Origin of the sequence: Azonexus caeni (assembly GCF_048146105.1) — a bacterium.
GTDB lineage: Bacteria > Pseudomonadota > Gammaproteobacteria > Burkholderiales > Rhodocyclaceae > Azonexus > Azonexus aromaticus_B.
This window is the reverse complement of record NZ_JBKJAD010000001.1, coordinates 337,710-447,173: the sequence shown is the minus strand read 5'-3', so window position 1 is coordinate 447,173 and position 109,464 is coordinate 337,710. Positions and strand designations below refer to the sequence as shown.

Annotated in this window: 114 protein-coding genes, 2 other RNA genes and 2 riboswitches (1 of these 118 cut by a window edge); of the genes, 64 read left to right on the top strand and 52 right to left on the bottom strand. The window is 65.6% G+C overall.

Annotation, left to right across the window (positions count from 1 at the left end):
* Positions 1 to 908 carry the final stretch of a chemotaxis protein CheW gene (locus ACLIIZ_RS02060; RefSeq protein ID WP_416690536.1) on the top strand. Its footprint begins 1,738 nt before the window's first position, so 908 of the gene's 2,646 nt are visible here — the last part of the coding sequence; the start codon falls outside the window, past its left edge; it ends in the stop codon at positions 906 to 908.
* Positions 909 to 913: 5 nt separating this feature from the next.
* Here the strand turns inward: ACLIIZ_RS02060 and mgtE are convergent, their stop codons facing one another.
* The 22 genes from mgtE to mnmG all read right to left on the bottom strand — a co-directional run bounded on the left by mgtE (position 914) and on the right by mnmG (position 21,174).
* Positions 914 to 2,356 (bottom strand): magnesium transporter, encoded by a 1,443-nt coding sequence (gene mgtE / locus ACLIIZ_RS02055; protein ID WP_416690535.1) that lies wholly within the window; start codon positions 2,354 to 2,356, stop codon positions 914 to 916.
* A gap of 102 nt (positions 2,357 to 2,458) precedes the next feature.
* On the bottom strand, positions 2,459 to 3,154 hold the full coding sequence (mtgA, locus tag ACLIIZ_RS02050; RefSeq protein ID WP_416690534.1) for a monofunctional biosynthetic peptidoglycan transglycosylase: 696 nt from the start codon (positions 3,152 to 3,154) through the stop codon (positions 2,459 to 2,461).
* Positions 3,151 to 3,975, bottom strand: coding sequence for a shikimate dehydrogenase (gene aroE, locus ACLIIZ_RS02045; RefSeq protein ID WP_416690533.1), 825 nt, complete (start codon positions 3,973 to 3,975; stop codon positions 3,151 to 3,153). Before aroE ends, mtgA begins: the two co-directional genes overlap by 4 nt.
* An 8-nt stretch (positions 3,976 to 3,983) precedes the next feature.
* Positions 3,984 to 4,871 carry an energy transducer TonB gene (locus ACLIIZ_RS02040; protein WP_416690532.1) on the bottom strand — a complete coding sequence of 296 codons (888 nt, stop codon included), beginning with the start codon at positions 4,869 to 4,871 and terminating at the stop codon, positions 3,984 to 3,986.
* Positions 4,868 to 6,769, bottom strand: a complete 1,902-nt coding sequence (locus ACLIIZ_RS02035) for a ribonuclease catalytic domain-containing protein (protein WP_416690531.1) — start codon at positions 6,767 to 6,769, stop codon at positions 4,868 to 4,870. Before ACLIIZ_RS02035 ends, ACLIIZ_RS02040 begins: the two co-directional genes overlap by 4 nt.
* Before the next feature lie 7 nt (positions 6,770 to 6,776).
* Positions 6,777 to 7,343: a YqiA/YcfP family alpha/beta fold hydrolase gene (locus ACLIIZ_RS02030; protein WP_416690530.1), complete on the bottom strand. Its 567-nt coding sequence runs from the start codon at positions 7,341 to 7,343 to the stop codon at positions 6,777 to 6,779.
* Complete coding sequence (locus ACLIIZ_RS02025) at positions 7,331 to 8,152, bottom strand: undecaprenyl-diphosphate phosphatase (protein WP_416690529.1); 822 nt, start codon at positions 8,150 to 8,152, stop codon at positions 7,331 to 7,333. Before ACLIIZ_RS02025 ends, ACLIIZ_RS02030 begins: the two co-directional genes overlap by 13 nt.
* A 31-nt stretch (positions 8,153 to 8,183) precedes the next feature.
* Positions 8,184 to 8,432, bottom strand: a complete 249-nt coding sequence (locus ACLIIZ_RS02020) for a YkgJ family cysteine cluster protein (protein ID WP_416690528.1) — start codon at positions 8,430 to 8,432, stop codon at positions 8,184 to 8,186.
* On the bottom strand, positions 8,429 to 9,829 hold the full coding sequence (locus tag ACLIIZ_RS02015) for a chloride channel protein (protein WP_416690527.1): 1,401 nt from the start codon (positions 9,827 to 9,829) through the stop codon (positions 8,429 to 8,431). Before ACLIIZ_RS02015 ends, ACLIIZ_RS02020 begins: the two co-directional genes overlap by 4 nt.
* Before the next feature lie 206 nt (positions 9,830 to 10,035).
* Positions 10,036 to 10,461: a F0F1 ATP synthase subunit epsilon gene (locus tag ACLIIZ_RS02010; RefSeq protein ID WP_416690526.1), complete on the bottom strand. Its 426-nt coding sequence runs from the start codon at positions 10,459 to 10,461 to the stop codon at positions 10,036 to 10,038.
* Between the two features lie 25 nt (positions 10,462 to 10,486).
* The gene (gene atpD, locus ACLIIZ_RS02005) at positions 10,487 to 11,890 is read right to left on the bottom strand and encodes a F0F1 ATP synthase subunit beta (protein WP_416690525.1); all 1,404 of its coding nucleotides are present in this window, start codon (positions 11,888 to 11,890) and stop codon (positions 10,487 to 10,489) included.
* A 37-nt stretch (positions 11,891 to 11,927) separates the two neighbouring features.
* On the bottom strand, positions 11,928 to 12,791 hold the full coding sequence (atpG, locus tag ACLIIZ_RS02000; RefSeq protein WP_374325113.1) for a F0F1 ATP synthase subunit gamma: 864 nt from the start codon (positions 12,789 to 12,791) through the stop codon (positions 11,928 to 11,930).
* Between the two features lie 15 nt (positions 12,792 to 12,806).
* The gene (gene atpA / locus ACLIIZ_RS01995) at positions 12,807 to 14,345 is read right to left on the bottom strand and encodes a F0F1 ATP synthase subunit alpha (protein ID WP_416690524.1); all 1,539 of its coding nucleotides are present in this window, start codon (positions 14,343 to 14,345) and stop codon (positions 12,807 to 12,809) included.
* 9 nt (positions 14,346 to 14,354) lie between these two features.
* Positions 14,355 to 14,888 carry a F0F1 ATP synthase subunit delta gene (locus tag ACLIIZ_RS01990; RefSeq protein ID WP_416690523.1) on the bottom strand — a complete coding sequence of 178 codons (534 nt, stop codon included), beginning with the start codon at positions 14,886 to 14,888 and terminating at the stop codon, positions 14,355 to 14,357.
* A gap of 5 nt (positions 14,889 to 14,893) precedes the next feature.
* Positions 14,894 to 15,364 (bottom strand): F0F1 ATP synthase subunit B, encoded by a 471-nt coding sequence (locus ACLIIZ_RS01985; protein WP_374325118.1) that lies wholly within the window; start codon positions 15,362 to 15,364, stop codon positions 14,894 to 14,896.
* Between the two features lie 42 nt (positions 15,365 to 15,406).
* Positions 15,407 to 15,661, bottom strand: coding sequence for a F0F1 ATP synthase subunit C (gene atpE / locus ACLIIZ_RS01980; protein WP_076097435.1), 255 nt, complete (start codon positions 15,659 to 15,661; stop codon positions 15,407 to 15,409).
* Positions 15,662 to 15,739: 78 nt separating this feature from the next.
* Entirely contained in the window at positions 15,740 to 16,606 is an 867-nt protein-coding gene (gene atpB, locus ACLIIZ_RS01975; protein ID WP_374325121.1) for a F0F1 ATP synthase subunit A, read from the bottom strand.
* Positions 16,607 to 16,608: 2 nt separating this feature from the next.
* On the bottom strand, positions 16,609 to 16,962 hold the full coding sequence (locus ACLIIZ_RS01970; protein WP_416690522.1) for an ATP synthase subunit I: 354 nt from the start codon (positions 16,960 to 16,962) through the stop codon (positions 16,609 to 16,611).
* A gap of 84 nt (positions 16,963 to 17,046) precedes the next feature.
* Complete coding sequence (locus ACLIIZ_RS01965) at positions 17,047 to 17,907, bottom strand: ParB/RepB/Spo0J family partition protein (RefSeq protein WP_416690521.1); 861 nt, start codon at positions 17,905 to 17,907, stop codon at positions 17,047 to 17,049.
* Entirely contained in the window at positions 17,904 to 18,665 is a 762-nt protein-coding gene (locus ACLIIZ_RS01960) for a ParA family protein (RefSeq protein WP_416690520.1), read from the bottom strand. The genes ACLIIZ_RS01965 and ACLIIZ_RS01960 overlap by 4 nt, the downstream gene beginning before the upstream one ends.
* Positions 18,662 to 19,279, bottom strand: a complete 618-nt coding sequence (gene rsmG, locus ACLIIZ_RS01955) for a 16S rRNA (guanine(527)-N(7))-methyltransferase RsmG (protein ID WP_416690519.1) — start codon at positions 19,277 to 19,279, stop codon at positions 18,662 to 18,664. Before rsmG ends, ACLIIZ_RS01960 begins: the two co-directional genes overlap by 4 nt.
* On the bottom strand, positions 19,276 to 21,174 hold the full coding sequence (mnmG, locus tag ACLIIZ_RS01950; RefSeq protein ID WP_416690518.1) for a tRNA uridine-5-carboxymethylaminomethyl(34) synthesis enzyme MnmG: 1,899 nt from the start codon (positions 21,172 to 21,174) through the stop codon (positions 19,276 to 19,278). The genes rsmG and mnmG overlap by 4 nt, the downstream gene beginning before the upstream one ends.
* A 142-nt stretch (positions 21,175 to 21,316) precedes the next feature.
* Here mnmG and ACLIIZ_RS01945 point away from each other — a divergent pair, with 142 nt between their 5' ends.
* From ACLIIZ_RS01945 to ssrA, 4 genes are all read left to right on the top strand, one after another.
* On the top strand, positions 21,317 to 23,026 hold the full coding sequence (locus tag ACLIIZ_RS01945) for a response regulator (protein WP_416690517.1): 1,710 nt from the start codon (positions 21,317 to 21,319) through the stop codon (positions 23,024 to 23,026).
* Between the two features lie 58 nt (positions 23,027 to 23,084).
* Positions 23,085 to 23,681: a riboflavin synthase gene (locus ACLIIZ_RS01940; RefSeq protein WP_416690516.1), complete on the top strand. Its 597-nt coding sequence runs from the start codon at positions 23,085 to 23,087 to the stop codon at positions 23,679 to 23,681.
* A gap of 6 nt (positions 23,682 to 23,687) precedes the next feature.
* Positions 23,688 to 24,200, top strand: a complete 513-nt coding sequence (locus ACLIIZ_RS01935) for a hypothetical protein (RefSeq protein ID WP_416690515.1) — start codon at positions 23,688 to 23,690, stop codon at positions 24,198 to 24,200.
* A gap of 5 nt (positions 24,201 to 24,205) precedes the next feature.
* Positions 24,206 to 24,537, top strand: a transfer-messenger RNA (tmRNA) gene (gene ssrA, locus ACLIIZ_RS01930).
* Positions 24,538 to 24,554: 17 nt separating this feature from the next.
* Here the strand turns inward: ssrA and ACLIIZ_RS01925 are convergent.
* From ACLIIZ_RS01925 to ACLIIZ_RS01895, 7 genes are all read right to left on the bottom strand, one after another.
* Positions 24,555 to 25,130, bottom strand: coding sequence for a Crp/Fnr family transcriptional regulator (locus ACLIIZ_RS01925; RefSeq protein ID WP_416690514.1), 576 nt, complete (start codon positions 25,128 to 25,130; stop codon positions 24,555 to 24,557).
* A 66-nt stretch (positions 25,131 to 25,196) separates the two neighbouring features.
* A complete protein-coding gene (locus ACLIIZ_RS01920) occupies positions 25,197 to 27,500 on the bottom strand; it encodes a TonB-dependent receptor (RefSeq protein ID WP_416690513.1) in 2,304 nt (767 codons plus the stop codon).
* Between the two features lie 117 nt (positions 27,501 to 27,617).
* Positions 27,618 to 29,360 carry a phosphoenolpyruvate--protein phosphotransferase gene (gene ptsP, locus ACLIIZ_RS01915; protein WP_416690512.1) on the bottom strand — a complete coding sequence of 581 codons (1,743 nt, stop codon included), beginning with the start codon at positions 29,358 to 29,360 and terminating at the stop codon, positions 27,618 to 27,620.
* Between the two features lie 5 nt (positions 29,361 to 29,365).
* Positions 29,366 to 29,635 carry an HPr family phosphocarrier protein gene (locus ACLIIZ_RS01910; protein ID WP_416690511.1) on the bottom strand — a complete coding sequence of 90 codons (270 nt, stop codon included), beginning with the start codon at positions 29,633 to 29,635 and terminating at the stop codon, positions 29,366 to 29,368.
* A gap of 3 nt (positions 29,636 to 29,638) precedes the next feature.
* On the bottom strand, positions 29,639 to 30,028 hold the full coding sequence (locus ACLIIZ_RS01905; RefSeq protein WP_416690510.1) for a PTS sugar transporter subunit IIA: 390 nt from the start codon (positions 30,026 to 30,028) through the stop codon (positions 29,639 to 29,641).
* A gap of 24 nt (positions 30,029 to 30,052) precedes the next feature.
* Entirely contained in the window at positions 30,053 to 30,952 is a 900-nt protein-coding gene (locus ACLIIZ_RS01900) for a DMT family transporter (protein ID WP_416690509.1), read from the bottom strand.
* Positions 30,949 to 32,118, bottom strand: a complete 1,170-nt coding sequence (locus ACLIIZ_RS01895) for an MFS transporter (protein WP_416690508.1) — start codon at positions 32,116 to 32,118, stop codon at positions 30,949 to 30,951. Before ACLIIZ_RS01895 ends, ACLIIZ_RS01900 begins: the two co-directional genes overlap by 4 nt.
* A 98-nt stretch (positions 32,119 to 32,216) precedes the next feature.
* Between ACLIIZ_RS01895 and ACLIIZ_RS01890 the strand changes: the two genes are divergently transcribed.
* Positions 32,217 to 33,098, top strand: a complete 882-nt coding sequence (locus tag ACLIIZ_RS01890) for a LysR family transcriptional regulator (RefSeq protein ID WP_416690507.1) — start codon at positions 32,217 to 32,219, stop codon at positions 33,096 to 33,098.
* Positions 33,099 to 33,102: 4 nt separating this feature from the next.
* Here ACLIIZ_RS01890 and ACLIIZ_RS01885 read toward each other — a convergent pair whose 3' ends face one another.
* Positions 33,103 to 34,017: a branched-chain amino acid transaminase gene (locus tag ACLIIZ_RS01885; RefSeq protein WP_416690506.1), complete on the bottom strand. Its 915-nt coding sequence runs from the start codon at positions 34,015 to 34,017 to the stop codon at positions 33,103 to 33,105.
* Positions 34,018 to 34,475: 458 nt separating this feature from the next.
* Between ACLIIZ_RS01885 and ACLIIZ_RS01880 the strand changes: the two genes are divergently transcribed.
* Together ACLIIZ_RS01880 and ACLIIZ_RS01875 are read left to right on the top strand one after the other, a co-directional pair.
* Entirely contained in the window at positions 34,476 to 35,480 is a 1,005-nt protein-coding gene (locus ACLIIZ_RS01880) for a GGDEF domain-containing protein (RefSeq protein WP_416690505.1), read from the top strand.
* A gap of 87 nt (positions 35,481 to 35,567) precedes the next feature.
* Positions 35,568 to 36,926: a tetratricopeptide repeat protein gene (locus ACLIIZ_RS01875; RefSeq protein WP_416690504.1), complete on the top strand. Its 1,359-nt coding sequence runs from the start codon at positions 35,568 to 35,570 to the stop codon at positions 36,924 to 36,926.
* Here the strand turns inward: ACLIIZ_RS01875 and ACLIIZ_RS01870 are convergent.
* From ACLIIZ_RS01870 to ACLIIZ_RS01850, 5 genes are all read right to left on the bottom strand, one after another.
* A complete protein-coding gene (locus ACLIIZ_RS01870) occupies positions 36,851 to 37,792 on the bottom strand; it encodes a LysR substrate-binding domain-containing protein (protein ID WP_416690503.1) in 942 nt (313 codons plus the stop codon). The genes ACLIIZ_RS01875 and ACLIIZ_RS01870 overlap by 76 nt on opposite strands.
* Entirely contained in the window at positions 37,789 to 38,217 is a 429-nt protein-coding gene (locus ACLIIZ_RS01865; protein WP_416690502.1) for a hypothetical protein, read from the bottom strand. The genes ACLIIZ_RS01870 and ACLIIZ_RS01865 overlap by 4 nt, the downstream gene beginning before the upstream one ends.
* Positions 38,218 to 38,221: 4 nt before the next feature.
* Positions 38,222 to 38,887 carry an SMI1/KNR4 family protein gene (locus tag ACLIIZ_RS01860; protein WP_416690501.1) on the bottom strand — a complete coding sequence of 222 codons (666 nt, stop codon included), beginning with the start codon at positions 38,885 to 38,887 and terminating at the stop codon, positions 38,222 to 38,224.
* Between the two features lie 33 nt (positions 38,888 to 38,920).
* The gene (locus ACLIIZ_RS01855) at positions 38,921 to 40,510 is read right to left on the bottom strand and encodes a helicase HerA-like domain-containing protein (RefSeq protein ID WP_416690500.1); all 1,590 of its coding nucleotides are present in this window, start codon (positions 40,508 to 40,510) and stop codon (positions 38,921 to 38,923) included.
* Positions 40,511 to 40,802: 292 nt separating this feature from the next.
* Positions 40,803 to 41,129, bottom strand: coding sequence for a hypothetical protein (locus ACLIIZ_RS01850; protein ID WP_416690499.1), 327 nt, complete (start codon positions 41,127 to 41,129; stop codon positions 40,803 to 40,805).
* Positions 41,130 to 41,265: 136 nt separating this feature from the next.
* Here ACLIIZ_RS01850 and ACLIIZ_RS01845 point away from each other — a divergent pair, with 136 nt between their 5' ends.
* The 6 genes from ACLIIZ_RS01845 (at position 41,266) to ruvB (ending at position 46,285) form a co-directional block, all read left to right on the top strand.
* Positions 41,266 to 41,991 carry a YebC/PmpR family DNA-binding transcriptional regulator gene (locus ACLIIZ_RS01845; protein WP_416690498.1) on the top strand — a complete coding sequence of 242 codons (726 nt, stop codon included), beginning with the start codon at positions 41,266 to 41,268 and terminating at the stop codon, positions 41,989 to 41,991.
* 40 nt (positions 41,992 to 42,031) lie between these two features.
* A complete protein-coding gene (locus ACLIIZ_RS01840; protein ID WP_416690497.1) occupies positions 42,032 to 42,889 on the top strand; it encodes a DMT family transporter in 858 nt (285 codons plus the stop codon).
* A gap of 139 nt (positions 42,890 to 43,028) precedes the next feature.
* The gene (gene ruvC, locus ACLIIZ_RS01835) at positions 43,029 to 43,562 is read left to right on the top strand and encodes a crossover junction endodeoxyribonuclease RuvC (RefSeq protein ID WP_416690496.1); all 534 of its coding nucleotides are present in this window, start codon (positions 43,029 to 43,031) and stop codon (positions 43,560 to 43,562) included.
* A 34-nt stretch (positions 43,563 to 43,596) separates the two neighbouring features.
* Positions 43,597 to 44,175 (top strand): Holliday junction branch migration protein RuvA, encoded by a 579-nt coding sequence (ruvA, locus tag ACLIIZ_RS01830; RefSeq protein ID WP_416690495.1) that lies wholly within the window; start codon positions 43,597 to 43,599, stop codon positions 44,173 to 44,175.
* Complete coding sequence (locus ACLIIZ_RS01825; protein WP_416690494.1) at positions 44,175 to 45,230, top strand: AI-2E family transporter; 1,056 nt, start codon at positions 44,175 to 44,177, stop codon at positions 45,228 to 45,230. Before ruvA ends, ACLIIZ_RS01825 begins: the two co-directional genes overlap by 1 nt.
* Positions 45,227 to 46,285 (top strand): Holliday junction branch migration DNA helicase RuvB, encoded by a 1,059-nt coding sequence (gene ruvB, locus ACLIIZ_RS01820; protein WP_416690493.1) that lies wholly within the window; start codon positions 45,227 to 45,229, stop codon positions 46,283 to 46,285. Before ACLIIZ_RS01825 ends, ruvB begins: the two co-directional genes overlap by 4 nt.
* Here ruvB and ACLIIZ_RS01815 read toward each other — a convergent pair whose 3' ends face one another.
* Positions 46,286 to 47,746: a sensor domain-containing diguanylate cyclase gene (locus tag ACLIIZ_RS01815; protein ID WP_416690492.1), complete on the bottom strand. Its 1,461-nt coding sequence runs from the start codon at positions 47,744 to 47,746 to the stop codon at positions 46,286 to 46,288.
* A 124-nt stretch (positions 47,747 to 47,870) separates the two neighbouring features.
* Here ACLIIZ_RS01815 and ybgC point away from each other — a divergent pair, with 124 nt between their 5' ends.
* The 10 genes from ybgC (at position 47,871) to ACLIIZ_RS01765 (ending at position 55,599) form a co-directional block, all read left to right on the top strand.
* A complete protein-coding gene (gene ybgC / locus ACLIIZ_RS01810) occupies positions 47,871 to 48,293 on the top strand; it encodes a tol-pal system-associated acyl-CoA thioesterase (protein ID WP_416690491.1) in 423 nt (140 codons plus the stop codon).
* The gene (tolQ, locus tag ACLIIZ_RS01805; protein WP_374325188.1) at positions 48,290 to 48,967 is read left to right on the top strand and encodes a protein TolQ; all 678 of its coding nucleotides are present in this window, start codon (positions 48,290 to 48,292) and stop codon (positions 48,965 to 48,967) included. The genes ybgC and tolQ overlap by 4 nt, the downstream gene beginning before the upstream one ends.
* A 3-nt stretch (positions 48,968 to 48,970) precedes the next feature.
* A complete protein-coding gene (gene tolR, locus ACLIIZ_RS01800) occupies positions 48,971 to 49,369 on the top strand; it encodes a protein TolR (RefSeq protein ID WP_416690490.1) in 399 nt (132 codons plus the stop codon).
* A gap of 4 nt (positions 49,370 to 49,373) precedes the next feature.
* Positions 49,374 to 50,159 (top strand): energy transducer TonB, encoded by a 786-nt coding sequence (locus ACLIIZ_RS01795; RefSeq protein WP_416690489.1) that lies wholly within the window; start codon positions 49,374 to 49,376, stop codon positions 50,157 to 50,159.
* A 31-nt stretch (positions 50,160 to 50,190) separates the two neighbouring features.
* A complete protein-coding gene (tolB, locus tag ACLIIZ_RS01790) occupies positions 50,191 to 51,462 on the top strand; it encodes a Tol-Pal system beta propeller repeat protein TolB (RefSeq protein WP_416690488.1) in 1,272 nt (423 codons plus the stop codon).
* A 19-nt stretch (positions 51,463 to 51,481) separates the two neighbouring features.
* Positions 51,482 to 52,030 carry a peptidoglycan-associated lipoprotein Pal gene (gene pal / locus ACLIIZ_RS01785; protein WP_416690487.1) on the top strand — a complete coding sequence of 183 codons (549 nt, stop codon included), beginning with the start codon at positions 51,482 to 51,484 and terminating at the stop codon, positions 52,028 to 52,030.
* Between the two features lie 2 nt (positions 52,031 to 52,032).
* Positions 52,033 to 52,758 carry a tol-pal system protein YbgF gene (ybgF, locus tag ACLIIZ_RS01780; protein WP_416690486.1) on the top strand — a complete coding sequence of 242 codons (726 nt, stop codon included), beginning with the start codon at positions 52,033 to 52,035 and terminating at the stop codon, positions 52,756 to 52,758.
* A complete protein-coding gene (gene queE / locus ACLIIZ_RS01775) occupies positions 52,759 to 53,397 on the top strand; it encodes a 7-carboxy-7-deazaguanine synthase QueE (protein ID WP_416690485.1) in 639 nt (212 codons plus the stop codon). It begins immediately after the preceding gene.
* A gap of 15 nt (positions 53,398 to 53,412) precedes the next feature.
* Complete coding sequence (locus tag ACLIIZ_RS01770) at positions 53,413 to 53,775, top strand: PilZ domain-containing protein (RefSeq protein ID WP_416690484.1); 363 nt, start codon at positions 53,413 to 53,415, stop codon at positions 53,773 to 53,775.
* Positions 53,776 to 53,877: 102 nt separating this feature from the next.
* Positions 53,878 to 55,599 carry a putative bifunctional diguanylate cyclase/phosphodiesterase gene (locus tag ACLIIZ_RS01765; RefSeq protein WP_416690483.1) on the top strand — a complete coding sequence of 574 codons (1,722 nt, stop codon included), beginning with the start codon at positions 53,878 to 53,880 and terminating at the stop codon, positions 55,597 to 55,599.
* Here ACLIIZ_RS01765 and ACLIIZ_RS01760 read toward each other — a convergent pair whose 3' ends face one another.
* The 5 genes from ACLIIZ_RS01760 to ACLIIZ_RS01740 are packed head-to-tail and all read right to left on the bottom strand — an operon-like array spanning position 55,600 to position 60,080.
* Positions 55,600 to 56,310 carry an ABC transporter ATP-binding protein gene (locus ACLIIZ_RS01760; RefSeq protein ID WP_416690482.1) on the bottom strand — a complete coding sequence of 237 codons (711 nt, stop codon included), beginning with the start codon at positions 56,308 to 56,310 and terminating at the stop codon, positions 55,600 to 55,602.
* Complete coding sequence (locus ACLIIZ_RS01755) at positions 56,307 to 57,062, bottom strand: ABC transporter ATP-binding protein (RefSeq protein ID WP_416690481.1); 756 nt, start codon at positions 57,060 to 57,062, stop codon at positions 56,307 to 56,309. Before ACLIIZ_RS01755 ends, ACLIIZ_RS01760 begins: the two co-directional genes overlap by 4 nt.
* Positions 57,055 to 58,002 (bottom strand): branched-chain amino acid ABC transporter permease, encoded by a 948-nt coding sequence (locus tag ACLIIZ_RS01750; protein ID WP_416690480.1) that lies wholly within the window; start codon positions 58,000 to 58,002, stop codon positions 57,055 to 57,057. Before ACLIIZ_RS01750 ends, ACLIIZ_RS01755 begins: the two co-directional genes overlap by 8 nt.
* On the bottom strand, positions 58,003 to 58,917 hold the full coding sequence (locus tag ACLIIZ_RS01745) for a branched-chain amino acid ABC transporter permease (protein ID WP_416690479.1): 915 nt from the start codon (positions 58,915 to 58,917) through the stop codon (positions 58,003 to 58,005).
* Complete coding sequence (locus ACLIIZ_RS01740) at positions 58,914 to 60,080, bottom strand: ABC transporter substrate-binding protein (RefSeq protein WP_416690478.1); 1,167 nt, start codon at positions 60,078 to 60,080, stop codon at positions 58,914 to 58,916. Before ACLIIZ_RS01740 ends, ACLIIZ_RS01745 begins: the two co-directional genes overlap by 4 nt.
* A 98-nt stretch (positions 60,081 to 60,178) precedes the next feature.
* On the opposite strand from ACLIIZ_RS01740, the gene queC reads away from it, so the two are divergent.
* Positions 60,179 to 60,856, top strand: coding sequence for a 7-cyano-7-deazaguanine synthase QueC (queC, locus tag ACLIIZ_RS01735; protein ID WP_416690477.1), 678 nt, complete (start codon positions 60,179 to 60,181; stop codon positions 60,854 to 60,856).
* Position 60,857: 1 nt separating this feature from the next.
* A complete protein-coding gene (locus ACLIIZ_RS01730; protein ID WP_416690476.1) occupies positions 60,858 to 61,958 on the top strand; it encodes a YeeE/YedE family protein in 1,101 nt (366 codons plus the stop codon).
* Here the strand turns inward: ACLIIZ_RS01730 and ACLIIZ_RS01725 are convergent.
* The gene (locus ACLIIZ_RS01725) at positions 61,955 to 62,200 is read right to left on the bottom strand and encodes a hypothetical protein (RefSeq protein ID WP_416690475.1); all 246 of its coding nucleotides are present in this window, start codon (positions 62,198 to 62,200) and stop codon (positions 61,955 to 61,957) included. The genes ACLIIZ_RS01730 and ACLIIZ_RS01725 overlap by 4 nt on opposite strands.
* A gap of 50 nt (positions 62,201 to 62,250) precedes the next feature.
* On the opposite strand from ACLIIZ_RS01725, the gene ACLIIZ_RS01720 reads away from it, so the two are divergent.
* From ACLIIZ_RS01720 to ACLIIZ_RS01700, 5 genes are read left to right on the top strand one after another with little or no spacing between them, the layout of a single operon-like run.
* A complete protein-coding gene (locus ACLIIZ_RS01720) occupies positions 62,251 to 63,261 on the top strand; it encodes an MBL fold metallo-hydrolase (RefSeq protein WP_416690474.1) in 1,011 nt (336 codons plus the stop codon).
* A gap of 13 nt (positions 63,262 to 63,274) precedes the next feature.
* A complete protein-coding gene (locus ACLIIZ_RS01715) occupies positions 63,275 to 63,640 on the top strand; it encodes a YajD family HNH nuclease (RefSeq protein WP_416690473.1) in 366 nt (121 codons plus the stop codon).
* 2 nt (positions 63,641 to 63,642) lie between these two features.
* On the top strand, positions 63,643 to 64,008 hold the full coding sequence (locus ACLIIZ_RS01710; protein ID WP_416690472.1) for a hypothetical protein: 366 nt from the start codon (positions 63,643 to 63,645) through the stop codon (positions 64,006 to 64,008).
* A 13-nt stretch (positions 64,009 to 64,021) separates the two neighbouring features.
* Positions 64,022 to 64,711: an HD domain-containing protein gene (locus ACLIIZ_RS01705; RefSeq protein WP_416690471.1), complete on the top strand. Its 690-nt coding sequence runs from the start codon at positions 64,022 to 64,024 to the stop codon at positions 64,709 to 64,711.
* Positions 64,708 to 65,373 (top strand): DsbA family oxidoreductase, encoded by a 666-nt coding sequence (locus ACLIIZ_RS01700; RefSeq protein ID WP_416690470.1) that lies wholly within the window; start codon positions 64,708 to 64,710, stop codon positions 65,371 to 65,373. Before ACLIIZ_RS01705 ends, ACLIIZ_RS01700 begins: the two co-directional genes overlap by 4 nt.
* Positions 65,374 to 65,981: 608 nt before the next feature.
* On the opposite strand, the gene ACLIIZ_RS01695 is transcribed toward ACLIIZ_RS01700, so the two are convergent.
* Both ACLIIZ_RS01695 and ACLIIZ_RS01690 read right to left on the bottom strand, forming a co-directional pair.
* Positions 65,982 to 66,989: a hypothetical protein gene (locus tag ACLIIZ_RS01695; protein WP_416690469.1), complete on the bottom strand. Its 1,008-nt coding sequence runs from the start codon at positions 66,987 to 66,989 to the stop codon at positions 65,982 to 65,984.
* On the bottom strand, positions 66,967 to 67,230 hold the full coding sequence (locus tag ACLIIZ_RS01690) for a hypothetical protein (protein ID WP_416690468.1): 264 nt from the start codon (positions 67,228 to 67,230) through the stop codon (positions 66,967 to 66,969). Before ACLIIZ_RS01690 ends, ACLIIZ_RS01695 begins: the two co-directional genes overlap by 23 nt.
* Positions 67,231 to 67,260: 30 nt before the next feature.
* A riboswitch (cobalamin riboswitch) is annotated at positions 67,261 to 67,467 on the top strand.
* A gap of 118 nt (positions 67,468 to 67,585) precedes the next feature.
* On the opposite strand from ACLIIZ_RS01690, the gene ACLIIZ_RS01685 reads away from it, so the two are divergent.
* The 15 genes from ACLIIZ_RS01685 (at position 67,586) to cobA (ending at position 79,402) form a co-directional block, all read left to right on the top strand.
* Positions 67,586 to 68,263: an energy-coupling factor ABC transporter permease gene (locus ACLIIZ_RS01685; protein ID WP_416690467.1), complete on the top strand. Its 678-nt coding sequence runs from the start codon at positions 67,586 to 67,588 to the stop codon at positions 68,261 to 68,263.
* A complete protein-coding gene (locus ACLIIZ_RS01680; protein ID WP_416690466.1) occupies positions 68,260 to 68,598 on the top strand; it encodes an energy-coupling factor ABC transporter substrate-binding protein in 339 nt (112 codons plus the stop codon). Before ACLIIZ_RS01685 ends, ACLIIZ_RS01680 begins: the two co-directional genes overlap by 4 nt.
* Complete coding sequence (gene cbiQ, locus ACLIIZ_RS01675; RefSeq protein WP_416690465.1) at positions 68,588 to 69,319, top strand: cobalt ECF transporter T component CbiQ; 732 nt, start codon at positions 68,588 to 68,590, stop codon at positions 69,317 to 69,319. The genes ACLIIZ_RS01680 and cbiQ overlap by 11 nt, the downstream gene beginning before the upstream one ends.
* A complete protein-coding gene (locus ACLIIZ_RS01670) occupies positions 69,307 to 70,149 on the top strand; it encodes an energy-coupling factor ABC transporter ATP-binding protein (RefSeq protein ID WP_416690464.1) in 843 nt (280 codons plus the stop codon). The genes cbiQ and ACLIIZ_RS01670 overlap by 13 nt, the downstream gene beginning before the upstream one ends.
* 40 nt (positions 70,150 to 70,189) lie before the next feature.
* A complete protein-coding gene (gene cobM, locus ACLIIZ_RS01665; protein ID WP_416690463.1) occupies positions 70,190 to 70,999 on the top strand; it encodes a precorrin-4 C(11)-methyltransferase in 810 nt (269 codons plus the stop codon).
* Positions 70,996 to 71,910, top strand: coding sequence for a sirohydrochlorin chelatase (locus tag ACLIIZ_RS01660; RefSeq protein WP_416690462.1), 915 nt, complete (start codon positions 70,996 to 70,998; stop codon positions 71,908 to 71,910). The genes cobM and ACLIIZ_RS01660 overlap by 4 nt, the downstream gene beginning before the upstream one ends.
* Before the next feature lie 12 nt (positions 71,911 to 71,922).
* The gene (locus tag ACLIIZ_RS01655; RefSeq protein WP_416690461.1) at positions 71,923 to 72,594 is read left to right on the top strand and encodes a precorrin-8X methylmutase; all 672 of its coding nucleotides are present in this window, start codon (positions 71,923 to 71,925) and stop codon (positions 72,592 to 72,594) included.
* Positions 72,591 to 73,742: a cobalt-precorrin-5B (C(1))-methyltransferase gene (locus ACLIIZ_RS01650; RefSeq protein ID WP_416690460.1), complete on the top strand. Its 1,152-nt coding sequence runs from the start codon at positions 72,591 to 72,593 to the stop codon at positions 73,740 to 73,742. The genes ACLIIZ_RS01655 and ACLIIZ_RS01650 overlap by 4 nt, the downstream gene beginning before the upstream one ends.
* The gene (gene cbiE / locus ACLIIZ_RS01645) at positions 73,739 to 75,022 is read left to right on the top strand and encodes a precorrin-6y C5,15-methyltransferase (decarboxylating) subunit CbiE (RefSeq protein ID WP_416690459.1); all 1,284 of its coding nucleotides are present in this window, start codon (positions 73,739 to 73,741) and stop codon (positions 75,020 to 75,022) included. Before ACLIIZ_RS01650 ends, cbiE begins: the two co-directional genes overlap by 4 nt.
* Entirely contained in the window at positions 75,019 to 75,801 is a 783-nt protein-coding gene (gene cobI, locus ACLIIZ_RS01640) for a precorrin-2 C(20)-methyltransferase (protein WP_416690458.1), read from the top strand. The genes cbiE and cobI overlap by 4 nt, the downstream gene beginning before the upstream one ends.
* A 32-nt stretch (positions 75,802 to 75,833) precedes the next feature.
* Positions 75,834 to 76,565: a cobalamin biosynthesis central domain-containing protein gene (locus ACLIIZ_RS01635; protein WP_416690457.1), complete on the top strand. Its 732-nt coding sequence runs from the start codon at positions 75,834 to 75,836 to the stop codon at positions 76,563 to 76,565.
* A gap of 352 nt (positions 76,566 to 76,917) precedes the next feature.
* Entirely contained in the window at positions 76,918 to 77,322 is a 405-nt protein-coding gene (locus ACLIIZ_RS01630; RefSeq protein ID WP_416690456.1) for a cobalamin biosynthesis protein, read from the top strand.
* A complete protein-coding gene (cobJ, locus tag ACLIIZ_RS01625) occupies positions 77,309 to 78,295 on the top strand; it encodes a precorrin-3B C(17)-methyltransferase (protein WP_416690455.1) in 987 nt (328 codons plus the stop codon). Before ACLIIZ_RS01630 ends, cobJ begins: the two co-directional genes overlap by 14 nt.
* Positions 78,285 to 78,659: a (2Fe-2S) ferredoxin domain-containing protein gene (locus ACLIIZ_RS01620; RefSeq protein ID WP_416690454.1), complete on the top strand. Its 375-nt coding sequence runs from the start codon at positions 78,285 to 78,287 to the stop codon at positions 78,657 to 78,659. Before cobJ ends, ACLIIZ_RS01620 begins: the two co-directional genes overlap by 11 nt.
* Positions 78,653 to 79,402 (top strand): uroporphyrinogen-III C-methyltransferase, encoded by a 750-nt coding sequence (gene cobA / locus ACLIIZ_RS01615; protein ID WP_416690453.1) that lies wholly within the window; start codon positions 78,653 to 78,655, stop codon positions 79,400 to 79,402. The genes ACLIIZ_RS01620 and cobA overlap by 7 nt, the downstream gene beginning before the upstream one ends.
* 56 nt (positions 79,403 to 79,458) lie before the next feature.
* On the opposite strand, the gene ACLIIZ_RS01610 is transcribed toward cobA, so the two are convergent.
* The 6 genes from ACLIIZ_RS01610 to ACLIIZ_RS01585 form a co-directional block, all read right to left on the bottom strand.
* A complete protein-coding gene (locus ACLIIZ_RS01610) occupies positions 79,459 to 80,331 on the bottom strand; it encodes a Tim44 domain-containing protein (RefSeq protein ID WP_416690452.1) in 873 nt (290 codons plus the stop codon).
* A gap of 99 nt (positions 80,332 to 80,430) precedes the next feature.
* Positions 80,431 to 81,711, bottom strand: coding sequence for a cobyrinate a,c-diamide synthase (locus ACLIIZ_RS01605; protein WP_416690451.1), 1,281 nt, complete (start codon positions 81,709 to 81,711; stop codon positions 80,431 to 80,433).
* Positions 81,711 to 82,301: a cob(I)yrinic acid a,c-diamide adenosyltransferase gene (gene cobO / locus ACLIIZ_RS01600; RefSeq protein ID WP_416690450.1), complete on the bottom strand. Its 591-nt coding sequence runs from the start codon at positions 82,299 to 82,301 to the stop codon at positions 81,711 to 81,713. The genes ACLIIZ_RS01605 and cobO overlap by 1 nt, the downstream gene beginning before the upstream one ends.
* Before the next feature lie 4 nt (positions 82,302 to 82,305).
* Positions 82,306 to 83,079, bottom strand: coding sequence for an ABC transporter ATP-binding protein (locus ACLIIZ_RS01595; RefSeq protein ID WP_416690449.1), 774 nt, complete (start codon positions 83,077 to 83,079; stop codon positions 82,306 to 82,308).
* Positions 83,076 to 84,053, bottom strand: a complete 978-nt coding sequence (locus ACLIIZ_RS01590; protein WP_416690448.1) for a FecCD family ABC transporter permease — start codon at positions 84,051 to 84,053, stop codon at positions 83,076 to 83,078. The genes ACLIIZ_RS01595 and ACLIIZ_RS01590 overlap by 4 nt, the downstream gene beginning before the upstream one ends.
* 6 nt (positions 84,054 to 84,059) lie before the next feature.
* Positions 84,060 to 85,889, bottom strand: coding sequence for a TonB-dependent receptor domain-containing protein (locus tag ACLIIZ_RS01585; protein ID WP_416690447.1), 1,830 nt, complete (start codon positions 85,887 to 85,889; stop codon positions 84,060 to 84,062).
* A gap of 105 nt (positions 85,890 to 85,994) precedes the next feature.
* Positions 85,995 to 86,199: riboswitch (cobalamin riboswitch) on the bottom strand.
* Positions 86,200 to 86,312: 113 nt separating this feature from the next.
* On the opposite strand from ACLIIZ_RS01585, the gene ACLIIZ_RS01580 reads away from it, so the two are divergent.
* The 5 genes from ACLIIZ_RS01580 (at position 86,313) to ACLIIZ_RS01560 (ending at position 88,382) form a co-directional block, all read left to right on the top strand.
* Entirely contained in the window at positions 86,313 to 86,510 is a 198-nt protein-coding gene (locus tag ACLIIZ_RS01580) for a hypothetical protein (RefSeq protein WP_416690446.1), read from the top strand.
* Positions 86,510 to 86,836, top strand: coding sequence for a cell division protein ZapA (locus ACLIIZ_RS01575; RefSeq protein WP_416690445.1), 327 nt, complete (start codon positions 86,510 to 86,512; stop codon positions 86,834 to 86,836). The genes ACLIIZ_RS01580 and ACLIIZ_RS01575 overlap by 1 nt, the downstream gene beginning before the upstream one ends.
* Before the next feature lie 24 nt (positions 86,837 to 86,860).
* Positions 86,861 to 87,040, top strand: a non-coding RNA gene (gene ssrS, locus ACLIIZ_RS01570) — 6S RNA.
* Between the two features lie 67 nt (positions 87,041 to 87,107).
* Positions 87,108 to 87,563: an EVE domain-containing protein gene (locus tag ACLIIZ_RS01565; protein WP_416690444.1), complete on the top strand. Its 456-nt coding sequence runs from the start codon at positions 87,108 to 87,110 to the stop codon at positions 87,561 to 87,563.
* 12 nt (positions 87,564 to 87,575) lie between these two features.
* Positions 87,576 to 88,382: a sulfite exporter TauE/SafE family protein gene (locus tag ACLIIZ_RS01560; RefSeq protein WP_416690443.1), complete on the top strand. Its 807-nt coding sequence runs from the start codon at positions 87,576 to 87,578 to the stop codon at positions 88,380 to 88,382.
* On the opposite strand, the gene ACLIIZ_RS01555 is transcribed toward ACLIIZ_RS01560, so the two are convergent.
* The gene (locus ACLIIZ_RS01555; RefSeq protein WP_416690442.1) at positions 88,383 to 89,159 is read right to left on the bottom strand and encodes an enoyl-CoA hydratase/isomerase family protein; all 777 of its coding nucleotides are present in this window, start codon (positions 89,157 to 89,159) and stop codon (positions 88,383 to 88,385) included.
* 116 nt (positions 89,160 to 89,275) lie between these two features.
* Between ACLIIZ_RS01555 and ACLIIZ_RS01550 the strand changes: the two genes are divergently transcribed.
* The 9 genes from ACLIIZ_RS01550 to ACLIIZ_RS01510 all read left to right on the top strand — a co-directional run bounded on the left by ACLIIZ_RS01550 (position 89,276) and on the right by ACLIIZ_RS01510 (position 101,778).
* Complete coding sequence (locus tag ACLIIZ_RS01550) at positions 89,276 to 89,596, top strand: DUF485 domain-containing protein (RefSeq protein WP_416690441.1); 321 nt, start codon at positions 89,276 to 89,278, stop codon at positions 89,594 to 89,596.
* Positions 89,596 to 91,260: a cation acetate symporter gene (locus tag ACLIIZ_RS01545; protein ID WP_416690440.1), complete on the top strand. Its 1,665-nt coding sequence runs from the start codon at positions 89,596 to 89,598 to the stop codon at positions 91,258 to 91,260. The genes ACLIIZ_RS01550 and ACLIIZ_RS01545 overlap by 1 nt, the downstream gene beginning before the upstream one ends.
* A 195-nt stretch (positions 91,261 to 91,455) precedes the next feature.
* The gene (locus tag ACLIIZ_RS01540; protein ID WP_416690439.1) at positions 91,456 to 91,875 is read left to right on the top strand and encodes a DUF2170 family protein; all 420 of its coding nucleotides are present in this window, start codon (positions 91,456 to 91,458) and stop codon (positions 91,873 to 91,875) included.
* 11 nt (positions 91,876 to 91,886) lie between these two features.
* Positions 91,887 to 92,594 carry a PspA/IM30 family protein gene (locus tag ACLIIZ_RS01535; protein WP_416690438.1) on the top strand — a complete coding sequence of 236 codons (708 nt, stop codon included), beginning with the start codon at positions 91,887 to 91,889 and terminating at the stop codon, positions 92,592 to 92,594.
* A complete protein-coding gene (locus ACLIIZ_RS01530; RefSeq protein WP_416690437.1) occupies positions 92,591 to 92,932 on the top strand; it encodes a hypothetical protein in 342 nt (113 codons plus the stop codon). Before ACLIIZ_RS01535 ends, ACLIIZ_RS01530 begins: the two co-directional genes overlap by 4 nt.
* Positions 92,929 to 93,570, top strand: a complete 642-nt coding sequence (locus ACLIIZ_RS01525) for a hypothetical protein (RefSeq protein WP_416690436.1) — start codon at positions 92,929 to 92,931, stop codon at positions 93,568 to 93,570. The genes ACLIIZ_RS01530 and ACLIIZ_RS01525 overlap by 4 nt, the downstream gene beginning before the upstream one ends.
* A gap of 40 nt (positions 93,571 to 93,610) precedes the next feature.
* Positions 93,611 to 95,722 (top strand): flotillin family protein, encoded by a 2,112-nt coding sequence (locus ACLIIZ_RS01520; protein ID WP_416690435.1) that lies wholly within the window; start codon positions 93,611 to 93,613, stop codon positions 95,720 to 95,722.
* A gap of 78 nt (positions 95,723 to 95,800) precedes the next feature.
* Positions 95,801 to 101,077, top strand: a complete 5,277-nt coding sequence (locus ACLIIZ_RS01515; protein ID WP_416690434.1) for a DNA repair ATPase — start codon at positions 95,801 to 95,803, stop codon at positions 101,075 to 101,077.
* Positions 101,074 to 101,778 carry a phospholipase D-like domain-containing protein gene (locus ACLIIZ_RS01510; RefSeq protein WP_416690433.1) on the top strand — a complete coding sequence of 235 codons (705 nt, stop codon included), beginning with the start codon at positions 101,074 to 101,076 and terminating at the stop codon, positions 101,776 to 101,778. Before ACLIIZ_RS01515 ends, ACLIIZ_RS01510 begins: the two co-directional genes overlap by 4 nt.
* Before the next feature lie 13 nt (positions 101,779 to 101,791).
* Here the strand turns inward: ACLIIZ_RS01510 and ACLIIZ_RS01505 are convergent, their stop codons facing one another.
* Positions 101,792 to 102,463, bottom strand: coding sequence for a GntR family transcriptional regulator (locus tag ACLIIZ_RS01505; RefSeq protein ID WP_416690432.1), 672 nt, complete (start codon positions 102,461 to 102,463; stop codon positions 101,792 to 101,794).
* Between the two features lie 167 nt (positions 102,464 to 102,630).
* Between ACLIIZ_RS01505 and scpA the strand changes: the two genes are divergently transcribed.
* From scpA to ACLIIZ_RS01485, 4 genes are read left to right on the top strand one after another with little or no spacing between them, the layout of a single operon-like run.
* The gene (gene scpA / locus ACLIIZ_RS01500; protein ID WP_416690431.1) at positions 102,631 to 104,781 is read left to right on the top strand and encodes a methylmalonyl-CoA mutase; all 2,151 of its coding nucleotides are present in this window, start codon (positions 102,631 to 102,633) and stop codon (positions 104,779 to 104,781) included.
* 7 nt (positions 104,782 to 104,788) lie between these two features.
* Positions 104,789 to 105,799, top strand: a complete 1,011-nt coding sequence (gene meaB, locus ACLIIZ_RS01495; protein ID WP_416690430.1) for a methylmalonyl Co-A mutase-associated GTPase MeaB — start codon at positions 104,789 to 104,791, stop codon at positions 105,797 to 105,799.
* A 28-nt stretch (positions 105,800 to 105,827) separates the two neighbouring features.
* Entirely contained in the window at positions 105,828 to 107,363 is a 1,536-nt protein-coding gene (locus ACLIIZ_RS01490; protein ID WP_374325284.1) for an acyl-CoA carboxylase subunit beta, read from the top strand.
* Positions 107,364 to 107,384: 21 nt separating this feature from the next.
* Entirely contained in the window at positions 107,385 to 109,397 is a 2,013-nt protein-coding gene (locus tag ACLIIZ_RS01485; protein ID WP_416690429.1) for an acetyl-CoA carboxylase biotin carboxylase subunit, read from the top strand.
* The last annotated feature ends 67 nt before the right edge of the window (positions 109,398 to 109,464 follow it).

The window sequence follows — 109,464 nt, the reverse complement described above, 5'->3', positions numbered from 1 at the left end:
CCATGCTGCACGATGCGCTGCCGCGCGCCGCCGATGGCCGGGTCGCCGCTGGCGCCTTCGCTGTCTTCGCCGACCGCCAGGGGCATGTGATCGCCAGTACCGACGACGAGCTGACGCCGGGCACACCGCTCATGATCGGCAACGAGTTCTTCCACGTACCGCCTGGGCAACACTACAGCAACGTCATCATCTACAACGGCCGCTACTACGCTGTCGGCTCGGCGGCCGGCGCCGGCTACCGCGAATACCCGACCGAGCGCGACGGGCGCACGGGCGCGCTGCTGGCGCTGATCTTCACGCCGTTGTCGGAACGGGTGATCGATCCGGCCATGCTGCCCGAAGCGCCCGAGGCGGGCGCCGCCCCCTACCGGCGCCATGGCCAGGGCGAGAGCCTGGACATCGCCTGCTTCCACATCGGTCGCAACTGGTACGGGCTGCGCGCCGACTGCGTCATCGAGGCGGTCGACATCGACCGCCTGACGCCGATGCCTGGCCTGCCCGATGGTCAGTGCGGCTGCCTGATGTACGGCGAACAGGCGATCGGCGTCATCGATCCGGCGCTGATGCTGCGCGCCCGCCAGCCGGACGAGGAACGGCGCCGGCCGCAGCCGGGTGGACGGCGGCAGATCCTGGTCCTGCGCTCGCCGGCCCGGCAAGCGATGTTCGCCATCCTGGTCGACCGTCTGGCACCGGTGCGCGAAGTGCCGCTGGCCCGCGTCGAACCGCTGCCGGCGCTGATGAGCGAAGGCGATTCCCTGATCGAAAGCCTGGTCAGACCGGGCGGCGAGGATGGCGAGCGGCGCATCCTGATGGTGCTCGGCGTCGATCGCATCCTCAAGCGCAGCGGCATGTGCGCCATGCCGGAGGAGGGTAGCTGGCTGCCCGGCCTACTTGGCCGGAACACCTGAGCGAATTACATCAGGAACAACGTCGCCAGGCCGAGGAAGATGAAGAAGCCGCCGGAGTCGGTGAGCGCGGTGATCATCACCGAGCCGCCGATTGCCGGGTCGGCGCCGAACTTCTGGCGCAGCAGCGGGATGCCGACGCCGGCGGTCGCGGCAAGCAGCAGGTTGAGCGTCATCGCGGCGGTCATCACCACGCCGAGTTGGGCGCTGCCGTACAACCACCAGGCGGCGACGCCGAGCAGGCTGCCCCAGATCAGGCCGTTGATGCTGGCGACGCCAAGTTCCTTGCGCAACAGCCGGCGCATCGCGTCCGGCTGAACCTGGCCCATGGCGATCGCGCGGACGATCATGGTGATCGTCTGGTTGCCGGAGTTGCCGCCGATGCCGGCGACGATCGGCATCAGCGCAGCGAGCGCCACCAGCTTCTCGATCGAATCCTCGAAGGCGCCGATGACGCGCGAGGCAACGAAAGCGGTGACCAGATTGACCGCCAGCCAGGCCCAGCGGTTCTTCACCGAATCCCAGACCGAGGCGAAGATGTCTTCCTCCTCGGCCAGACCGGCGTGCGCCAGTTGTTCCTGCTCGGCTTCCTCGCGGATGAAGTCGACCACCTCGTTGACGGTGACCCGGCCAAGCAGCTTGCCGTCGGCATCGACCACCGGCGCCGACACCAGGTCGTAGCGCTCGAAGGCCTTGGCGGCGTCTTCGGCCTCGTCGTCCGGTTCGAACTCGACGAACTCGGTGTGCATCAGGCTGCCGACCTCGACCTCGACTTCGTTGACCAGCAGGATGTTGAGCGGCAGCACGCCCTTCAGGTGCTCGTCGCGGTCGACGACGAAGAGCTGGTCGGTATGGTCGGGCAGCTCGTCGAAACGGCGCAGGTAGCGCAGCACGACTTCGAGCGTGACGTCTTCGCGCACGGTGACCATGTCGAAGTCCATGATCGAGCCGACCGCATCCTCGGGATAGGACATTGCCGCCCGCAGGTGCTCGCGCTCTTCTGCTGGCAGGCTGCGGAAAACGTCGTCGATGACGCCCTGCGGCAGGTCGGGCGCGAGGTCGGCGAGTTCGTCGGCGTCCAGGGTTTCGGCGGCGGCGACCAGCTCGTTGCGGGCCATCGACTCGATCAGGCTCTCGCGGACCGCGTCCGAGACTTCGAGCAGGATTTCGCCGTCGTGCTCGGCCTTGACCAGGTCCCAGACGATCAGGCGTTCGTCGGGTGGCAGCGCTTCGAGGATGTAGGCGACGTCGGCCGGGTGCATCGGCTCCAGCTTGTGCTGGAGTTCCTGCAAATGCTGCTTGTGCACGATGCCTTCGACCAGATCGTGGCGCGGCCCTTCCTGCCGGTGCACGATCTCCTCGACCAGCTTGTGCCGGGCGAGCAGGGTGTGCACCTCGGCGAGGCGCTCCTGCAGGTCTTCGGCATCGGTTAGCTGGTTTTCTTCGCTCATGGTGCAGCGCCGCAATAGGTGCGCCATTTTAGCACCGCTATGGTGCCGGCCAGCCGCCCAATTGCTGCGGATTTCCCTTAGGCCGGCGCTTGCTCGGGCGACTCAGGGCACTTCGGCCGAGGGCATGCGAGCCAGGATGATCGCCGTCTTGCGACCGAGCCCCGGCGCGTTGCGGTTGCGGTCGTAGAAACGCGGATTGGGCACCATGCCGGCCAGCCGAGCCGCCTGCGCCGGGCCGAGCTGGCGGGCAGCGACGGCGAAGTAATGGCGGGCCGCCGCTTCGGCGCCGAAGACGCCGTTACCCCATTCGATCACGTTGAGATAGACCTCGAAGATGCGGCGCTTGCTCCACAGGTTTTCCAGCATCAGCGTGATCACCGCCTCCTCGGCCTTGCGGAAGTAGGACTTGGTCGGCGTCAGGAACAGGTTCTTGGCGAGTTGCTGGCTGATCGTCGACCCTCCGGCGACGAAACGCCCCTTCTTCTGGTTCTTTTCCATCGCTTTCTGGATGCCTTCCCAGTCGAAGCCTTCATGATCGACGAACTTGGCGTCCTCGGCGGCGATGATCGCCCGCTTCAGGTGTACCGAGATTTGTGCGTAGGGCACCCACTGCTGGCGCAGCACGGCGTCCGGATTCTTCTCGCGCAGCTCGGCGAGACGAATTTCCATGAAGCGGGTGGTTCCCGGGTTGAACTGCCCCCAATAGACCACCCACAGGAACAGCCAGAGCAGCCACAGAAAAGCGAGCGCGAAGGGCGCCAGCAGCCCCCAGCGCAGCCAGCGGCCAAAACGTTTCATGCCGCGAGTTGCGCGCGCAGCGCCTGCAGCACCGGCGCGCCGGCGGGACGGACGCCGCGCCAGACCGCGAAGGCCTCGGCCGCCTGGCCGACCAGCATGCCGAGACCGTCAGCCAGGCGCGCCGCGCCGGCTTCCCGGGCCTGCGCCAGGAAAGGCGTCTCGCCCTTGCCGTACATCATGTCGTAAGCCAGCGCACCGGCGGCGAAAAGTCCTTCCGGCAAGGGCAGGCGGTCACCGGCCAGACTGGCCGAGGTGGCGTTGATGACGACATCGAAGCGACGCCCGACCAGGTCGCCGAAACCGCCGCCGCCGACCGGTGCCAGATCGGCGAATGCCGCCGCCAGCACGAGCGCCTTGTCGGCGCTGCGGTTGGCGACCGCCAGTTCGCCGACACCGGCCACCAACAACGGTTCGATGACGCCGCGCGCGGCGCCGCCGGCGCCGAGCAGCAGCACGCGCTTGCCGGCCAGGACGACGCCGAGATTGCCCTCGATGTCGGCGACCAGACCGGCGCCATCAGTGTTGTCGCCGCGCACACGACCGTCGGCGAAACTCAGCGTATTGACCGCGCCGGCGCGCGCCGCCCTTGGCGTCAACTCGTCGCACAGGCGGAAGGCTTCTTCCTTGAACGGCACCGTGACATTGGCACCACGGCCACCCTCGGCAACGAAGGCGCGCAAGGCGCCGGCAAAATCATCGACGGGCGCCAGACGCGCCTGATAGACCAGGTCGGCGCCGGTCTGCGCAGCGAAGGCGGCGTGAATGAAAGGCGATTTCGAGTGGGCGATCGGGTTGCCGAAAACGGCGTAGAGGTCAGGCATGGGCAGGCTTAATTGCTGTTGCGGGTCGCCAGGGTGTCGCCGGGGACGAAATTCCATTCCCGGGCAAACGACAGCACGGTGGCGCCGTCCATCGCCTCGCGCGGAATCGGCCCGAACGGCGCCGCCATGCGCAGGATGCGCAGGGCCGCCTGGTCAAGCAGTTTGTGCCCGGACGAACGGGAAATCTCGACGTTGTACAGGCTGCCGTCGTCAACGCGCAATTCGACGAAGATGACCACCTTGCCGTAGAGCTTGCCGCGCGCCGCTTCCGGGTAATTGAGCGTGCCGATGCGCTCGATCTTCTGCTTCCAGGCGTCGAAATACGGCGCCAGGCGGTATTCCTTGGTGCGCGCACCGATGAATTTCTTTTGCGGCCGCTTGTTGTATTCCTCGATCGACTTGGCAATCTCGCCTTCGAGGCGGGCCATCGCCCGTGCCGTATCGGCAAGATCGGTACCGGTCAACTGCGGCGACGGCTCGGGTTGTTCGCTGCGCGTTTCGGCAGCCGCGACGCGCGCGAGATTGGCCGCCTGGGTCAGCATCTTGTGTTGCGCCGCCTCGAGTTCGCGCACGCGGCGCCGCATCTGCTGCATGTCCTCGCCGCTGGACTGCTGCTCGGTCGCCGGCAGCGGCGTCTTGGCGCGCAGGTTCTCGTCGGTGTTGCCGCCACCGTCGAGATTGGCCTGCGCCAAGGCCTGGGCATCGGCCGGCGGGCGCTGGGCGCGGGCGTTGACCAGAATGATGTCGAGCGCCTTCTCGCGGGCGACCCGCGAAGCTTCCGGGAAGGCGAAATGCAGACTGAGCAGCAGGCCGTGCAGCAACAGGGAAACGCCAAGCGCCAGCCACAGGCGACGATCGCTCGGCGTGCCGGTCAGCGGGCGGATCTGGCGCGTCACGCGAGGTCCTCCTCCAGGTCGCAGGCGGGCTCGTCAGCGTCAAGCAGGGCGACGAAGCGCAGGGCGACTTCGGGCTGCAGCAGGTCGATGCTCTCGACCGCCAGATGCAGGCGCTGACCGGGCTGCAGGTCGGCGGGCACCGAAGCGACGCGCGCCAGCAGCGGCAGATGATCGAGCTTGACCGTCTGTTCGCGGCGCAGGGTGGCGTCGATTTCGACGAGGCCGTGCTGCTGCAGCCAGCGCAGACACCAGTAGCGCTCCATCAGGCGCTGGAATTCGGCGTAGGCGGCGTAGGTCAACTCGAAATCGCGCATCGCCGCGAACAGCTCGGCCGACTTCTGCGGGAAGGGCGGCGGCGTTTCCCGCAGACAGGCGATCAACTGCCATTGATTGACCAGGTCGCAGTAGCGGCGCAGCGGCGAGGTCATCCAGGCATACTGCGGCACGCCCAGGCCTTCGTGCGGCAGCGGCGAAGTGGTCATGCGCACCTTGCCCTGGGTCTGGGCGCGGTACAGGCAGGCGATGTTGCGCTCGGCGAGCAGGCCGCCCCAGGTCGAATTGGCGACGATCATCAACTCGGCGACCAGCTTGTCGAGCGGGCTGCCGCGTTTGCGTTCGCTGATGTCTACAGTGCAGCTTTCCGGGTCGGCGAGATCGCCGGCGATCGCGAAGTTGTAGTCGTTCACGCCCTGCATCGCCGACGGTTTGCCGCGCCGGCCTTCGCAGGCGTTGGCGAAATGCCAGAGGTGAAGCAGTTCACGAGCGAAGGGTTTGTCCGGTAGCGCTGCGCCAACGGTCTCGCTGTTGAACCAGGGCTCGACATCGTGGTGGCGCAGGTTTTCGGCGATGTGCACGCGTTCGATGCAGGACTCGTGCGACAGCACTTCGTACTGCTCGTTGACCGTCAGGTAGAGCGATACCGCCGGGCAATCGGTACCGCCGGCCAGCGTGTAGTTCTGGACCACGGCATCGGGCAGCATGGTGATCTTGTTGCCCGGCATATACACGGTCGACAGGCGGGCGCGGGCGACGCCGTCGAGCGGCGAACCGTGTTCGATGGCCAGCCCGGGCGCCGCGATATGGATGCCGATGCGGCTGCCGATACCGGGCAGCCAGGTGACCGACAGTGCGTCGTCGATTTCGGTGGTGTGGGCGTCGTCGATCGAAAAGGCGCGGACCTCGGCACGCGCCAGGTCGATCGGCAGCGGCGGCGCATCGAGCGCCGGGAAGGCGGTGCCGCGCGGGAACTGCTCGTGCAGGAAACGCTTGTAGTGCAGGTGGTAGGCCGACTTGATGGCGCCGCACCTGAACAGCAACTGGGCGGCGGAGAGGCCGGTTTCGGCGCAGGCCGTTTCGAAGGCCTTGGTTTCCGGCTTGTTGCGGTCCGGCGCGTAGAGCAGCGCGTCGGTCAGCACGGCGATCTCCGGCGGCAGGCGGAATTCCTTCAGTTCGGCGAGCCAGCCTTCCATCGCCAGCGCTTGCTGACGCTTTTTTTCAAGATTGGCCAGAGCAGCTGCGAGAATGTCGGCGGGCGCCTTGCGGAAGCGGCCCTTGCCCTTGCGGTGAAAATAGACGGGCGCGGCGTGCAGGGCAAGCAGCACCGCCGTCGCTTCGACCGGTGCGGGGTCGTGTCCGTAGTAATCACGGGCAAAATCCAGAAACGAAAATTCGCCATCGCTGACACACTCCCAGAGGAAATCCGCCTCGATCTCTGCGGCAAGTGGCGTCGCCTGCTCGAGCAGGGCACCGGCCGCCGGCTGGGCAAAGCGCAGCAGGACGCTGGCCGCCTTGATCTTGCTGCGTTTGCCGGAGGGCATTTCGACCTGCAACGAACTATCGTTGTCGGCCAGGATGCTGCCCGCCTTGAAACCGCCATCTTCTTCAAACAATACATTCATCGGCGGATTATAACCCGGCAAATTCAATGAGTTGCGGCATCAATTCGGGAAAGCGCGTGAAGCTGTGATCGCCGCCCTCAAAGACACTTTGCCGGCTACCGAACCAGTGCGCCTGGGCGGCGCGATAGTCGAGCACCTCGTCACCGGTTTCCAGCAGCAGCCAGAGCCGTGCCGGATCGGGCCGGGCTACCTGTGCGGCGAGCTGCGCCACGTGCTCGGCGGTGAACACAAAACGCTCGCCGCTGTGAAAATTGGCGTGCTCGCCGATGAACTGCTCGGCTGACAGCGCGCTGACCACCGCCGGATTGATCAGTGCCGCCGGCAGGCCGAACTGCGCCGCCAGATAGCTGGCGTAATGACCGCCCAGCGAGGAACCGATCAGCGTCACCGGGCGCCCGACGCTGTCGAGAAAGCGCGACAGGTCGGCAATCGCCTGCGCAGGAACCGGCGACAAGGCTGGACAGACGAAGCGCGCAGCCAGCCCGCGGCGGGTCATTTCTTCACCGAGCAGGCGGGCCTTCCACGACGCCGGCGACGAACAGAAGCCGTGCAGATAAAGGATCAGGCCGTCCATTCGACCCAACCCATCTCCGCGGTGAGCAGCACGATCACGCCGAAGACGATGCGGTACCAGGCGAATACCGTGAAGTCGTGGTTCGACACATAACGCAGCAGGGCCTTGACGGTCAGCATCGCGGCGACGAAGGCGGCCAGGAAACCAACCGCGAAGACCGGCAGGTCCGCCATGTGCAGCAAGGACCAGTTCTTGTAGACGTCATAGACGGTTGCCGCGAACATCGTCGGAATGGCGAGGAAGAAGGAAAACTCGGTCGCCGTCTTGCGCGACAGACCGAAGATCAGGCCGCCCATGATCGTCGCGCCGGAACGCGAGGTCCCGGGAAACATCGCCATCGCCTGCGCGAAACCGACCTTCAGGGCGTCCGGCCAACGCATGTCATCGACGCTGCTGATGCGCGGATGGTAGGCCTTGCGTTCGATGTAGAGAATCAGGAAACCGCCAACGATCAGCGCGCCAGCGACGCTCAACGGGTTGAACAGATAGGCCTTGATCGTGCTGTGGAAAAGCAGGCCGAGGACGGCGGCAGGGAGGAAACCGACCAACAACAGACCGGCGAAGCGCTGTTGCACCGGATCGCTGCCGAGACCGCCCAACGCCTTGCCGATGCGTTCGCGAAAATCCCAGCAGACGGCGAGAATCGCCCCTAGCTGGATGACGATCTTGAATACCTTGCTTTGCTCGTCGGTGTAGTCGAGCAAGCTGCCGAGGATGATCAGGTGGCCGGTCGAGGAAATCGGCAGGAATTCGGTCAAACCCTCGACGATGCCGAGGATCAATGCTTTGAAGAGGAGAATCGGGTCCATGGAGGGATGCGCTATGACAAGAGCGCGCATTTTACCCCTGCGGACGCGTCGCCGCCTCCAAATCGGCCAGCCATTGCAGCGCCTGCAGCGGCGTTTCGCCGCACATTTCCGCCGAAGCTTGCAGGCCGCTGCAGCAGGCGGGCCGCTCCGGTCGCCCGAAAATGCGGCAACGCCGCTCGGCGTCGAGATGGCGACAGGGTACGCCTGCCGGTTTGGCGAGCGAGGAGACTGACGGGGCGATGCAGCAAGCACCGCAGCCGGGGCGGCAGATGGCCGTCATTTCGGCGGCGGGCTGTCGACCGGCACTTGCTGGCGCAGCATGTTCTCGGCCAGTGTCGTGTACAGCGACTTCGAAAACATCCGGGACACCGCCGAGGCAATCAGGGCGGTTGCCATCAGGCCGATCACCAGCGAGTAACCATCAACCATCTCCATGACGATGATGAAGGCGGTGATCGGCGCCTGGGTCGCGGCGGCCAGAAAGCCGACCATGCAGAGAACGATGATGGTGGTCGGAAATGCCTCGCCACCGAGGACGGGAACCAGATCCTGGCCGAGGCCGGCGCCAATCGCCAGCGAAGGCGCAAAGATCCCGCCCGGCAGACCACTCAGATACGAGACGACGGTGGCAACGAATTTCGCGGGCCCGAAGTACCAAGGCAGGTCGCTCTGTCCGATCAGCAGCGCCTTGGTCTCGGCAAAGCCGCTACCCCAGGTTAGCCCGCCCGTCACCCAGCCCAGGGAGGCCAGCAGGACTCCGCAACAGGCCACGAACACATAGGGATGAGCATTGCGCAGGTTGGCCAGTGAACCTTTCCAGGCGGTGGCCGAAACGATCAGCATGCGTGCGAAGAGGCCGCCCGCAATGCCGGTGACGACCGCGCAGGTCAGGATCGTCGTCAGCAGTTCGCCACTTTCGCCGAACACGACAACGCGGCCGAAATAGTTGTCGCTGCCGAGGAAATGTTGAGCGATCACCCCGGCCAGGACGATCGCCGCGATGACGACGCCGCTCAGACGTGATTCCACCGAGCGCGACAGTTCTTCGATGGCGAAAACGATCCCCGCCAGTGGGGCATTGAAGGCGGCGGCAATGCCGGCAGCGCCGCCAGCGACCAGCAAGTGCTGGCGGTGGATGCGCAAGGTCGCCGGCATGAAGCGTCCGGCGGCGGCCATCAGGCTGGCGCCAACCTGCACCGTCGGCCCCTCGCGCCCGAAGGAGAAGCCGCTCCCCACCGCGGCAACGCCAACCAGGATTTTGCCGACGGCAATCCGTAACGATACCAGCGGCCTCCACTCCGCTACGGCGGGCCGCTTCATTTCGGCGATTACCTGCGGAATACCGCTCCCCTGCGCGCCGGGAAAGACATTGCGGGTCACCCACAACAGCGCGGCTCCAGCCAGCGGCGTGACGACGAAGGGTAACCACGGGTAAAGTGCCGCCAAGTTCGCGAAGCCCTTCGCTGCGTCGTCACTGAGCAGGGCGAAGAGTACTGCAGCCAACCCGACGACGATGCCGCATCCCCAGAAAACCAGTCGTCCCAGCCAGATCCTGAGCTGCGCGAGCAGGTAGTTCTGATTGGCGCGAACGTAGGTTTGGGCACGTGCGAACCGGTTTTCCAGGTAAGCGCGCATTTTTTCAGTCCGGCCCACGGCCTTACCGGCATCACCAGCCACGACAGCGCTCCGTATCCTGAAGGACGATCAGGCGCCCGGGTTGAGAAAAACAATCCATGGCGGCATTCTGACAGGATTCGCCCGCCGGACACAGCCCGGCGAGGCGAATTCGCCGATCGCGCTGTGCGCGATGGCGCGCCGATGCCGGTCGCAAAAGTGAAAAAGCAGCCCGTAGGCTGCTCTTTGTGCGGGACATGTTGCCCGTTTCAGTGGGTGTGCTTGCGCAGACGCTGAATCGCCTGCAACTGGGCAATGGCTTCGGCCAGTTCGGCTTCCGCAGCGGCGTAATCCATCTCCGCCTGACGATTGGCCAGTGCTTCCTCGGCGCGCTTCTTGGCTTCCATTGCCTTGGCCTCGTCGAGGTCATGGGCACGAATCGCGGTGTCGGCCAACACGGTGATCATGTCGGGCTGGACTTCCAGCATGCCGCCGGAGACATACACCAGTTCGAACTCGCTCTGCTCCGGCACCTTCAGACGAATGGTGCCGGGCTTGATGCGGGTCAACAGCGGGGTATGTTGCGGCAGGATGCCGAGTTCCCCGGCTTCGCCGGGGAACACTGCGATTTCCACCAGGCCGGAGAAAATCGATTCTTCGGCACTGACGACATCACAATGAACGGTCATAACCATTACTGGCTCCTATGCTGAGGCCGCATTACTGCAGCGTCTTCGCCTTTTCGACAGCTTCTTCGATGCCGCCGACCATGTAGAAGGCCTGTTCCGGCAGGTGATCGTACTCGCCGCTGACGATGCCCTTGAAGCCCTTGATGGTTTCCTTGAGCGGAACGAACTTGCCCGGGGAACCGGTGAACACTTCGGCAACGTGGAAGGGCTGCGACAGGAAGCGCTGAATCTTGCGGGCGCGGCTGACGGCCAGCTTGTCTTCCGGCGACAGTTCGTCCATACCCAGAATCGCGATGATGTCGCGCAGTTCCTTGTAGCGCTGCAGCGTCATCTGCACGGCACGGGCAACACCGTAGTGCTCTTCGCCGACGACTTGCGGGTCGAGCTGGCGGGAGGTGGAGTCGAGCGGATCGACGGCCGGATAGATACCCAGCGAGGCGATGTCACGCGACAGCACGACCGTGGAGTCCAAGTGCAGGAAGGTGGTGGCCGGCGACGGGTCGGTCAAGTCATCGGCAGGCACATACACGGCCTGGATCGAGGTGATCGAGCCGACCTTGGTCGAGGTGATGCGCTCTTGCAGACGGCCCATTTCTTCTGCCAGCGTCGGCTGGTAGCCCACCGCGGAAGGCATGCGGCCGAGCAGGGCGGACACTTCGGTACCGGCCAGCGTGTAGCGGTAGATGTTGTCGACGAAGAACAGGATGTCACGACCGTCGTCACGGAAACGCTCGGCCATGGTCAGGCCGGTCAGCGCGACGCGCAGACGGTTGCCCGGGGGTTCGTTCATCTGACCGAACACCATCGCGACCTTGTCGAGAACGTTGGAGTCCTTCATTTCATGATAGAAGTCGTTCCCTTCGCGGGTACGCTCACCAACACCGGCAAACACGGACAGACCCGAGTGTTGCTTGGCGATGTTGTTGATCAGCTCCATCATGTTGACGGTCTTGCCGACGCCGGCGCCGCCGAACAGGCCGACCTTGCCGCCCTTGGCGAACGGGCAGATCAGATCGATAACCTTGATGCCGGTTTCGAGCAGATCGACGGAAGACGACAGCTCGTCGAACTTCGGCGCGGCGGCGTGGATTTCACGCAGCTCGTTGCTGTCGATCGGGCCGGCTTCGTCGATCGGACGGCCGAGCACGTCCATGATGCGACCCAGCGTGCCCATGCCGACCGGCACCGAGATGCCGGCACCGGTGTTGTTAACCTTCATGCCGCGGCGCAGGCCGTCGGATGAACCCATGGCGATGGTACGGACGACGCCGTCACCCAGTTGCTGCTGCACTTCGAAGGTCAGGCCGGTTTCAACCATGCCGTTTTCTTCGGAGGCGTCGAGCTTGAGTGCGTCGTAGACCTTCGGCATCGCGTCGCGCGGGAAGTGGATGTCCACAACTGCGCCGATACACTGAACGATGGAACCTTGACTCATATTCAAATCCCCAATAATTAAAAGCTGCGCGCTGGCGTCAGACTGCGGCGGCGCCGCTGACGATTTCCGAGAGTTCCTTGGTAATCGCGGCCTGACGGGCCTTGTTATAGACCAGCTTCAATTCACCGATGACGTTCTTGGCGTTATCGGAAGCAGACTTCATGGCGACCATCCGGGCGGACTGCTCGGAGGCCATGTTTTCAGCCACGGCCTGGTAAATCAAAGCTTCGACATAGCGGATCAACAGATCGTCGATAACTGGCTGGGCTTCCGGCTCGTAGACATAGTCCCAACCCGGCTGATGATCGGTCTTGACGACGTCGTCAGCGAGCGGGAGCAGCCTTTCGAAAACCGGTTCCTGCTTCATCGTGTTGATGAAGCGGGTGTAGCCGATGTACAGCGCGTCGATTTCGCCCTTCATGTAGGCGTCGAGCTGGATCTTGAGCGGGCCGATCAGCTTTTCCAGGTGCGGGGTATCACCCAGCGCGACGACGTGCGAGACAACCTTCGCGCCGGCGCGTTGCATGAAACCCAGACCCTTGTTGCCGATGCAGGTTGCCTGGAACTTGATCTGCTGGCTGTCCAGCTCCTTCATCTTGCCCAGGACCAGGCGCAGGACGTTGGAGTTCAGACCGCCGCAAAGACCCTTGTCGGAGGTGACGAGGACAATGCCGATCGCCTTCTGCTCGCGCTTCTCGAGGAAGGGATGCTTGTACTCGGTCAGCGCATGCGACAAGTTGCTGGCCACGCGCCGGATCTTCTCGCCGTAGGGGCGGGCAGCCCGCATCCGGTCCTGCGCCTTGCGCATTTTGGATGCGGCCACCATCTCCATGGCCTTGGTGATCTTGCGCGTATTTTCTACGCTCTTGATCTTGTTGCGAATTTCCTTGCCGCTAGGCATGGCGTTCTCCTAAGATCAGGCCCAGGTGCTCTTGAAAGCCTGGATGCCGGCAGCCAGCGCCTTTTCGGTATCACCGCTCAGGTCGGCCGACGATTCCATGGTGTTCATGACTTCAGCGTGATTGGCCTTGAGGTAGCTGATCATGGCCTTTTCGCATTCGAGCGCGCGCTTGACTTCGACGTCGTCGAAGTAGCCCTTGTCGGCGGCGTAAAGGGTGACGGCCATCTCGGAGATGCTCATCGGGGCGTACTGCGGCTGCTTCATCAGTTCCGTGACCAGACGACCGCGCTCGAGCTGCTTGCGGGTCGCTTCGTCGAGGTCGGAGGCGAACTGGGCGAAGGCCGCGAGTTCGCGGTACTGGGCCAGGGCCAGACGGACACCGCCGCCGAGCTTCTTGATCAGCTTGGTCTGAGCAGCGCCACCGACGCGGGACACCGAGATACCGGCGTTGATCGCGGGACGGATACCAGCGTTGAAGAGGTCGGTTTCCAGGAAGATCTGACCGTCGGTGATGGAGATCACGTTGGTCGGAACGAAAGCGGAAACGTCACCGGCTTGCGTTTCGATAACCGGCAGCGCGGTCAGCGAACCGCTCTTGCCCGTCACGGCGCCGTTGGTGAAACGCTCGACCCAGGCTTCGGAAACGCGGGCAGCGCGTTCCAGCAGGCGGGAGTGGAGGTAGAAGACGTCGCCCGGATAGGCTTCACGGCCCGGCGGACGACGCAGCAGCAGGGAAACCTGACGGTAGCCCCAAGCTTGCTTGGTCAGATCGTCGTAAATGATCAGGGCATCTTGACCACGGTCACGGAAGTATTCGCCCATCGAGCAGCCGGCGTAGGGAGCCAGGTACTGCAGCGCGGCCGATTCCGAAGCGGAAGCGGCAACGACGATGGTGTATTCCATGGCGCCGTGCTCTTCGAGCTTGCGCACGACGTTGGCGATGGTGGAAGCCTTCTGGCCGACGGCGACATAAACGCAGAACAGGTTCTTGCCCTTCTGGTTGATGATCGCATCGACAGCGACGGCGGTCTTGCCGGTCTGACGGTCGCCGATGATCAGTTCGCGCTGGCCGCGGCCAACCGGAACCATCGAGTCGACGCACTTCAGACCGGTCTGCACCGGCTGCGAAACCGACTTACGCCAGATGACGCCAGGAGCGACCTTTTCCAGCTTGTCGGTTTCCTTGGCGTTGATCGGGCCCTTGCCGTCGATCGGCTGGCCCAGGGTGTTGACCACGCGGCCGAGCAGTTCCGGACCAACCGGCACTTCCAGGATGCGGCCGGTCGTCTTGACCGTATCGCCTTCGGAGATGTGCTCGTATTCGCCCAGGATAACGGCGCCGACGGAGTCGCGTTCGAGGTTGAGCGCCATGCCGATGGTGTTGCCGGGGAATTCCAGCATTTCGCCTTGCATGACGTCCTGCAAGCCATGCACGCGGCAGATACCGTCAGTGACGGAAACCACGGTGCCCTGCGTACGCACTTCCGATGCGCCTTGCAGGTTCTGGATCTTGCTCTTGATCAGTTCAGAAATTTCGGAAGGATTCAACTGCATGAAAATCTCCTAGTTGTTCAGTGCCACGGCCATCGCGTCAAGCTTGCCGCGGACTGAAGCATCCAGCATCTGGTCACCGACGGTAACCCGCACACCACCGATCAGGCTCGCATCGACTTCGACGCGGGCGGTCAGGCGGGTTCCGAAACGCGGCTCCAGTTGCTGCAGCAGAGCAGCGACCTGGGCGTCGTCAATCGGGAATGCGGAATACACCACCGCCTCCTGGACCCCTTCTTCCTGGCTGCGGGCCAGATCGAAAAGCCGGGAAATCTCCGGCAGGAGTGCGAGACGCCGGTTTTCTGCGAGGGTACGAACAAAATTGGCGAGAATCGGGTCGCTGTCTTCGGACAGCGAAATGAACAATTCTGCAATCTGTTCAGCGGAGAGCCGGGGATTGCCCATGACCTGAGCCATGTCCCCGTCCTGGGCGATCAGCGCCAGCCTTTGCAGGCGCTGCGACCAGATGCCCTGGGCCCCGCTTTCCTTGGCCAGCTTGAAAGCGGCGTCGGCGTAGGGGCGAGCGATGGTGACGGATTCAGCCATAAGCGTTACAGATCCTGTTTGATCGTGGCCAGAATGTCGGAATGAGCCTGGGCGTTGATCTCGCGGCGCAGAATCTGCTCGGCACCGGTGACCACCAGGGCAGCGACCTGTTCGCGCAGCTGTTCCTTGGCACGGACGGCCTCCTGTTCGATTTCGGCCTTCGCACCGGCGACGATGCGGTCGGCTTCGACCTTGGCATTCGCCTTGGCTTCCTCGATCAGTTGGGCGCCGCGCTTTTCAGCGTTGGCGATCAGTTCGGCAGCCTTTTCCTTGCCTTCACGGAGAGCATCCGTGGAGCGCTTGGTGGCCAGTTCGAGATCCTGCTTGCCGCGTTCAGCAGCAGCCAGACCATCCGCGATCTTCTTCGCACGCTCGTCGAGCGCCTTCACAATGGGGGGCCACACGAATTGCATCGTGAACCACGCCAGAATGAAGAACACAACGAGCTGTGCAAACAACGTTGCGTTCAGATTCACGGTGTTAGTCCTCTTCTAAAGGGTTGATCGGAAGAGGAGTAATTAACCTGCGACCAGTTGGAACGGGTTGGCAAAGGCGAACATCATGGCGATACCGACGCCGATCAGGAAGGCGGCATCGATCAGACCGGCCAGCAGGAACATCTTGGTCTGCAGGGCGTTCATCAGTTCCGGCTGACGAGCCGAAGCTTCAATGTACTTGCCGCCCATCAGGCCGATACCGATACAGGCACCGATAGCACCCAGACCAATGATCAGGCCGGCAGCCAGAGCAACAAAACCGAGAACGTGTTCCATGACAACTCCTTGCTAAGTTTAAGTAATGAAAAGGTAAAGCGAAAACAGGGTTACTACGTTGAATCTGTTGGGTGAGTCTTAGTGTGCTTCGTGCGCCTGACCGATGTAGACCAGGGTCAGCATCATGAAGATGAAAGCCTGCAGGGCGACGATCAGGATGTGGAAGATGGCCCAGATCGAACCCGACAGGATGTGACCGATGAACAGGAAGACGCCGGTGGTCGTACCAGCCCAGGCGGCACCCATGAGGGCGATCAGCATGAACACCAGTTCGCCGGCGTACATGTTGCCGAACAACCGCATGCCGTGCGAAACGGTCTTGGCCAGGAACTCGATCATCTGCATCGCAAAGTTGATCGGGTAGAGCAGCGGATGGCTGCCGAACGGCGCGGTGAAGAGTTCGTGCATCCAGCCGCCGAAGCCCTTGATCTTGACGTTGTAGTAGAGGCAAACGAGCAGGACGCCGATCGACATGCCCAGCGTGCCGTTCAGGTCGGCGGTCGGGACCACGCGCAGGTAGGCGTGATGATCGCCGGTGACGGTCTGCCAGATCGTCGGCAGCAGGTCGAGCGGCAGGAAGTCCATCGAGTTCATCAGGAAAATCCAGATGAAGACGGTCAGCGCCAGCGGACCGACGGCCTTGCGCGATTCGGCGCTATGGACGATGCCCTTGGCCTGCTCATTGACCATTTCGAGAACGATTTCGACGGCAGCCTGCATGCGGCCCGGCACGCCGGAGGTCACGCTCTTGGCCACACGCCACATGACGAAGAGGCCGAGGACGCCCATCAGAACGGAGAAAACCACCGTATCGAGGTTGATGACGCTGAAGTCGATGATGCTCTTCTGCGCATGACCCGTGCTATTGAGATGGGTCAGGTGGTGAACGATATATTCGCCGGCGGTGGGCGCGTTCGCTGCTGCTTCGTGGCCTGCTGTAGACATGATCAGGATTTCTTCCAAAACGCAATAAAACCAGCATGTAGAACAATCGCCAGACCAATCAGCAAGCTGGGCCAGTGCATCCCGGGATACCCCTTGATGGCGATTGCCAGTATTCCTATGGTGGCGCCGATCTTGAGGAATTCGCCGACAAAGAAGTTCGCTGCGTAGGACGCCCCCGCGCGATTCTTCAACATCGTCAGCCGGACAGCAAAGAACAGGTTGGGCACGATAGCAGCCACAGCCGCAATCCCAACCGAAACCAGCCCCCGGGTTCCCACGATAGCACCAGCCGCGATCGCTGTTATCAATGCTGCACCAAGTTGTAGATATATCGCTTTCAACATGGTGTCACGCAATCGCTGACCGGCTTAGCCACACAGACCTAAATGATACAAGACTTCAAAAAATAGCGTCAATGAAAAATAAGGGTTTACCGCAATCTAAGTACCCTGACGCAACTTGCCGAGGATGCCTTCGAGCTGGTCGAGATTGCCGAATTCGATGGTCACCTTGCCCGCTCCCTTCTTGTTGCTGCGGATGGCGACGGCCGCCCCGACGGCATCCGAGAGCTCTTCCTGGAGGCGCACGAGGTCGCGGTCGACCACCGGCGTCGCCGGTTTCTTCGGCGGATTGACGATCTGCTGCACCAGCCGCTCGGTCTCGCGCACGGTCAGTTCCTTCTGCACCACCCGCTGCGCCACCGCCACCTGCTGCGCCCCGGGCAGCGGCAACAGGGCGCGCGCGTGGCCCATGTCGAGCTTGCCGCTCATCAGCAGCTCCTGGACCGGCGCCGACAACTGCAGCAGGCGCATCAGGTTGGACGCTGCCGGGCGCGAGCGGCCGACGGCATCCGCCGCCTGCTGATGGGTGAGACCGAATTCCTGGATCAGACGCTGCAGGCCCTGCGCTTCTTCGAGCGGATTGAGGTTCTCGCGCTGGATGTTCTCGATCAGCGCCATCGCCAGCGCCTGCTCGTCGGGGATCGCCCGCACCAGCACCGGCACCTCGCCCAGGCCAGCCTGCTGCGCCGCGCGCCAGCGGCGTTCGCCGGCGACGATCTCGTAGCGCTCGGCACCCGGCGTCTTGTCAACGGCGCGTACCAGGATCGGCTGCATCACGCCCTGGGCCTTGATCGAGGCGGCCAGTTCAGCGAGCGACTCCGGGTCCATCCGCGTGCGCGGCTGGTACTTACCTGGCTTCAGGCGGTCTACCGGCAGGTTGCGCAGTTCGTCCTCGGGTTTGGCATCGCTGCCGGCGAGCAGCGCATCGAGGCCGCGGCCGAGTCCCTTCATCTTGATCATTTGGCGACCCTTTCGAGAATTTCGCGGGCAAGCGAGGTATAGGCCTGCGCCCCCTTGGAGTTTTTGTCAAAGGCATTGACCGGCTTGCCGTAGGACGGCGCCTCGGCGAGACGGACATTGCGTGGCACGATGGTCTGGTAAACCTTGCTGCCGAAGTGGTTTTCGAGCTCGTTCGAGACCTGTTGGGTGAGCGTGCTCTGGCCGTTGTACATGGTGCGCAGCAGCCCCTCGATTTCGAGCCGGGAGTTGAGGTGGTGGCGCACCTTGCGCAGCGTTTCGACGAGATCGGAGAGGCCTTCCAGCGCGTAGTACTCGCACTGCATCGGGATCAGCACCGAATCGGCGGCGACCAGCGCGTTGACGGTCAGCATGTTGAGCGCCGGCGGGCAGTCGATGAGGACGAAATCGTATTCATCGTGATTCTGCGCCAGCGCCTCCTTGAGCCGGTATTCGCGCCGGTCGAGTTCGATCAACTCGACTTCGGCGCCAGCCAGCTCGCGGTTGGCAGGCAGGATGTCGAAGTCAAAATCGGTCTTGATGCAGACTTCGCGCAGGGAAGCAGCGCCGATCAGCAACTGATAGACGGTGGGCAACGCTTCCTTCTTGGTGATGCCGGAACCGGTCGTCGCGTTGCCCTGTGGGTCCATATCGATCAGCAGCACGCGCTGACCCTCGGCACCCAGCGAAGCGGCGAGGTTGACGGCGGTCGTCGTCTTGCCGACGCCGCCCTTCTGGTTGGTGATGGCGAGTACTTTCATTGGCCCGCTTTCAGGATGATCAGGTGTCTTTCGGCGTCCAGCCCGGGCACGGACAAGGGAACGATGCGGTCGACGACGATGTCGGCCGGCAGGGCGGCGATTTCCGCGTCGGGGCAAACGCCCTTCATCGCCAGCCAGCGACCGCCGGGGGCCAGCAGGTGGCGGGTGAGTTCAACGAAAAGCTTGAGCTCGGCAAAGGCACGCGAACTGATCTGCGCGTACTGGCCGCCCAGCTCCTCGACCCGCGCATGGTCGACCGCGACATTCTTCAGGCCGAGCTGGATCGCCGCCTGCTGCAGGAAGGTCGCCTTTTTCTGCACGGTATCGACCATGCGCACGGAAAGCTGCTGACGGGCGATGGCCAGCGGGATGCCGGGCAGGCCGCCGCCGGAACCGACGTCGAGCAGGGCGCCGTCATTGACGTAGGGCAGGATCGCCAGCGAATCGAGCAGATGATGCGAGATCGCCTGGTCCGGATCGCGTAGCGCGGTGAGGTTGTAGGTCTTGTTCCACTTCAGCAGCAGGTCGCGGAAGGCGAGCAGTTGCTGCTGCGCGGCGTCGGGCAGGTCGATGCCGAGTGCGGCGAGACCTTCCGGAAGGGTGATCGCGCTCATGCCGCCCGCGACAGGTTGAGGCGCTTCAGGTGGATCAGCAGCAGCGAAATCGCCGCCGGCGTGATGCCCTGAATGCGCGAAGCCTGGCCGATGGTCTGCGGCCGGTGCTGCTGCAGCTTCTGACGGACCTCGTTGGACAAACCGGCGACCGTTGCGTAGTCGATGTCGTCCGGCAGTTCGGTGCTTTCGTAGCTGGCCGACTTCGCCACTTCTTCGGCCTGGCGGTCGATGTAGCCCTGGTACTTGGCGGCAATCTCCAGTTGCTCAATCACCGCCGCGTCGATTTCCGGCGCCGCCGGCAAGACGCCGTCGATCGGCAGCGAAACCAGTTCGCGCCAGGCCACCTCCGGCCGCCGCAGCAGCTCGAACAGGCTGTATTCGTGCTCGATCGGCTTGCCCAGCACGCGCTGGCAATCGTCGGCGGCGACGATCTTCGGATTGACCCAGGTCGCTTTCAGCCGTTCCTGCTCGGCGGCAATCGCGTCGCGTTTGCGGCAGAAAGCGGCCCAGCGCACGTCATCGACCAGGCCGAGTTCGCGCCCCTTTTCGGTCAGGCGCAGGTCGGCGTTGTCCTCGCGCAGGCTGAGGCGGTATTCGGCGCGGCTGGTGAACATCCGGTAAGGATCGGCAACGCCGCGCGTCACCAGGTCGTCGACCATCACGCCGAGGTAGGCTTCGTTGCGCTTCGGGCACCAGCCGGCTTCGCCGCGCACGTGGCGCACCGCGTTGATGCCGGCGAGCAGGCCCTGCGCCGCCGCTTCCTCGTAGCCGGTAGTACCGTTGATCTGACCGGCGAAGAAGAGGCCGCCGATCGCCTTGCTTTCCAGCGTGTCCTTGAGCCCGCGCGGGTCGTAGAAATCGTATTCGATGGCGTAGCCGGGGCGCAGGATGTGACAGTTCTCCAGGCCGCGGATCGAACGCACCAGCGCCAGCTGGATGTCGAAGGGCAGGCTGGTGGAGATCCCGTTCGGATAGATCTCGTGCGTCCCCAGGCCCTCCGGTTCGAGAAAGACATGGTGGCTGCTCTTGTCGGCGAAGCGGTGGATCTTGTCTTCGATCGACGGGCAGTAGCGCGGCCCGACCCCTTCGATGACGCCGGTGTACATCGGCGAGCGGTCGAGGCCGCCGCGGATGATCTCATGCGTGCGCTCGTTGGTTTCGGTGATCCAGCACGGCAACTGGCGCGGATGCTGGGCGGCATTGCCGAGGAAGGAGAAGACCGGCAGCGGATCGTCCGAGTACTGCTCCTCCATCACCGAAAAATCGATCGTCTTGCCGTCCAGGCGCGCCGGCGTCCCGGTCTTCAGGCGCCCCTGCGGCAGCTGCAGTTCCTGCAGGCGGCGGGCCAGCGAGACCGATGCCGGATCGCCCATGCGGCCACCGGTGTAGTTCTCCAGCCCGACGTGGATCTTGCCGTTGAGGAAGGTGCCGGCGGTGAGGACGACGGCGTCGGCCATGAAGCGGATGCCGAGCTGGGTGATCGCACCACGCACACGGTCGCCATCGACGATCAGGTCGTCGACGGCCTGCGCGAAGATCGTCAGATTCGGCTGGTTTTCCAGGCGCCAACGGATCGCCTGGCGGTACAGCACACGGTCGGCCTGGGCGCGCGTCGCGCGTACCGCCGGGCCTTTCGACGCATTGAGGATGCGGAACTGGATGCCGGCTTCGTCGGTCGCCGCCGCCATCGCGCCGCCCAGCGCATCGACCTCGCGCACCAGATGGCCCTTGCCGATGCCGCCGATCGACGGGTTGCAGCTCATCGCCCCGAGCGTTTCGAGGTTGTGCGTCAGCAACAACGTGGCCGCACCGGCCCGCGCCGCGGCAAGCGCGGCTTCGGTACCGGCGTGGCCGCCGCCGACGACGATGACATCGAAACGGGTGGGATAAAGCATGGGAAAATGTCTTGTTGCGGCGCAGTATGGGACCGGCGATTTTACGTCAGGCAACTGGAAAATCACAGACTTAAGCAAGCCAGGCAAACACAACACACAGTTCGGCTTGCCGTCGCCGGGCTTCTACAGTAATTTTCCGGAAATGAATCACAAAACCGCCGGCAACGGCAGCCCGCTCGACGACGAGGAAATGCTGCTCGTCCTCCAGCACTCGCTGACCAAGAAACGTGTCCTGCTCATCGACCGCCACCCGCCGGCGCGCGACGCGCTGCGCCTGATGCTCGGCGCGCTCGGTGTGACCGCGGTGCATGGCGCCGGCAACTCGGCCGAGGTGATCCGCCAGGTCAAAGCCAACCGTTTCGACATCATACTTTCCGACTTCGTCCTCGACGATGGCCGCGACGGCCAGCAACTGCTCGAGGAACTGCGCCACGCCCACCTGATTCCGCTGGCGACGGTGTACATGATCATCACCAGCGAACGCGGCTATACCAATGTTGTCGCCCTCGCCGAACTGGCCCCCGACGATTACCTGATCAAGCCTTTCACCGCCGAGCAACTGCAGGGACGCCTGGTTCGCGCCATCTACAAGAAGCATGTGCTGCGCAAGATCTACGAGCACATCGAAGCCAGCGAACTGCTGGAGGCGGTCGCCTCCTGCGACCGCGTGATCCAGCAGCAACCGCTGTACATGTACGACGCGCTACGCTTCAAGGGCGAACTGCTGCACCAGCTAGGGCGCACCCAGGAAGCCGAGGAAGTCTATCGACGCGTCCTCGAAGGCCGTGTCGTTCCCTGGGCAAAGATGGGCCTGGCCACTGCGCTGCGCGACCGCAACGCCCTCGACGAAGCGAAGCAGCTCGCCGAACAGGTACTGCTCGAAGCCCCGGAATTTCTCTCCGCCTACGACTTCCTGGCCTCGGTCCATGAAGCCCAGGGCCGCCTTCAGGAGGCGCAACTGGTCCTGCAACGGGCTGCCGAAGCCTCGCCGCACAACACCGTGCGGCAGCGCCTGGTCGGCGACGTCGCCGCCCGCAACAAGGATTTCCTGGTCGCCGAGAAAGCCTACAGCAAGGTCATGGAGCGCAGCCGGGGTTCGTTGTTGCGCAGCGTCGACGATTTCGCCAACCTGTCGCGCGTCCTCGTCGAGCGTGGCGATGTCGAAGCGTCGCGGCGCATCGTCGGCGAGATGAAGCGCGAGTTGCGCGGCGACAAGCAGGCGACGCTCGCCGCCCTGGTCGTCGAAAGCCTCTGCCTCGAACGCGAGGGGGCACCGGCCAAGGCCACGCAACTGATCGACCAGGCACTGGAGATGCAGCAGGAACTGAGCGCCGAGGCCAGCGAAAAAGGCCGCCCGGTCTCCCAGCGCCTCGCCGTCGACCTTGCCCACGCCTGCATCGCCACCGGCAAGCAAGCCGATGCCGAACGCATCATGCGCCAGGTCGCCGCCGAGAACAACGACGACAACCACCTGCTCGGCCACATCCACAACGTGTTCGAGAAAACCGGCCAGGTCGACACCGGCAAGGCGCTGCTCGCCGAAGTCAGCAAGGAGATCGTCCGCCTCAACAACGAGGGGGTGATGGGCGCGCGCGCCGGCAATTTCGAGGAATCGGTCAGGCTGCTGATGCAGGCCGCCGACCAGATGCCCAACCTGCAGTTCCTGGTCAACGCGGCGAAAGCGATCTACACCCTGCTCGACAAGCGGGGCTGGAACGACGAACTGGCGCAACGTGCCGGCGAATACCTGGCGCGCGCCCAGCAGAAGGACCGCAAGAGTCCGAAAGTGGCGTCGGCCAAGCAGATGCAACTCGCGGTGGCCAAAAAATACGGCGTCGGACCGGATAGCTGAGCGACCGAGCCGGGAGCGGCATGATAAAGTCGCCCTCTTTCCCACCACGGACCCTGCCATGTTCTCTGGAATCGTCGCGGCCGTCGGCCGCATCACCGAACTGACGCCGCGCGAAGTCGGCTACCGCCTGACCGTAGACGCCGGCAAACTCGACATCAGCGACCTCGCCATCGGCGATTCGATCGCCCACAGCGGCGTCTGTCTCACCGTCGTCGGCAAGGAAGACAACTGCTTCATGGTCGATGTCTCCCCGGAAACCCTGTCCTGCACCGTCGGCCTCGACGCCCCCGGCCCGGTCAACCTGGAAAAGGCGCTGCGTCTGGCTGACGTCATCGGCGGCCACCTGGTCTCCGGCCACGTCGACGGCGTTGGCGAAGTGCTGCGTTTCGACGCCGTCGGCGACAACCGCCTGCTCGAAATCCGCGCCCCGCAGGACATCGCAAAGTACATCGCGCGCAAGGGATCGGTCGCCGTCGACGGCACCAGCCTGACCACCAACGAGGTCAAGGGCACCGATTTCACCATCAACCTGATCCCGCACACGCTGGAAAACACCACGCTCAACCGCCTGCAGCCGGGCAGCAAGGTCAATCTCGAGGTCGACCTGATCGCCCGCTACTGCGAACGCCTGCTCAGCGCCGACCGCGCCGCCTGACCACCGATGCGCGCTGCCGCGACTCTGCTGGCGGCCGTCCTGCTCGCCGGCTGTGCCGGCAGCGGAGCGCTCCCCGGTAGTCTCACTGTCACCGAACTCGAACAACGCCTCGGCGCCCCCGCCATGCGCTGGAGCGAGACGGACGGCGGCGAAACCCTGGCCTACCCGGAAGGGCCGCAAGGCTACCGGACCTGGTTCGTGCGCAGCGATGCCAGCGGCCATGTCGTCGCCCGCGACAACGTGCTGGTCGCCGCCCAGTTCGCGAAAATCCAGCCGCAGATGCGCGAGGAAGACGTCCTCCGCCTGCTCGGCCCACCGGTTCCGCACTGGGTCACCTACTTCAAGGCGCGCGACGAACTGGTCTGGGAATGGCGTTATTGCGACGACTGGAACGAACCCGCCCGCTTCGACGTCATGTTCGACGGCCGCACCCGACGCGTCCGCTCGACCTACGCCGCCTCCGAAGATTTGCGCGGCCTCAACTGGTTCGGTAATTTCCGCGGCTGGTGCAGCCGCTGAAACGTTTTCCGCAGCGCCCTTGAAAAAGCCCCCGGCCGCCCCCATAATCCAGAGCATGGTTGTAATTCCGGCAATCTGGAGGCGTTCTGGACAGGGGTTCGATTCCCCTCACCTCCACCCAAGGACATTCGAGGAGTGTCCTTGCGATGGGGGTGTACTGGTTTCGACAGGGCGGACAAAGGTGCGCAGGCAACTCGAAAGGCGACGGACGTAATCCGCGCAAATCCATAATTGCCAACGATGAGCAATTCGCTATTGCCGCCTAAAAACGGATAGCCGGGGCTGCTGAAGCCTTGTTACCAAAGACAGCCGGCGGGGACTTCGGTCCCCGTCGTCACGTTTACGACCGGCAATTCAGCCGGCGTAATGGAAGCTGCGCGTGGCATGGACACCGACGACGCGCGCCGGATTGAGGATGCCGCTACGCTCCAGTTGCTTGATCACCCGCGACACCGTCTCGAAGCGCAGGTCGGTGATGTCGGCGATTGCCTGCCGCGTCGGCAGCACCACCTGCCCGTCGCTTTCGACCAGCAGACGGACCAGCGCCAGGACACGATCGACCGCCTGGCCGCCGCGCAACGCCACCACCTCGGCCGCCCGCTGCTGGGCGCGGGCCAGCGTGGCGAGCAGGGAATCGCCGGCCAGCCCGGCCTCGCCCTCCGGCCAGGGGACGATTTCGCAGTCGGTCAGGGCGCAGGCCGAGAAGGTATAGACGCCGAACAGCAGGGTTTCGCAGCCGACGATGTCGTTGGCGATGGCCAGGCTGGCGAAACGCTCGCCGCCCGCCTGCGGGCTGTCGAGACGGAGCACGCCACGGCGCAGGCGCCAGGCCACGCCTTCATCACCGGCGCGGTAGAGGCTGACGCCGCAGTCGAGACGACGCGGTCCGGCAGTCGCCGGGGTCTTGCGATCGATCCTGAACAAGCCCATCTTCCACTCCTCCACAAACGACAAAACCCCGGTCGGGATCGACCGGGGTCATTTCAGGCAATTGCCTCAGAACTTGATGTTGATGCCGGCATACAGCGAGCGGCCCATGCCGGGCACCGGGTTGCCCCAGCCGATCATCCCGTCGGCCACCGGCGGATTCATCGACATCGTCCGCCCCTGACCGAGGTAAGCGCCGCCGAGCGGCATCTCGTAGTAGCGATCGAATAGGTTTTCAACCCCGAAGTCGAGACGGACTTGCTTCCAGGTGTGGCTCAACCGCAAATTGACCAGCCCGTAACCGGCGGTCTTGACCTCGTTGCGCATGTCGGACACCTTGTTCTTCGCCGCCACGCCGACCACCTCCAGCGCATTCTCCCAGCCAGCCAGCTTCTGGGTCAGCGTCAGCGTCGCGTTGAGCGGCATGATGTTGTAGAGATCGTCGCCGGTCTTGCGGTTCTTGCCGCGCGTGTAGCTCAACACGCCCTTCAGGCCGAACTGGCCGAAACCGGTGCTGGCCAGCGGCGTTTTGCCGGACAGGTCGAGACCGTAGAGGTGGGCGGACTGATTGACGTAGCGCAGCACTGTGAACTGGTCGGTGAGGAGCGTGGTGCGCGGCGCGTTGGTGGCGGCGTTCCACTGGACGGCGTCGATGTAGTCGCTGACATGCGTGTAGTAAGGCGTCAGCTTGAGTTCGCGGCTGCGCTCGGCGTTGTGCCAGTCAAAGGTGGTCGACAGGGTGTAGGCCTTTTCCGGATCGAGATCCGGATTGCCGACGTAACCGTTGCCATCGCCGACATAGTTGTTCATCGTCGCCGCCATCGGCCAGGTCGACCACGGATAGGCCTCGTACAGGCCGGGCGAACGCGTCTTGCGCGCGAAACCGATGTCAATATCGAGCGAGTTGCTGGCGGCGTAGCGGGCAAGGGCGGTGAAATCCCAGTTGTTGTCGTGGCGCGAACGGTCGCTGGCGTTGAAACGCGCGGCATCGGCACTGGTCATGCCGAAACTTCCCGGCGGCGCCGGGTCGACGTCGTAGCCGCGCACCTTGCCGGCATCCATCGCCACCCGTTCGAAACGCAAGCCCAGCGACGTGGTCCAGCGTTCGCTGCGACGGCTTTCCCATTCGGCGAACAAGGCGCTGCGGTCGCGCTGGCCGTCGTTGATGTTGACGAAGGTCCCGGGCCCCATACCGCCGCCGGAAGCCGGCCACCAGTCGTCGAGACGGTATTTCTGCAGCTCGCCGCCGACGCGCAGCAGATCCTTGCTGCCGAGTTGCACATCGGCCTTCAGGCTGGCGCCGGTGGTTTTGCTGGCGGTCTTCATCGGCATCCCGGCGGCGCAGGTACCGGCCGGGTCGCCGGTATAGCGGATCGGCGTGCAAGGCGAACCATCGATAGCGCCGGAATTCGAGCCGTACCAGTAACGTTTGTCGTCGCCGAAGTCCATGAAGTGATCGACGGTCTCGTGATAGACGCGGGCTTCCAGCTTGCCCCAGTCGTAGTCGCCGAGCCAGCGCAGGTTGATGCGCTTCTGCTCGTTGTCGAGCAGGTCCATGCGCTGGTTCGGGTAGAGCTGCTCCGGCATGTCCTGGTAGCCGAGCTTGGCTTCGAACAGGTGGTTGGCGTTGCGGAAGGCCAGGCCGAGAGTGTGGTTGCCGCTCCGGTAACTGGTCGAACCGACCTCGTCGCGATCAAGGCGGTGGCCGGCGCGACCGGTGGCGGTGTAGTTCTTGAAGTTGCCGCCGGCGCTGTAATTGTCAGCGGCACTGTAAGCGCCGCTATAGCTCAGGCTGAGGCTGTCGCTGGCGACGGTGGCGCTGGCGTTGACGCCGCGGGCGTCGTTGTTGCTGCGATAGAAGGCGCCAACTTCGCCCTTGACCAGGCGCTCGCCGGGCGCGGCGAATTCCGGGGCGCGCGTCTCGGCGACGATGCTGCCGCCGATGCTGTCGCCACCGACGCTGACCGGGCTGATCCCGGCAAAGACGGTGAGGGCGCCGACCTGACTCGGATCGAGGTAGGAGAGCGCCGGGTTCATGTGGTTGGGGCAGGCCGCGATGAAATCCATGCCGTCGACCTTGATGCGCAGGCGGTCGTCGGCCAGGCCGTGGATCGCCGGCAGGCTGGAAACGGCGCCGGCGCCGTAGAAGCTGACGCCGGGAACCTCCTGCAGCAGCGATGCGACATCGCTGTTGCGGGCGCCGCGCTGGCGCAGTTCGGCTGCGTCGAGCTGGGTGGTGCTGCCAGCGCTCTTGTCGCGCTCGGCGCTGACGGTGATTTCACCGAGGGTCTGCGCCGTTGCCGGCGTACTCAGGGCGAACGAGGAAAAGGCGAAGCCGATGGCCGCCGCCAGCGGCCGAACGGAAAAAGACATACGAACCCCCAATTATTTTTGATCGACGACAAGGGGGCGATTGTCGGCAAGGAAGCTGCCCACGGGAATGTGACAAATCGTCGCACTCCTGCGGCAGCGGGCCGTCACGCCGCTGGTTCAGGCGTTGAGCTTTTCCAGCGCCTCGCGCAAGCGGGCCGGCTCGTCCAGGCGCAGCATCTTACGCACGTTGGGCGCCAACTCGGCAAGCTCCGATTTCAGGACGCGACTCTTGACCTTGAGGATCTGCGACGGATGCATCGAGAAAATGCGCAGCCCCATGCCGAGCAGCAGGCGGGTCAGCTTGGGATCGCCGGCCATTTCGCCGCATACCGAGACCGGCACGCCGGCTTTCTCGGCACTGGAAATGGTGTGCGCCAGCAGCATCAGGACCGCCGGGTGCAGCGGGTCGTAGAGCGCGGCGACCTGCTCGTCGGAACGATCGATCGCCAGCGTGTACTGAATCAGGTCGTTGGTGCCGATCGACAGGAAATCTAGCCGGCGCAGGAAGATGCCGACAGCCAACGCCGCGGCGGGTATCTCGATCATGCCGCCGACCTGGATGTGCTCGTCGAAGGTGATCTTCTCGCCGCGCAGGCTGGACTTCGCCTGTTCGACGGCGGCCAGCGTCTGGTCGATCTCGTGCGCGTGCGCCAGCATCGGGATCAGCAGTTTGATCGGGCCGAAACGCGAAGCGCGCAGGATGGCTCGCAACTGGGTCTGGAACATCTTCGGTTCGGCCAGCGACAGGCGGATCGCCCGCCGGCCGAGTGCCGGGTTGGTCTTGACGCGGTCGCCGGCGGTGGCTTCCGGCTTGAGGTCCTTGTCGGCACCGAGGTCGAAGGTGCGGATGGTCACCGGCCGACCGGCCATGCCCTTGACCACCTTCTTGTACGCCTCGTACTGCTCCTGCTCATCGGGCATGTCGCCGCGATCGAGGAAGAGGAACTCGGTGCGGAACAGGCCGATGCCTTCGGCGCCACCGTCAAGCGCGTCGGGCACATCGCCGGGCAGTTCGATGTTGGCGTGCAGCGCCACCTCGACGCCGTCGATGGTCTGTGTCGGCGCGCTGCGCAGTTGCCGCAGTTTGGTCTTCTCGAGTTCGATCTGCTCCGCACGCAGCCGGTATTCGTCGAGTACGCGCGCATCGGGGTTGACGATGACGACGCCGCGCAGGCCGTCGACGATCAGTTGCTCACCATCACGGATCAGGGCGCGGGCGTTTTCCAGGCCGAGCACGGCGGGAATCGCCATGCTGCGGGCGAGGATCGCCGTGTGCGAGGTGGCGCCGCCGACGTCGGTGATGAAGGACGCAAAGCGGTGGTCCTTGAAGGCGATGGTGTCGGCCGGCGACAGGTCGTGGGCGACGACGATCAGCGACTCTTCCTTGGTCTGCTTGGCCGCCTTCAGTGAAGCGCGCCCGGGATGGCCGAGCAACTCCTTGATCACCCGTTCGACCACCTGGATGACGTCGAAACGGCGTTCGCGCAGGTAGGGGTCGTCGAACTCCTCGAACTGCCCGACCAGATGTTCCATCTGCTGGACCAGCGCCCACTCGGCATTGCAGCGGCGCTCGCGGATGATCTCGCGCGGTTTGCCGACCAGCTCGTTGTCCTCGAGGAACATCGTGTGGATGTCGATGAAGGCACCCAGTTCGGCCGGCGCGTGTTCGGCGTGCTCGCGCATCTGCACCAGTTCCTGCTTGACCGCTGCGACGGCGGCGTCGAAACGGGCGATCTCCTTGTCCACCAGACGCGGCGCCAGCGTCAGGTGCGACACCTCCAGCGTCGCATGCGACATCAGCATCGCACGGCCGATGGCGATGCCGGTGGAAACGCCCAGTCCGTGCAGGATGAAGCTCATCGCGCCTATTCTCCCTCACCGAAATAGTCGGCGATCAACGCCAGCAGCGCCTCCATCGCCTCGGCCTCGTCCTTGCCGTCGGTTTCGATGGTCACCGTCGAGCCCTTGCCGGCGGCCAGCATCATCACGCCCATGATGCTCTTGGCGTTGATGCGGCGGCTGCCCTTGCTCATCCACACCTCGCAGGCGAACTTGCCGGCGAGCTGGGTCAGTTTGGCGGAAGCCCGGGCGTGCAGGCCGAGCTTGTTGATGATCAGGGTTTCCCGGGTGAGCATGGTTCAGTGGTCGAGCAGGTTGAGGATGCCGTTGCGGCCGCCGTCGCGGGCGCGCACGAGCAGGGTTTCGAGGTCCTTGTCGCGGTGGGTCAGCGCCGACAGCAACATCGGCAGGTTGACCCCGGCCAGGCCGACGACGCGGCTGGGCTGCAGGAGTTTGAGGGCAAGATTGGCCGGCGTCGCGCCGAACAGGTCGGTCAACACCAGCGCGCCACCACCATGGTCGACCGTGGCCAGCATTTCGCGCGCCGTCGGCAGCAGGTCGAGCGGATCGTCCTGCGGCGCGACGCCGAGCTGGGCCAGCAGCGGCGGCCGCTGGTTGAGGACGTTGCAGACGTCCTGCACCAGTGCTTCGCCGTAACAACCGTGAGTGATGAGGAAGATGCCGATCATGCGGGCCATTCTAACCCGCGAGACCTACTTGTTGCGCCCCCTGCCGACCACGAAAACCCCGGCGACGACCAGCGCCGCGCCAGCCAGTTGCGCCGCCGACACCGGCTCGGCGAGCAACCACCAGCCGAAACCAATGGTCAGGATCGGCCCGACCATGCCGTAGAGCGCGGCGCGCCCGGCGCCGAGACGGTGGATCGCACCGCCCAGCGCGAAGACCGGAATCACCGTTGCGAAAACCGCCATGGCAAGCGCCCAGCCATACACCGGCAGCGGCTGGACGAGGGCGGACAACGGCTGGGCGACGGCAAAGTGGAGCAGGGTGACGCCGGTCGACATCAGCATCGCCAGCGCCGAGAAACGCAGCGACCCGAGACGCTGGATCATCGCCCCACTGCCGGAAAGATAGAGGGCATAGGCGACACTCGACGCGAACACCAGGCCGCCGCCGATCAGCACGCTACGGGTATCGGCAAAGGCCAGGTCGTGGGCGAAGGCGAAGCCGATGCCGGCGTAGCAGAGGACGACGGCAAGCAGTTCGCGGCGGGTGAACGGGCGGCCCTGAAAAAGGACGCCGATGAGCAGGGTCAGCGTCGGGTAGGTGAACAGGATCAGCCGCTCCAGCCCCGCCGAGATGTACTGCAGCCCCCAGAAATCGAGGATGCTGGCGCCGTAGTAGCCGAGTACGCCGAGCAGGAACAGGCGCCAGCCGTCGCCGGCGCCGAGCGGCGCGCCGCCGTGGCGGCGCAGCAGGCCGGCCCACAGGAAGACCGGCAACGAAAAACCCATGCGCAGCGCGAGCAGGGTGATCGCGTCGACGCCGTAGGGGTAGGCAAGCTTGATGAAGATCGCCTTCAGCGAGAAGCCGAGCGCGCCGACCAGCGCCAGCAGGAGACCGAGGCGTTCGGTGCCGCCGTTGCCGCTCATTGCGCGAGCCGCCGCAGATGCCAGGCGATGCCGATCACCGCCCCGGCGCAGAGCAGCGCCGCCGCCGTCACCCCCGGCCAGCCGGCATGGCTCCAGGCCCAGCCGGTGGCGGTGCCGACGACGCTGCCGCCGAGGTAGTAGCTCGACAAGTAAAGCGCCGCAACGAAACCGCGACGCGGCCCGGCGCGGTGGCCGACCCAGGCGCTGGCCACCGAATGGACGGCGAAGAAGCCGAAGGTATACAGCGTCAGCGCGCCGACGATCAGCCACAGCGGCGTCGCCAGCGTCAGCGCGATGCCGGCGGTCATCAGCAGCGCCATCAGCAACTGCATGCGCTGGCGGCCGTGGCGGGCGACCTGGCGGCCGGCCCAGGCCGACGACCAACTGCCCACCGCATAGAGCAGGAAGATGCTGCCGATCGCCGCCGGCCCCAGTTCGTAAGGCGCCAGGCCGAGGCGGAAGGGCAGGTAGTTGTAGAGGCCGACCAGCGTCCCCATGCTCAGGAAGGCGGTGCAGAACAGCCAGGGCAGCCCGGGATCGGCGTAGATGCGGCGGACGTCGGCAAACAGCTGACGCGGCTGCAGCGAATGTGGCCGGAAGTGCGCGGCCGGCGGCAGCAGGCGCCAGAAGGCGACGGCAACCAGCAGGCCGAGCAGGCTGACGGCGAGCAGGCCGTCGTGCCAGTTGCCGGCCCAGTCGCTGACGGCGGCGGCGAGCAGGCGGCCGGCCATGCCGCCAAGCGCATTGGCGCCGATGTAGAGACCCATCGCCCGCGCCCGCTCGGCGGGCGGCAGTTCCTCGCCAAGATAGGCCATCGCCGCCGCCGGCACGCCGGCGATGCAGACGCCGAGCCCGGCGCGGGCCGCCACCAGCAACCAGAAATCGGGGGCCCAGGCGGAGGCCAGCGAAAAGACGGCGGCGCCGGCAAGGCCGATGCGCATCAGCCGCTCGCGCCCCCAGCGGTCGGCGATCAGGCTGAGCGGGATGAGCAGCAAGGCCATCATGCCGGTGCCGGCGGTCACCGCCAGGCTGGCGCTTCCCGGCGTGATGCCGAAAGCGACCGTCAGTTGTGGCAGCAGCGGCTGCGTGCCGTAGAGCAGCAGGAAGCAGGAAAATCCCGCCAGCGACAAGGCCAGCGTGATGCGGAACGAAAGGGGCGAAGACAAGGCGTTTCCCGGCAAGGTTCAGGGGGTCGATTGAACGCCGGGCGGGCGTCGTCGGCAATTGGTATTATCGCAAGCGAGCATTCGATACAGACGAAACCATGCACTACGACCTTCCCGATCTCCGGCTCGTCGCCGCGATCGCCGACTGCGGCGCCCTGAGCCGTGCTGCCGAGCGCGTGCACCTGGCGCCGTCGTCGGCCAGCCATCGTTTGAGCCAACTTGAGGCGAGCCTCGGCGTGGCCCTCTTCGAACGCCACGCGCGCGGCCTGACGCCGACCGTCGCCGGTGAATCGCTGCTCCGCCACGCCCGCCAGGTGTTCGCCCAGCTCGAACAGATGCACGCCGACCTCGCCCCCTACGCCAGCGGCCTGAACGCCCAGGTGACGGTATTCGCCAACACCAACGCGATCAACTGCTTCCTGCCCGAAGACCTCGGCGACTTCCTGCGCGAGCACCCGCAGATTCGCGTCAGCTTGGAAGAACAGCCGAGCCCGGCGATCGTCGGCGCGGTCGCCGCCGGCCAGGTCGATATCGGCGTGGTCGCCGCCGAAGGCGATTTCGGTGGCCTGGAAGTGACACCCTACCGGCGCGACCGGCTGGTGCTGATCGTTGCCGCCGAGCATCCGCTGGCGCAAAAAACCGAAATCGCTTTCGCCGACGTCTTGAGCGAGTCCTTTGTCTGCCTGCACGCCGGCAGCGCCATCCACACCTTCATGATGAACCACGCGGCGCGCCTCGGCGGCCGGCTCGACGTGCGCATCCAGGTGCGCAGCTTCGCCGCCGTCTGCCGCATGGTCGGCGCCGGCGTCGGCATCGGCATGGTGCCGCGCTCCTCGGTCGCCGCCGACGAGCGCCTGCAGACGGTGGAGATCGCCGACGCCTGGGCGCCGCGCGACCTCCATCTGTGCGTCCGCGAACGCGCCGCCCTCGGCCCGGCAGCGCGTGCGCTGTTCGACCACCTGGCGACCATGGGCGCCTGAGGCCTCAGACCGGGGTCAGCCAATCGGCGTGGCGCGCATCCTCGCCGCGCACGCAGGCGAAGAAAGCCTGCTGCAGTTGGCGGGTGAGCGGACCGGGCCGGCCGTTGCCGATTTTCCTGCGGTCGACCTCGATCACCGGCGTGATTTCGGCGGCGGTACCGGTCAGGAAGACCTCGTCGGCGCAGTACAGTTCGTCGCGGGTGATGCGCTTGCTGCGCGCCGCCAGGCCGAGTTCGCCGGCCAGCGTGCACACCGTGCGGCGGGTGATGCCGTCGAGCGCCGAGGTGGTTTCCGGCTGCAGCAGCTCGCCGTCGCGGACCAGGAAGAGGTTTTCGCTCGAACCTTCGGCGACGTAGCCCTCGGTGTCGAGCAGCAGCGCTTCGTCGTAGCCGTCACGGCGCGCTTCGCGCACGGCGAGGATGGAGTTGGCGTACATTGAAATGGCCTTGGCCCGGCACATCTGCACGTTCGGGTGGTGCCGCGCGTACGACGAAACGCGCACGCGGATGCCGTTCTCCAGCGCCGTCTGGCCGAGATAGGCGCCCCAGTCCCAGGCGGCGATCATCACGTGGGTGGCGGCGCCGGCCGGGTCGACGCCGGTCTTTTCGGCGCCGAGAAAGACCAGCGGCCGGATGTAGCCGCTGGCGAGGCCGTTGCGCGTCACCGCCTGGCGGCAGGCGGCGGCCAGCGCGGCACGCTCGAAAGGCAGTTCGATGGCCAGGATGTGCGCCGAATCTTCCAGGCGCTTGAGATGCTCGGCGAGCCGGAAGATCGCCGGGCCGGCCGGCGTCGCGTAGGCGCGCAGGCCTTCGAAACAGCCGTAGCCGTAATGCAGGGTATGGGTCAGCACGTGCACCTTGGCATCGCGCCAGGGCAACCAGTGGCCGTCGAGCCAGATGAATCCGTCTTTGTCTTGCATGGTGGTTTTCCTCATGGAGATATCTCGGTTGACCGCGACAGCGGTCCGCTGAAGCGCGCGCCGGGTTGAGCGCGACGATGTCCGCTGTCACAAGCACCGGGTAGGCGTGCGCTGACGGAATGAACGGTGAGGAAAGGATCGGCCTGAGCAAGAGTGAAAACAAACGAATCTTCATCATCGCACATGAATTCGTTTCATTTAAGCCCACCGGGCGCGCCCCAGACCGTCGCATCACTTCGCCTGCCGGACGCGCCGTTTCCTGCATTGACGGAGAACGGATTCGACGGCAATACTATTCCGAGACAAGGGCAGGCTTCGGCGTGCGCAAAACGATATTCGTGAGGAGACGCAGTGAAGTACGACGAGTACAGACTTGACGACTTCCAGTGCAGCGCTGGCCAGCCTGCCGCGCCGCATCGGTTCTGGCGACGCAATGCCGGAATGCCGCGCCCGATATCGTGATCGATAGCGAACCTTACCGGGAACGCCTGCACCTGGCGCTGGAGGCTGCCGGCATGGACCTCTGGGAAAACGATCTGATCAGCGGCGAGGTGACGCACCGCGTCTCCCGCATACTCAGCGACCTCGGCTACGACAGCCAGGAATCGCTGGCCTACATGGACGATCTGTTCGCCCTCGTGCATCCGGGCGATCTGGCGCGGGTGCGGGCCGCCATCGCCGAGCACCTGGACGGCAGGACGCGGCAATACCGCTGCGAATTCCGGCGGCGCTCGCGCGACGGCGCCTGGGTCTGGTATGCCAACTACGGCAAGATCATGACGCTCGCCGAACCCGCCGGCCGCCGCTTCATCGGCGTCACTTTCAATATCGACGACCGCAAGCGCCGCGAAGAGGAAATTTCCGCCGCCAATTACAAGCTGGCCGAGCAGAACCGCGAACTCGACCGCATGAACGCCATCCTGCAGACGCTGGCGACCACCGATGCGCTGACCGGCCTGGCCAACCGGCGCAGTCTGTTCGAGATGGGCGAGAAGGAATGCCGCCGCGCCCAGCGTCAGACGCAGCCTCTGTCGCTGCTGATCGTCGACATCGATCACTTCAAGTGCGTCAACGACACCTGGGGCCATCCGGCAGGCGACCGCGTGATCTGCGCGGTCGCCGATCGCTGCCGGAAGCGCTTCCGTTCCGACATCGACCTGGTGGCCCGGATCGGTGGCGAAGAGTTCGCCATCCTGTTGCCGGCAACGGGCTACACCGACGCCTGGCGACTCGCGCAATGGTTGTGCGAATCGGTCGCCGAACAGCCGATCAGCCTCGCCAGCGACATCGTCACCTCCTGCAGCGTCAGTATCGGGGTGGCAACCCTGGCCGCGGATCGGGAGATCACGCCGGATTGCGCAGCGCGTTTTTCCCAACTGCTGGCCGAGGCCGATAGCGCCATGTATCGGGCCAAGGCGGCCGGCCGCAACCAGATTCAGGGCGCTGAAGGCGCGCCGCCCTGAACCGCCGTTACGCGCCGGGAAACCCCACTGAACAGTCAGCTGCCGTTTCCGGATGGCGCACCTATTACCGAGCTTGTCCACGACCGCATGCCCGACCTCGAAACCCTCTTCCTGAGCGCCAGCCGCCTGCTCGGCGACGGCGAACTGGCGGCCGCCGAAGTGCTGCTGCAGGACATCCTGCGGGAAGCACCCGACCTCGCCGAAGCCCGGGCCAACCTCGCCCTGGTGTACGACCGGCAGGGCCGCAGCGAACTGGCCGAAGCCGCCTACCGGCAAACCCTGGCGCTGGCCCCGGCGCTAGTGCAGGCGCGCCTCAATTTCGGCCTGCTGCTCGCCGCGCAGAAGCGTTTCGCCGAGGCCGAGGCCTGCTACCTGCGCGCCCTGCGGGACGACCCGCAGGCGGCGGACGCCTGGAGCCAGCTCGGTGTTCTCTACGCCTGCCACAAGCGGGAAGCCGAGGCCGAACAGTGCTACCGCAGCGCACTGGCGATCAACTCCGGGCACGGCGCTGCCGCCTTCAACCTGGCCTACGTGTTGCTGCGCCAGGGGCGCTACGAGGAAGGCTGGGCCCGCCTGGAAGCGCGCGACTGGTACGCCGCGCTCGACCGTGCACTGGCGCTGCCGCGCTGGCAGGGCGAGCCGCTTGCCGGCAAGGCGATCCTGATCGGCCTGGAAGCCGGGCACGGCGACATGATCCAGTTCTGTCGCTACAGCGCGCAACTGAAGGCGGCCGGCGCGCGGCGCGTCTCGGTGCTCTGCCATCCGCCGCTGGCCCGTCTGCTGCGCCGCCTGCCCGGCGTCGACGACAGCATCGCGCTTGGCGACGGCGTCGCCGACCCGCATTGGGATTTCTGGACGCCGCCCTTGAGCCTGCCCTACCGCTTCGCCACCCGGCTCGACTCGATCCCCGCTGAACTCCCCTACCTGGCCGCCGAACCTGCCGCTGTCGCCGCCTGGGCCGGTCGCCTTGGGGCTGACGAGGGACGGCGTGTCGGCCTGGTGTGGAAGGGCAACCCGCGCTTCGAGAACGACCGCGAGCGCTCGCTACCGTCGCTAGGCACGCTGGCGCCGCTGGCCGGCATCCCCGGCCTGCAATTTTTCAGCCTGCAGAAGGGCGCCGGCGAGAACGAGGCAGCCGCACCGCCCTTCCCACTCACCGACCTGGCGGCGGAAATCGGCAACTTCGCCGATACGGCGGCGATCATCGCCAACCTCGACCTGGTGATTGCCGTCGACACCGCCGTCGCCCACCTTGCCGGCGCACTCGGCAAGCCGTGCTGGGTGCTGCTGCCGGATTACAAAACCGACTGGCGCTGGCTGGAAGGACGCACCGATACGCCCTGGTACCCGGGCGTCGTCCGTCTCTTCCGTCAGCCGCCGGGCGGCGGCTGGTCGCCGGTGATCGATGCTGTTGCCGCCGCGCTCGCTGCCTTCGCCGCCACCTGAACGGCATCGTGCGCGCCGCGTACCAGCCAGCGGATGAAAGCCATCGCCGCCGGCCGCTCCTGGATCGCCGGCGGCGCCACGACGTAGAAACTGCGGTCAGGACAGTCGACGGCAAACGGCCGACACAGCCGCCCGTCGGCCAGGTAGGGCGCCGCCAGGCTGCCGGCCATCAGCGCCACGCCATGGCCGGCGACGGCGCCTTCGAGCATCAGCAGCGCATCCTCGTACAGCGGCCCGCTCGCCGGCTCGGGCCGCTGCAAGCCGGCGGCGGCGAACCAGCGAGCCCATGAGAGCAGCGGGTGGCGCAACAGGCGGCAGGTGTCGAGGTCGGCCGGCACCGTCAGGCCGGCGGCCAGCGCCGGGCTGCACACCGGGAAGACGCGTTCCTCGAACAACTTCCAGGCGAGCAGGCCGGGCCATTCCTCCTCGCCGTAGCGCAGGCCGATGTCGGCCTCGCCGGCGAGCAGCGGCCCCAGCCCGGTGGCGGTGGCAAGCGCGAACTCCAGCGCCGGGTGGCGCGCCTGGTAAGCGGCGACGCGGCCGACCAGCCACTGGCTGCCGAGCGCTGGCGCCGCCGAAATGCGCAAGCGCTCCTGGCGCGGCGATCGCAGGTGAGCGCTTGCTTCGTCGAGACGTAGCAGCGTATCGCGCACCACGGCGAGGTAGCGGCGGCCGACCGGGGTCAGCGCCACCGCCCGGTGGCGGCGTTCGAACAGCGGCTGGCCGAGGTGCGCCTCGAGCAGCCGGATGCGGTGACTGATCGCCGACGGCGTCAGGTGCAGTGCCTGCGCCGCCGCCAGGAAACTGCCCAGGCGCGCCGCCGCCTCGAAGGCGGGCAGCGTGTGCAGGGGCGGCAGGTCGGTCATCGCGCCGGCAGTTGCTCGGGGCTGCGGTCGCCCCAGCCGAAGCAAGCGGTCTCGCCGTCGGCAGCGACCTCGATGTAGGCGTAATAGTCCGTTTCTCCGTCGCGGCGGGGAATGCGCCAGAAATGGACGCTGCCCGCGCCATCGGCAAACCGGCCGAGATAGACCAGATCGGCTGCCTGCAACGCACCCGGTACATCGAGCAGTTCGCCGAATTCCCGGCGCAGGTAGCGCGGCAGTTCGCGCTCGTCGGCTTCCGGCAGGCCGGTGCGACCGAACCAGGGGGCGCTTTCCGGCGTCACATCCTCGGTGGCGCGCCGTCTGGCGTAGTCATCGAGTACCGCGTCGAGGCCGAAACGCGAGCGGCGCAGCAGGCGATAGGCGGCAAACAACAGTGCCAGAAACAACAGCAGCAGGACGATCCTCATCTGTTCACTCCCCCAGACAGAGTTGCACCGACAACCAGTGGGCAAGACTCTGGAAATGGCTCGCCACCAGGTTCTCCACATCGAGCACATGACCGACCGGCACGGCCAGGCCGGGACCTTGCGCGATCAGCAGACAACGGGAAGCGCTGGCCTGCTGCAGGGCGAGGAAAGGATCGAGTTCGGCATACTCGAGCCAGCGCTCCGGTTCCCCGAGAACGCTGAAAACCCCCGGCGGATAGAGACCAATTCGCCGGTCTTCGCCATTATTTGCCCGATATTTGCGCCAGTGCGCCTCCTGGCGCAGCGATAACGGCGGGACAAGCTTGCCAGCGGTCGACAACCGGTCGAGCGCCGGAAAATAGCCCCCAGTTTCGGCGAGGCCGGACCAGGCGATGCCGTTGCTGGCCCGATAGAAATCGCGCAGTTGCTCCGGCAGCGGCCAGCCCAGCCGCGCTTCGGCCGCCGCAATCTGCGCTGCCGACGCCGCCGGCTGCCGCTGCGGCGCCAGACCCGATGCCTGCAGCAGCTTGCTACCCAGCCAGAGCTCGATCATTTCGCCGGGCGGGCGATCCTTGCCGGTCGCCGCCGCGCTCACCGCCCGATCGACGCCCAGCATGGCCTCACCGACAAGGCGGCCAATCTCTTCCTGCGCTTGGCGACGTTTTGCCATGCTGGCGGCATCCGCTGGCCGGGACCGCGCTTCTCAGCGCCGGCCGCCGAGGATGGAGCCGAGCACGCCACGCAGGATCTGCCGGCCGAGCTCGCGGCCGACGGTGCCGGCGACGCTGCGCGCGGCGCTCTTGGCGGCAGCTTCCAGCACCCCTTCGCGGCGGCCGCCGCGCGGGCCGGTGGTACCGGTCAGCATGTCGCCCAGGCCGCCCAGGAAACCGCCGCCCGAGGTTTCCGCTGGCGCGGGCGCCGGGGCCGGTTGCGGGCGCGGCATCGCCGTCGGCCGGGCCGGACCGCCGGGTGCGGCAGGTGCCGGAATGGCGCCGGGACCGGCCTTCTTCGGCGCCGCCGGCTGGCCGCGCAGGATTTCGTAGGCCGATTCGCGGTCGACCGTCGTCCCGTAGGTGGCGAGCAGCGGCGAGGCCTCGATGCTGGCGCGCCGTTCGTCGACGCTCAGCGGACCGAGGCGCGAGGCGGGCGGGAAGATGAAGGCGCGGTCGACGATGTTGGGCCGCCCCTTCTCGTCGAGGAAGGAAACCAGCGCCTCGCCGACGCCCAGTTCGGTGATCGCCTCGGCAGCGTTGAACTTCGGATTGGCGCGCATCGTCTCGGCGGCCGACTGCACCGCCTTCTGGTCGCGCGGCGTAAACGCGCGCAAGGCATGCTGGACGCGGTTACCGAGCTGGCCGAGGATTTTTTCCGGGACATCGAGCGGGTTCTGGGTGACGAAGAAGACGCCGACGCCCTTCGAGCGGATCAGCCGCACCACCTGCTCGACCTTGTCCACCAGCGCCGCCGGCGCGTCGTCAAAAAGCAGATGCGCCTCGTCGAAGAAGAAGACCAGCTTCGGCTGGTCGAGATCGCCGGCTTCCGGCAACTGCTCGAACAATTCGGCGAGCAGCCAGAGCAGGAAGGTCGAATAGAGGGCCGGCGCATGGATCAGCTTCTCGGCGGCGAGCACGTTGATGACGCCGCGCCCGTTGCTGTCGACCTGCATCAGGTCGGCGATGTCGAGCATCGGCTCGCCGAAGAAGACGTCGCCGCCCTGCTCCTCGAGCGTCAGCAGGCCGCGCTGGATGGCGCCGATCGACGCCGTCGACACGTTGCCGTACTCGGTTTTGAACTGCGCCGCGTTGTCGCCGACGTGCTGGACCATCGCCCGCAGGTCCTTGAGATCGAGCAGCAACAGGCCCTGGTCGTCGGCGATCTTGAACACCAGTTGCAGCACGCCGGACTGGGTGTCGTTGAGGTTGAGCAGGCGGGCCAGCAGCAACGGCCCCATGTCGGACACCGTCGCCCGCACCGGCACGCCGTTCTCGCCGAAAACATCCCAGAAAGCGACGGTATTGGCGTAATTGGCGTAACCCTCCAACCCCAGTTCCTCGACCCGCTTCAACAGCTTGGGACTGGGCGTACCGACCGCCCCCATGCCGGACAGGTCGCCCTTGACGTCGGCCATGAACACCGGCACGCCGATGTAGGACAAGCGTTCGGCCAGCGTCTGCAGGGTCACCGTCTTGCCGGTCCCGGTCGCCCCGGTGATCAGCCCGTGGCGGTTGGTCATCTGCGGCAGCAGGGCGGGATAGCCGTCGGCGGACTTGGCGAGGTAAAGCGGTTCGGACATGGGGAAAACTCCGGGCAGGATCAGATGCCGGCATTCTAGCGCCCGGGCGGCGGGCTGGGGTGAAGGAGGGTAAAGCGACGACCAGCGGCGGCGAACAGCGCCTTGCCGAACATTGCCCCGAACTTCTCTGGCCGGGCTGGCCGAAGCAAGCGCGGCAAGCCAGAAGCACGACTGCATCGCGCATCACCTCGGAAGATGATTCGTCGACAAACCGGAACTTTACAGACGCCAGCCCGCAGTGCGACGGCGCCCCCTTGTCTCCTTTGCGACAAAGCCGACTGTTTCAGTCCTTTTATTCGTGCGCCGCGCTGAGCACGACCGAAACGAACTCGCCGCGCGAGGTCGAGTTGTTTTCCTGCTGATTGGCGGCGCACCAGGCGGCGAATTCGTCGGGGTCGATCTGGCATTCCAGGGCCATCACGCCGGAGCGCTGAAAATTGCGGCGAGCCGCGACGGCCATGGCTTTCCACTTGTCGAAGCTGTCTTCGAAACATTCCGGATCGGTCGCCGTGGCTTTGACGCGGGCCCAGGTTTCCGGGGTGTACCAGGTGACGCCGATGACCATCTGCCGGCTGCGCCGGCGGGCCTTGAGGCTCTGGCTGAGGGTGGGTTTCTTCATGGTGATGGCGGGTTCCGCAGAAAAGATCGTCAAAGCAAGCAACAAGCGGACCCAAAAAGCGGCGTGGCGGCCTGACGGGAGAACGCCGGACGGGTAAAATCGCCGCTTCTTCGTTATTCGCATTCAGGAAATCAGCATGGCAGGTCACTCGAAGTGGGCAAACATCCAGCACCGCAAGGGCCGTCAGGACGAGAAGCGCGGCGCGACTTTCTCCAAGATTGCCAAGGAAATCACCGTCGCCGCCAAGATGGGCGGGGGTGATCCGAGCTTCAACCCGCGCCTGCGCGTCGCGGTCGACAAGGCCAAGGGCGTCAACATGCCCAAGGACAAGATCGACACGGCGATCAAAAAGGGCACCGGCGAGCTGGAAGGCGTCGAATACGTCGAGATCCGCTATGAAGGCTACGGCATCGGCGGCGCGGCGATCATGGTCGACTGCCTGACCGACAACAAGACCCGCACGGTGGCCGAAGTCCGCCACGCCTTCAACAAGTACGGCGGCAACATGGGCACCGACGGCTGCGTGGCCTTCCAGTTCAAGCACTGCGGCCAGCTGATCTTCGCTCCCGGTACCGATGAGGCGGCGCTGATGGACGCCGCCATCGAAGCCGGCGCCGACGACGTGGCGACCAACGACGACGGTTCGATCGAGGTGCTGACCGCGCCGACCGAGTTCATCGCCGTCAAGGACGCACTGGAAGCGGCCGGTTTCACGCCCGAGTTCTCGGAAGTGACGATGAAGCCGGAAGGCGAGAACGTCTTTGTCGGCGACGACGCGGTAAAGATGCAGAAGCTGCTCGACGCGCTGGAAGGCCTGGACGACGTCCAGGAAATCTACACCACGGCGGTCATCGAGGAGTGACCCCGGGACGGGAGACGACATCGCGGGGCGGGGCCGGGCAATGACCGCCGCAGCCTGGCCCCTGTTGTTCGTCTTCCTGTGGAGCACCGGTTTCATCGGTGCCAAGTTCGGCCTGCCGCATGCCGAACCGCTCTCTTTCCTGCTCACCCGCTACTGTCTGGTCGTCGCGCTGATGCTGCCGGTGGCACTGGCGACACGCGCGCCGTGGCCGCGCGATGCGCAACAGTGGCTGCACATCGCGGTCTCCGGCTTGCTGGTCCACGCGCTTTACCTGGGCGGCGTCTTCGTCGCCATCGGCCACGGCCTGCCGGCCGGGATCACCGCGCTGGTGGTCGGCATGCAGCCGCTGCTCACCGCCTGCAGCGCCGGCTGGCTGCTCGGCGAAAAGGTCAGCGGCCGCCAGTGGGGCGGCCTGGCGATGGGTTTTGTCGGTGTCGCCCTGGTCGTTTCCGGCAAGCTCGGCGACGGCGCGCTCGGACCGATGCTGCTGCCGGCGCTGGTCGCGCTGCTGGCGATCACCGCCGGCACGCTGTACCAGAAACGTTTCTGCGCCCGTTTCGACCTGCGTACCGGCGCGCTGATCCAGTTCGTGCCGAGCGCCATCGTCACCGGTATCGCCGTCGCACTGTTCGAGGATTACCGCATCGACTGGAGCGGCGAATTCCTGTTCGCGCTCGGCTGGCTGGTGCTGATCCTCTCGCTCGGCGCGATCAGCCTGCTCAACCTCTTGATCCGCAACGGCAGCGCGGTCAATGTCGCCAGCCTCTTCTACCTGACGCCACCGACGACGGCGCTGATCGCCTGGGCCGTGTTCGGCGAGACGCTGACGCCGGTCGCCGTGCTCGGCATGGCGGTGGCGGTCGGCGGGGTGTATCTGGTGGCAAGGCCGGCCAAATGAGCGGCGTACGTATCCTCGGCATCGACCCCGGCCTGCGCGTGACCGGTTTTAGCTTCGGCCGCGGGCTTCGCCCGCTTGACCGGCGACGCCGGTCAGCCTGCGCTGAAGCCGACCACGCGCAATGCGGAAAGCCGCTGCAATGAGTGCGCTCCGTATTCTTGGTATTGATCCCGGGCTGCGCGTGACCGGCTTTGGGGTCATCGAGAAGCATGGCAACCAGCTGGCCTATGTCGCCAGCGGCTGCATCAAGTCGAACGACAAGGAATCGCTGCCCGAGCGCATCGGTACGCTGTTCGCTGGCATCGGCGAGGTGATTGCCACTTACCGGCCGGATCAGTCGGCGATCGAGAAGGTGTTTGTGAACGTCAATCCGCAGTCCACGCTGCTGCTCGGCCAGGCGCGCGGGGCGGCGATGTCGGCGCTGGTTCATGGCGGGCTGCCGGTGGCCGAGTACACCGCGCTGCAGGTCAAGCAGGCGGTGGTCGGGCACGGCAAGGCGGCTAAGGAGCAGGTGCAGGCGATGATCGTCCGCCTGCTGAACCTGCCCGGCGCGCCGACGGCGGATGCTGCCGACGCGCTCGCCTGCGCGATCTGTCACGCGCACGGCGGCCAGGGTCTGGGGGCGCTGGCGACGGCGGGGTATCGCGTTCGCGGCGGACGACTGATAGGATGAGAACCTGTTTGGACATACAGTATCGGATTACCTCATGATCGGAAGACTCAGCGGCCTCGTCGTCGAAAAGAACCCGCCGCAGATCGTGCTCGACGTCAATGGCGTCGGCTACGAGCTCGACGTGCCGATGAGCACCTTCTACAACCTGCCGTCAGTCGGCGAGAAGGTGACGCTGCTCACCCACTTCGCGGTACGCGAGGACGGGCATTTCCTCTACGGTTTCCTCGGCGAGGCCGAGCGCTTCGCCTTCCGCCAGTTGCTCAAGGTTTCGGGGATTGGCGCGCGCACCGCGCTGTCGGTGCTCTCCGGCCTGTCGGTCAATGACCTGGCAGCGGCCGTGGCGCAGCAGGAGCTCGGCCGCCTGGTGAAGATTCCCGGGATCGGCAAGAAGACCGCCGAACGCCTGCTGCTCGAACTGAAGGGCAAACTGGCGCAGGCTGACGGCGTGACGCTCAATGTCGCGGCCGACGACGCCCGCGCCGACATTTCCAATGCGCTGCTGGCGCTCGGCTACAACGAGAAGGAAGCCGCCGCCGCAATGAAGCAGTTGCCGGCCGACGTCGGGACCTCCGACGGCATCCGCCAGGCGCTCAAACTCTTGTCCAAAGGCTGATGCTGCTCGACGACGAACCCAAACGGCTGGCGCAGATTGCGCTGGTGGTGCTGATCATCGTCGGCTGTGTCGCCGTGCTGCTGCCCTTCGTCGGCGCGCTGCTGTTCGCGCTGGTGATCTGGGTGTGCACCTGGGAAAGCTACCGCGACCGCCTGCTGCCTCGACTGCGCGGGCGCGACACGCTGGGCGCCGCGCTGATGGTCGTGCTGCTGGTGCTGATCCTGCTGGTACCGACGATCTTCCTGGCCGGCGCGCTGGCCAGCGGCGCCGATCACCTGATCGACCTGGTCAAGCCCTATGTCGAGCAGGGACTGCCGACCGAACCGCCGACCTGGTTTGCCGAGGTGCCGCTGTTCGGCCAGCGGATGATCGACTTCTGGCACGAAGTGGCAAGCAGCCGCGAGGCGCTCAACACCCTGCTCGCGCAGGGCGTGGCGCCAGCCCGCCAATTCCTGATCGCGGCCGGCGGCGTCGTCGCCAACGGTCTGCTGCAACTGGCGTTGGTCCTGTTCGTCGTCTTCTTCCTCTATCGCGACGGCGAGGTGGTTGCCGCCGCGCTCTACGGCGGCGCTCGCAAGCTCGGCGGCGAACTCGGCGAAGGCCTGGTCGACAAGGCGCGCGGCACCGTGTTCGGGGTCATGCTCGGCATCGTCGGCACTGCCGCCGCGCAGAGCTCGGTGGCGATGCTCGGCTTCTTCATTGCCGGCGCGCCGGCGCCGGTGCTGCTCGGCTTCGCCACTTTCTTCCTGTCGATGATCCCGGTCGGCCCGCCGCTGATCTGGGGCGGCGCCGCGCTCTGGCTCTACGGCGACGGCCAGACCGGCTGGGCGATCTTCATGGCGCTCTACGGGCTGCTCATCATCAGCAGCATCGACAACGTCGTCAAACCCGTCCTGATGGCACGCGGCGCCGGCCTCTCCGTGCTCATCGTCGCCCTCGGCGTGTTCGGCGGCGTGCTGGTGTTCGGCTTCATCGGCATCTTCCTCGGCCCGGTGTTGCTGGCGCTGGGCCAACTGCTCCTGACGCGCTGGTTGCGCGAGGAAACGACATCATGATCGAAACCGACAAGCTGGCGCCGCTGGAGCGGATCATCGCGCCGACCGCCAAATCCGCCCAGGAAGAGGCGCTCGAACGCGCCTTGCGGCCCAAGCGTCTGGCCGACTACACCGGCCAGCAGAAAATCCGCGAGCAATTGGAAATCTTCATCCAGGCGGCGAAGAAGCGCGGCGAATCGCTCGACCACGTGCTGCTGTTCGGCCCGCCCGGCCTGGGCAAGACGACGCTGGCGCACATCGTCGCCGCCGAAATGGGCGTGAACCTGCGCCAGACTTCCGGCCCGGTGCTCGAACGCGCCGGCGACCTGGCCGCCATCCTGACCAATCTCGAACCGCACGACGTGCTGTTCATCGACGAAATCCACCGTTTGAGCCCGGTCGTCGAGGAAATCCTCTACCCGGCGCTGGAAGATTTCCAGATCGACATCATGATCGGCGAAGGCCCGGCGGCGCGCTCGGTCAAGCTCGACCTGCCGCCGTTCACGCTGGTCGGCGCAACCACCCGCGCCGGCATGCTGACCAACCCGCTGCGCGACCGCTTCGGCATCGTCGCCCGCCTCGAGTTCTACAACGCCGAGGAACTGAAAAGCATCGTCAGCCGCTCGGCGACGCTGTTGAACGCGCCGATCGACCCCGACGGCGCGCTGGAAATCGCCAAGCGCTCGCGCGGCACGCCGCGCATCGCCAACCGCCTGTTGCGCCGGGTGCGCGACTACGCCGAAGTCAAGGCCGACGGCAAGATCAGCCGCGGGATCGCCGACCTGGCGCTGCACATGCTCGACGTGGACCCGGCCGGCCTCGACTTGATGGACCGCAAGTTGCTGTCGGCGGTGATCGACAAGTTCGGCGGCGGCCCGGTCGGCGTCGACAACCTGGCGGCGGCGATTGGCGAGGCGCGCGACACGATCGAGGATGTCCTCGAACCCTACCTGATCCAACAGGGTTACCTGCAGCGCACGCTGCGCGGGCGCATCGCGACGCCGGCGATCTACCGCCACCTCGGCCTGCAGGAACCGGCCGGCGCGGCAGTGCGCGATCTGCTTTCGGACAGTTGATCAGGCGCTGGCGGCGGCCATCGCCACGCCGTTGCGGCCGCCCTGCTTGACCACATAGAGCGCGTTGTCGGCGCGGCCGATCGCCTGGTCCGGGGTTTCCTCGCCGTCGAACTCGCTGACCCCGATGCTGATCGTCACCCGCAATTCCTGCCATTCGGCGCAGGGAATCGACTCGGCAACCGCCTGACGCAGTTTCTCGGCAACGCTGTGCGCCTCTTCGGCGGTGCAACCGGCAAGGACCAGCAGGAATTCCTCGCCCCCCCAGCGCACCGCGAAATCGGCCTCGCGCAACTGGGCGCGCAGCGCGGCGGCGACCTGGACCAGGACGCGATCGCCGACGCGATGCCCGTAGCCGTCGTTGACCGCCTTGAAGTGGTCGATGTCGGCGATGAGGAAACTGATCGGTCGCGGGTTGCGCCGGTAGCTGGCGATCAGCTTGTCGATCAGGATGCCGAAGGCGTGCCGATTGAGGAGCCCGGTCAGCTTGTCGGTCGACGCCATCTTCTCGATCCGCGACTGGTAATGGCCAAGCGTGATGTAACAGAGCCAGGTGACGATCAGCGTCACCAGCAGGCTGATCACCAGGTTGATGTAGAGCGTCTGGCGGACGCCGGCGAGCGCGACGTCCTCGTTCTGCTCGACGAACAGGTACCACTGCAGTTCGGGCAGGTAATTGACGTTGAGGATGTGGTTGTCGCCCTCATCGACGAACTGGTACATGCCGCCGCCCTGCTTGAGGATGGCGTCGAGCTGCACCGCCAGCCCCGGCCGCTGGCGCAGGTTGGATACCGGCGCCTGGTCGCCCTGGAGGACGACGCGACCGCTGGCGTCGGTGAAGTAGATGGTGCGCTTGAAGCGCGCCTGGTACTCGCGGATCAGCCGGCGCACCGAATCGACGGTGAGGCCGATGCCGGTGGCGCCGATGTAGCGGTTGTCGAAATCGAACACCCGGTAGTTGATGAAGATGGTCAGCGCGTCGCGGTTGGCCAGGTCGGGATCGACGTTGATCTCGTAATCGTCGCTCATCTTGCGCACCCGGTAATACCAGACGTCGCGCGGCTCGCTCGGCGACACCTGTTTGAGGATGCCATCGCCGGTGTAGTAATTGGTGCTCTTCTCGGAGACGAAGAAGCTGCTGAAGGCCTTGTGCCTGATCTTGACCTCCTGCAGGTAGCGGGCCATCGCCCGCACGTCGCGTTCGCCACCGAGCACCCAGTCGCGCAGGAAGGTGTCGTGCGCCATGGTCGACGAGATCAGGACCGGCCGCACCAGGTCCTTCTGGATTTCCGAATAGATGTTGCTCGCCGTCAGCGGCAGATCCTGGCCGATGATCGCGCTACGGATCGCCTCGCGCGAGACGAAGTAGCCGAACAGCGTCGTGGCGAAGAAGCCGACGCTGAGCAGCAGGCCAAGCAGCAGGATCAGGCTGCGGCGATCGATGAGACGGAGTTTTCCGGGCATGGTGGGCATTATGCGCAAGGGAGCGGCAGAAGACCAGCTTCCCCGGTGACAGTTCAAAATGGCGATATTTTCGTGGAAACAAGCCGTTACAATAGGATGTTCCAGCACAAGATAAAATCGCCGGATGTCAGCCCACGCCCACCAGCCCTCGTTTTCCATCCCGGTCCGCGTTTACTACGAGGATACGGATGCCGGCGGCGTCGTCTATTACGCCAACTACCTGCGTTTCTTCGAGCGCTGCCGCACCGAATGGATGCGTAGCGCCGGCTTCGGCCAGGCCCAGCTCGCCGATGAAGCCGGCATCGGCTTCGTCGCCCGCAAGGCCAGTTGCGAATACCTGAGGCCGGCGCGGCTCGATGATCTGATCGAGGTTGGCCTGAGCGTCGAGAAACTCACCCGCGTCCGCGTCGTCTTCCGCCAGTCGGTACGCCGCGGCGACGAGGAACTGGTCACCGGCGAGGTTGAAATCGCCTGCGTCAACATGGCGACGATGACCCCCGCCCCGATTCCCGATTTCCTGCATTCCCGGCTCGAACAACTCAAATGAACGTCACCCAGGACCTTTCCATCCTCCATCTGATCCTCGAGGCTTCGGCCGTCGTCCAGATCGTCATGGCACTGCTCGCCGGCGTCTCCTTCATGTCCTGGTACTACATCGCGATGAAGTGGTTCGCGGTACGCCAGGCGCGCGCCAAGACCGAGGACTTCGAGCGCGACTTCTGGTCCGGCGGCGATCTCAGCAACCTCTACCAGAGCGCGGTCGAAGGCCGCCACCAGACCGGCTCGATGGAGCGCATCTTCGAGGCCGGCTTCCGTGAATTCACCAAACTGCGCGGCCAGAAACACCTCGACTCGAAGGACGTGGTCGATGGTTCGCGGCGCGCCATGCGCGCCACCTACCAGCGCGAGATGGACGCCCTCGAAGCGCACCTCGCCTTCCTCGCCTCGGTCGGCTCGGTATCGCCCTACATCGGCCTGTTCGGTACCGTCTGGGGGATCATGCACGCCTTCCGCGGCCTCTCCAACGTCGGCCAGGCGACGCTCGCCTCGGTCGCCCCCGGCATTGCCGAAGCCCTGGTGGCGACGGCGATCGGCCTGTTCGCGGCGATCCCTGCGGTGCTCGCCTACAACCGCTTCTCGCACGACATCGACCGCCTTGCGGTGCGCTACGAGTCGTTCATGGAAGAGTTCTCCAACATCCTGCAGCGGCAGATGCGTTAAGCCATGCGCCAGCGCCGACTCAAGAACGAAATCAACGTCGTCCCCTACATCGACGTGATGCTGGTGCTGCTCGTCATCTTCATGGTGGCGACGCCGATGATGACGACCGGTTCGGTCGAACTGCCGAGCGCCGGCACGGCGCCGCAGAAGCCCGACAAGTACCTCAAGGTGCAGGTCGACAAGGACGGCGCCCTGGTGCTGTTCGACCTCGACGGCAAGGAACGCCCGCTGGCCGACATGCGCGCACTGCGCGACCAGCTCACCGCTCGCCAGGAAGCCCGCGAGACGGCGGTGCTGGTTGCCGGCGACGGCGAGGCGCCGTACAAGGAAGTGATCCGCGTGCTGGACGAGGTCAAGAAGGCCGGCTTCTCCCGCGTCGCGCTGGAAACCGCGGTCAAGTAAGGCGATGCGTCCGGAAACTCCCGTCGAACCAGGCAAGAAGAAGGCACTGACCTTCACGCTGCTGGTCCATCTGGCACTGGTCGGCGCCCTTTTCCTCGGCGTGCAGTGGAAGCGCAGCGAGCCGGAGGCGATGCAGGTCGAACTGTGGTCGCCGACACCGCAGAAGGCGACGCGCGTCGCCCCGCCGGAACCGGCACCGGAGCCGAAGCCCGAACCCAAGCCGGAGCCAAAGCCGGAACCGAAGCCCGAGCCGCCGAAAAAGCTGGAAACGCCGAAGCCGCCAGCCATCATCGTCAAGGAAGAAAAGAAGAAGCCGGAACCGAAAAAGCCGGAGCCCAAGCCCGAACCGCCCAAACCGGAGCCGAAACCCGAACCCAAGCCGGTACCGAAGCCGAAGAACGACCCGTTCAAGGAAATGCTCGAACGCGAAAACCACCAGCGCCAGGCTGTCGCCGAGCAGGACCGCCTGGCCGAACTGGCCAACCAGGCGCAGAAGGCGGCCGCCAATCGGCGCGGCCTGGAAAGCTACGCGGCGAAGATCCGCGCCAAGGTGCGCGGCAACATCGTGCTGCCGCCCAACCTGCCCGGCAATCCGGAAGCGCTGTTCGAGGTCAACCAGCTACCCGGCGGCGACGTTCTGTCGATCCGCCTGAAACGATCAAGCGGCGTGCCGGCGCTCGACGAAGCCATCGAACGGGCGATCCGCAAATCCTCGCCGCTGCCGAAACCCGACGACCCCAGCCAATTCCAGCGCACGCTCGAAATCAAATACAAGCCATTTGAAGAGTAAAATCGCGCACAATTCAGAGAAACCGCCACCAATGTCCAGAATTTCCCGCCGTATCTTCCTGATTTTCAGCCTGCTCGGCGCTGGCCTGGCCCAGGCCCAGCTCTCGATCGAGATCACCGGCGCCGGCGCCAACCGGATTCCCGTCACCATCGCCGAATTTGCCGGCGACGCCAGCCTGTCGCGCGACATCACCGAGATCGTCCGCGCCGACCTCGAACGCAGCGGCCTGTTCCGCATGGTGCCGCCGAACGCCGGCGTGATGGACGAGAATGCGCCGGTCGATTACGCCGCCTGGAAAGCGCGCGGCAGCGACGCGCTGGCCGCCGGCAGCGTGCTGCGCGCGGCCGACGGTCGCATCGAGGCGCGTTTCCGTCTCTACGACACGCAGAAGGGCGAGCCGCTGGGCGGCGCCGTCTATGTCACCGGCAAGGCGCAGATGCGCATGGCCGGCCACCGCATCGCCGATTTCATCTACGAGAAGCTGACCGGCGAACGCGGCGTCTTCTCGACGCGCATCGCCTACGTCGTCAAATCGCGCGGCCAGTACCTGCTGCAGGTCGCCGACGCCGACGGCCAGGGCGCAGCCACCGCGCTGACCTCGGCCGAACCGATCATCTCGCCGGTCTGGTCGCCGGACGGCAGCCGCCTCGCCTATGTCTCCTTCGAAAAGAAGAAGCCGATGATCTACGTGCATTCGCTGGCATCCGGCCAGCGTCGCATCGTCGCCAACTTCAAGGGCTCCAACTCGGCCCCGGCCTGGTCGCCGGACGGTCGCAAGCTGGCGGTTGTCCTCTCCAAGGACGGCAATTCCCAGTTGTACTCGGTCAACGCCGACGGCAGCGGCCTGCAGCGCCTGAGCCAGTCTTCCGGCATCGACACCGAGCCGCGCTATGCGGCGGACGGATCGAGCATCTATTTCACCTCGGATCGCGGCGGCAGTCCGCAGATCTACCGGGTTGACGCCAACGGGGGCTCCGCCCAGCGCGTCACTTTCGAAGGCAGCTACAACGTTTCGCCCCGTCCCTCGCCGGACGGCCGCACGCTGGCCTTCATCTCCCGGCGCGAGGGACGTTTCCAGCTGGCGGTCATGGACCTCGCCAGCCGCCAGGTACAAGTGCTCACCGATTCGACCAAGGACGAATCGCCGAGCTTTGCCCCGAACGGCCGGATGATCCTGATCGCCACGGAAACCGGCGGGCGCGGCGTACTCTCCGCCGTCTCCGCCGACGGTCGCATAAAACAACGCCTCACCATTGCCGCTGGCGACGTCCGCGAGCCGGCATGGGGCCCATTCCTGAAATAGAACCTCGTCGGAGAAAATCATGAAAAAACTATTGTCACTTTCCCTGCTGCTCGCCCTGATCGCCGGTTGCAGCACCACCCCCGCCCCTGATGAAAACGCTGGCGCCCCGGTCGAAAGCCGCACCGGCAGCCAGCAGCCCGACGTCACCCCGGTGATCGCCGAAGGCCTCGACGCCAGCGGCCTGCCGCGCGTCCTGACCGACCCGAAGAGCCAGCTCTCGCAACGCAGCATCTACTTCGATCTCGACAAGTACGAAGTGAAGAGCGAATACCAGGCGCTGGTCGCCGCCCATGCCAAGTTCCTGGTCGCCAACCGCGACTTCAAGGTGCTGCTGCAAGGCAACACCGACGAACGCGGCAGCCGCGAGTACAACCTGTCGCTCGGCCAGAAGCGTTCCGACGCCGTCAAGCGCGCCCTGGTCCTGCTCGGCGCCCGCGAAGACCAGGTCGAATCGGTCAGCCTCGGCGAGGAAAAGCCGCGCAATCCGGGTCATGACGAAACCGCCTTCGCCGAAAACCGTCGCGCCGACATCCTCTATCGCGCCCCTGACGGCCGCGGCGAGTTCTGATCATGCGCCGCCTGCCGCTGCTGATGCTGGTCGGGCTCCTGGGCAGCCAGCCTGCCTGGGCACTGTTTGACGACAACGAGGCCCGGCGCCAGATCGCCGACCTGAAGATCGCCAGCGAGGCGCGCTTCGACCAGCAGGCCCGGGCCCAGCTCGAACTGGCGGCACAGATCCAGCGCCAGGCGGAAGAAATCGCCCGCCTGCGCGGCCAGGTCGAAACCCTGAGCTACGAACTGGAACAGGCCAAGCAGCGGCAGCAGGACTTCTATCTCGACCTCGACAGCCGGCTGCGCCGCTTCGAGGCCGCGCCGACGGCCGGCAGCGATGCCGGCCCGCAGGCGACGGTGGCCGGCGATCAAGGCGCGGAAACCCGCAGCTACGACGCCGCCCTCGACCTCTTCAAGGCGGCGAAATACGCGGAAGCGGCCGCCGCCTTCGCCAGCTTCGTGCAGCAATACCCGACCGCCACGCTGGCGCCCAACGCGCAGTACTGGCTGGGCAATGCCTGGTCGGCGCAACATAACTGCACCAAGGCAATCGAAGCCCAGAGCCAGGTCATCACCCGCTACCCGGATAGCGACAAGGCGCCGGACGCGCTGCTGGCCATTTCCACCTGCCAGCAGGAACTCGGCAACCGCAAGGGCGCCGCGCAATCGCTGGAAACCCTGCTCCAGAAATACCCGTCCTCGCCCGCCGCCGCCAAGGCCAGGGAACGCCAGAAGAAGAACTAAGTGGCATTGCGCATCACCGAAATCTTTTATTCGCTGCAAGGCGAAGCGTCGCGCGTCGGCCTGCCGACCGTCTTCGTCCGCCTCACCGGCTGCCCGCTGCGCTGCACCTGGTGCGACACCACCTACAGCTTCAGCGGCGGCGAAATGATGGAAATCGCCGACATCCTGGCCGTCGTCGCCGCTCACCCGGCGCATCAGGTTTGCGTCACCGGCGGCGAGCCGCTGGCGCAGAAGGAATGCCTGCCGCTTCTGACGGCGCTGTGCGACGCCGGCTACGACGTCTCGCTGGAGACTTCCGGCGCCTTCGACATCGCCCCGGTCGACCCACGGGTTTCCTGCATCATGGACCTCAAGGCCCCCGATTCCGGCGAAGCGGCGAAGAACCTGTGGGCCAACCTGGCCCACCTGAAGCCGCGCGACGAGATCAAGATCGTCATCGCCTCGCGCGAGGACTACGAATGGGCGCGCGAAGTCGTCCACGCGCACGGCCTGGACGCGCGCTGCCCGGTCCTCCTTTCGCCGGCGCAAGGCAGCGTCGAGCCGGCGGCACTGGCCGGCTGGATCCTTGAAGACGGCCTGCCGGTGCGCTTTCAGTTGCAGTTGCACAAGCTGCTTTGGGGTAACATTCAGGGCAAATAGCCCCGGGAGACAAACATGGCCGAGAATCGCAGGCAATTCACCCGCATCGTGTTTTCCGGACCGGCCCGCCTGTTCCTGGCTGACGGCGAACATCCGGTCGACGTCCTTGATCTCTCCCTGAAAGGCGCCCTGATCCGTCCCTGCGCCGAGATGTACACCCGCATCGGCGGCCAGGGTGTGCTGCATCTTCGCCTCGACGGCGGCGAAACCGACATCCGCATGGCGGTCACCGTCGTCCACCACCAGGGCGACACCTATGGCCTGGCCTGCCACGAAATCGACCTCGACAGCGTTACCCACCTGCGCCGCCTGGTCGAACTCAATCTTGGCGACGAAACCGTCCTGGAGCGCGAAATCGGCCTGCTGTCCCGGGCTTGATGAGAAGCGTTCTTGCTGGCCAGACCTTACTTAAGGCATACTCCGTTTATACCTAAAAAAAGATGGAAATTGCCTTTAGAACCGCAGGCATGAGGGAGTGTCATGTCGAATTTCGAGTTTCCGGAGGCCTCCGCTGACGATTCGGTCGCGCCGGGAAGTCAGCACGCCATCCTCAACCAGATTGGTGCTGCCGTCATGCTCACCGATCCCGCCGAACGCATTCTCTGGATCAACGAAGCGTTCAGCCGCCTGACCGGCTACCAGACGGAGGAAATCATCGGCCGAACGCCGAAGATCCTCGCTTCCGGACGCCAGTCGCCGATCTTCTATTCGCGCATGTGGCAGGCACTCGATAGTGCCGGACACTGGGAAGGCGAAATCTGGAACCGCCGCAAGAACGGCGAAATCTATCCGGAATGGCTGATCATCAGGCGCTGCAACGACGCGACCGGCGGAATCACCGGCTACGTGGCGACTTTCTCCGACATCAGCAAGCTGAAACATGCCGAATCGGAAGTCCAGCATCTCGCCTTCTATGATCCGCTGACCGCGCTGCCCAACCGACGCCTGCTGCGTGACCGTCTCGCCCAGGCTTGCGCGGCAGGCAAGCGCAGCAACGGACACGGCGCCTTGCTGATCATCGACATCGACAACTTCAAGATTCTCAACGACACCCTCGGTCACGACATCGGCGACCACCTGCTGATCGAGATCGCCTGCCGCCTGCGGCAATCGATCCGGCAATGCGACACCGCGGCGCGTCAGGGTGGCGACGAATTCGCGGTGATGCTCGAGGACCTCGATCCGCACCCGCAATCGGCAGCGGTCAGCGCCGAAACGATCGCCGAGAAAATCCGCGAGGTACTGTCGCATCCGGTACCGCTGACCGAGGGGCATGAGCATTACTGCACGGCGAGCATCGGCGTCACCCTGTTCCGCGGCGGCGAAAAGTCGGTCGACACCCTGCTCAAGCAGGCCGATATCGCCTTGTACAAGGCCAAGGAAGCCGGCCGCAACGCGACCCGCTTCTTCGACCAGGCGATGCAGACAACGCTCGACCACCGCGCCGGTCTCGAAGCCGGCCTGCGCCACGCGCTGGCGCGCGAGGAATTCGTCCTCTACGCCCAGCCGCAAGTGAATGCCGAAGGTGCCCTGATCGGCGCCGAACTGCTGCTGCGCTGGCAGCCGCCGGGACAGGCGCTGGTGCTGCCCAACGATTTCATTCCGCTCGCCGAGGAGAGCGGGCTGATCGTGCCGATCGGCCTCTGGGTGCTGCACAGCGCCTGCGCCACGCTGCGCCGCTGGGCCGCCGATCCGCGCCGCGCCGGCCTGGCGCTGGCGGTCAACGTCAGCGCCCGACAATTCCGCCAGCCGGATTTCGTCGAGCAGGTGGCCAGCGCGCTGAGCTACTTTTCCATTGCGCCGCAACGCCTGAAACTCGAACTCACCGAAAGCCTGCTGCTCGACAAGGTCGACGAAGTGGTGGCCAAGATGCGGGCACTGCACGCGCTCGGCGTGTGTTTCTCGCTCGACGACTTCGGCACCGGCTACGCCTCGCTCGCCTACCTGAAGCGCTTCCCCTTCGAGCAATTGAAGATCGACCGCTCCTTCATCCGCGACATCGCCAGCGATCCCGACGACGCGGCAATCGTCCGCGCCATCGTTGCCATGGGCGACGCGCTGCGCCTCGACGTCGTCGCCGAAGGGGTCGAAAACGACGCCCAGTACGCCTACCTGACCGAGCACGGTTGCCGCGCCTTCCAGGGTTACCTGTTCGGCCGGCCGGTACCGCTGGCGGAATTCGAGACCCGTCTCGAAAGCTGATCAGAGCCCGAGGTAACGGTGCCAGATCGCGTGATCGGCATCGAGCTCGGCCGAACTGCCCGCCCAGACGACGCGACCGCGTTCGACGATGGTGTGGCGGTCGGCCAGGGCGATCAGCTTTTCCACGTACTTGTCGACCACCAGCACGCTCTGTCCCGCGCCGCGCAGGCGGTCGAGGCAGGCCCAGATCTCGTCGCGAATCAGCGGCGCCAGGCCCTCGGTCGCCTCGTCGAGGACGAGCAGGCGCGGGTTGGTGACGAGCGCCCGGCCGATCGCCAGCATCTGCTGTTCGCCACCGGAGAGCTGGTTGCCGAGGTTTTTGCGACGTTCGGCGAGGCGCGGGAAGAGTTCGTAGACGCGGGCCGGCGTCCACGGCCCGGCGACGCCGCGCCGGTTGGCCTGGAAGGCAAGCAGATGCTCGTCGACCGTCAGGTTGGGAAAACACTGCCGACCTTCCGGCACCAGCGCGATGCCGGCACGGCCGATGCGGTCCGGCCGCCAGCCGTCGATCCGCTCGCCGGCGAAACGGATGCTGCCGGCACGCACCGGCTGCAGGCCGCACAGGGCGCGCAGCGTCGTCGTCTTGCCCATGCCGTTGCGGCCGAGCAAGGTCGCCGCCTCGCCCTCGGCTATGGTCAGGTCGATGCCGAACAGCACCTGGCTCGGGCCGTAGGCGACTTCCAGGCCGACGATCTCGAGCAGCGCGCTCACAGGTGGTCTCCCAGGTAGGCGCGGCGCACGCCGGCATCGTTGCGCACCTCGTCCGGCGTGCCGGTGCAGATCAGCTCGCCGCCCTCCAGCACCGAGATGCGGTCGGCGAGGCGGAAGACGGCGTCCATGTCGTGTTCGACCAGCAGGATGGTGACATGGCGGGCGAGGTGCTCGATCAGCTCGACCATGCGCGCCGATTCCTCGGGACCGGTGCCGGCCATCGGCTCGTCGAGGAGCAGCAGTTGCGGTTGGGTCGCCAGCGCCATCGCCAGCTCCAGCGCCCGCTGCTCGCCGTGCGAGAGATTGCCGGCGAGCGTCGCCGCCTTTGCGGCGAGGCCGACCTGGGCGAGGAACTCCCGGGCTTCGTCGAACAGCCGGGCCTCGCGCCGGACCGGCCGCCAGAAGCGGAAGCTGCTGCCGGCGTCGGGCCGCCCCTGGACCGCCAGCGCGACGTTGTCGAGGGCGGCGAGACCGAGGAAAACGTTGGTGATCTGGTAGGAACGCGCCATTCCGGCGCGCACCCGCTCGTGCATCGACAGCCGGGTGACGTCGCGGCCGGCGAAGCGGATCTGGCCGGCGTCGGGCAGCAGCGCCCCCGACAGGTGATGGATGAAGGTCGTCTTGCCGGCGCCGTTGGGGCCGATCAGCGCATGCACCTCGCCGGCGGCGACCGCGAAATCGACCGCCTTCAGCGCCTCGACCGCGGCAAAGCGACGCGTCAGCCCGGCAACTTCGAGCAGATTGTCAGTCACGCGACCTCCCGAACAGCGCGGCGACGCCCTTCGGCGCGAACAGCACGATGCCGAGCAGGAGCAGGCCGAGAACGATGTGCCAGTGCGCGAACCAGCTCAGCAGCAGCTCCTCCAGACCGAGCAGGACAATGGCGCCGACGACGCCGCCGTAGAGGTAGCCGACGCCGCCAATGATCACCATCACCAGCAGCGTGCCCGACTGCGTCCATTGCAGCAGGCTGGGGCTGGCCAGCCCGCTCTGGTTGGCGAGCAGCGCCCCGGCCAGGCCGGCGCAGGCGCCGCCCAGCGCAAAGCAGACCAGGCGGTAGCGGAAGACAGGGTAGCCGAGCGCCTCCATGCGCGTCTCGTTCTCGCGGATCGCCTGCACGGTGCGCCCGAAACGGGCCTCGGCCAGGCGCCCGAAAAGGAACATGGCGAGCGCCAGCGCGCCGAGCGCGGTGTAGTAGAGCGCCGCGTCGCTGGCCAGACTGAAGCTGCCGAGCTGCAGGCGCTCATAGATCGGCAGGCCGTCATCGCCGCCCCAGGCGCTGGCGGAGACGAACAGGTAATAGACCATCTGGGCGAAGGCCAGCGTGATCATGATGAAGTAGACGCCACGCGTGCGCAGGCTGATCGCCCCGACCAGCAGCGCGAACAGCCCGGCCACCGCCATCGCCAGCGGCAGCACCAGCAGCCCTTGCTGGATGCCGGCCTGGTGGCAGATCGCCGCGACGTAGGCGCCGATACCGAGGAAGGCGGCGTGACCGAGCGACACCATGCCGCCGAAGCCGAGCACCAGGTTGAGGCTGCTGGCGGCCAGCGCGAAGATCAGCATGCGCGTCGCCAGGCCGAGGTAGTAACTCTGCTCGAAGGCGTCGAGCAATGGGGGCAGGGCGCCCAGCGCCAGCAGGGCGACGAGGGCGGCAACGGGCTGCCAGGGAGCGGAACGGTGGAAAGCCATCTAGGCGCGCGCCGGGAACAGGCCTTGCGGCCGGAAGAAGAGGATGCCGGCCATCAGCAGGTAGATCAGGATCGACGCCAGCGCCGGCCCCAGCGTGGACGCCGCGTCGGCCGGCAGGACGGCGCTAAGCAAGGTCGGCAGCAGCGCCCGGCCCAGGGTATCGACGGCGCCGACGATCAGTGCGCCGACCAGGGCGCCGCGGATCGAGCCGATGCCACCGATGATGATGACGACGAAGGCGAGGATCAGCACGCTCTCGCCCATGCCGACCTGGACCGCCAGCAGCGGCCCGAGCAGGCCGCCGGCGAGCGCGCAGAGGGCGGCGCCGAAGACGAAGACGGCGGTGAACAGCGCCCGCACGTTGATGCCGAGGGCTTCGGTGATCTCCCGGTTGGCGGCGCCGGCGCGCACCCACATGCCGACCCGGCTCTTTGCCACCAGCAGGTAGAGCAGGGCGGCGACCGCCAGGCCGCAGCCGATGATCAGCAGCCGGTAGGCCGGATAGAAGAAACCGCCGATCTCGACCGGCCCGGCCAGCGCTTCCGGCGGGTTGAGCATGAGCGGCGCCGGCCCCCAGATCAGGCGCACCGCCTCGTTGGCGATCAGGATCAAGGCAAAGGTCGCCAGCACCTGCGACAGGTGGTCGCGCCGGTAGAGCTGGCGAAACAGCGTCAGTTCGAGTAACAGGCCGAGCCCGGCGGTGCCGGCGACACCGGCGCCCAGGCCGAGCCAGAACGAATCGGCGGCCTGCGCCGCGGCGGCGACGAAGTAGGCGCCAACCATGTACAGCGAGCCATGCGCCAGGTTGATGCAGTCCATGATGCCGAAGACGAGCGTCAGCCCGGCGGCCAGCAGGAACAACATGAGGCCGAACTGCAGGCCGTTGAGGGCCTGCTCGAGAACCAGTTGGGTCACTTCATCTTGCACTGAGCCACGTAGGCGTCAGCATGATTGGTGAAGATGGTGCCCATCGTCTTGTTGGTGACGCGACCCTGGGCGTCCTTGCCGATCACGCGCAGGTAGTAGTTCTGCACCGGGTAATGGTTGCTGTTGAACTTGAAGTCGCCGCGCACCGACTTGAAGCGCTTGGCCTCCAGCGCCTTCTGCAGCGCCTTCTTGTCGGCGACGTTGCCCTTCACGTCGCGCACCGCGGCGTCCATCATCAGCGCCGCGTCGTAACCCTGAGAGGCGTAAAGCGACGGCAGGCGACCGTATTCCTTCTCGAAGGCGGCAACGAAGCGCTTGTTCTCGGCGTTGTCCATGTCGTGCGCCCAGTGCGACGAGTTGAACATGCCCATCATCGGCGCGCCGACCGCCTTGATCACGTCCTCGTCGGCCGAGAAGCCGGGCGCGAAGAGCTGGGTATCGCGCGACAGGCCGGCGGCGACGAACTGCTTGACGAAGTTGATGCCCATGCCGCCCGGCAGGAAGAAGAACAGCGCATCCGGCTTGCCGGCGCGGACCTTGGCCAGTTCGGCGGCGTAATCGAGCTGGCCGAGCTTGGTGTAGATCTCCTCGCTGACCTGGCCCTTGTAGTAGCGCTTGAAGCCGGACACCGCGTCCTTGCCGCCCGGGTAGTTGGGGGTGACGATGACGACATTCTTGAAGCCCTTGTCCTGCACGTACTTGCCAACCGCCTCGTGCAGGTTGTCGTTCTGCCAGGCGACGTTGAAGAAGAAGGGGTTGCACTGCTCGCCCGCGTACTGCGACGGACCGGCATTGGCCGAGATGTAGAAGGTCTGGTTCTGGAAAACGGCCGGCCCGACGGCCAGCATCAGGTTGGAGAAGACGATGCCGGTCATGAAATCGACCTTGTCCTTCTTCAGCAGCTTGTCGGTCGCCTGCTTGGCGACATCCGGGTTCTGCTGGTCGTCGGCGACCAGGACTTCGGCCGGCAGGCCGCCGAGCTTGCCGTTCAGTTGTTTCATCGCCAGCTGGAAACCGTCGCGGATGTCGACGCCGAGACCGGCCCCGGGACCGGACAGGGTGGAAACGAATCCGACCTTGATCTGGTCGGCGGCGTGGGCGGCGCCGGCCAGCAGCAAAGCGGCGGCGAGGGCGGTCAGGCGGATCGGCATCTGGTTCTCCGGAGCAGTGGGGCGAGCGGCAAATTGTAGCGCAGGAACAAGCAGATACCGTCCCGGTCGACCGGCAAATTCGGGTATATTCGCGCCCCATGAACGAAAAAGCCGTAGTCCTTCTGTCCGGCGGCCTGGACTCCGCCACCTGCCTCGCCATCGCCCGCAGCCGGGGTTTCGACTGCTACTGCCTGTCCTTCGATTACGGGCAGCGGCACAGCGCCGAACTGCAGGCCGCCGACCGCGTGGTCAAGGCGCTCGGCGCCGCCGAACACCGGGTGATCAATTTCGGCCTCGCCCAGTTTGGCGGTTCGGCGCTCACCGACACCTCGATCGCCGTGCCGACCGGCGGCGTGCAACCGGGCATTCCGGTCACCTACGTGCCGGCGCGCAACACCATCATGCTCTCGCTGGCCCTGGCCTGGGCCGAAGTGCTGGGCAGCCGCGACATCTTCGTCGGCGTCAACGCGGTCGACTACTCCGGCTACCCGGACTGCCGCCCGGAATACATCGCCGCCTTCGAGACCATGGCCAACCTGGCGACCCGGGCCGGCGTCGAAGGGCAGAAACTGCACATCCACGCGCCGCTGATCGACCTTTCCAAAGCCGAAATCATCCGCACCGGCCATGCGCTGGGCGTCGACTACGGGCTCACCGTTTCCTGCTACCAGGCCGATGAACTCGGCCGCGCCTGCGGTGTCTGTGATTCCTGCCGGCTGCGCGCCGAGGGCTTCGCCGCCGCCGGCCTTCCCGATCCCACGCCTTACCGGACCTGACATGGACGTCGACGTTTCCCCGAACACCGTACTCTGGCTGACTTTCGCCATCGCCTTCGTCTTCGGGGCGATCGGCCAGAAAACCCATTTCTGCACCATGGGCGCGGTTTCCGACATCCTCAACATGAATGACTGGAGCCGCATGCGCATGTGGCTGCTCGCCATTGCCGTCGCCATTCTCGGCGCCGGCGTGCTTGACGCCGGCGGCCTGATCGACCTCGACAAGTCGATCTACCGGACTACCAGCCTGACTTGGCTGTCCTATCTGGTCGGCGGCTTCAGCTTCGGCGTCGGCATGGTGCTGGCGTCCGGCTGCGGCTCGAAGACGCTGATCCGCATCGGCGGCGGCAACCTGAAATCGCTGGTTGTCTTCCTCGTCCTCGGCCTCTTCGCCTACATGACGATGCGCGGCGTGTTCGGCGTCTTCCGCGTCAAGTTCCTCGACCCGGTCGCCGTGGCCATGCCGGAAGGGCAGGACATTCCGTCGCTGCTCGGCGGCCTCGGCCTCGACGAAACGAGCGCCGCGACCCTGGCCGTCCTCGCCATCGGCGGCGGCCTGCTCGCCTTCTGCCTGCTGCGCCGCGACTTCTGGACACTGGACAACCTGCTCGGCGGTCTCGGCACCGGCCTGCTCGTCGTCGGCGCCTGGTATGTCAGCGGCCACCTCGGCTATCTCCCGGAACACCCGGACACGCTGGAAGAAGCTTTCCTCGCCACCAACAGCGGGCGCATGGAATCGCTGACCTTCGTCGCGCCGGTCGCCTACACGCTTGAGCTGTTCATGCTGTGGTCGGACAGCAGCCGCGTCCTGACCGTCGCCATCGTTTCCGTCTTCGGCGTCATCGCCGGCTCGGCGGCTTGGTCGCTGGCTACCCGCAGCTTCCGCTGGGAAGGTTTCGCCAGCGTCGAGGACACCGCCAGCCACCTGATCGGCGCCGCGCTGATGGGCTTCGGCGGCGTCACCGCCTTTGGCTGCACGATCGGCCAGGGCATCACCGGCGTGTCCACGCTGGCGCTCGGCTCCTTCATCACGCTGGCAGCGATCATCGCCGGCTCGGTGCTGGCGATCAAGGTCCAGTACTGGCGGCTGATGCGCGACTAACCCGGCCCGCCGTCGCCTTCCTTCAGTTTTTCGATGACCAGCGGGAAGGCGCCGGAGCCGATCAGCGCCACGGCGGAAACGATGAAGGCGAGGCCGGCCATCGGGTCGTCGAGCACCGGGTGCAGCAGGGCGCCGAAGCCGGCGACGCTGAGCAGGCCGACCAGCGCGCAGAGCGCGCCGAGCGCCGTGAGAAGCAGGAAGGAAATCGGGAAACGTCGCATGCGGCAAGTGTAGACGAGCACCGGCTTCGGCGCGAAGATAGGCGGACATTTTAATAATTCAGGAGACACTGATGAACCGCCGCCATTTTCTTCGTTCCTGCGCCGCCCTGTCTGCTTTCGGCGTCGCCGAATTCACCCCCTGGCATGCCGTCGGCGCCTTTGCCCAGGACCTCGACAACTTCGTGCGCGGCCCGGCGGTCAAGGATCACCCGCTGCGCCAGTTGTCGAAACACGTCTGGATGATCTTCTCGCCCGACGGTTTCCCGACCCCGGAAAACCAGGGGATGATGTGCAACCTGACCTTCATCGACACGCCCAAGGGCCTGGTCGCCGTCGATACCGGCGCCTCGGTGCAGATCGGCGAAATGGCCATCCGCCAGCTGAAGAAGACGCTGAAGAAGCCGGTCGTCGCGATCATCAACACCCACTATCACGGCGACCATTTCCTCGGTAACCAGGCCTTCGTCGAAGCCTACGGCGAGATGCCGATCCACGCCCACGCCGGCACCATCGAGCAGATCAAGGGCATGGAAGGCAACACCTGGCGCCGCCTGATGGAGCAATGGACCAACCAGGCGACGATGGGCACCAAGGTCGTGCCGCCGAGCGTTGCGGTCGACCACGGCCAGGAACTCAAATTCGGCGACGTCGTGCTGCGCCTGCACCATTACGGCAAGGCGCACACGCCGTCCGACATCTGCGTCGAAGTCGTCGGCGACGGCCTGACCTGCGTCGGCGACGTGGCGATGAACGGGCGCATCGCCAACATGGACGACGGCTCCTACGTCGGCACGCTGAAAGCCTACGCCGCGCTGGAAAAGAACACCAAAACGAAAATCTGGCTGCCCGGCCACGGCGAAGCCGGCGCCGGCGTGCTGCAGTGGAACCGCGAACTGTTCGCCGGCATCTACGAAAGCTGCGTCAAGGCGGTCGAAGCCGGCCAGCCGATGGAAGAAGCCAAGACCCTGGTCCTGCGCGACCCGCGCGTCGCCAGCCGGGCCAAGGAAACCAAGGGCTTCGACAACAACATCGGCAAGTATGTCAGTCTCGCCTACCTGGAAGCCGAAGCGGCTGCCTTCTGAACTGGAAAGACGCATGAAAGAGATCAACCACCAACGCCTCGATAAAGTCGTCGCCGACGCCCGCAAGGCCGCCGACGAGCGCGCAAAGGGCTACCGCGAGCGGGCGCTGAAGCTTTACCCGTGGATCTGCGGCCGCTGCGCCCGCGAATTCACGCACGCCAACCTGCGCGAACTGACCGTGCATCACCGCGACCACAACCACGACAACAACCCGGCCGACGGCAGCAACTGGGAACTCCTTTGCCTGTACTGCCACGACAACGAACACCAGAAGCAGATCGAGGCCGACCGCGGCTATACCGACAGCCGCAACAACGCGTCGGTGGCCACCCATTCGCCGTTTGCCGCGCTGAAATCGCTGCTCGACAAAGACAAGTAGCAATGCAGCGCCCGCAACGCCCCAGCCCGGCAGCCACCGACCGGGGAGCCCGCATCGCCCTGCTGTTCGCGCTGGTCGCCCAGCGCCTCGACAGTTACTACGAACACGGCCAGGAGCTCACCCCGGCCCAGGGGGCCGCCCTCGCCGCCGACTGGCTCGCCCGCAGCCGGCGCAGCCTGACGCAGGAAGAGCGGCTCCATCTCTCCCGCCTCAGCGACGACATGGCGCGCGCCATGCGCAGCACGCTCTCCCGCGAAGCCGGCCTGTTCACCGCCCACGAAATGATGCAGGCGCTCGACCCCAACTACCACTCCGAGCTCGCTCGAACGCTGATGGTCGAGTGCGAGCTCCTGCTCGATGCCGAATGACACACCACCACCGATGACTGCCCCTGCGCCAAACCCCTCCGCACCGCCGAACCCGCTGCCGAGCGACCTGATCGCCCGCGTCGCCGCCCACATCCAGGCCAGATTCAGCCGCGAAGGCTCCGGCCACGACTGGCACCACATCGACCGCGTCCGCCGGCTGGCCCGGCGGATCGCCACCGCCGAAGGCGCCAACGCGGAGATCGCCGAACTGGCGGCGCTCGTCCATGACATCGCCGACTGGAAATTCCACGGCGGCGACGACGCCATCGGCCCGCGCGAAGCCGAGCGCCTGCTGACGGAAGAGGGCGCACCAGCGGAGGTCATCGCGGCGGTGGTGGAAATCGTCCGCAGCATCTCGTTCAAGGGCGCCGGCGTGCACACCGCGATGCGCACGCTGGAAGGCCGGTGCGTGCAGGACGCCGACCGCCTGGACGCCATCGGCGCCATCGGCATCGCCCGCTGTTTTGCCTACGGCGGCCACGCCGGCCGGCCGCTCTACGACCCCGCCGTGCCGCCGGTGATGCACGCCAGCGCCGAGGCATACAAGGCCGCCAAGGGGCACAGCCTGAACCACTTCTACGAAAAACTCTTCCTCCTCAAGGAGCGCATGAACACCGCCAGCGGCCGCAAATTGGCTGAGGAGCGGCACCAATTCATGGAAAGCTTTGTCTCACGCTTTCTCGAAGAATGGGGAAGCGCATGAGCCACCACCAACCACTGATCATCGAAGTCGTCTCCGACGTCGTCTGCCCCTGGTGCTTCATCGGCCAGCGCCGGCTGGCGCAAGCCATCGACCTCGTCCGCGCCGAAGTGCCCGACTTCCGCCACGAAATCCGCTGGCGCCCCTTCTTCCTCAACCCGGACACGCCACCGGCAGGCGAACCCTACCTGCCCTTCCTCGTGCAGAAATTCGGCAGCCGGGCGCAAGTCGAAGGCATCTGGCAGCGCATCCGCGAAATCGGCGCGCCGCTCGGTATCGACTACCGCTTCGAGAAAATCGAGGTGCGCGCCAACACGCTGGCGGCACACCGCCTGATCCACTGGGCGCAACAACGCGGCGACGCCGCCGGGCTGGTCGAAGGACTATTCAAGGCCCAGTTCGAGCAGGGCAAAAACGTTGGCGCCCCAGAAGTCCTCGCCCAGGTCGCCGCAGCCTGCGGCCACGACCCGGCCACCGTACTTGCCTATCTAGACACCGACGAGGACGCCGCCACCGTCCAGCAAATGGAACGCGAATCCCGAAGCTGGGGCGTCAGCTCCGTACCGACCTTCATCTTCGCCCGCCAGTCTGGCATTCAGGGGGCGGAGGAACCCCGCGTGCTGGCGGATGGGATTCGGCAGGCGTGGGCTGAAGTGGTGGGGTGAGGCGATGTCTGGAGGGAGAAATGACCCACCAAGTTAGAGATTTTCTGGCTGGTGAATACGGTCTCCCAAGTAGTAGAGCCCAAGACAACTGACTGTTAGCATCTGAAAAAACACGATCATATAAATCGCGACACCAGAAAAACTGAGCAATGTTTTTATCCAGTAATCAATATTTAGCTGTGACAAAACGGGTGCGGCTTGTATGTAAGTTATACCGAGCAATGTTATGACGATACTCTGAGCCGTAAGAAATGAAAACATTGCGCTTAAAAAGCGTCGCCTGGTTAGCGTTACCAAACTTCTCATCCCTCGGTTAATAACGGGTAGCATTAAAGGAGGGTCCGGAATTTTTTTGTCTAGGTCCGCTCTGTTGAATGTCGCTACCGCGGCTAGTGCGGCTATAAAGAATCCGGGCAAATTTTGAACAAAGGCGGTTATAGAGGCCACTACGCCATTTTGGTAATAAAAATTCAGCTTTCCTTTTGTTATAAAAAATATACACATAAATGCCGTTGTAATGATTGCTGGCACCACCCAATCAAAGAACCATTTTTTTTGCCCATGTATGCTTAAATATGCCCAAGGTCGCAAAAGTTGGTGAACTAGCATTATCGAGCCCAATACGCCAAAAGATTACAGAATTGATCGTCAAGTTTTTCGCAGGAGGATGGCAAAGGGTTAGGCAAGTTAAATGTATTACGTTTTATGTATTTTTCTGTAAGAACGCTGTTTGTTTCGCAGTCAAATTTTGCGGAAGAGCGCTGCCCCTCTAAACCAGTCCAAGTAAACTTGGCAACAGAATATTTTTTCAATGCTCCTGTGCTACAGACTGTCTTAACAACATCAAAGACTTTACCATTTAGCCCTTTCCCTGTCGGGGTAAGAAGCAACTTGGTTTTTTTGGGAACGGTGAATTCGTTTTGATCAAACCCCTTAACCGCTGACTCCTCTTTTGATAATTCAATCTCGCCCAATATACCTTTCTTTAAGTCACGCAAGAGATCATCTGACGGAACTCCGTTTAGATTTGTAGTTGCGAAAACATTAACTGTTTTGTATTTTCCATCATTTATTTCCCCTGAAGGGTCGTTCCGACTGTAACGATTCGAAATCGAGATGAATTTAAAAAGGTGACGGATATACGAATTGATGAAATACAATCCCACGTGAGGAATAGACTCGACGGCTGCCAAATATTGATTTCCATTTTTTTCTCTAGGCATGATGGAAATTGCGATATGGCATGAATGTTCACTTCCCTCGCCGTTATTCTTTTCGATAATTCTACGTGGCACCGCAGGTTCATTAGCAAGAGGGTCGGAAAGAACTTCGTCTGGGCGGCGCTGGTCGGAAATAGCCAAAAGCAAGAACAGATAGACCTTCCCCGAAACGGTTTGAATTTTTGCATCGAGAAGGTATGTCGCGACTTTTCCTTTTTTGTATGTACGTACGAGAGGGCGTTTTGCATTTAATTGAAAATCGACGCAGTCGTTTGCAAGTAACTCCATTGTTGGCGGTGTAAAAGGAAAGGTCGCTAGCTCTTTTGAGCGCGAGCGAGCTCGTACGTTTACAACCAATTCCATCATTGATGCGTCACGCTCGTCTCTTGAATACATGCATAACCTCGTTTGTATTGATGATCAGAACAAATGTTGTAGGTTTTTCAGCTTTGACGCAACATGAATACATCATTCGTTCGTTTTTTGACATCACTTTGCATTGCTCTGCTGGGATCAATCTCCTCACTTCGCTCCGGCCTAGGCTTTTCTCAATCATAGAGACCATCTCTACTTCAATCGCCACCGAGCCCGCCCCCGCTTCCCCGAAACAGGCTGGCAGACCGGCGTTTCCCGGCATGCGGTTTCCTTCTGCAGGATGCCGGTGTTAGAATCGCCTCCGCTTTTAGGTACCCGTTTCGCATTGCGGATCGGGTTTAAACGGGAAGCCGGTGCGTCACCTCGTGTGGCAATTCCGGCGCAGCCCCCGCTGCTGTAGGCCTGACGACCCTGTTTTTGCCACTGTGTGTTCGCACACGGGAAGGTGCAGGGAAGGATGACGGCGAGCCAGAAGACCGACCTTTGAGCCAGGTAGTGCCATTCTCCGGGGTGATGGGAGCGGTTCTGAGACAGATGCGCGCGTGCTGGGCACGCCCTGACTTTCTCCGATTCGTGCTGATTTTCCCCGGGGGTTTCATCGCTTCGGGGAGGAAGTCATGCACATCATGGAAGGTTTTTTGCCGGTGGACCATGCCATCGGCTGGTCGCTGGCGTCGGCGCCGTTTCTTGCCTGGGGCGTGCATTCGGTGCGCCGGCAATTGCAGGCGCAGCCGGAGCAGCGCATGTTGCTCGGCGTTGCCGCCGCCTTTGCTTTTGTCCTCTCCGCGCTCAAGCTGCCGTCGGTCACCGGTAGTTGCTCGCATCCGACCGGCGTCGGGCTCGGCGCGCTGTTGTTCGGGCCGCTGGCGATGGTGCCGGTCGGTTTCGTCGTCCTGTTGTTCCAGGCGCTGCTGCTGGCGCATGGCGGGCTGACGACGCTGGGCGCCAACGTCTTCTCGATGGCCATCGTCGGGCCTTTCGTCGCCTTTGGATTGTTCCGCCTCGGTCGCCGCTGCGGCCTGTCGCTCGCCGTCTGCGTGTTCGCCGCCGCCTGCCTCGGTGATCTCGCCACCTATCTGACCACTGCCATCCAGTTGGCCTGGGCCTTTCCCGATCCGGCCGGCGGTTTTGCCGCTTCCTTGCTCAAGTTCGGCGGCATCTTCGCGATCACGCAGATTCCGCTGGCGATCAGCGAAGGGCTGCTGACGGTGCTCGTGGTCAATACCCTGACCCGCTTCAACGCTCAGGAACTGCAAGGCTTGCCGCTGTTTGCCGGAAACGGGGGCAAGGCATGAAGAAGCAGAATCTGTTGATTTTGGCCGCCGTTGTGCTGTTGACCGTGCTGCCGCTGTGGCTGGTGCCTTATCTGGGCATCGGCGGCGCCGACGGCGAGCGGTTTGGCGGCGCCGACGACAAGGCGCAGCAGGCCATCGCTGCCGTCGCGCCGGGTTACCAGCGCTGGTTCGAGCCGCTGCTGGAGCCGGCCAGCGGCGAGATCGCCTCGCTGTTGTTCGCCTTGCAGGCGGCGCTGGGGGCCGGCGTTATCGGTTACTGGCTGGGTTGCGCGGTGACCCGCGACAAGCTGCGCAAACAGGGCGAAACGCGGGAGCAGGCGCCGCATGCTGATTGAGCAGGCGGCCTACGCCAACCGCTGGCGTGGCGTCAGCCCGGCGGCCAAGGCGGCGTTCGCGCTGGCCGGGTTGCTGGCGGCCTTTGCCGCGGTGTCGCCGGGCGCGGCGCTGCGCCTGGCCCTGTGTTCCGCCGTGCTGACCTGCGTCGGTGCCGGCGTGCCGGCGGGCCTTTACCTGCGCGTTGCGGCGCCGGCGGTGGGTTTTCTTGGTTTGTCCTGCGTCGGGCTGCTGGTGGCGGTCGATCCCGACAGCGGCTGGCGCTGGGCGCCGGAAGCCTGGCCGCAGGTCGCCGCGCTGGCCGGCCGCTCGCTCGCCGCGCTGGCGGCTTTGCTCGGGCTGGTGCTGACGACGCCGCTGTCCGACCTGATCGCGCTGCTGCGCCGCCTGCGTTGCCCGGCCGTGCTGCTCGACCTGATGGTGCTCTGCTACCGCATGCTCTTCGTTTTCTCGCAAGCCGTGCATGAGGTGCGCACGGCGCAGCAGGCGCGCCTGGGCGATGCGACGCTGCGCCACAGCCTGCGCTCGCTTGGGCAACTCACGGCCAATCTGGCGCTGCAGGTCTGGCAGCGCGCGCTGGCCCTGCATCTGGCGGCGCTGGCGCGCAACGGCGACGGCAGCCTGCGCTTCCTGACGCCGCAATTCGCCCACGCCGGGCGCGACACTGCGCTCGCCGTGCTGGCCGGCGGCGGGCTGCTGATGCTGGCGCGGTGGCCATCCTGATGCTGCTCGAAGCCATCTCGCTCAGCCACCGCTACGCCGACGGCAGCCTCGGCCTCGACGGCTGTTCGCTGGCCATCCGCCGTGGCAGCCGCAATGCGCTGCTCGGCGCCAATGGTTCCGGCAAGACCACCTTGCTCATGCATTGCAACGGCCTGCTGCAACCGAGCGCCGGCAGCCTGCGTTTTGCCGGCGCGCCGCTCGACATGAGCCGCGCCGGGCTGGCCGCCTTGCGCCGGCGGGTCGGGCTGGTTTTCCAGAACCCGGACCGGCAGTTGTTTTCGGCCAGCGTCGTCGAGGACGTCTCCTTCGGCCCGCTCAATCTCGGCCTCGACGAGGCGACGGTGCGCGGGCGCGTCGACGAGGCGCTGGCGGCGGTCGGCATGGCCGAACACGCCAATCGCCCGGTGCATCACCTCAGCTTCGGCCAGAAAAAGCGGGTGTGCATTGCCGGCGTGCTCGCCATGCAGCCGGACGTGCTGCTGCTCGACGAGCCGATGGCCGGACTCGACGCCGCCATGCAGCACGAACTGCTGGCCGTGCTCGACCGCCTGGCGGGGCAGGGCATCACCATCGTGCTGTCCACGCACGACGTCGATTTCGCCTATCGCTGGGCCGACGACATCCATTTGCTCGCCGCCGGCCGCTGCCTCGCGGCCTTCGCCGCCGCCGAACTGCCGGCGCAGGCCGCGGCGCTGAAACAGGCCGGGCAGCCGCTGCCGGCGGTGGTCGCGCTGCAAGGCGCGCTGGCCGCGCGCGGCATCGCCGCCGGCGCACCGGCCCGCAGCCTGGATGCGCTGCTGGCGCAACTTTCCCTGGAGGAAGCTCGATGAAATTTTGCCGATTTTGGCGGTTGACCGTGGGATTTTGCCGATGAGCGGCAAGATCTGGTTTGTCGGCGCCGGCCCCGGCGATCCCGACCTGATCACCGTCAAGGGGCGCAAGCTGCTCGAACAGGCCGGCGCCGTGCTCTTCGCCGGTTCGCTGGTCGATCAGGCGGCGACGCTGTACGCGCCGGCCGGCTGCGAGATTCGCGACTCCAAGGACATGACGCTCGAAGAGATGACCGACTGGCTGCTCGCCGCCGCCGCCCGGCATGCAACCGTGGTCCGCCTGCAAACCGGCGACCCCGGCCTCTACGGCGCGCTGATCGAGATGACCCGCCCGCTCACCGCCGCCGGCATAGCCTGGGCGGTGGTGCCCGGCGTCTCGTCGGCGATGGCCTCGATGGCGGCGGCCGGCGAAACGCTGACCCTGCCGGAAGTGACGCAGACGGTGATCCTCACCCGCGTTGCCGGGCGCACGCCGATGCCGCCGGGCGAAGAACTTGAAGCCCTGGCCGCACACCAGACGACGCTGTGCATCTACCTGTCGATCACCCTGCTGCACAAGGTGCAGGACGCGTTGCGCGCCGCCGGCTGGGCCGAGGATGCGCCGATCCTGGTGGTGCAGAAAGCGAGCTGGCCGGGCGAGGAAAAGATCGTGCGCGGCACCCTGGCCGACATCAAGCAGCGCTGCCAGGCCGCGAAGATCGGCAGCCAGGCGATGATCGTCGCCAGCCCGACGCTGGGCGCCGCCGACTGGCCCGACCTCATCCGCTCCAAGCTCTACGACCCGGCCTTTGCCCACCGCTTCCGCCGCGCCAGCTTTTCCCCCGAACTTTCTCCGGAGTCCAGCTCATGAAATCCACCACCTACCTGCTCGTTGCGCACGGCTCGCGCGGCCGCGACGGCAACAAGGAAACCCTAGATTTCGCCGCGCAGTGGCAGGCCCGCCACCCGGACTGGCGCATCGAGGTGTGCTTCATCGAACACGCCGACGTGCTGCTCGACGAAGGCCTGGACCGCGCCGCCACCGGGGCCGGCACGGTGGTCGCCATTCCCTTCATCCTCAACGCCGCCGGCCACGTCAAGATGGAACTGCCGGCAGCGGTGGAAGCGGCGCGCGCGCGGCATCCGCAGGTACAGTTCATCGTCACCCGCCACCTCGGCATGGGGCGCGAGCTGTTCGCCGTCCTGCAAGGCCAGCTCGACCGCCTGATGAAGCAACTGGCGGTGCCCGACCCGCAGACCACCGGCGTCGTCCTGCTCGGCCGCGGTTCTTCCGATGTCGGCGCCAACGGCGAACTGGCCAAGATGGCGCGCTGGCTGTACGAGGAAAACGAACACGAACTGGTCGACCTGGCTTTCACCGGCGTCACCTGGCCGCGTCTGGAAACCATCGTGCAGCGGCAGGCGCGGCTGGGCATGATGCAGATCGCCATCATCCCGGTCTATCTGTTCACCGGCGTGCTGATCGAGCGCATCGGCGAGCAGGTCGCCCGCCTGCGCCAGCAGTACCCGCAACTGGCCTTTGCGCTGGGCCAGCATTTCGGCTTCGACGAAGGCATCTTCGCGCTGCTCGACGCCCGCGTGTCGCCCGACGCGCTGGCCGGCGGCCTGCTCGAATGCGACGGCTGCAAGTACCGCGAACTGGCCGAGGCCGAGCACCTGCACGACCACAGCCACACCGCCATCGCCAGCCCGGCGCATGCCCATGGCCACGACCACGCGCACGAGCACGCCCACCACGGCTGCGCCCACAGCCACGCCTGACCCGGAAGCCGCATGTCCAACACCGTCACCGAACAACTGACCGCCGCCGGCCGCGCCATCGAACACGACTCTTTTGCCATCATCGACGCCGAGGCCGGCCCGCACGCCTACAGCGCCGAGCAATGGCCGCTGGTGCGGCGGATGATCCACGCCAACGCCGATTTCGAGTTCAACGGCCTCACCGCCTTCCACCCCGACGCCATGCAGGCCGGCATGCACGCCGTGCTGAAGGGCGGCACGCCCATCGTCGCCGATGTCGAGATGATCTGCGTCGGCCTGTCCAAGCCACGTTTGCAGCATTTCGGCCTGAGCACGCACCACTACATTTCCGACGCCGATGTGATCGAAGCGGCCAAAGCGGCGGACACGACGCGCGCCGTGCAGGCCATGCGCAAGGCGCAGAGGCTGGGCCAGCTCGACGGCGCCATCGTCGGCATCGGCAATGCGCCGACCGCGCTGATCGAACTGGTCCGCCTGATCCGCGAGGAGGGCGTGCGCCCGGCGCTGGTCGTCGGCATGCCGGTCGGCTTCGTCTCGGCCGCCGAATCGAAGGACCTGCTGATGACCGTCGACGAAGTGCCCTGGGTGGCGATCAAGGGCCGCAAGGGCGGCTCGACGCTGGTTGTCGCCGCCATCCACGCCATGCTCGCGCTGGCCGAAGCGGAACAGAAAAAGGCCGCATGAGCGCCGACGAAAAACCCGCCAAGGTCCGCAAGGGCGACGGCAAGCGCGCGCGCGGCAACCGCACCGGCTTCACCACCGGCGCCTGTGCCGCAGCGGCGGCGCGCGCCGCCAGCCTCGGCCTGCTACTCAGCGAAGTGCCGGAGAGCATCGTCAGCCGCCTGCCGAACGGTCAGGAGCAGGCCTTCCCGGTGCTCGACGGCAGCGTCGAGGAAGCCGCCGGGCTGGCGCACGCCGTCGTCGTCAAGGATGCCGGCGACGATCCGGATGCGACCAACGGCGCCCACCTGACCGCCGACGTCCGCCTGCTGCCGCACCGTGCCGGCGAGATCGTGCTCAAGGGCGGCGTTGGCGTCGGCGTGGTGACCAAGGAAGGCCTGGGGCTGGAAGTCGGCGGGCCGGCGATCAACCCGGTGCCGCGCCGCAACATCCTCGACAATGTGCGCGCCGTGGCTGGCGAACTGCTCGAACACGACGGCCTCGAAGTGAGCATTTCGGTGCCCGGCGGCGACGAGATGGCAAAAAAGACGCTGAACGCCCGCCTCGGCATCCTCGGCGGCATTTCCATCCTCGGCACCACCGGCATCGTCCGCCCGTACTCGACCGCCGCCTTCCGTGCCAGCGTCGTGCAGGCGGTCGATGTCGCGGCGAAGCAGGGGCAGACCAGCGTGGTGTTCACGACGGGCGGGCGCACCGAGAAATTCGCCATGCGCCAGTTGCCTGAACTCGACGAATCCTGTTTCGTGCAGATGGGCGACTTCGTCAAGGCGGCCTTTGCCAGCGCGGTCAAGCGCAAGCTGCCGCAGGTTTACATCGGCGCCATGGTCGGCAAGCTGACCAAGATGTGCCAGGGCCTGGCCGTGACGCATGCCTGGAAAGCCGAGGTCGACCGCAACATCCTCGCCGACTCGGCGCGTGAAGTCGGCGCGCCGGACGAACTGGTCGAGGAAATCCGCGCCGCCGAAACCGCCCGCTTCGCCGCCGAACGCCTGGCGACGCTCGGCCTGTCGGTCGCTTTCCATGAACAACTGGCGAAGAAGGCGATCCGCGCACTCAAGGGCCAATACCCCGGCAGTTACCGGCTGGCCGTGCTGGTCTGCGATTTCGACGGCAATTTCATCTGCCGCGTCGATGAGGAGGCTGCGTCATGAGTTCAGAGGTTTTCCTCGTCGGCATCCTCGACGACGGCTGGGCCGGCCTCGGCGACGCCGCCCGCCAGGCGCTGAGCGGGGCCGGGCTGGTGATCGGCGTCGGCCGCACGCTCGATCTGCTGAAAACGCAGTTGCCGAACGCCGAACTGCGTGCCATGGACGGCGCGCTCGCGCGCGTGCCGGGCTGGATTGCCGAGGCACGCGCTGCCGGCCGGACGGTTGCCGTGCTGGCGACCGGCGACCCGCTCTGCCACGGCATTGGCGGCTACCTGCTCGGGCAACTGGGCGGCGCCGGCGTCCGCGTGCTACCGGCGCCATCGACGCTGCAGATCGCTTTCGCCCGCTGGCAGAAACCCTGGCAGGACGTGGCCATCGCCTCCTGCCACAGCCAGGATGCCGGCGAATGGCAGTCGGGCGCGACGCCGGCGCACGGGCTTTACCCCTTGCTGCGGGCGGTGGCGCTGAACCGCCGCGTCTTTGCCTTCACCGGCCCGGACAACGACCCGGCGCGGCTGGCGCGGGCGCTGATCACCGCCGGCTACGGCGACGAAGTCCGCCTGTCGGTGGCCAGCCGCTTGCTGCTGGCGGATGAAATGGTGGCCAGCGATTCGTCGGCGGTCGACGTGGCGCAGGGGTATTTTCCTGACCCCAGCGTCGTGCTGATTGAGCGTTCGCTGGACGCCGCGCCGGTCTTCGGCCGCGACGACCTCGACTACCTCCAGCGTTCGCCCGAAAAAGGCCTGATCACCAAGCAGGAGGCGCGCGCACTGTCGCTGGCCAAGCTGCGCCTGAAGGCCGATAGCACGGTCTGGGACATCGGCGCCGGTTCCGGTTCGGTCGGCCTCGAAGCCGCCGGGCTGGCGCCGCTGGGCCATGTCTGGGCGATCGAGAAGAACGCCGCCGACGCCGCCAACGCGCGCGCCAACGCCGAGCGCTTTCGCGTCGGCAACTACACGTTGTGCGAAGGCAAGGCGCCGGCGCTGCTCGACACCTGGCCGGACCCGGACGCGGTGTTCATCGGTGGCTCCGGCGGTGAACTGGACGAACTGATCCGCCTGATCCTCGCTCGCCTGAAAGCCGGCGGCCGGCTGGTGATGAACTTCGTCACGCTGGAAAACCTGGCGACGGCGACGAGCGCACTCAAGGCCATCGGCGCCGGCTGGGACGTGGTGCAACTACAGGCCAGCCGCAGCCAGCCGATACTCGACATGCACCGCATGGCGGCGCAAAACCCGGTGTGGATCGTCACCGCCTGGACCCAAGACAAGGAAAATGCATGACTGAACAACAACACTACGGGAGACTCATCGGCGCCTCGCTCGGCCCTGGCGACCCCGAACTGATCACCCGCCGCGCCTGGGCGGCGCTGCAATCCGGCGCGCGCTGGCTGTACCCGGTGAAGAAGGCCGAGGAATCGTCCTACGCGCTGGCCATCGTCGAGCGCGGCGGCATCGCCGTGCCGGCCGACGCGGTCGAACTGGTCTTCCCGATGACGCGCGACGCCGAACTTCTCGCCAAGGCCTGGGCGCGCGCCGCGACGCAGACTGTCGAACTGCTCGCCAGCGGCCGCGACCTCGTCTTCCTGGTCGAAGGCGACGCCTCGACCTTCGCCACCTTCGGCCACCTCGCCCGCGTCGTGCGCGAACTGGCGCCGGAGGTCGAGGTCGAGACCATTCCCGGTGTCTCGTCCTTCGCCGCCGCTGCGGCGACCACCGGCGTCACGCTCGCCGAGGAGGACGAAACCTTCGCCATCATCCCGGCCGCCTACGGCGTCGAGGTCATCAACCACCTGCTCGACGAGTTCGACACGCTGGCCCTGCTGAAAGTGAAGCCGCTGCTCGACGAGGTCATCGACCTGCTCGAACGCCGCGAGCTGCTGGCGACCTCCGTGTTCATCGAGAAAGTCGGCTCGCCGGAAGAACGCATCGTCCGCGACGTCGTCAGCCTGAAGGGCGAAAAGGTCAATTACCTGTCGCTGCTGCTGGTGCAGAACCCCAAGCGCGTGCGCGGCGAACTGCGCCGCGGTTGCCGCAAGCGCCAAGTCGCGGTCACGGCGTAAATCCTGCGGTCGACCGGAAAAATGAGCCAAAAATGAAGATAGCAGTCGTCTCCATCACCAAACACGGCATCGCGCTGGCCGGCCGGGTCGTTGCCGCGCTGCCCGGTGCGCAACTGTTCGCACCGGAGAAATTCCGCGCCGAAGCCAAGGCCGCCGCGCCCGGCGCCGCCAACAGTTACGCCGGCAAGGTCGGCGAGCAGGTGCCGGCGCTGTTCGCCGCCTTCGACGGCATCGTCGCCATCGTCTCGCTCGGCGCCGTCGTCCGCCTGATTGCCCCGCACTTGAAGGGCAAGGAAGTCGATCCGGCCGTGGTCGTCGTCGACGAAGCCGGCAGGTTCGCCATCCCGGTTCTCTCCGGCCACCTCGGCGGCGCCAACCGGTTGGCCGGCCACCTCGCCGCCGTGCTCGGCGCCCAGGCGGTGCTGACCACTGCCTCGGATGCGCGCGAAACCATCGGCGTCGACCTCCTCGGCCGCGAACTCGGCTGGACCTTCGAGGCGACGCACGACGAACTGGTGCGGGTCAGCGCGGCGATGGTCAACGACGAGCCGGTCGCCCTGGTCCAGGAAGCCGGCTCGCCGGACTGGTGGCCAAACCACGCCAACGGCCGCAACGGCCCGCTGCCGGCCAATGTGACGCGCTTCGCAAAACTGGAGGAAGTCGACGTCGGCCGCTACGCCGCAGTGCTGTGGATCAGCGAGCGGGCGATGCCGGCAAGCTACGCGGCGCAACTGGCCGGCCGCTGCGTGATCTATCGCCCATGAAAATCCACCGCATACGCAACCACGGAGCACCACTCCCCCCCTCGCGAGCGCCGAGCAGCGCAGGCCGGCCGGGGGCCGTCGGTTCGCAATGTTTGAGCCGCAGGCGAGTTTTGCGAACCGCCCGGCCGGTCGAGCAGCGCAGGGAACCGGGCCGACGGCCCGGCGCGAACGTGGGGGTCGCCTTTCTTTGCTTCCTTTCTTTGGCGAAGCAAAGAAAGGGAGACGCCGGTCAACGGCGGAAAACAGCGGCCGAACTGGAACCCCGCTCGTTTTCGCCTGACCTTCGCTGCTTGGCGCTCTCGAAGGGAGAGAGATCCGCGCTCCGTAGTTGCGCACCGAGAGCGAGGGTATTTTGAAAATCACCCTCGGCCTCGGTTGCGACCGCAACACCCCCGCCAGCACCATCGCCAGCTGCATCGAAGAAGCGCTCGCCGCCTGCGGCGCGACGCCAGACGATGTCCGGGCGGCAGCCAGTATCGACCTCAAGGCCGACGAACCCGGCCTCCTTGAAGTCATCGCCCGCCACGGCTGGCCGGCGCTGTTCTACCCGGCCAGCGAACTGGCCGCGGTCGACGTGCCCAATCCGTCGGAAACCGTGCGCAAGTACACCGGTACGCCGTCGGTTTCGGAAGCCGCCGCGCTGCTCGCAGCCGGCGCCGACAAAACGCATCTCCTCATCGAAAAACACCGGCTGCGCGGCCCGGACGGCCGCAATGCCACCGTCTCCATTGCCAGGATTCCCCATGAACGCACCTGACCATCCCGCCGCCCAAGGCAAGATCATGCTCGTCGGCCTCGGCCCGGGCAGCCACGACCACCTGACGGCGCGCGCCCGCGCGGCGATTGCCGAGGCCGACACGATCATCGGCTACGTCACCTACATCCGCCTGATAGCCGACCTGGTCGAGGGCAAGGAAGTCATCAAGAAGTCGATGACCGAAGAACTCGACCGCGCCGTCGAAGCGCTCGACCGCGCCCGCCAGGGCAAGAAGGTGGCGCTGATCTCCTCGGGCGATGCCGGCGTCTACGGCATGGCCGGGCCGACCTTCGAGGTGCTGTTCCAGGCCGGGTGGACGCCGGACGCCGATATCGAGGTCGAGATCGTCCCCGGCGCCTCGGCGATCAACACCTGCGCGGCGCTGGTCGGTGCGCCGCTGACCCACGATTTCTGCGCCATTTCGCTGTCCGACCTGCTGACGCCCTGGCCGACCATCGCCCGCCGGCTCGACGCGGTGGCCTATGCCGATTTCGTCGTCGCGCTGTACAACCCGAAGAGCGGTCGGCGCACGCAGCAGATCGTCGAAGCGCAGCGCCTGTTCCTGCGCCATCGCGACCCGCAGACGCCGGTGGCCATCGTCAAGTCCGGCCACCGCCCGAAGCAGCGCATCGAGCTGACGACGCTGGAGCGCATGGCCGAGGCCGAGATCGGCATGCTGTCGACGGTACTGATCGGCAATTCCAACACCTTCATCAAGCACGGCCTGATGGTGACGCCGCGCGGCTACGCCAACAAGTACGCGGTGGAGGCCGGCGAGCGCAACACGCATGCCGGCGAACAGGCCGGGCGTTCCTTGTCCACCGGCCTCAACGGCTGGCTGGCGACGATCCAGGCGAGCGGCCGCAGCGCCGCCGAACTGGCCGCCGACTACGGCCTGCCGGAGGATTACATCGCCGCCGCCTTGCTGAGCGAACTGCCGCCGGCAGGCGAGGAGGCTGAAATTGAAGGCTGAACGCGCCGTGAGCGAGATCATCAAGCCGAAGATCCGCGACTACAGCCGGCAGATCCTGGTGTGCACCGGCCCGCGCTGTACGCAGAACGGCGAGGGCGAGGCGCTGTTCAACGCCTTGCAGGGCAAGCTGCGTGCCGCCGGCCTCGGCGTCGATGCCGGCCCGGCGCGGATCAAGCGCACGCGCACCGGCTGCGTCGCCGCCTGCCAGGGCGGGCCGATTGTCGCCGTGCAACCGGACGGCGTCTGGTATTACAACGTGACCGACGAGAACATCGACCGCATCGTCCAACAGCACCTGAAAGACGGCGCGGTCGTCGAAGACCTGGTCTTTCACCGCAACGGCAGCGGAGTCGAAGCATGCTGAGCCGCGGCAGCAAATTTCCGGCCGGGCGCGTCGCGCTGATCGGCGCCGGCCCCGGCGACCCAGAACTGCTGACGCTGAAGGCCTACCGGCGCCTGCAGCAGGCCGAGGTGATGCTCTACGACAACCTGGTCAGCCCGGAAATCGTCGATTTCTGCCCGTCGACCGTGGAGCGCATCTACGTCGGCAAATCGGCCGGCAACCACACGCTGCCGCAGGAGGAAATCAGCCGGCGCCTGCTCGACCTGGCCCGCGCCAGCCGCCGCGTGGTCCGGCTGAAAGGCGGCGATCCCTTCGTTTTCGGGCGCGGCGGCGAGGAGATGGCGCTGCTCGTCGAGCACGGCATCGAAGTCGAGATCGTCCCCGGCATCACCGCCGCACTCGGCGCCGCTGCCGCCTTCGGCTTTCCGCTGACGCACCGCGACCATGCCCAGAGCTGCGTCTTCGTCACCGGGCACTACAAGGATCACAGCATCGACCTCAACTGGCAGGCGCTCGCCCAGCCGCAGCAGACGATCGCGATCTACATGGGCGTTGGCGGGCTCGACATCATCGCCCGGCAGTTGCAGGCGCACGGGCTGCCCGGAGCGACGCCGGCAGCGCTGATCTACCGCGCCACCTGGCCGAACCAGAAGATCTATCCGGCGACACTGGCGACGCTACCGGAAGTCGCCCGGCGCCACGCGGTCGCGCCGCCGGCCCTGCTCGTCATCGGCGACGTCGTCGCGCTGGCGGAAAATCCCTGAGCCAAAAAAAACCGACCGGGCGAACCGGTCGGTTTTGTCTTGTGGCGCCGCAGCGCTTACTGAACTTGCTGGATGCCGGCGATGACCCAACCGCGATTGCCGTCGCGCGGCTTGGTCATGTGCCAGACTTCGGCGAAATCGATCACCGGGCCGTCGCGCTCTTCGCGAATCTGGCCGCTGAAGTGGACGCTGACGATGTAGCGGTTGGCTTCCTCGACCACTTCGATGACCTGGGCGTCGAGATGGACGACGTCGGTTTCCTGCGCCGCACCCTTGCGCTCGTCGATCGCCATCTTGATCTCGGCGAACATTTCCGGCGACGAGAACTCGCGGATGTCGTCGAGGTTGCCGGCGTCGTTGGCCGCCTGCAGGCGGATGAAGTTGACCTTGGCGTTGCGCACGAAAGCTTCGACATCGAAGTCGGCCGGAATGTTGCCGCCAGTCGATTCAACGGCCTGGGCCGCCGACGTGAAGGACGAACCACCTGCCGGCGTGAAATCCGGCCGCGCCACATTGCCCGGCTGGCCGCCGTAATTGGCACCAGCGCCGGCGTACTGCATGCCCTGCGCCTGAGCGCCGGCCTTCTTGCGCATGAAGAAGCCGATGGCGGCGATCACGGCGAAAGCCAGCAGGGCGATCATCATGAAGTTGGCCAGTCCTTCGCCGAAACCGAAGTGCGAAGCCAGCGCGGCCAGACCGAGACCGGCGGCGAGACCGGCAATCGGCCCCATCCATGAGCGCTTCGGCTGCGCCTGCGGGGCCGCAGCGGGTGCCTGATGCGGCGCTTGCTGGACGTTACGGCTCGGCGGCGTGGCTTGGCGCTGCATGCCGAACGAGCTACCACCACCCAGGCGTTTGGCTTCGGCGTCGTTGATGTTGAGCGTCAGGCCGAGGATGACGGCCGCCGCCATGGCGATGAATTTGTTCATGAATGTCTCCTTTGGGGAACAAGTGGGGGCATTGTACGCAGCCAACGCCTTCCAAAAAAACAGGGTGACGCTAATTGACGATCCGAAAAAACCGGAAACTCAAGCACCAAACAGCGCTGCCGCTGCCTGCGGCTGCGACGGGAAATAGAAATGCACGTAGGAGGCGGTCAGCCGCTGCCGGCGGAAGATCGCCTCGCCCTCGCGGCCTTCGGCAGTGACAGCGCGACACAGCGGCGACAGCGGCGTCTCGCTCTTCGAGTAATGGAAGGTGTGGCCAGCCAGCCGGCCTTCCGGCAAGTCGGCGAACTGCGTGCCGAGCGCCGCCAGGCGCGGCTGCATGACCGCCCGCCCGGGCAGCAGACCGGCGAAGCGGTACGTCTGGCCGGCCTTGTCCACCACTTCCTCGAACAGGCTCATCATGCCGCCGCACTCGGCGAGCAGCGGCTTGCCGGCGTCGACGTGGGCGTGCAGCGCCTGCCACAGGCCGACATTGGCGCTCAGCGCGGTAGCGTGCAGTTCCGGGTAGCCGCCGGGCAGCCAGACGGCGTCGCACTCGGGCAGCGGATCGCCGGCCACCGGCGAGAAGAAGCGCAATTCGGCGCCGAGCCCGAACAGGGTTTCCAGGTTCGCCGGGTAGATGAAGCCGTAGGCCGCGTCGCGGGCGATGGCGATGCGCCGGCCGGCAAGCAAGGGCGGCAGGGCCGGCGGCGGGGCGGCGGTGAAATTTACCGCTTTGGGCAAGTCGACCGTGGCACTCGCGGCGAGCGCGTCGGCCAGCTTGTCGAGGCGGCTTGCGAGGTCGTCGATCTCGGCCGCCTGGAGCAAGCCAAGATGGCGCTCGGGCAGGCTGTCGCCACTCTTCGGCAGGGCACCGAACCAGCCCATGCCGGGTTTCAGGCTTTCCTGGAGCATGGCGGCGTGGCGCGGGCTGGCGACGCGGTTGGCCAGCACGCCAGCGAACGGCAGGCCGGAGCGGTAGGTCGCCAGGCCGTGCGCGACGGCACCGAAGGTCTGGGCCATAGCGCCCGCGTCGATCAGCGCCATGACCGGGATGGCGAAACGTTCGGCGATGTCGGCCGCCGACGGCCTGCCGTCGAACAGCCCCATGACGCCCTCGACCAGGATCAGCTCGGACTCCGCCGCCGCGCGGGCCAGTCGCCAACGCGCGTCGTCCTCGCCGCACATGCCGAGATCGAGGTTCTGGCACGGTCGACCGCTGGCGAAGGCATGAATCTGCGGATCGAGGAAATCCGGCCCGCACTTGAAGACGGTGACGCGCCGCCCCTGCCGCGCATGCAGGCGGGCCAGCGCGGCGGTGACGGTGGTCTTGCCCTGGCCGGAAGCGGGCGCGGCGACAAGCAGGGCGGGACAGGCCGGCATCAGTACTCCAGCCCGGGCATCGCCTTGACCCCGGCCTGGAAGGCGTGTTTTTCCATGCCAATCTCGCTCACCGTGTCGGCGGCATCGCGCAAGGCCTGCGGCGCGGCGCGGCCGGTGACGATGACGTGCTGCAGGGCCGGACGCGAGAGCAACCTGGCGATCACCGCGTCAAGGTCGAGCCAGCCGTACTTGAAGGCGTAGGTCATCTCGTCGAGGACGACCAGGCCGATCTCCGGATTTTCCAGGTGGCCGCAGGCGATTTCCCAGGCTAACTGGGCGGCTTTGGCGTCGCGCTCCTTGTCCTGGGTTTCCCAGGTGAAGCCTTCGCCGCCGACATGCCAGGCGACGTTGGGCTGCTGGCGGAAGAAGGCTTCCTCGCCGGTGTCCGAGCGCCCCTTGACGAACTGGACGACGCCGACCTTGAAGCCATGGCCGAGCGCCCGGGCGACGACGCCGAAGGCGGCCGAGGACTTGCCCTTGCCGTTGCCGGTGTTGATCACCAGCACGCCGCGTTCCTGTTGGGCGGCGTCGATCTTGCCGTCGATCACGGCCTTTTTCTTCTGCATGCGTTGTTGGTGGCTGATCGTCATGGGCTTACTCCGGAATGAAACAGCGCTGGCCGTGGTCTTCGATCTGCCGCAGCCCGTAGCCGTAGAGTCCGGACAGCGTTGCCGCAGTCAGGACGGTATCGACCGTACCCTGTGCGCAACGGCCGTCGCCGTAGACCAGCAGCGCCCGGTCGCAGAAGCGGTGGGCCAGCGCCGGGTCGTGCAGGACCATGACGACGGCGGCGCCGCAATCGCGGGCGGCACCGGCGAACAGTTCGAGGACGGCCATCTGGTGGTTGAGGTCGAGATGCGACAGCGGTTCGTCGAGCAGGTAGAGCGGCGGCGCCTGGGTCAGCAAGGTGGCGATGGAGAGGCGCTGGCGTTCGCCGCCGGACAGCGTATGCACCTGGCGCGCCTCCATGCCGGCCAAGCCCAGCGCCTTGAGCGCGCCGCGCGCCAGTTCGGCGTCGCGCTTCGACTCCCAGTCCCAGCGGCCGAGGTGAGGATGGCGACCGGTAAGGGCGGTTTCGAGCACGGTCGAACCGAAGGGGTCGCTCTGGAACTGGCCTAGCCAGCCCCGGCGCAAGGCCGCCTGACGCGGCGGCAGCAGGGCGCAATCTTCGCCATCGAGCAGCACGGCGCCGGCTCGCGGCGGACGCAGGCCGGCCAGCGTGGACAGCAGCGTCGACTTGCCGGCACCGTTGCGGCCAAGGATGGCCAGGCTTTCGCCCGGCTGCAGGCTCAGGTTCAGGCGGTCGACAACGGTCTTGCCACCGATATCGACGCTGAGCTGCCGGGCTTCAAGCAAGGGGGCGCTCACTTCGGCTGCCTCGACAGCAGGAAAAGGAAGACCGGCACGCCGATCAGCGCGGTGAGGACGCCGACCGGCAACTGCTGCGGGGCGATCACGGTGCGCGCCGCGGTGTCGGCAAAGACCAGCAGCGAGCCGCCAGCCAGCACCGCGGCCGGCAGCAGCAGGCGCTGGTCGTTGCCGAGCGCCAGCCGCACCAGGTGCGGCACGACCAGCCCGACGAAGCCGATCGAGCCGGCGGTGGTCACCGAAGCGGCGGTGGCGAGCGAAGCGAGCAGGTAAATGACGACGCGCAGGCGGTCGATCGCCACCCCCAGCGCCTGCGCCTGCATCAGGCCGCGCGACAGCAGGTTGAGTTCGCGAGCGAAGGGCATGGCCGCCAGCAGCGCCAGCGCCAGGACCAGCAGCGTCGGCCACCAGGTATAGGTCTGGCCGAGATCGCCCATCAGCCAGAACAGCATGCCGTGCAGCTTGCTCTCTTCGGCGATCGACAGCATCAGCGCGATCAGCGCGCCGCAGCCGGCGGCGACGATGACGCCGGTGAGCAGCAGGCGGGTCTGGGTCCAGCAGCCGTCGCCGTGCGCCAGCCCGAAAACCAGGAACATGGCGCCGAAGGCGCCGGCAAAGGCGAGTCCGTCGACAGCCAGCAGCGGCAGCCCGAGCAGCATCGCGAACATCGCGCCAACCCCGGCGCCGCCGGAAACTCCCAGCACGTAGGGATCGGCCAGCGGATTGCGCAGCAGCACCTGCATCAACGCGCCGGCCAGCGCCAGCAGGCCGCCGCAGGCAAAGCCGGCGAGCGCGCGCGGCAGACGCAACTGGACGACCATGGCACCGGTCCCGTCGCCCTGGCCGAACAGGGCGGCGACGATTTCCGCTGGCGCCACGCGCAGGCTGCCGGCCGCCAGCGCCAGCGCGAAACTGGCCAGGCTGAGCAAGGCGAGCGAGGCAAGAATCAGGAAGGCGCGGCGGCGGGTCGGCATGCGGGATTACTTCGGACTGTAGCGGATGCCGATGAAGGCGTTGCGTCCCGCCGTCGCATAACCGTCGGCCAACGTGTAGTCGCGGTCGAACAGGTTGTTGATGCGGGCGAAGACGGCCCAGTCCGGCGAAAAACGGTAGGCGGCGTAAAGGTTGGCGAGAGTGTAGCCGCTCAGGCCGACGCGCGCATTCGATTTGTACTCGTAGCGCTTGCCGCTCGCCGTCAGCTCGAAGCGCCAGTCCCAGTCGCCGACGCTGCGGGCGACCGCCGCCGCCACCGTGTGCCGGGCCCGACGCGGCAACTGGCGGTGGTTGCTGCGGTCTTCGGCGTCGAGCCAGTCGTGGCTGGCCTGCAGGTCGAAACCGGCCAGCCGCCCTTGCCAGGCAAGCGTCGTTCCCTCGATGCGGGCGTTTTCGACGTTGGTCGGCTGATTCAACGCGCCGACCTTGGTCCACACGATCATGTCCTCGATCCGGTTGAGGTACCAGGTCAGCGAGACGTGCTGGCTGCCATTCTCGTAATGCAACGCCGCTTCCCGGTTGCGCGACGACTCCGGGCGCAGGTCCGGGTTGCCGGCATAGCTGCCGCTCGCCGGATAGTAGAGTTCGTTGAAGGTCGGCGCCTTGAAAGCGGTACCGGCACTCAGGCTGGCCCGCCAGTTCGGCGAGAAGCGGTAGCCATAGGCGAGCGAGCCGGAAGTCTTGTCACCGAACAGCGAATCGTCGTCATGGCGAACCGACGCCTGCAGCCGGTGCGCACCGAAGCCGCGATTCCAGCCGAGCTGCACGGCATCGTTGCGGCGTTCGTCGCGGGCATAGTTGCCGCTGGTGTCAATTTCCTGTTCGAGACGTTCGACGCCGAGCAGGAAATTGCCGAGGCGGCCCTGGATGTCGTGCTGCCAGGCGTATTGCCGCTGTTCGGTGTTGAAACGGCTGTTACGGATGCCGTCCTTGAGGTTGCTCGAATCGTCGATGCTGCGACCGACGCTCAGGCGACTGGTCCATTGATCGCTCAGGGCGTTCTGCAAGACCAGGCTGGCCGCGCCGTTGCGCGTGCTGTTGACCCAGTTCACCTTGGCGCCGGAACCGTCATAGCGGCTGCGCCCCTCGGCATGCAGGATGCTCAGGCCGAGTTCGTGGCCGGGCGCGAACTGGTAACCCAGGCTGCCGGCCGCCGCCCGGTTGCGGAAGCCGTCGCGGTCGGGATTGGCTTTCGGGTCCTTCGGCTTGCTGTTGAAGCCGTCGCTCGCGTCTTCGCTCAGGTTCAGCGCGTAGCGCCAGCTACCCTGGCTGCCGGCCAGCCCGGCGCTGGCCGAGCGGGCGCTATCGCTACCGCCGCCAGCGGTAGCTGAAAACTTCAGCGGCCCGCTGCCACGCCGGGTAAATACCTGGACCACGCCGCCGATCGCTTCGCTGCCGTAGAGCGACGACGCCGACCCGCGGACGATCTCGATGCGCTCGATCTGCGCCGCCGGGATGCGCGACCAGGTCGGCTCGCCGGAAGTCGCCGAGCCGACGCGCATGCCGTCGATCAGCAACAGGACGTGTTTGGGATTGGCGCCGCGGACGTACAAGTAGGACGCTGCGCCCGGGCTGCCGTTGGCCGCCATCTGGATGCCGGGTTGCGCGGCGAGGATCTGTTCCAGGCTGGAATGGCCGGCAGCCTCGATCTCGGCGCGTTCGAGGACGGTCGTATCGGTGAGGACTTCGTCGGCGCGCATGGCCTGACGGGTGGCGGTGACGACGACATCGTCGAGCTTGACGGTTTCGGCGGCGCCAGCGACTGCGACGCAAGCAGCCGGCACCAGGCCCAGCAGGGGCCGGAAACGGATGGACATGATTTTCCCTTTCCCGGCAGGCGTCCCCGCATGCCGGAATGCGTTGAAAAGGAAACGCACGGGCAGGGCGCAGGTCGGGAAACCGGCGCCACCACCCCGTGGCATTTCCGTGAGGCATGGCAGGCCGGTATCCGGGCTCGCAAGTCTTGACGCATCGCCTTCCCAGGTTTCCCCAGTGGCTTCGTGATGCGCCCGCACTTGCTTACCGTTGCGGGGGCAGCAGCGGCTTGGTCTCGGAGAGACGCACCGCTTTCCCGTTTAACCGCATGGAATAAAATTCGCTTACGGCACCTGACAAGTGGGGCATTCTACATCGCCGCTTCAAGCAGCGCGAGCCGGCCTCTGCGCAAAAGCGATAAATCACTTTGAAAATAGCCGCTTAGTCCTTGACCAGACTACATTTATCCCTCTATAGTGCGGCCCATGAATAGCGAACTCGAAGCGCTCGAAACCAAGATCGATCAGGTCGTCGCCCTGGTGCACCAGTTGCGCGCCGAAAACGAAGTCTTGAAAAACCAGATCGCCGCTGCCGAAGCGGAACGCCTGCATTTGCGCTCGACCATGACGGCCGCCCGCGAACGCCTCGAAGGCCTGATCGAACAGATTCCCGAGGATGCCTGATGAGCGGCGAGCAGAATTTTCTCGACGTCAAGATCATGGGCCGCGAGTACCGCGTTGCCTGCCTGCCCGAAGAACGCGATGCCCTGCTGGCGGCGGTCGACATGGTCGACGGCAAGATGCGCGACATCGCCCAGCGCACGCGCAGCACGATCGCCGAACGCGTGGCGGTGATGGCGGCGCTCAACATCGCCCACGAGCACCTGGGCCAGCCCGTGCCGGAAGACAACCAAGAAACGGTTGCGTCGCCGGAAACGAAGCGTAGAATCGAAGCCATGGGAGCACGGTTGGATGCCGTGCTGGCACCCCAGCAGCAACTGGACTTCTGACCGGTTGCGGGGTGGCCCGCCGAGTGTCCCCTGCGGTGTTTGTTAAGGCCATATATTCCTTGAACCAATGCTGATTGGCATCGGTTGCGGACCAGAAACCCGCTGTTGTGCGCGTTCTTCGTCGAACGTGCCTGATGCGGAAGGAAAGCAGCCACTCTGAACCCAGGTTCAGGATGCCGGCCTGACGGCACTCGCGGGGGCTTTTTTTGACAGGTGGCAGCTGGTCTGCCACCTGTTTTCATTTTGTGACCGGAAGATGCAGTACTGGCTGATGAAATCGGAACCGGACGAGGTTTCGATCGACGACCTGGCGGCCGCGCCGCAACGCGCCTTTCCGTGGACCGGGGTGCGCAACTACCAGGCGCGCAACTTCATGCGCGACGCCATGCAGCCCGGCGACCTCGCCTTCTTCTACCATTCCGGCTGTAAAGAACCGGGCATCGCCGGCATCTGCGAAATCTGCTCGGACAGCTATCCGGATCCGACCCAGTTTTCCGCCACCGACAAGTATCACGACCCGAAATCGACACCCGAACAGCCGCGCTGGTGGCTGCGCGACGTGCGTTTCGTCAGCCGCTCCCGGCTGCTCGGTCTCGGCGAGCTGCGCCGCCATCCGGAACTGGCCGGCATGCGCGTGCTGGCACGCGGCAACCGGCTGTCGATCACGCCGGTGACGGCTGCGGAGTGGCAGTTCATCACCGGGCAACTGCTTGCCCCCAGCAATTAGGAATCGACACACATGACCCCGGAATGGATTCTGGCCTACCTGGCCCTCGGCGCCTTCGTCGGCTTTTTCGCCGGGCTGCTCGGCGTCGGCGGCGGCGGCATCATGGTGCCGGTGCTGACGACGATGTTCGCGGCGCAGGGCTTTCCCCACGAACATCTGGTTCATGTCGCGCTCGGCACTTCGATGGCGGCCATCGTCGTCACCTCGATCTCCAGCCTGCGCGCCCACCACGCGCACGGCGCCGTGCGCTGGGACATCGTGCGCGGCATCGCACCCGGCGTTCTGCTCGGCACTTTCGCTGGCACCTTCGTCGCCTCGCGGGTGGCAAGCGCGCCGCTGGCGATCTTCTTCGGCTGCTTCATGGCCTACGTCGCCCTGCAGATGATCCTCAACGTCAAGCCCAAACCCTCCCGCGAACTGCCGGGCCCGCTCGGGCTGGCCGGGGTCGGCGGCTGCATCGGCATCGTCTCGGCGCTGGTCGCCATCGGCGGCGGCTCGCTGTCGGTGCCGTTCATGACCTGGTGCAACGTCAAGATGCAGAACGCCATCGGCACCTCGGCGGCGATCGGCCTGCCGATCGCGCTCGCGGGCGCCGCCGGCTACCTGATCAACGGCTGGGGCAGTACCGGCCTGCCCGACTGGTCGATCGGCTTCGTCTATCTGCCGGCGCTGGTCGCCGTCAGCCTGGTGTCGACCTTCACCGCGCCGCTCGGCGCCCGCCTTGCCCACCGACTGCCGGTGGCAACCTTGAAGAAGATCTTCGCCGCCGTCCTGGTCCTGCTGTCGACGAAGATGCTGCACACGGTTTTTGGCGGCTGATCAGCGCGCCTTGAACTGCGGCTTGCGCTTTTCGAGGAAGGCGGCCAGCCCCTCGCGGTAATCCTCGGTGTCGAGAAAGGCGAAGGAGGCGGCCTTTTCCGCATCGCTCAGCGGCCGGCCATCCTGCAGGCGACGGATCCACTGCTTGTGCCAGCCGGCAACCAGCGGCGCACCCTGGCAGATGCGGCGGGCAGTGGCATAAGCTTCGTCGCAGACCTGAACATCCGGCACGACACGCGTCAGCAGCCCCTTTTCGTACGCCTCACGGGCGCCAAGGATGCGCCCTTCGAGCAGGATTTCCTTGACCACTGCGGCACCGGCCAGGCGCAGCAAACCTTCCATTTCGCCGGGATACATCGAGAAGCCGAGCTTGTTGATCGGCGCGCCGAACTTGGCGCTCTCGCCGGCAATCCGCAGATCGCAGGCGCCGGCGATTTCCAGACCGCCGCCGATGCAGGCGCCCTGGATCAACGCCACCGTCGGGTGCGGCGAATCGGCGATGGCGTTGAGCGCTGCAGCAACTTCGCCGTGATAGAGCAACGCCTGTTCGAGTGTGGTCCGGGCACTGACGAATTCCTCGAGATCGCCGCCGGCGGCGAAAGCGGCTTCGCCAGCACCGCGCAGGACGATGCAGCGCACGGCAGAATCGGCAGCGAGGGTCGCCATGTGGTGACTCAGGGCGCGCCACATCGCCAGGTCGATGGCATTCAGCTTGGCGGGATTGTTCAGGGTCAGGGTGGCGATTTCACCGTCAATTTTCAGGTCAATGCTGCTCATGTTCCATGTCCAAAATTACGCATGCGTAAACTTACATACACTGTAAGGTTATCGGGTCTTATATAAGATACAATGCGCACGCCGCTTAGCGGTAATTATTAATAAGGAGAACAACTATGAGCAGCGTGATGTACGAAAGGATGCGGGGAAATCCCAAATTCCAGGAGCTGGTCGCAAAGAGGGGACGTTTCGCCTGGACCCTGGCCGCGATCGTTTTGACCATGTTCTACGGCTTCGTGATGATCGTGGCGTTCGCGCCCGCGTCGCTCGGTCAGCCGATTGCCGAAGGTTCGCGATGGACCGTTGGCGTCGTCGCCGAACTTTTCATGTTCATTTTCTTCTGGGTACTGACCGCGGTCTATGTCCGCCGCGCCAATACCGAATTCGACGCCCTTTCCCAGGAAGTGGTGCGTGACGCCTGGAAGGAGAACAAATAATGCGCAAGATCATTCCCGCGCTCGGGCTGCTCGGCCTGAGCACTCTGGCCTTTGCCGCCGGCGACGCCCTCGGCCCGACGGAACAGCAAGCCACCAACTGGCACGCCATCATCATGTTCTGCCTGTTCGTCGCGATGACGATGGGCATCACCTACTGGGCGGCCAGCCGCACCAAGTCGACGTCCGACTTCTACACCGCCGGTGGTGGCATCACCGGTTTCCAGAACGGCCTGGCGATCGCCGGTGACTACATGTCCGCCGCCACCCTGCTCGGTCTGACAGCGATGGTGTACAGCAAGGGCTACGACGGCTACATCTACATGCTGTGCTTCTTCGCCGGCTGGCCGATCATCCTCTTCCTGATGGCCGAACGTCTGCGCAACCTGGGCAAGTTCACCTTCTCCGACATCACCGCCTACCGCCTGGATCAAGGCAAGGTGCGCACCATGGCCGCGGTTTCCTCGCTGGTCGTCGTCTGTTTCTACCTGATCGCCCAGATGGTCGGCGCCGGTCAGCTGATCAAGCTGCTTTTCGGCCTCGAATACAACGTCGCGATCTTCGCCGTCGGCATCCTGATGATGGTCTATGTCACCTTCGGCGGCATGGTTGCCACCACCTGGGTGCAGATCATCAAGGCCTGCATGCTGCTGGCCGGTGGCACGCTGGTCATGGTGCTGGCGATGAGCCAGTTCGGCTTCTCGTTCGGCGCCCTGGTCGATCAGGCGATGTCGGTCCACACCCTGGGTGAAAAGCTGATGCACCCGGGCAGCCTGCTCGCCGACCCGGTCACCGCGATCTCGCTCGGCCTCGGCCTGATGTTCGGTACCGCCGGCCTGCCGCACATCCTGATGCGCTTCTTCACCGTCACCGACGCCAAGGAAGCCCGCAAGTCGGTGCTCTACGCTTCCGGCTTCGTCGCCTACTTCTTCAACGTCATCTTCCTGATGGGCCTCGCCGGCATCATCATCGTCGGCCAGAACCCCGAGTTCTTCGAAGGCGGCGAGATTGGCAAGAAGCTGATCGGCGGCGGCAACATGGTTGCCATGCACCTGGCCAAGGCTGTCGGCGGCGACATGCTGCTCGGCTTCCTCGCCGCGGTTGCCTTCGCCACCATCCTGGCGGTGGTTTCCGGTCTCGCCCTGGCCGGTGCCTCGGCGATCTCGCACGACATCTACGCTCGCGTGATCAAGAAGGGTACGGCTTCCGAAGCTGCGGAAATCCGCGTCTCCAAGATGGCCACCATCGCCCTCGGCTTCGTCGCCATCATCCTCGGCATCGCCTTCGAAAAGCAGAACATCGCCTTCATGGTCGGCCTCGCTTTCGGCGTTGCCGCCGCGGCCAACTTCCCGGTGCTGATCCTCTCCATGTACTGGAAGGGCCTGACCACGCGCGGCGCGCTGTGGGGCGGTTACGGCGGCCTGATCTCGGCGGTGCTGTTCGTGCTCTTCTCGAAGTCGGTGTGGGTCGACGTGCTGGGCAACGCCGCCCCGCTCTTCCCCTACACCCAGCCGGCGCTGTTCGCGATGCCGGTCGCCTTCCTGCTCGCCTTCATCTTCTCGAAGAGCGACGCCAGCGTCCGTGCCAAGAGCGAAATCGAAGCTTTCGACGACCAGTACGTCCGTGCCCAGACCGGCTACGGCGCTGCTGGCGCAGCCAAACACTAAACCCGCTGCGGCTTCCACCCGAAACCCCGACCGGTTCGCCGGTCGGGGTTTTTTATTGTCTTCGCGTCACACCCACGTCATGAACCACCGGCAAATGTCATATCATAGCGACATGCGCCGTCCGACATAAAATGTCTTGACATTTTATGTCTCCACTTCTAGTCTGGATGCCACACGAACCATAACGAGGACAACATGGAAAACACACTGAAGGAAAAGCTGGAAGGGCTGGACAAGCTGGTCGGCGGCCTGATGGGCGGCCTCGCGGTACAGTTGCATCCGATTGCCGGACCGGTGCCGGTGGTCCAGGTCAGCATCGAGACGCGCGAAGAACTGCCGATCTTCATCACCTGTTCGGATTCGCAGATCCTGTGCCTGTGCTACCTGTGGAGCGACAGCGAGGTCTTGCCGGAACGCCGCACCGAACTGCTCGAAACACTGCTCGACCTCAACCCGTCGGTGCCGCTTTCGTCTTTCGGCCGCATCGGCGAGCGCTACGTGCTGTCCGGCGCCCTGGCGCGCGACGCGCGCGGCGAGGACATCGCCCAGGACGTCGCCGCCCTGAGCGACAACGCGCTCGATGCACTGGACGCCCTGTCCGAATTTCTGCACTGAAGGAGACGAACATGTCCGTGATCAAGAAAGTGGTGACCCTGTTGCGCGGCAGCGCCCGCGAACTGGCCGAGAACGTCGTCGATGCCAACGCCACGCGCATCTACGAGCAGGAAATCATCGACGCCAAGCAGAGCATCCTCGAAGCGCGCAGCAGTCTGGCCGACGTGATGGCCAGGGAAATGCAGAGTGCCCGGGCGGTCACCCGCCTGGAAGGCGAGATGGCGCGCTACGAAGGTCTGGCGCTGGAAGCCCTGGAGAAGTCCCAGGAAGCGCTGGCCGAGGAAGTCGCCGGCAAGGTGGCGGCAATCGAACTGGAGCTTGAGGAACAGCGCAAGGCGCAGACCTCGTTCGCCGCCCAGGTGAGCAAGCTGAAGGAGCTGATCAAGGCGTCGGAAGCGAAGATCCGCGAACATGAGCGGGAAATCGCCATCGCCAAGACCACCGAAAGCGTCTATAAGGCGACCCAGTCGATCTCCGACAACATCGGCAGCAGCGGCTCGCGGCTGGCCAGCGCCCGCGAATCGCTGGAACGCATCAAGCAGCGCCACGAACATCTGGCCGACCGCATGCAGGCGGCCGACCAGCTCGACCGCGAACTCGGCGAGAAGGCGCTGGCGACCAAGCTCGCCGAGGCCGGCATCGGCCAGGACGCCGACCGCCAGCGCAAGGTCATGGAGCGCATCCGCGCCCGCCAGGCAAAGCCGACCGGCGACGCATGAGCGTCACCCGCAAACCGGCACGCTGGCAAAGCTCGGACGCGGCGATCAAGGCCGTCCAGGTGGCCTTCGACGTCGAGGAGAAGGTGCTCGAAACGGTGCGCCGCGCTGCCTTCGAGGAAAACCGCTCGACCTCCGACCAGATCCGCCACCTGCTCGGCCTGCCCACTGCCAGCCGGCCGAAGCGCCCGCGCCTGACCGTCTCGCTGACCGCCGCCGACTACGCACTGCTCGCCGAACGCTACGGGCTGGCGGCGGATGACCGGCTGGCGATCAAGGAAAGGGTGACCCGCGTACTGATCGACTTCGCCAACGCCAGGACAGAAAGAACGACGCCATGATCGGTTTCCTCGAAGCCGCAACCTCCTTCCCCAGTGTCATCTACACGGTCCTGCTCGGCGTCGTCCTGGTCTATTGGCTGCTCTCGCTGGTCGGCATCGTCGATATCGACTCCGGCCCGGTCATCGAGGCCGAACTGCACACCGATGCCGACGTCGACGAAATCGGCGACCTGGCCAGCTATCTGGTCGCCATGGGCCTGAACGGCGTACCGTTCTCGGTCGTCCTCAGCCTGCTCGTGCTGGTCTCGTGGACCGTCACCTGCCTGGCAGCGATGTGGCTGCTGCCGCTGGTGCCGACCAGCCTGCTGCGCGGCATCGCCGGACTGGCCGTCATGCTGGTCGCGCTGGCCCTGGCGATTCCCGTCACCGCCAGGCTAATCCGCCCGCTGCGCGGCTTGTTCGTCACCCACAGCGCGATCTCCAATGCGGCGCTGGTCGGTCAGGAATGCAAGGTGCTGACGGCGACGGTGGACGAAAAGTTCGGCCGCGCCGAAGTGGCCACCCGCGGCGCCCCGGTCAATATCCGGGTGTGGGCGGAAACGCCGAACACCCTGGGCAAGGGTTCTACTGCCCGCATCCTAGACTACGACGCAAGCGGCGCCCGCTACCTGATCGCTGCCGACGAACGCATCGACTGATCCTTTTTCAATTCACTCAAACTCAAGCAAGGGGAAATCCATGGAGCCGGTAATAATCGCCGTCGCGGTGCTGGTGTTGCTCAGCCTCGGCATGATTGCGCTGTTCGCCAAGTTCTATCACAAGGTCGAACAGGGCTACGCGATGATCGTCAACACGCTGCGCGCCGAACCCGAAGTCACCTTCACCGGCCGCATGGTCTATCCGATCATCCACAAGGCCGAACTGATGGAAATCTCGCTGAAGACGATCGAGATCGACCGTTCGGGCAGCGAAGGCCTGATCTGCCGGGACAACATCCGCGCCGACATCAAGGTCAAGTTCTTCGTCCGCGTGAACAAGACCGCCGAAGACGTCCTCAAGGTGGCCCAGGGGATCGGTTGCGAGCGTGCCTCGAGCCCGGAAATCCTCGAAGACCTGTTCTCGGCGAAGTTCTCCGAGGCGCTGAAGACGGTCGGCAAGGCGATGGACTTCATCGAGCTCTACCAGGCGCGTGACCGTTTCCGCGACGAGATCGTGCGCCAGATCGGCGACGATCTTTCCGGTTACGTGCTCGAAGATGCCGCCATCGACTACCTGGAACAAACGCCGCTGCAGAAACTCGACACCAACAACATCCTCGACGCCCAGGGGATCAAGAAGATCACCGAACTGACCGCCGTCGAGCACGTGCGCACCAACGAACTGCGCCGCAACGAGGAAATGCAGATCAAGAAGAAGGACGTCGAAACCCAGGAAGCGCTCCTCGAACTGGAGCGCCAGCAGGCCGACGCCCAGTCGCGCCAGCAGCGCGAGGTCGCCTCGGTGCGTGCCCGCGAACAGGCGGAAACGGCGAAGATCCAGGCCGAGGAACACACCAAGGCCGAGCTGGCCCGTCTGCTCTCCGAACAGGCGATCGCCGTGCAGCAGGAAAACGCCCAGCGCGAAAAGGAAGTCGCGGAAAACAACCGCAAACGGGCGGTCGCCGTCGAGGAAGAAAAGGTCACCCGCGCCCGCGAACTGGAAATCGTCGACCGCGAGAAGGAAGTCACCCTGCAGCGCATCGACAAGGACCGCGCCGTCGAAGTGCAGAAGAAGGCGATCGCCGACGTCATCCGCGAGCGGGTGATCGTCGAGCGCACGGTCGCCGAGCAGGAAGAGGCGATCAAGGAAGTGCGCGTCGTCGCCGAGGCCGACCGCACCAAGAAATCGGTCGTCATCCTGGCCGAGGGCCAGGCGGAAGAAAAACTGGTCCTCGAAGTCAAGGCGGCAGAAGCGCAGGAGCGCAAGGCGCGGCACAAGGCGGCCGAGGAACAGACGCTGGCCGAAGCCCACCTCAAGGTGGCCGAGAAGGAAGCCGAAGCCAAGAAGCGCGAGGCCGAAGGCGTCGAGGCACTGGCCGCCGCCACCGGCCTGGCCCAGGCCAAGGTGATGATGGTCACCGCCGACGCCGAGGAAAAGCAGGGCATGGTCGCCGCCAAGGTCAAGATGGCCGATGCCGACGCGGTCAGCAAGTTCGGTCTGGCCGAGGCCGAGGCGCTGCGCGCCAAGCTGGAAGCCGAAGCCCAGGGCAAGGAAAAGCTGGGCCTGGCCGAGGTCACGGTGCGCGCCGCCGACGCCGAGGTCATCGCCAAGACCGGCCAGGCCGAGGCGGAAGTCGTCGAAGCCCGCTTCCAGGCCGAAGCCAAGGGCCTGCGCGAGAAGTTCGAGGCGATGCAGGCGATGAACCCGGCGACGCGCGAACACGAAGAATTCCGCATGCGTCTCGACAACGCGCAGATCGCCACCCTGAAGGCAATCGACGCGCAGACCTCGATCGCCCGCCAGCAGGCCGAAGTGCTCGGCACCGCGCTGGCCAACGCCAAAATCGACATCGTCGGCGGCGAGGGCGACTACTTCGACCGCTTCGTCAACGCGCTGTCGATCGGCAAGGGCATCGACGCGACGATCGGCAAGAGCAGCACGCTGCAAGTCGCGCTCAAGGACCACCTGAGCGGCGACCGCGACCTGGTCGGCGACGTCCGCGACATCGTCGGCGCCCTCGGCGGCTCGGCCGGCGAACTGCAGAACCTCTCGGTCGCCGCCTTGCTGACCAAGGTCATGCGCGACGGCAGCGCCGAACAGCAGGCCGCCTTGCGCACGCTGCTCGCCGGCATCGGCAAGCGCGCCGACTGACGACCGGCGCGATTCTCCGGAAACGCTCCGCCCGCCGCCGGGCGGAGCGCTGTGAACCACCTCTAGGGGCGCCCCGCCATGGCTTCCACGAATACGCCTGCACCTGAAATCCCGGCTACCGCGACGACTGACCCGACCGACGCGATGGTCGGCGACAGCGGCAGTTACGAGCTGCTGAAGAAACGCCTCGCCGGTCACGGCGACGCGCTGCTGACCCGGACCCAGGCGCTGAACGCGGCGCGCGTGGCCGAATTCGGCCGCAACGAGCAGTCGCTGATCCTGCGCACCCGGGCCCGCACCGAAAACAACTGCGTCGCCCGCGACATCGTCCGCATCGGCGACCGCCTGCTCTTCGGCTACAACGTCTTCATCGGCCTGCGCAAGGAAACCACCGTCGGCGACGTCTTCGCCCTCTACCGGCTGGCCGAGACGGGCGGCGGCGACGAACTGGAAGCGCTGCCGCTGGCCGGCAGCTTCCTCGAAGACCAGCGCTTCGTTTCCGATTTCCGCGAACTGCACGCCTATTACAAGCAGGCGACGCTGACCCAGTTGCGCGTCACCCAGGACAAGCTGCTCGCCGCCTTCCAGATCGGCCAGCAACTGCACGACCTGCGCGTCTTCCGCTGGAGCCTGGAAAACGACGGCAGCCTGCGCTACATCGACAATCGCGGCGAGCGCGACATGGCGCTGCCGCCGAGCCATGATTTCGAATGGACGCCGACCCGCCGCGAAGACCAGGTCGGCGGTCGCCATCCGCACATCAACATTCTCGACACGGTCTTCGTCGAAACCATCGGCGGCGACCTGACGGTCAAGATCGAGAACAACACCGAAAGCGGACTCGGCATCTACAGCGAAGCGGTCGACGACAAGACGCAGTCGCTCGACGACGCCGAAGTCGCCTACGCCCGGCTCGGCCTGCTGATCCTGCTGCGCATCAAGCCGTATCGCGAGCAGACGGTGCGCTACCTGGTCTACAACACGCGCACGCAGAGCGTCACCCGGATCGACGCCATCGGCGTCTCCTGCATCCAGTTGCCGGAAGACCACGGCGTCATCTTCCCTGGTGGCTACTACCTGCAGTCCGGCGAGCACAAGCGCTTCGAACTGCCGGAGACGATGCTCGACAACCTGCGCTTCAAGCGCGTCCTGCGCTCGCCGAACGGCGAGGATGTGCTCTATGTCTTCTACCAGCCCGGCCTCGGCCATTACGCGCTGTTCACCTACAACCTGATCGACAAGACGCTCGGCGCGCCGATTCTCGGCAACGGCTACGCCCGCTTCCCGGACGGCCGCATCCTGGTCTTCCAGGCCGACGGCGGCGAGCCGACCCGGGTGCACCCGATGCAGTTGTGGCAGACACCGTTCTGCAGCGACGAACACGCCGGCAAGCAGGCCGCCGGCCAGGGCTTTTTCGGCCGCATCGGCAATGCCGACCTGGTGCGCGGCATCTCCGAACTGAACGCGATCGCCCGCGCCGTACGCGAACAGGTGCCGACGCGCACCGCCTACGAAGACCTGATCCGCCAGTGCAGCCGCGCCCAGGACGCCTATTTCTGGATCGCCGAGCCGGAAGCCGGCGGCCTCGGCGACGAATTGCGGGCGATCGCCGACGGCGCCCGCCTGACCCTGGCCGAATTCGAGAAGGTCGACAGCATCCGCCGCGAGACGGCGCAGGCACTGGCTGCCGCCGAGGCCGAACAGCGCGAACTGGTAAACCGGATCGCCGGCATGCTGTGGCGCAGTTCGGACGAATTCGTCAGCGCCCTCAACCTGCTGCGCGAACGGCGCGGCCGCCTGCAGACGCTGAAGGAACTGCGCTACGCCGACCTGCCGCGGATCGAGGCGATGGATCAGGCGCTGGCCGACGAGCAGAACCGGGTCGGCGAGCGCGCCATGCAATTCCTTGCCTCCGCCGACGCCTTCGCCGGCCAGCGCCAGCTGCTCGACGGCCTGGCGGCGCGCATCCCGCAGGCGGCGACCGCCCAGGCGCTCGAGCAGATTCTCGGCGAGCTCGACGCCGTCGCCGCCGGCCTCGATCTGCTGAGCGAACAACTGGGCGGCCTGCCCGGCGGCGACGCCGTGCTGCGCACCGACATCCTCGACCGCATCTCGGCGCTCTACGCCGAGACCAACCGTCTGCGCGCCGAAGCCCGCAACCGCCGGCGCAACCTGGGCAGCGCCGAAGCCGCCGCCGAATTCGGCGCCCAGTTCAAGCTGTTCGGCCAGACCGTCGAAAGCGCGCTGGAATTTGCCGACACCCCGGAGAAATGCGACGAAGCGCTGACCCGGCTACTCGCCCGGCTGGAGGAACTGGAAGGGCGCTTTGCCGAACAGGAGAACTTCCTCGCCGACATCGCCAGCCAGCGCGAAGCCGTCTATGAAGCCCTGTCGGCGCGCCGCCAGAGCCTGCTCGACGCCCGCCAGCGGCGCGTCCGCTCGCTCAATGAAGCCGGCGCCCGCATCCTCGACGGCATCCCCCGGCGCGTCGCCAAGTTCCAGGAAATTGCCGAAGTTCATGGCTACTTTGCCGCCGACCCGCTGATCGGCAAACTGCAGAAACTGGTCGAAGACCTGCGCGCGCTCGGCGACGGCGTCGCCGCCGACGACCTCGACACCCGCATCAAGACCGCCCGCGACCAGGCCCTGCGCAGCGTCCGCGACCGCCGCGAACTGCTCGGCGACGACGGCAACACGCTGCGCTTCGGCCGCCACGCCTTCACCGTCAGCCAGCAGGCGCTCGACCTGACGCTGCTGCCGCGCGAACAGGGGCTGGCCTGGCACCTGACCGGCACCGATTACTACGATACGGTGGACGACAGCCGTCTCGCCGCCTACCGCGCCTTCTGGGAACAGCCGCTGGTGTCCGAGACGCCAGCGCTGGCGCGCGCCGAATACCTCGCCGGCAGCCTGCTCCACGCCGCCCTCAACGGCCTGCCTGACGGACCGGGCTGGGCGGAACTGCGCCAGGCGGCAAGCGGCGACGCGCCGACCTTGCCGGCGCTGGTCCGCCAGCACGCCGCGAAGCGCTACCGCGAGGGTTACCAGAAAGGCATCCACGACGACGATGCGGCCCGCCTGCTCGGCGCGCTGATCCGCATGCAGGACGCAGCCGGGCTGCTCGCCTGGAGTCCGCAACAGCGCGTGCTGGCGCTGCTCTACTGGCAGCACGGCTGCTTCGTCGGCGAGCGCGAGGCGCTGTTGCGCCAGGCGCGCAGCGCGCTACACCTGCAGCAGCGCTTCGCCGCCGGCGATGCCCTGGGCCGGCTCGAAGCCGCCACCGCCCAGGCCCTGCTGCGCTTCGCCCGGGAATTCGCGCCGCCGACGGCAGCGGAGGCCGCTGAACAGTTACCGGTCCTCTGCGCCCAGGCGGCGGCCTACCTGATCCGCCAACTGGCCGCCGAACGCGGTGAGGCCAAGTGGGTGATCGCCGGCCCGGCCGACGACCTTGCCGACGCGCTGTTGAAGGAGCTCGAACGCACGCAGCAGCTAGCCGACTGGCAACGCGACCTCGACAGCGCCGAACCGGCCGAACGCTGGCAACTGGTCCGCGCCTGGGTGGCGGCCTTCGCCGCCGCGCACCATGCCGGCGCCGCCGACTGGATCGACGACGCCGCCGGCCGCCTGGCCGTCGCCCTGCCGCGCCAGCGCATCAACGCCGACCTCGCGGTCGGCATCGACGGCCTGCGCAGCGAACATCCACGCATCGTCGACGGCCGCCTGGCGCTCAACCTCAACGATTTCTGGCAGCGCTTCCACGACCACCGCAGCCGTATCGTCCCCGCCTTCGAGCAGTTCCACCAATTGCGCCACGAACTGCTCGCCGCCGAAAAGGCCCGCCTGGGGCTCGCCCAGTTCCAGGCCAAGCCGCTGTCGACCTTCGTCCGCAACCGGCTGATCGACGAAGTCTACCTGCCGCTGCTCGGCGACAACCTGGCCAAGCAGCTCGGCACCGCCGGCGCCGGCAACCGCACCGACCGCATGGGCCTGCTGCTGCTGATCTCGCCGCCCGGCTACGGCAAGACGACGCTGATGGAGTACGTCGCCGACCGTCTCGGCCTGGTTTTCGTCCGCATCAACTGCCCGGTGCTCGGCCACTCGGTCACCGCCCTCGACCCCGCCGCCACCAGCGGCGCCGCCCGCCAGGAGCTGGAGAAGCTCAACCTCGGCCTGGCCATGGGCAGCAACGTGATGCTCTACCTAGACGACATCCAGCACACCAACCCCGAGTTCCTGCAGAAGTTCATCGCCCTGGCCGACGGCACGCGGCGCATCGAAGGCGTCTGGAAGGGCGAGGCGCGCACCTACGACATGCGCGGCAAGCGTTTCGCGGTGGTCATGGCCGGCAACCCCTACACCGAGTCCGGCGACGTCTTCAAGATTCCCGACATGCTGGCCAACCGCGCCGACATCTACAACCTGGGCGACGTCCTCGACGGCCGCGAAACGCTGTTCGCCCTCTCCTACATCGAGAACAGCCTGACCGCCAACCCGGCGCTGCTGCCGCTCGCCTCGCGCGATCCGAAGGATGTCCAGTTGCTGGTCCGCCTCGCCGAAGGCGAGGAAATCCCCGGCAGCGCCTTCAGCCATCCCTACAGCGCTCTCGAACAGGAAGAGCTGGTCGCCCTGATGCGACGCCTGTTCCGCATCCGCGACCTGCTGCTCAAGGTCAACCTGGCCTACATCGAGTCGGCGGCGCAGAAGGACGCTTACCGCAGCGAGCCGCCGTTCAAGCTGCAGGGCAGCTACCGCAACATGACCAAGCTCGCCGGCAAGGTCACCGCGATCATGCGCGACGAAGAGATCGACGCCCTGCTGCGCGACCATTACCGCGGCGAAGCGCAGACGCTGACTACCGGCGCCGAGGAAAACCTGCTCAAGCTGGCTGAACTGCTCGGCACCCCGAGCGCCGACGAACAGACACGGTGGACCGCGATCAAGGAAGCCTTCGTCCGCCAGCGCAAGCTGGGCGGCGACGACAGCGACCCCGGCACGCGCATCGCCGCCTCGTTGCTCGACGTCGCCCGCGCCGTCGACGGCCTGAAGCCCGACAGCGCGCTCGCCGAGCGCCTGGGCGACGGCCTCGACCGCATCGAAGCCGGGCTGCGCGCGGTCAAGCCGAGCGTCCATGTCGAGCCCGGCGACCTGTCGCAATTCGCCGGCGTCGTCGGCGACATGGTCAAGGCCTACGAAAAGGTGCTGCTGCCGCTGGTCACCGCGACCTACCACAAGATCCGCCTCGACCACTCGATGTGGGACGAGATGAAGCGAGTCAGCACCTACCTCGACAAGCTCGACAAGGAAGCCGGCGGCAACCCGCCGCCGGAAAAACCCAAACCCCGGAGCAAACCATGAGCGGCGCGGCAATCAGCATCGAGGACATCCTGGCTCTGCTCGCTGGCGGCATCGCCGACGGCCGCCTGAGCGACGACGAGAAACGCGCACTGGCCGCCGCCCTGGATGCCGCCGCGCTGCGCGACGAGGACCTGCGCCGCCTGCGCAACCATTCCTTCGACCTGGTTCGGGAACGCCTTGCCGACCCGCTGCAACTGGCGCTGCTGAAATGGCTGGAAGGCGTCGTCCGCAGCCTCGACGCCCAGCGCCTGCCGAGCGCGCAAATTGTCCAGGAAGCCAGCTTCAGCCCCGGCACCGACTGCCTGCAGACGATCCAGCGCTGCCTGCGCCACGCCCGCCAGCGCATCGACATCTGCGTGTTCACGCTGTCCGACGACCGTATCGCCGAAGAAGTCCTGGCCGCCCACCGGCGCGGCGTCGCGGTCCGCATCGTCACCGACAACGACAAGGAATACGACGCCGGCAGCGACATCTCCCGCCTGCGCGACGCCGGGATCGCCGTCGTCGTCGACCGCACCGAGGCGCACATGCACCACAAGTTCGCCATCTTCGACGGCGAAAAGCTGCTCAACGGCAGCTACAACTGGACGCGCAGCGCCGGCCAGTACAACGAGGAAAATCTGGTGCTCAGCAACGACCGGCGACTGCTCGGGGAATTTTCGGCGCAGTTCGAGAAACTCTGGCGCCAACTGGGCGACTGAACGCCGCCCCGGCTCAGGCGGCCTTGCCACCCCCAGGTTGCTCGTCAATTCTGGCCAGTGCCTCGCGTCCGGACAGCAAGTGCTCGTACATCTGCCGCTCGGCGCCGGTCGCATCACCGGCCAGCATGCGGGCGAGGATTGCCCGGTGCTCCTCCAGCGACTGCTGCAGGCGACCTTCCAGTGACAGGGAATGCAGGCGCGACATCTTCAGCACCTTGCGCAAATCCTGGATCACCGACAGCAGCCAGCGGTTGCCGGACAACTCCTGGATCTTGCGGTGGAATTCCTGATTGGCCTCGAAGAAGGCATCGACGCGCGCGTCGCGCGCCGCCGCTTCGAGCTTCTCGTGGATCGTCCGGAGCGCCGTCAGATCCGCCGCCTTGGCCCGCTTCACGGCCTCCGCCGCGCAGCGGCCTTCGAGGAGGGCAATCAGCGGAAAGATGTCGTCGAGATCCTGGCGGGAGATTTCGGTGACGTAGCAACCGCGACGCGGCTTCAATTCGACCAAGCCTTCCGAGGCAAGCACTTTCAGGGCTTCGCGCAAGGGCGTGCGCGAGATGCCATACTGCTCGGCCAGCTTCTGTTCGTCGATCCAGGTGCCTGGCGGCAGTTCGTGGGCGTAGATGCGTTGTCGCAGACGTTCGGCGACTTCCTGGTAAAGCGCGGTGGGAGCGATGCGGTTCATTGTCTCGAGAGTTGTGAGCCGGACAGGCCGGTACGTCGCCGGCTTGCCTCCGTAATTATGGATAAAGTATTATGCAGGGCTGACCATGTCAAGCTGGGCCCTGAAAGCGTAGAATTTTGAATTCTGCATCATCGGCCCGAAAAAATCGAATCGGCGAGAGGTGTTTCATGTCTGAAAAGTTCTTTGATTCCAACAACCTGGATGTCTGGGAAAAGGCCGCGGCCAAACAGTCCCCGGGTGGCGACGTCAACAACCTGGTGTGGAATACCCCCGAAGGCCTTGCGGTCAAGGCGCTGTACACGAAAAAGGATGTCGACAACCTCGAGTTTGCCGACACCCTGCCGGGTGTCGCGCCCTACCTGCGCGGCCCGCAGCCGACGATGTACGCGGTCAAGCCGTGGACCATCCGCCAGTACGCCGGCTTCTCCACCGCCGAAGCCTCCAACGCCTTTTACCGCAAGGCGCTTGCCGCCGGCGGCCAGGGCGTTTCCGTGGCCTTCGACCTGGCCACGCACCGCGGCTATGACTCGGACAATGCCCGCGTCACCGGCGACGTCGGCAAGGCCGGCGTGGCCATTGATTCGGTCGAGGACATGAAGATCCTCTTCGACGGCATCCCGCTCGACAAGATTTCCGTGTCGATGACGATGAACGGCGCCGTGCTGCCCATCCTCGCCGGCTACATCGTCGCCGCCGAGGAACAAGGCGTGTCGCAGGACAAGCTGTCCGGCACGATCCAGAACGACATCCTCAAAGAATTCATGGTGCGGAACACCTACATCTATCCGCCCAAGCCGTCGATGAAGATCATCGCCGACATCTTCGCCTACACGGCGCAGAACATGCCGAAGTTCAACTCGATCTCGATTTCGGGTTATCACATCCAGGAAGCCGGCGCCAACCAGGCGATCGAACTCGCCTTCACGCTGGCCGACGGCATGGAATACGTGCGCACCGGCATCGCCTCGGGCATGGACGTTGACACCTTCGCCGGCCGCCTGTCCTTCTTCTGGGCGGTGGGCATGAACTTCTATCTGGAAATCGCCAAGATGCGCGCCGCCCGTCTGTTGTGGCACCGCATCATGTCCGGCTTCAACGCCAAGAGCCCGAAGTCGATGATGCTGCGCACGCACAGCCAGACCTCCGGCTGGTCACTGACCGAGCAGGACCCGTACAACAACGTCGTCCGCACCACCATCGAAGCGATGGCGGCCGTCTTCGGCGGCACCCAGTCGCTGCACACCAACGCGCTCGACGAAGCGATCGCGCTGCCGACCGAGTTCTCGGCCCGCATCGCCCGCAACACGCAGTTGATCATCCAGGAAGAGACACACATCACCAACGTCATCGACCCGTGGGCCGGTTCCTACATGATGGAAAAGCTGACCCAGGACATGGCCGACAAGGCCTGGGGCATCATCCAGGAAATCGAGGCGATGGGCGGCATGACCAAGGCCGTCGAATCCGGCTGGGCCAAGATGCAGGTCGAAACCTGCGCCGCCGACAAGCAGGCACGCATCGACTCCGGCAAGGACGTCATCGTCGGCGTCAACAAGTACAAGCTGGCCAAGGAAGACGCGATCGACATCCTTGACATCGACAACCACGCCGTCCGAGAAGCGCAGATCACCCGTCTCAAGAGCATTCGCGCCAGCCGCGACAGCGCCGCCGTCACCGCTGCGCTCGACGCCCTGACCAAGGCCGCCGAAACCGGCGAAGGCAACCTGCTCGACCTGACTGTCAAGGCCATCCGCCTGCGCGCCACGGTCGGCGAGGTGTCGGATGCGCTGGAAAAGGTCTTCGGCCGTTTCCGCGCCAACAACCAGACCATTTCGGGCGTTTACGGCGGTGTCGTGGAAGGTCAGGAAAGCTGGGAACAGATCAAGGCCGACGTCGCCAGGTTCGCCGAAGAAGAAGGCCGTCGCCCGCGCATCATGATCGCCAAGCTCGGCCAGGACGGCCACGACCGCGGCGCCAAGGTCGTCGCCACGGCCTACGCCGACCTCGGCTTCGACATCGACATGGGTCCGCTCTTCCAGACTCCGGAAGAAGCCGCCCGCCAGGCGATCGAGAACGACGTCCACGCCATCGGCTGCTCGTCGCTGGCCGCCGGTCACAAGACGCTGGTGCCGCAGATCATCCAGTGCCTGAAGGATCAGGGCGCCGACGACATCATCGTCTTCGCCGGTGGTGTGATCCCGGCACAGGACTACGATGCGCTGTACGCGGCCGGCGCCAAGGCGATCTTCGGCCCGGGCACCCGGATCGAGGATTCGGCCAAGCGCGTGCTGGAAGAAATCCGCAAGGCGCGCGGCTAAGGCCGGGATGAAACTGGACGAGGCGCCGGTGAAGGCGAATCTTCTCTCCGACGCCGACCGGCAACTGGTAGATGGCGTGCTGGCTGGTCAGCGTCGTTCGCTTGCCAAGGCGATCACGCTGATCGAATCGACCCGCGCCGATCACCAGCAGCGCGCGCAGCAAGTGCTGACCGCGCTGCTGCCGAAGACTGGCGGGGCGATCAGGATCGGCATTTCCGGCGTCCCCGGCGCGGGCAAGTCGACCTTCATCGAAGCCCTTGGCGTCTGGCTGATCGAACGGGGCAAGAAACTCGCCGTGCTCGCCGTTGATCCTTCGTCGTCGGTCTCTGGCGGTTCCATCCTCGGCGACAAGACGCGCATGGAGCAGCTCTCGCAGCGCGAGGAAGCCTTCATCCGCCCCAGTCCGTCGGCCGGTTCGCTCGGCGGCGTCGCCGAGAAGACGCGCGAAGCCATGCTGCTCTGCGAGGCGGCGGGCTACGACGTAATCATCATCGAGACCGTGGGGGTTGGCCAGTCGGAAACGACGGTCGCCGGCATGGTCGACATGTTTTGCCTGCTGCAGTTGCCGAATGCCGGCGACGACCTGCAGGCGATCAAGAAGGGCATCGTCGAGATCGCCGACATGGTGGTCATCAACAAGGCCGACATCGACAAGCAGGCTACCGCCGTTGTCCGTGCCCAGTGGCGCAATGCGTTGCACATGCTGCGTCCGGCCTCGCCCAACTGGGCACCGCCGGTGATCGCGCTGTCTGCCCTGCACAAGCAGGGCATCGCCGATTTCTGGGGCGAAGTCGAGAAATACCAGGCGGCGCTCAAGCCGACCGGCGAGTTCGCCGCCAAGCGCCAGCACCAGTCGCTGGCCTGGATGTGGCAACTGATCGACGCCGGCCTGCGCCAGCATTTCCGCCTTCATCCGCGCGTTCAGGAAAATCTGCCCGCGCTGACCCGTTCCGTCGAAGCAGGATATACGACCCCGGCCGCCGCCGCGTATGCGCTGCTCGACTATCTGAAACACTGATCACCCGTTCCATTGAGGGAGTTTTTCCATGCATGACATCATCCGCCAGCTTGAGAAGAAGCGTGAACTGGCCCGCCTCGGCGGTGGCCAGAAGCGTATCGACAGCCAGCACAAGAAGGGCAAGCTGACCGCCCGCGAACGCATCGAACTGTTGCTCGATCCGGAGTCCTTCGAAGAATGGGACATGTTCAAGGAACACCGCTGCGTCGACTTCGGTATGGATCAAGCCGAGAAGACCCCAGGTGACGGCGTCGTCGTCGGCTACGGCACGATCAACGGTCGTCTCGTCTTCGTCTTCTCGCAGGACTTCACCGTCTTCGGCGGCTCGCTGTCGGAAACCCACGCCGAGAAGATCTGCAAGGTCATGGACCAGGCGATGAAGGTCGGCGCCCCGGTGATCGGTCTCAACGACTCTGGCGGCGCCCGCATCCAGGAAGGCGTCGCCTCCCTCGGTGGCTACGCCGACGTCTTCCAGCGCAACGTGATGGCCTCCGGCGTCGTGCCGCAGATCTCGATGATCATGGGCCCCTGCGCCGGCGGCGCGGTGTATTCGCCGTCGATGACCGACTTCATCTTCATGGTCAAGGACTCGTCCTACATGTTCGTGACCGGTCCGGAAGTGGTCAAGACCGTCACCCACGAAGACGTGACTGCCGAGGAACTGGGCGGCGCCGTCACCCACACCAGCAAGTCCGGCGTTGCCGACCTGGCCTTCGAGAACGACGTCGAAGCACTCTCCATGCTGCGCCGCTTCATGAACTTCATCCCGGCCAACAACAAGGAAAAGCCGCCGGTCACGCCGACCAACGACCCGGTTGACCGCTTCGACTATTCGCTCGACACCCTGGTGCCGGACAACGCGAACAAGCCGTACGACATGAAGGAATTGATCATCAAGGTCGTCGATGACAACGATTTCTTCGAACTGCAGGCCGACTACGCCAAGAACATCATCATTGGTTTCGGTCGCATGGACGGCCACCCGGTCGGCATCGTCGCCAACCAGCCGCTGGTGCTGGCCGGCTGCCTCGACATCAAGTCCTCGATCAAGGCTGCCCGCTTCGTCCGCTTCTGCGACGCCTTCAACATCCCGGTCGTCACCTTCGTCGACGTCCCGGGCTTCATGCCGGGCACGCAACAGGAATACGGCGGCATCATCAAGCACGGCGCCAAGCTGCTCTACGCCTACGCCGAATGCACCGTGCCGAAGGTCACCATCATCACCCGCAAGGCCTACGGCGGCGCCTACGACGTGATGTCGTCCAAGCACCTGCGCGGCGACGTCAATCTCGCCTGGCCGTCGGCGGAAATCGCCGTCATGGGTCCGAAGGGCGCGGTCGAGATCATCTTCCGCGAGGAAAAGAACGATCCGGCCAAGCTCGCCCAGCGCGAAGCCGAGTACAAGGAAAAGTTCGCCAACCCGTTCGTCGCCGGCGCCCGTGGCTTCATCGACGACGTGATCATGCCGCACGCAACGCGCAAGCGGATCGCCCGCTCGCTCGCCATGCTGCGCGACAAGAAACTCGAAAATCCGTGGCGCAAGCACGGCAACATTCCTCTGTAAGCGTCAGGGAGAAAAAGGAACATGTTCAACAAAATTCTGATCGCCAACCGCGGTGAAATTGCCTGCCGCGTCATCAAGACCGCCCGCAAGATGGGCATCAAGACCGTCGCCGTCTATTCCGAGGCCGACAAGGACGCCCTGTTCGTCGATATGGCCGACGAGGGTGTCTGCATCGGCCCGGCGGCTTCCAAGGAATCCTATCTGGTTGCCGACAAGATCATCGCCGCCTGCAAGCAGACCGGCGCTGAAGCGGTGCACCCAGGCTACGGCTTCCTGTCGGAAAACGCCGAATTCTCGCGCCGCCTGGAAGAACAAGGCATCAAGTTCATCGGGCCGAAGCACTACTCGATCGCCAAGATGGGCGACAAGATCGAGTCCAAGAAGCTGGCCATCGAAGCCAAGGTCAACACCATCCCCGGTCACAACGATGCCATCGACGGCCCCGATGCCGCCGTGGAAATCGCCAGGAAGATCGGCTACCCGGTGATGATCAAGGCCTCCGCTGGCGGCGGTGGCAAAGGTCTGCGCGTCGCCTACAACGACGCCGAAGCGCACGAAGGCTTCTCGTCCTGCGTCAACGAAGCCCGCAACTCCTTCGGCGACGACCGCGTCTTCATCGAGAAGTACGTGCTCGAGCCGCGCCACATCGAAATCCAGGTGCTCGGCGACAGCCACGGCAACTACGTGTACCTGAACGAGCGCGACTGCTCGATCCAGCGTCGTCACCAGAAGGTCATCGAAGAGGCACCGAGCCCCTTCGTCGATCCGGAAATGCGCAAGGCAATGGGCGAGCAGGCCGTGGCCCTGGCCCGTGCGGTGAATTACGAGTCGGCCGGTACGGTCGAGTTCGTCGTTTCCGGCGCGACCAAGGAATTCTACTTCCTGGAAATGAACACCCGCCTGCAGGTCGAACACCCGGTCACCGAACTGATCACCGGTCTCGACCTGGTCGAGCAGATGATCCGCGTCGCCTACGGCGAGAAGCTGCCGCTGACCCAGGCCGACGTCAAGATCGACGGCTGGGCGATGGAATGCCGGATCAACGCGGAAGACCCGTTCCGCGGCTTCCTGCCTTCCACCGGCCGTCTGGTCAAGTTCCTGCCGCCGGCCGAATCGACCGACGCCCAGGGCACGACCCGCGTCGACACCGGCGTCTACGACGGCGGCGAAATCTCGATGTTCTACGACTCGATGATCGCCAAGCTGATCGTGCACGGCAACGATCGCAACGCCGCCATCGCCCGCATGCGCGATGCGCTGAACGGCTTCGTGATCCGCGGCATTTCCTCGAACATCCCGTTCCAGGCCGCGCTGATGCAGCACCCGGTGTTCCATTCCGGCATTTTCGACACCGGCTTCATCCCCAAGCACTACCCGACCGGCTTTGACGCCTCGATGGTGCCGCACGACGACCCGGCGCTGCTGGTCTCGGTTGCCGCCTACGTCTATCGCGCCTTCACCGACCGTTCCGCCTCGATCACCGGCCAGTTGCAAGGCCACGAACGCATCGTCGGCGACCAGTGGATGGTGGTGCGCCTGAACGGCGAGCAGAAGGAGAACCACCCGGTCACGGCGCGGCCGATCCCGGGCGGCTATCACGTCGAATACGCCGGCCAGCCCTACGAGATCCTGTCCGACTGGAAACTCGGCGAGTCGCTGTTCACCGGCACCTGCAACGGTCAGGAGTTCACGCTGCAGGTCGAGCGGCACAAGACCAAGTACTCGCTGTTCCACTGGGGCACGCGCGCCGACTTCATGGTGATGAGCGCGCGCGCCGCCGAACTGCTGGCACTGATGCCGGAGAAGCCGGCGCCCGACCTGTCGAAGTTCCTGCTCTCGCCGATGCCCGGCCTGCTGCGCGAAGTTGCCGTCTCGGTTGGCCAGGAAGTGAAGGCCGGCGAGAAGCTGGCGGTGATCGAAGCGATGAAGATGGAAAACATCCTCAAGGCCGAGCAGGACTGCAAGGTCAAGAAGATCTCCGCTGCCGTCGGCGAAAGCCTGTCGGTCGACCAGGTCATCATCGAGTTCGAATAAACTGTCGCCAGACAATCGAGCAGCAAAAAGGGCCTGTTCTCGAACAGGCCCTTTTTTTTCAGGAAAC

Excerpts from the sequence above, each read along its gene's own strand:
- mgtE (WP_416690535.1), bottom strand. The coding sequence starts at position 2,356 with ATGAGCGAAGAAAACCAGCTAACCGATGCCGAAGACCTGCAGGAGCGC.
- mtgA (WP_416690534.1), bottom strand. The coding sequence starts at position 3,154 with ATGAAACGTTTTGGCCGCTGGCTGCGCTGGGGGCTGCTGGCGCCCTTC.
- aroE (WP_416690533.1), bottom strand. The coding sequence starts at position 3,975 with ATGCCTGACCTCTACGCCGTTTTCGGCAACCCGATCGCCCACTCGAAA.
- ACLIIZ_RS02035 (WP_416690531.1), bottom strand. The coding sequence starts at position 6,769 with ATGAATGTATTGTTTGAAGAAGATGGCGGTTTCAAGGCGGGCAGCATC.
- ACLIIZ_RS02030 (WP_416690530.1), bottom strand. The coding sequence starts at position 7,343 with ATGGACGGCCTGATCCTTTATCTGCACGGCTTCTGTTCGTCGCCGGCG.
- ACLIIZ_RS02025 (WP_416690529.1), bottom strand. The coding sequence starts at position 8,152 with ATGGACCCGATTCTCCTCTTCAAAGCATTGATCCTCGGCATCGTCGAG.
- ACLIIZ_RS02020 (WP_416690528.1), bottom strand. The coding sequence starts at position 8,432 with ATGACGGCCATCTGCCGCCCCGGCTGCGGTGCTTGCTGCATCGCCCCG.
- ACLIIZ_RS02010 (WP_416690526.1), bottom strand. The coding sequence starts at position 10,461 with ATGGTTATGACCGTTCATTGTGATGTCGTCAGTGCCGAAGAATCGATT.
- atpD (WP_416690525.1), bottom strand. The coding sequence starts at position 11,890 with ATGAGTCAAGGTTCCATCGTTCAGTGTATCGGCGCAGTTGTGGACATC.
- atpG (WP_374325113.1), bottom strand. The coding sequence starts at position 12,791 with ATGCCTAGCGGCAAGGAAATTCGCAACAAGATCAAGAGCGTAGAAAAT.
- atpA (WP_416690524.1), bottom strand. The coding sequence starts at position 14,345 with ATGCAGTTGAATCCTTCCGAAATTTCTGAACTGATCAAGAGCAAGATC.
- ACLIIZ_RS01990 (WP_416690523.1), bottom strand. The coding sequence starts at position 14,888 with ATGGCTGAATCCGTCACCATCGCTCGCCCCTACGCCGACGCCGCTTTC.
- atpE (WP_076097435.1), bottom strand. The coding sequence starts at position 15,661 with ATGGAACACGTTCTCGGTTTTGTTGCTCTGGCTGCCGGCCTGATCATT.
- atpB (WP_374325121.1), bottom strand. The coding sequence starts at position 16,606 with ATGTCTACAGCAGGCCACGAAGCAGCAGCGAACGCGCCCACCGCCGGC.
- ACLIIZ_RS01965 (WP_416690521.1), bottom strand. The coding sequence starts at position 17,907 with ATGATCAAGATGAAGGGACTCGGCCGCGGCCTCGATGCGCTGCTCGCC.
- ACLIIZ_RS01960 (WP_416690520.1), bottom strand. The coding sequence starts at position 18,665 with ATGAAAGTACTCGCCATCACCAACCAGAAGGGCGGCGTCGGCAAGACG.
- rsmG (WP_416690519.1), bottom strand. The coding sequence starts at position 19,279 with ATGAGCGCGATCACCCTTCCGGAAGGTCTCGCCGCACTCGGCATCGAC.
- mnmG (WP_416690518.1), bottom strand. The coding sequence starts at position 21,174 with ATGCTTTATCCCACCCGTTTCGATGTCATCGTCGTCGGCGGCGGCCAC.
- ACLIIZ_RS01945 (WP_416690517.1), top strand. The coding sequence starts at position 21,317 with ATGAATCACAAAACCGCCGGCAACGGCAGCCCGCTCGACGACGAGGAA.
- ACLIIZ_RS01940 (WP_416690516.1), top strand. The coding sequence starts at position 23,085 with ATGTTCTCTGGAATCGTCGCGGCCGTCGGCCGCATCACCGAACTGACG.
- ACLIIZ_RS01935 (WP_416690515.1), top strand. The coding sequence starts at position 23,688 with ATGCGCGCTGCCGCGACTCTGCTGGCGGCCGTCCTGCTCGCCGGCTGT.
- ACLIIZ_RS01925 (WP_416690514.1), bottom strand. The coding sequence starts at position 25,130 with ATGGGCTTGTTCAGGATCGATCGCAAGACCCCGGCGACTGCCGGACCG.
- ACLIIZ_RS01920 (WP_416690513.1), bottom strand. The coding sequence starts at position 27,500 with ATGTCTTTTTCCGTTCGGCCGCTGGCGGCGGCCATCGGCTTCGCCTTT.
- ptsP (WP_416690512.1), bottom strand. The coding sequence starts at position 29,360 with ATGAGCTTCATCCTGCACGGACTGGGCGTTTCCACCGGCATCGCCATC.
- ACLIIZ_RS01910 (WP_416690511.1), bottom strand. The coding sequence starts at position 29,635 with ATGCTCACCCGGGAAACCCTGATCATCAACAAGCTCGGCCTGCACGCC.
- ACLIIZ_RS01905 (WP_416690510.1), bottom strand. The coding sequence starts at position 30,028 with ATGATCGGCATCTTCCTCATCACTCACGGTTGTTACGGCGAAGCACTG.
- ACLIIZ_RS01900 (WP_416690509.1), bottom strand. The coding sequence starts at position 30,952 with ATGAGCGGCAACGGCGGCACCGAACGCCTCGGTCTCCTGCTGGCGCTG.
- ACLIIZ_RS01890 (WP_416690507.1), top strand. The coding sequence starts at position 32,217 with ATGCACTACGACCTTCCCGATCTCCGGCTCGTCGCCGCGATCGCCGAC.
- ACLIIZ_RS01885 (WP_416690506.1), bottom strand. The coding sequence starts at position 34,017 with ATGCAAGACAAAGACGGATTCATCTGGCTCGACGGCCACTGGTTGCCC.
- ACLIIZ_RS01875 (WP_416690504.1), top strand. The coding sequence starts at position 35,568 with ATGCCCGACCTCGAAACCCTCTTCCTGAGCGCCAGCCGCCTGCTCGGC.
- ACLIIZ_RS01870 (WP_416690503.1), bottom strand. The coding sequence starts at position 37,792 with ATGACCGACCTGCCGCCCCTGCACACGCTGCCCGCCTTCGAGGCGGCG.
- ACLIIZ_RS01865 (WP_416690502.1), bottom strand. The coding sequence starts at position 38,217 with ATGAGGATCGTCCTGCTGCTGTTGTTTCTGGCACTGTTGTTTGCCGCC.
- ACLIIZ_RS01860 (WP_416690501.1), bottom strand. The coding sequence starts at position 38,887 with ATGGCAAAACGTCGCCAAGCGCAGGAAGAGATTGGCCGCCTTGTCGGT.
- ACLIIZ_RS01855 (WP_416690500.1), bottom strand. The coding sequence starts at position 40,510 with ATGTCCGAACCGCTTTACCTCGCCAAGTCCGCCGACGGCTATCCCGCC.
- ACLIIZ_RS01850 (WP_416690499.1), bottom strand. The coding sequence starts at position 41,129 with ATGAAGAAACCCACCCTCAGCCAGAGCCTCAAGGCCCGCCGGCGCAGC.
- ACLIIZ_RS01845 (WP_416690498.1), top strand. The coding sequence starts at position 41,266 with ATGGCAGGTCACTCGAAGTGGGCAAACATCCAGCACCGCAAGGGCCGT.
- ACLIIZ_RS01840 (WP_416690497.1), top strand. The coding sequence starts at position 42,032 with ATGACCGCCGCAGCCTGGCCCCTGTTGTTCGTCTTCCTGTGGAGCACC.
- ruvC (WP_416690496.1), top strand. The coding sequence starts at position 43,029 with ATGAGTGCGCTCCGTATTCTTGGTATTGATCCCGGGCTGCGCGTGACC.
- ruvA (WP_416690495.1), top strand. The coding sequence starts at position 43,597 with ATGATCGGAAGACTCAGCGGCCTCGTCGTCGAAAAGAACCCGCCGCAG.
- ACLIIZ_RS01825 (WP_416690494.1), top strand. The coding sequence starts at position 44,175 with ATGCTGCTCGACGACGAACCCAAACGGCTGGCGCAGATTGCGCTGGTG.
- ruvB (WP_416690493.1), top strand. The coding sequence starts at position 45,227 with ATGATCGAAACCGACAAGCTGGCGCCGCTGGAGCGGATCATCGCGCCG.
- ACLIIZ_RS01815 (WP_416690492.1), bottom strand. The coding sequence starts at position 47,746 with ATGCCCGGAAAACTCCGTCTCATCGATCGCCGCAGCCTGATCCTGCTG.
- ybgC (WP_416690491.1), top strand. The coding sequence starts at position 47,871 with ATGTCAGCCCACGCCCACCAGCCCTCGTTTTCCATCCCGGTCCGCGTT.
- tolQ (WP_374325188.1), top strand. The coding sequence starts at position 48,290 with ATGAACGTCACCCAGGACCTTTCCATCCTCCATCTGATCCTCGAGGCT.
- tolR (WP_416690490.1), top strand. The coding sequence starts at position 48,971 with ATGCGCCAGCGCCGACTCAAGAACGAAATCAACGTCGTCCCCTACATC.
- ACLIIZ_RS01795 (WP_416690489.1), top strand. The coding sequence starts at position 49,374 with ATGCGTCCGGAAACTCCCGTCGAACCAGGCAAGAAGAAGGCACTGACC.
- tolB (WP_416690488.1), top strand. The coding sequence starts at position 50,191 with ATGTCCAGAATTTCCCGCCGTATCTTCCTGATTTTCAGCCTGCTCGGC.
- pal (WP_416690487.1), top strand. The coding sequence starts at position 51,482 with ATGAAAAAACTATTGTCACTTTCCCTGCTGCTCGCCCTGATCGCCGGT.
- ybgF (WP_416690486.1), top strand. The coding sequence starts at position 52,033 with ATGCGCCGCCTGCCGCTGCTGATGCTGGTCGGGCTCCTGGGCAGCCAG.
- ACLIIZ_RS01770 (WP_416690484.1), top strand. The coding sequence starts at position 53,413 with ATGGCCGAGAATCGCAGGCAATTCACCCGCATCGTGTTTTCCGGACCG.
- ACLIIZ_RS01765 (WP_416690483.1), top strand. The coding sequence starts at position 53,878 with ATGTCGAATTTCGAGTTTCCGGAGGCCTCCGCTGACGATTCGGTCGCG.
- ACLIIZ_RS01750 (WP_416690480.1), bottom strand. The coding sequence starts at position 58,002 with ATGGCTTTCCACCGTTCCGCTCCCTGGCAGCCCGTTGCCGCCCTCGTC.
- ACLIIZ_RS01740 (WP_416690478.1), bottom strand. The coding sequence starts at position 60,080 with ATGCCGATCCGCCTGACCGCCCTCGCCGCCGCTTTGCTGCTGGCCGGC.
- queC (WP_416690477.1), top strand. The coding sequence starts at position 60,179 with ATGAACGAAAAAGCCGTAGTCCTTCTGTCCGGCGGCCTGGACTCCGCC.
- ACLIIZ_RS01730 (WP_416690476.1), top strand. The coding sequence starts at position 60,858 with ATGGACGTCGACGTTTCCCCGAACACCGTACTCTGGCTGACTTTCGCC.
- ACLIIZ_RS01720 (WP_416690474.1), top strand. The coding sequence starts at position 62,251 with ATGAACCGCCGCCATTTTCTTCGTTCCTGCGCCGCCCTGTCTGCTTTC.
- ACLIIZ_RS01715 (WP_416690473.1), top strand. The coding sequence starts at position 63,275 with ATGAAAGAGATCAACCACCAACGCCTCGATAAAGTCGTCGCCGACGCC.
- ACLIIZ_RS01710 (WP_416690472.1), top strand. The coding sequence starts at position 63,643 with ATGCAGCGCCCGCAACGCCCCAGCCCGGCAGCCACCGACCGGGGAGCC.
- ACLIIZ_RS01705 (WP_416690471.1), top strand. The coding sequence starts at position 64,022 with ATGACTGCCCCTGCGCCAAACCCCTCCGCACCGCCGAACCCGCTGCCG.
- ACLIIZ_RS01700 (WP_416690470.1), top strand. The coding sequence starts at position 64,708 with ATGAGCCACCACCAACCACTGATCATCGAAGTCGTCTCCGACGTCGTC.
- ACLIIZ_RS01695 (WP_416690469.1), bottom strand. The coding sequence starts at position 66,989 with ATGTATTCAAGAGACGAGCGTGACGCATCAATGATGGAATTGGTTGTA.
- ACLIIZ_RS01690 (WP_416690468.1), bottom strand. The coding sequence starts at position 67,230 with ATGCCGGGAAACGCCGGTCTGCCAGCCTGTTTCGGGGAAGCGGGGGCG.
- ACLIIZ_RS01685 (WP_416690467.1), top strand. The coding sequence starts at position 67,586 with ATGCACATCATGGAAGGTTTTTTGCCGGTGGACCATGCCATCGGCTGG.
- ACLIIZ_RS01680 (WP_416690466.1), top strand. The coding sequence starts at position 68,260 with ATGAAGAAGCAGAATCTGTTGATTTTGGCCGCCGTTGTGCTGTTGACC.
- cbiQ (WP_416690465.1), top strand. The coding sequence starts at position 68,588 with ATGCTGATTGAGCAGGCGGCCTACGCCAACCGCTGGCGTGGCGTCAGC.
- cobM (WP_416690463.1), top strand. The coding sequence starts at position 70,190 with ATGAGCGGCAAGATCTGGTTTGTCGGCGCCGGCCCCGGCGATCCCGAC.
- ACLIIZ_RS01660 (WP_416690462.1), top strand. The coding sequence starts at position 70,996 with ATGAAATCCACCACCTACCTGCTCGTTGCGCACGGCTCGCGCGGCCGC.
- ACLIIZ_RS01655 (WP_416690461.1), top strand. The coding sequence starts at position 71,923 with ATGTCCAACACCGTCACCGAACAACTGACCGCCGCCGGCCGCGCCATC.
- ACLIIZ_RS01650 (WP_416690460.1), top strand. The coding sequence starts at position 72,591 with ATGAGCGCCGACGAAAAACCCGCCAAGGTCCGCAAGGGCGACGGCAAG.
- cbiE (WP_416690459.1), top strand. The coding sequence starts at position 73,739 with ATGAGTTCAGAGGTTTTCCTCGTCGGCATCCTCGACGACGGCTGGGCC.
- cobI (WP_416690458.1), top strand. The coding sequence starts at position 75,019 with ATGACTGAACAACAACACTACGGGAGACTCATCGGCGCCTCGCTCGGC.
- ACLIIZ_RS01635 (WP_416690457.1), top strand. The coding sequence starts at position 75,834 with ATGAAGATAGCAGTCGTCTCCATCACCAAACACGGCATCGCGCTGGCC.
- cobJ (WP_416690455.1), top strand. The coding sequence starts at position 77,309 with ATGAACGCACCTGACCATCCCGCCGCCCAAGGCAAGATCATGCTCGTC.
- cobA (WP_416690453.1), top strand. The coding sequence starts at position 78,653 with ATGCTGAGCCGCGGCAGCAAATTTCCGGCCGGGCGCGTCGCGCTGATC.
- ACLIIZ_RS01610 (WP_416690452.1), bottom strand. The coding sequence starts at position 80,331 with ATGAACAAATTCATCGCCATGGCGGCGGCCGTCATCCTCGGCCTGACG.
- ACLIIZ_RS01605 (WP_416690451.1), bottom strand. The coding sequence starts at position 81,711 with ATGCCGGCCTGTCCCGCCCTGCTTGTCGCCGCGCCCGCTTCCGGCCAG.
- cobO (WP_416690450.1), bottom strand. The coding sequence starts at position 82,301 with ATGACGATCAGCCACCAACAACGCATGCAGAAGAAAAAGGCCGTGATC.
- ACLIIZ_RS01590 (WP_416690448.1), bottom strand. The coding sequence starts at position 84,053 with ATGCCGACCCGCCGCCGCGCCTTCCTGATTCTTGCCTCGCTCGCCTTG.
- ACLIIZ_RS01585 (WP_416690447.1), bottom strand. The coding sequence starts at position 85,889 with ATGTCCATCCGTTTCCGGCCCCTGCTGGGCCTGGTGCCGGCTGCTTGC.
- ACLIIZ_RS01580 (WP_416690446.1), top strand. The coding sequence starts at position 86,313 with ATGAATAGCGAACTCGAAGCGCTCGAAACCAAGATCGATCAGGTCGTC.
- ACLIIZ_RS01575 (WP_416690445.1), top strand. The coding sequence starts at position 86,510 with ATGAGCGGCGAGCAGAATTTTCTCGACGTCAAGATCATGGGCCGCGAG.
- ACLIIZ_RS01565 (WP_416690444.1), top strand. The coding sequence starts at position 87,108 with ATGAAATCGGAACCGGACGAGGTTTCGATCGACGACCTGGCGGCCGCG.
- ACLIIZ_RS01560 (WP_416690443.1), top strand. The coding sequence starts at position 87,576 with ATGACCCCGGAATGGATTCTGGCCTACCTGGCCCTCGGCGCCTTCGTC.
- ACLIIZ_RS01555 (WP_416690442.1), bottom strand. The coding sequence starts at position 89,159 with ATGAGCAGCATTGACCTGAAAATTGACGGTGAAATCGCCACCCTGACC.
- ACLIIZ_RS01550 (WP_416690441.1), top strand. The coding sequence starts at position 89,276 with ATGAGCAGCGTGATGTACGAAAGGATGCGGGGAAATCCCAAATTCCAG.
- ACLIIZ_RS01545 (WP_416690440.1), top strand. The coding sequence starts at position 89,596 with ATGCGCAAGATCATTCCCGCGCTCGGGCTGCTCGGCCTGAGCACTCTG.
- ACLIIZ_RS01540 (WP_416690439.1), top strand. The coding sequence starts at position 91,456 with ATGGAAAACACACTGAAGGAAAAGCTGGAAGGGCTGGACAAGCTGGTC.
- ACLIIZ_RS01535 (WP_416690438.1), top strand. The coding sequence starts at position 91,887 with ATGTCCGTGATCAAGAAAGTGGTGACCCTGTTGCGCGGCAGCGCCCGC.
- ACLIIZ_RS01530 (WP_416690437.1), top strand. The coding sequence starts at position 92,591 with ATGAGCGTCACCCGCAAACCGGCACGCTGGCAAAGCTCGGACGCGGCG.
- ACLIIZ_RS01525 (WP_416690436.1), top strand. The coding sequence starts at position 92,929 with ATGATCGGTTTCCTCGAAGCCGCAACCTCCTTCCCCAGTGTCATCTAC.
- ACLIIZ_RS01520 (WP_416690435.1), top strand. The coding sequence starts at position 93,611 with ATGGAGCCGGTAATAATCGCCGTCGCGGTGCTGGTGTTGCTCAGCCTC.
- ACLIIZ_RS01515 (WP_416690434.1), top strand. The coding sequence starts at position 95,801 with ATGGCTTCCACGAATACGCCTGCACCTGAAATCCCGGCTACCGCGACG.
- ACLIIZ_RS01510 (WP_416690433.1), top strand. The coding sequence starts at position 101,074 with ATGAGCGGCGCGGCAATCAGCATCGAGGACATCCTGGCTCTGCTCGCT.
- ACLIIZ_RS01505 (WP_416690432.1), bottom strand. The coding sequence starts at position 102,463 with ATGAACCGCATCGCTCCCACCGCGCTTTACCAGGAAGTCGCCGAACGT.
- scpA (WP_416690431.1), top strand. The coding sequence starts at position 102,631 with ATGTCTGAAAAGTTCTTTGATTCCAACAACCTGGATGTCTGGGAAAAG.
- meaB (WP_416690430.1), top strand. The coding sequence starts at position 104,789 with ATGAAACTGGACGAGGCGCCGGTGAAGGCGAATCTTCTCTCCGACGCC.
- ACLIIZ_RS01490 (WP_374325284.1), top strand. The coding sequence starts at position 105,828 with ATGCATGACATCATCCGCCAGCTTGAGAAGAAGCGTGAACTGGCCCGC.
- ACLIIZ_RS01485 (WP_416690429.1), top strand. The coding sequence starts at position 107,385 with ATGTTCAACAAAATTCTGATCGCCAACCGCGGTGAAATTGCCTGCCGC.